Origin of the sequence: Kitasatospora sp. NPDC050543 (genome assembly GCF_044457565.1) — a bacterium.
Lineage (GTDB): Bacteria > Actinomycetota > Actinomycetes > Streptomycetales > Streptomycetaceae > Kitasatospora.
In genome coordinates this window covers 55,620-170,962 of sequence record NZ_JBITGZ010000005.1, presented here as the reverse complement: position 1 = coordinate 170,962, position 115,343 = coordinate 55,620, and the positions used below count along the sequence as shown (strand labels likewise).

The 115,343-nt window shown below is 72.0% G+C and carries 91 protein-coding genes and 2 pseudogenes (2 of these 93 cut by a window edge); 50 read left to right on the top strand and 43 right to left on the bottom strand.

Going from position 1 to position 115,343, the window contains the following annotated elements:
• Both ACIBH3_RS08315 and ACIBH3_RS08310 read left to right on the top strand, forming a co-directional pair.
• Window positions 1–201: the 3' end of an NADPH-dependent F420 reductase gene (locus ACIBH3_RS08315; RefSeq protein WP_396311116.1), read on the top strand. Its footprint begins 456 nt before the window's first position; 201 of the gene's 657 nt are visible here — the last part of the coding sequence; its start codon lies beyond the left edge, outside the window; its stop codon occupies window positions 199–201.
• Between the two features lie 138 nt (window positions 202–339).
• Window positions 340–1,083, top strand: coding sequence for a PIG-L deacetylase family protein (locus tag ACIBH3_RS08310; protein WP_396311115.1), 744 nt, complete (start codon window positions 340–342; stop codon window positions 1,081–1,083).
• A 57-nt stretch (window positions 1,084–1,140) separates the two neighbouring features.
• Here ACIBH3_RS08310 and ACIBH3_RS08305 read toward each other — a convergent pair whose 3' ends face one another.
• The 3 genes from ACIBH3_RS08305 to ACIBH3_RS08295 form a co-directional block, all read right to left on the bottom strand.
• Window positions 1,141–1,773 (bottom strand): DedA family protein, encoded by a 633-nt coding sequence (locus ACIBH3_RS08305; RefSeq protein WP_396311114.1) that lies wholly within the window; start codon window positions 1,771–1,773, stop codon window positions 1,141–1,143.
• Window positions 1,774–1,821: 48 nt separating this feature from the next.
• The gene (locus ACIBH3_RS08300) at window positions 1,822–2,016 is read right to left on the bottom strand and encodes a DUF1918 domain-containing protein (RefSeq protein WP_396311113.1); all 195 of its coding nucleotides are present in this window, start codon (window positions 2,014–2,016) and stop codon (window positions 1,822–1,824) included.
• 132 nt (window positions 2,017–2,148) lie between these two features.
• Complete coding sequence (locus ACIBH3_RS08295; protein ID WP_396311112.1) at window positions 2,149–2,976, bottom strand: TetR/AcrR family transcriptional regulator; 828 nt, start codon at window positions 2,974–2,976, stop codon at window positions 2,149–2,151.
• Window positions 2,977–3,230: 254 nt separating this feature from the next.
• Between ACIBH3_RS08295 and ACIBH3_RS08290 the strand changes: the two genes are divergently transcribed.
• The 12 genes from ACIBH3_RS08290 to ACIBH3_RS08235 all read left to right on the top strand — a co-directional run bounded on the left by ACIBH3_RS08290 (window position 3,231) and on the right by ACIBH3_RS08235 (window position 18,938).
• Window positions 3,231–3,647 (top strand): DUF3592 domain-containing protein, encoded by a 417-nt coding sequence (locus tag ACIBH3_RS08290; RefSeq protein WP_396311111.1) that lies wholly within the window; start codon window positions 3,231–3,233, stop codon window positions 3,645–3,647.
• 433 nt (window positions 3,648–4,080) lie between these two features.
• On the top strand, window positions 4,081–4,512 hold the full coding sequence (locus ACIBH3_RS08285) for a hypothetical protein (protein WP_396311110.1): 432 nt from the start codon (window positions 4,081–4,083) through the stop codon (window positions 4,510–4,512).
• Between the two features lie 218 nt (window positions 4,513–4,730).
• The gene (locus tag ACIBH3_RS08280) at window positions 4,731–6,764 is read left to right on the top strand and encodes an APC family permease (RefSeq protein ID WP_396311109.1); all 2,034 of its coding nucleotides are present in this window, start codon (window positions 4,731–4,733) and stop codon (window positions 6,762–6,764) included.
• Between the two features lie 344 nt (window positions 6,765–7,108).
• The gene (gene kdpF, locus ACIBH3_RS08275) at window positions 7,109–7,198 is read left to right on the top strand and encodes a K(+)-transporting ATPase subunit F (protein WP_396311108.1); all 90 of its coding nucleotides are present in this window, start codon (window positions 7,109–7,111) and stop codon (window positions 7,196–7,198) included.
• 1 nt (window position 7,199) lies between these two features.
• Window positions 7,200–8,861 (top strand): potassium-transporting ATPase subunit KdpA, encoded by a 1,662-nt coding sequence (gene kdpA / locus ACIBH3_RS08270; RefSeq protein WP_396311107.1) that lies wholly within the window; start codon window positions 7,200–7,202, stop codon window positions 8,859–8,861.
• Entirely contained in the window at window positions 8,861–10,972 is a 2,112-nt protein-coding gene (gene kdpB, locus ACIBH3_RS08265) for a potassium-transporting ATPase subunit KdpB (protein WP_396311106.1), read from the top strand. Before kdpA ends, kdpB begins: the two co-directional genes overlap by 1 nt.
• 19 nt (window positions 10,973–10,991) lie before the next feature.
• On the top strand, window positions 10,992–11,621 hold the full coding sequence (gene kdpC, locus ACIBH3_RS08260) for a potassium-transporting ATPase subunit KdpC (protein WP_396311105.1): 630 nt from the start codon (window positions 10,992–10,994) through the stop codon (window positions 11,619–11,621).
• Between the two features lie 197 nt (window positions 11,622–11,818).
• The gene (locus ACIBH3_RS08255) at window positions 11,819–14,365 is read left to right on the top strand and encodes an ATP-binding protein (RefSeq protein ID WP_396311104.1); all 2,547 of its coding nucleotides are present in this window, start codon (window positions 11,819–11,821) and stop codon (window positions 14,363–14,365) included.
• 175 nt (window positions 14,366–14,540) lie between these two features.
• Window positions 14,541–15,215, top strand: coding sequence for a response regulator (locus ACIBH3_RS08250; protein ID WP_396311103.1), 675 nt, complete (start codon window positions 14,541–14,543; stop codon window positions 15,213–15,215).
• 264 nt (window positions 15,216–15,479) lie between these two features.
• Window positions 15,480–17,126: a hypothetical protein gene (locus tag ACIBH3_RS08245; RefSeq protein ID WP_396311102.1), complete on the top strand. Its 1,647-nt coding sequence runs from the start codon at window positions 15,480–15,482 to the stop codon at window positions 17,124–17,126.
• Window positions 17,127–17,194: 68 nt separating this feature from the next.
• Window positions 17,195–17,494, top strand: a complete 300-nt coding sequence (locus ACIBH3_RS08240; protein ID WP_396311101.1) for a hypothetical protein — start codon at window positions 17,195–17,197, stop codon at window positions 17,492–17,494.
• A gap of 64 nt (window positions 17,495–17,558) precedes the next feature.
• Window positions 17,559–18,938, top strand: a complete 1,380-nt coding sequence (locus tag ACIBH3_RS08235; protein ID WP_396311100.1) for a GH1 family beta-glucosidase — start codon at window positions 17,559–17,561, stop codon at window positions 18,936–18,938.
• 23 nt (window positions 18,939–18,961) lie between these two features.
• Here ACIBH3_RS08235 and ACIBH3_RS08230 read toward each other — a convergent pair whose 3' ends face one another.
• The 3 genes from ACIBH3_RS08230 to ACIBH3_RS08220 are packed head-to-tail and all read right to left on the bottom strand — an operon-like array spanning window position 18,962 to window position 22,715.
• Complete coding sequence (locus ACIBH3_RS08230; RefSeq protein WP_396311099.1) at window positions 18,962–21,259, bottom strand: hypothetical protein; 2,298 nt, start codon at window positions 21,257–21,259, stop codon at window positions 18,962–18,964.
• On the bottom strand, window positions 21,256–22,080 hold the full coding sequence (locus ACIBH3_RS08225) for a hypothetical protein (RefSeq protein WP_396311098.1): 825 nt from the start codon (window positions 22,078–22,080) through the stop codon (window positions 21,256–21,258). The genes ACIBH3_RS08230 and ACIBH3_RS08225 overlap by 4 nt, the downstream gene beginning before the upstream one ends.
• 53 nt (window positions 22,081–22,133) lie before the next feature.
• Entirely contained in the window at window positions 22,134–22,715 is a 582-nt protein-coding gene (locus ACIBH3_RS08220; RefSeq protein ID WP_396311097.1) for a Pycsar system effector family protein, read from the bottom strand.
• A gap of 152 nt (window positions 22,716–22,867) precedes the next feature.
• Between ACIBH3_RS08220 and ACIBH3_RS08215 the strand changes: the two genes are divergently transcribed.
• Window positions 22,868–23,539: a Crp/Fnr family transcriptional regulator gene (locus ACIBH3_RS08215; protein ID WP_396311096.1), complete on the top strand. Its 672-nt coding sequence runs from the start codon at window positions 22,868–22,870 to the stop codon at window positions 23,537–23,539.
• 799 nt (window positions 23,540–24,338) lie between these two features.
• Here ACIBH3_RS08215 and ACIBH3_RS08210 read toward each other — a convergent pair.
• Window positions 24,339–26,693 carry a putative bifunctional diguanylate cyclase/phosphodiesterase gene (locus ACIBH3_RS08210; RefSeq protein WP_396311095.1) on the bottom strand — a complete coding sequence of 785 codons (2,355 nt, stop codon included), beginning with the start codon at window positions 26,691–26,693 and terminating at the stop codon, window positions 24,339–24,341.
• 610 nt (window positions 26,694–27,303) lie between these two features.
• Here ACIBH3_RS08210 and ACIBH3_RS08205 point away from each other — a divergent pair.
• The 5 genes from ACIBH3_RS08205 to ACIBH3_RS08185 all read left to right on the top strand — a co-directional run bounded on the left by ACIBH3_RS08205 (window position 27,304) and on the right by ACIBH3_RS08185 (window position 38,864).
• Window positions 27,304–30,447 carry an EAL domain-containing protein gene (locus ACIBH3_RS08205; RefSeq protein ID WP_396311094.1) on the top strand — a complete coding sequence of 1,048 codons (3,144 nt, stop codon included), beginning with the start codon at window positions 27,304–27,306 and terminating at the stop codon, window positions 30,445–30,447.
• Window positions 30,448–30,791: 344 nt separating this feature from the next.
• A complete protein-coding gene (locus ACIBH3_RS08200; protein ID WP_396311093.1) occupies window positions 30,792–32,306 on the top strand; it encodes a TIGR02677 family protein in 1,515 nt (504 codons plus the stop codon).
• Window positions 32,303–33,526, top strand: coding sequence for a TIGR02678 family protein (locus tag ACIBH3_RS08195; protein WP_396311092.1), 1,224 nt, complete (start codon window positions 32,303–32,305; stop codon window positions 33,524–33,526). Before ACIBH3_RS08200 ends, ACIBH3_RS08195 begins: the two co-directional genes overlap by 4 nt.
• Before the next feature lie 26 nt (window positions 33,527–33,552).
• The gene (locus ACIBH3_RS08190) at window positions 33,553–37,641 is read left to right on the top strand and encodes a TIGR02680 family protein (RefSeq protein WP_396311091.1); all 4,089 of its coding nucleotides are present in this window, start codon (window positions 33,553–33,555) and stop codon (window positions 37,639–37,641) included.
• On the top strand, window positions 37,638–38,864 hold the full coding sequence (locus tag ACIBH3_RS08185; protein WP_396311090.1) for a TIGR02679 family protein: 1,227 nt from the start codon (window positions 37,638–37,640) through the stop codon (window positions 38,862–38,864). Before ACIBH3_RS08190 ends, ACIBH3_RS08185 begins: the two co-directional genes overlap by 4 nt.
• 434 nt (window positions 38,865–39,298) lie before the next feature.
• On the opposite strand, the gene ACIBH3_RS08180 is transcribed toward ACIBH3_RS08185, so the two are convergent.
• Entirely contained in the window at window positions 39,299–41,929 is a 2,631-nt protein-coding gene (locus ACIBH3_RS08180) for a SpoIIE family protein phosphatase (RefSeq protein WP_396311089.1), read from the bottom strand.
• 388 nt (window positions 41,930–42,317) lie between these two features.
• Here ACIBH3_RS08180 and ACIBH3_RS08175 point away from each other — a divergent pair, with 388 nt between their 5' ends.
• From ACIBH3_RS08175 to ACIBH3_RS08155, 5 genes and pseudogenes are all read left to right on the top strand, one after another.
• Window positions 42,318–43,097 (top strand): class I SAM-dependent methyltransferase, encoded by a 780-nt coding sequence (locus ACIBH3_RS08175; protein WP_396311088.1) that lies wholly within the window; start codon window positions 42,318–42,320, stop codon window positions 43,095–43,097.
• 134 nt (window positions 43,098–43,231) lie between these two features.
• Window positions 43,232–43,360, top strand: a pseudogene (locus tag ACIBH3_RS08170) (family 1 glycosylhydrolase); the annotation flags it as partial.
• Window positions 43,361–43,784: 424 nt separating this feature from the next.
• The gene (locus ACIBH3_RS08165) at window positions 43,785–44,771 is read left to right on the top strand and encodes an NAD-dependent epimerase/dehydratase family protein (RefSeq protein WP_396311087.1); all 987 of its coding nucleotides are present in this window, start codon (window positions 43,785–43,787) and stop codon (window positions 44,769–44,771) included.
• A gap of 191 nt (window positions 44,772–44,962) precedes the next feature.
• The gene (locus tag ACIBH3_RS08160; RefSeq protein ID WP_396311086.1) at window positions 44,963–45,808 is read left to right on the top strand and encodes an alpha/beta fold hydrolase; all 846 of its coding nucleotides are present in this window, start codon (window positions 44,963–44,965) and stop codon (window positions 45,806–45,808) included.
• A gap of 495 nt (window positions 45,809–46,303) precedes the next feature.
• Window positions 46,304–46,576 carry a hypothetical protein gene (locus ACIBH3_RS08155; protein WP_396311085.1) on the top strand — a complete coding sequence of 91 codons (273 nt, stop codon included), beginning with the start codon at window positions 46,304–46,306 and terminating at the stop codon, window positions 46,574–46,576.
• A gap of 266 nt (window positions 46,577–46,842) precedes the next feature.
• Here ACIBH3_RS08155 and ACIBH3_RS08150 read toward each other — a convergent pair whose 3' ends face one another.
• On the bottom strand, window positions 46,843–47,751 hold the full coding sequence (locus tag ACIBH3_RS08150) for an NAD(+)/NADH kinase (RefSeq protein ID WP_396311084.1): 909 nt from the start codon (window positions 47,749–47,751) through the stop codon (window positions 46,843–46,845).
• Window positions 47,752–47,996: 245 nt separating this feature from the next.
• Here ACIBH3_RS08150 and ACIBH3_RS08145 point away from each other — a divergent pair, with 245 nt between their 5' ends.
• On the top strand, window positions 47,997–48,356 hold the full coding sequence (locus ACIBH3_RS08145; RefSeq protein ID WP_396311083.1) for a UBP-type zinc finger domain-containing protein: 360 nt from the start codon (window positions 47,997–47,999) through the stop codon (window positions 48,354–48,356).
• A 125-nt stretch (window positions 48,357–48,481) separates the two neighbouring features.
• Here the strand turns inward: ACIBH3_RS08145 and ACIBH3_RS08140 are convergent, their stop codons facing one another.
• The 6 genes from ACIBH3_RS08140 to ACIBH3_RS08115 form a co-directional block, all read right to left on the bottom strand.
• On the bottom strand, window positions 48,482–50,317 hold the full coding sequence (locus ACIBH3_RS08140; protein ID WP_396311082.1) for a glycoside hydrolase family 15 protein: 1,836 nt from the start codon (window positions 50,315–50,317) through the stop codon (window positions 48,482–48,484).
• Between the two features lie 317 nt (window positions 50,318–50,634).
• Entirely contained in the window at window positions 50,635–50,955 is a 321-nt protein-coding gene (locus ACIBH3_RS08135; protein ID WP_396311081.1) for a three-helix bundle dimerization domain-containing protein, read from the bottom strand.
• A 724-nt stretch (window positions 50,956–51,679) separates the two neighbouring features.
• Window positions 51,680–52,450, bottom strand: coding sequence for a pirin family protein (locus ACIBH3_RS08130; RefSeq protein ID WP_396311080.1), 771 nt, complete (start codon window positions 52,448–52,450; stop codon window positions 51,680–51,682).
• A 127-nt stretch (window positions 52,451–52,577) separates the two neighbouring features.
• The gene (locus tag ACIBH3_RS08125; RefSeq protein WP_396311079.1) at window positions 52,578–52,727 is read right to left on the bottom strand and encodes a hypothetical protein; all 150 of its coding nucleotides are present in this window, start codon (window positions 52,725–52,727) and stop codon (window positions 52,578–52,580) included.
• A 55-nt stretch (window positions 52,728–52,782) separates the two neighbouring features.
• Window positions 52,783–52,905: a hypothetical protein gene (locus ACIBH3_RS08120; RefSeq protein WP_396311078.1), complete on the bottom strand. Its 123-nt coding sequence runs from the start codon at window positions 52,903–52,905 to the stop codon at window positions 52,783–52,785.
• 60 nt (window positions 52,906–52,965) lie between these two features.
• A complete protein-coding gene (locus ACIBH3_RS08115) occupies window positions 52,966–53,514 on the bottom strand; it encodes a hypothetical protein (RefSeq protein WP_396311077.1) in 549 nt (182 codons plus the stop codon).
• A 553-nt stretch (window positions 53,515–54,067) separates the two neighbouring features.
• Here ACIBH3_RS08115 and ACIBH3_RS08110 point away from each other — a divergent pair.
• Genes ACIBH3_RS08110 through ACIBH3_RS08090 form a run of 5 tightly spaced genes read left to right on the top strand, consistent with a single transcriptional unit; the run spans window position 54,068 to window position 58,260 of the window.
• Complete coding sequence (locus tag ACIBH3_RS08110; RefSeq protein WP_396311076.1) at window positions 54,068–54,631, top strand: RNA polymerase sigma factor; 564 nt, start codon at window positions 54,068–54,070, stop codon at window positions 54,629–54,631.
• Entirely contained in the window at window positions 54,628–55,455 is an 828-nt protein-coding gene (locus ACIBH3_RS08105) for a zf-HC2 domain-containing protein (RefSeq protein WP_396311075.1), read from the top strand. The genes ACIBH3_RS08110 and ACIBH3_RS08105 overlap by 4 nt, the downstream gene beginning before the upstream one ends.
• Window positions 55,456–55,487: 32 nt before the next feature.
• On the top strand, window positions 55,488–56,297 hold the full coding sequence (locus tag ACIBH3_RS08100) for an ABC transporter ATP-binding protein (protein ID WP_396311074.1): 810 nt from the start codon (window positions 55,488–55,490) through the stop codon (window positions 56,295–56,297).
• Entirely contained in the window at window positions 56,294–57,691 is a 1,398-nt protein-coding gene (locus ACIBH3_RS08095) for a hypothetical protein (RefSeq protein ID WP_396311073.1), read from the top strand. Before ACIBH3_RS08100 ends, ACIBH3_RS08095 begins: the two co-directional genes overlap by 4 nt.
• Window positions 57,688–58,260 carry a hypothetical protein gene (locus tag ACIBH3_RS08090; protein WP_396311072.1) on the top strand — a complete coding sequence of 191 codons (573 nt, stop codon included), beginning with the start codon at window positions 57,688–57,690 and terminating at the stop codon, window positions 58,258–58,260. Before ACIBH3_RS08095 ends, ACIBH3_RS08090 begins: the two co-directional genes overlap by 4 nt.
• A gap of 102 nt (window positions 58,261–58,362) precedes the next feature.
• On the opposite strand, the gene ACIBH3_RS08085 is transcribed toward ACIBH3_RS08090, so the two are convergent.
• From ACIBH3_RS08085 to ACIBH3_RS08065, 5 genes are read right to left on the bottom strand one after another with little or no spacing between them, the layout of a single operon-like run.
• Window positions 58,363–59,025, bottom strand: coding sequence for a sarcosine oxidase subunit gamma (locus ACIBH3_RS08085; protein ID WP_396311071.1), 663 nt, complete (start codon window positions 59,023–59,025; stop codon window positions 58,363–58,365).
• On the bottom strand, window positions 59,015–61,912 hold the full coding sequence (locus tag ACIBH3_RS08080; RefSeq protein WP_396311070.1) for a sarcosine oxidase subunit alpha family protein: 2,898 nt from the start codon (window positions 61,910–61,912) through the stop codon (window positions 59,015–59,017). The genes ACIBH3_RS08085 and ACIBH3_RS08080 overlap by 11 nt, the downstream gene beginning before the upstream one ends.
• Window positions 61,909–62,187: a sarcosine oxidase subunit delta gene (locus tag ACIBH3_RS08075; RefSeq protein ID WP_396311069.1), complete on the bottom strand. Its 279-nt coding sequence runs from the start codon at window positions 62,185–62,187 to the stop codon at window positions 61,909–61,911. The genes ACIBH3_RS08080 and ACIBH3_RS08075 overlap by 4 nt, the downstream gene beginning before the upstream one ends.
• Window positions 62,188–62,201: 14 nt before the next feature.
• Window positions 62,202–63,419 (bottom strand): sarcosine oxidase subunit beta family protein, encoded by a 1,218-nt coding sequence (locus tag ACIBH3_RS08070; protein WP_396311068.1) that lies wholly within the window; start codon window positions 63,417–63,419, stop codon window positions 62,202–62,204.
• A gap of 32 nt (window positions 63,420–63,451) precedes the next feature.
• The gene (locus tag ACIBH3_RS08065) at window positions 63,452–63,580 is read right to left on the bottom strand and encodes a hypothetical protein (protein WP_396311067.1); all 129 of its coding nucleotides are present in this window, start codon (window positions 63,578–63,580) and stop codon (window positions 63,452–63,454) included.
• A 267-nt stretch (window positions 63,581–63,847) separates the two neighbouring features.
• Between ACIBH3_RS08065 and betA the strand changes: the two genes are divergently transcribed.
• Entirely contained in the window at window positions 63,848–65,527 is a 1,680-nt protein-coding gene (gene betA / locus ACIBH3_RS08060) for a choline dehydrogenase (protein WP_396311066.1), read from the top strand.
• Between the two features lie 108 nt (window positions 65,528–65,635).
• On the opposite strand, the gene ACIBH3_RS08055 is transcribed toward betA, so the two are convergent.
• Both ACIBH3_RS08055 and ACIBH3_RS08050 read right to left on the bottom strand, forming a co-directional pair.
• Entirely contained in the window at window positions 65,636–66,865 is a 1,230-nt protein-coding gene (locus ACIBH3_RS08055; RefSeq protein WP_396311065.1) for an NAD(P)/FAD-dependent oxidoreductase, read from the bottom strand.
• Entirely contained in the window at window positions 66,862–67,182 is a 321-nt protein-coding gene (locus ACIBH3_RS08050; RefSeq protein WP_396311309.1) for a bifunctional 3-phenylpropionate/cinnamic acid dioxygenase ferredoxin subunit, read from the bottom strand. The genes ACIBH3_RS08055 and ACIBH3_RS08050 overlap by 4 nt, the downstream gene beginning before the upstream one ends.
• 214 nt (window positions 67,183–67,396) lie before the next feature.
• Between ACIBH3_RS08050 and ACIBH3_RS08045 the strand changes: the two genes are divergently transcribed.
• Window positions 67,397–68,146, top strand: coding sequence for an IclR family transcriptional regulator (locus ACIBH3_RS08045; protein WP_396311064.1), 750 nt, complete (start codon window positions 67,397–67,399; stop codon window positions 68,144–68,146).
• An 81-nt stretch (window positions 68,147–68,227) separates the two neighbouring features.
• Here ACIBH3_RS08045 and ACIBH3_RS08040 read toward each other — a convergent pair whose 3' ends face one another.
• Both ACIBH3_RS08040 and ACIBH3_RS08035 read right to left on the bottom strand, forming a co-directional pair.
• Window positions 68,228–69,802: an APC family permease gene (locus tag ACIBH3_RS08040; protein WP_396311063.1), complete on the bottom strand. Its 1,575-nt coding sequence runs from the start codon at window positions 69,800–69,802 to the stop codon at window positions 68,228–68,230.
• 107 nt (window positions 69,803–69,909) lie between these two features.
• Window positions 69,910–71,406, bottom strand: coding sequence for an aldehyde dehydrogenase family protein (locus ACIBH3_RS08035; protein ID WP_396311062.1), 1,497 nt, complete (start codon window positions 71,404–71,406; stop codon window positions 69,910–69,912).
• Window positions 71,407–71,682: 276 nt separating this feature from the next.
• Here ACIBH3_RS08035 and ACIBH3_RS08030 point away from each other — a divergent pair, with 276 nt between their 5' ends.
• Genes ACIBH3_RS08030 through ACIBH3_RS08020 form a run of 3 tightly spaced genes read left to right on the top strand, consistent with a single transcriptional unit; the run spans window position 71,683 to window position 76,451 of the window.
• Complete coding sequence (locus ACIBH3_RS08030) at window positions 71,683–74,136, top strand: FAD-dependent oxidoreductase (protein WP_396311061.1); 2,454 nt, start codon at window positions 71,683–71,685, stop codon at window positions 74,134–74,136.
• 54 nt (window positions 74,137–74,190) lie between these two features.
• Complete coding sequence (locus ACIBH3_RS08025) at window positions 74,191–75,309, top strand: aromatic ring-hydroxylating dioxygenase subunit alpha (RefSeq protein WP_396311060.1); 1,119 nt, start codon at window positions 74,191–74,193, stop codon at window positions 75,307–75,309.
• Window positions 75,310–75,365: 56 nt separating this feature from the next.
• Complete coding sequence (locus ACIBH3_RS08020) at window positions 75,366–76,451, top strand: S-(hydroxymethyl)mycothiol dehydrogenase (RefSeq protein ID WP_396311059.1); 1,086 nt, start codon at window positions 75,366–75,368, stop codon at window positions 76,449–76,451.
• A gap of 84 nt (window positions 76,452–76,535) precedes the next feature.
• Here ACIBH3_RS08020 and ACIBH3_RS08015 read toward each other — a convergent pair whose 3' ends face one another.
• From ACIBH3_RS08015 to ACIBH3_RS08005, 3 genes are read right to left on the bottom strand one after another with little or no spacing between them, the layout of a single operon-like run.
• Window positions 76,536–77,528 carry an ROK family protein gene (locus ACIBH3_RS08015; RefSeq protein ID WP_396311058.1) on the bottom strand — a complete coding sequence of 331 codons (993 nt, stop codon included), beginning with the start codon at window positions 77,526–77,528 and terminating at the stop codon, window positions 76,536–76,538.
• Window positions 77,525–79,705: a beta-galactosidase gene (locus ACIBH3_RS08010; RefSeq protein ID WP_396311057.1), complete on the bottom strand. Its 2,181-nt coding sequence runs from the start codon at window positions 79,703–79,705 to the stop codon at window positions 77,525–77,527. The genes ACIBH3_RS08015 and ACIBH3_RS08010 overlap by 4 nt, the downstream gene beginning before the upstream one ends.
• Window positions 79,702–80,736 carry a zinc-binding dehydrogenase gene (locus ACIBH3_RS08005; protein ID WP_396311056.1) on the bottom strand — a complete coding sequence of 345 codons (1,035 nt, stop codon included), beginning with the start codon at window positions 80,734–80,736 and terminating at the stop codon, window positions 79,702–79,704. Before ACIBH3_RS08005 ends, ACIBH3_RS08010 begins: the two co-directional genes overlap by 4 nt.
• Window positions 80,737–80,797: 61 nt before the next feature.
• Here ACIBH3_RS08005 and ACIBH3_RS08000 point away from each other — a divergent pair, with 61 nt between their 5' ends.
• Complete coding sequence (locus ACIBH3_RS08000; RefSeq protein ID WP_396311055.1) at window positions 80,798–81,676, top strand: SDR family oxidoreductase; 879 nt, start codon at window positions 80,798–80,800, stop codon at window positions 81,674–81,676.
• Between the two features lie 35 nt (window positions 81,677–81,711).
• Here the strand turns inward: ACIBH3_RS08000 and ACIBH3_RS07995 are convergent, their stop codons facing one another.
• From ACIBH3_RS07995 to ACIBH3_RS07985, 3 genes are read right to left on the bottom strand one after another with little or no spacing between them, the layout of a single operon-like run.
• The gene (locus tag ACIBH3_RS07995; RefSeq protein ID WP_396311054.1) at window positions 81,712–82,962 is read right to left on the bottom strand and encodes a hypothetical protein; all 1,251 of its coding nucleotides are present in this window, start codon (window positions 82,960–82,962) and stop codon (window positions 81,712–81,714) included.
• 35 nt (window positions 82,963–82,997) lie between these two features.
• Window positions 82,998–83,906 (bottom strand): inositol monophosphatase family protein, encoded by a 909-nt coding sequence (locus tag ACIBH3_RS07990; RefSeq protein WP_396311053.1) that lies wholly within the window; start codon window positions 83,904–83,906, stop codon window positions 82,998–83,000.
• The gene (locus ACIBH3_RS07985; RefSeq protein WP_396311308.1) at window positions 83,903–85,945 is read right to left on the bottom strand and encodes an aminotransferase class III-fold pyridoxal phosphate-dependent enzyme; all 2,043 of its coding nucleotides are present in this window, start codon (window positions 85,943–85,945) and stop codon (window positions 83,903–83,905) included. The genes ACIBH3_RS07990 and ACIBH3_RS07985 overlap by 4 nt, the downstream gene beginning before the upstream one ends.
• Before the next feature lie 155 nt (window positions 85,946–86,100).
• On the opposite strand from ACIBH3_RS07985, the gene ACIBH3_RS07980 reads away from it, so the two are divergent.
• From ACIBH3_RS07980 to ACIBH3_RS07970, 3 genes are read left to right on the top strand one after another with little or no spacing between them, the layout of a single operon-like run.
• Window positions 86,101–86,991, top strand: a complete 891-nt coding sequence (locus tag ACIBH3_RS07980; RefSeq protein WP_396311052.1) for a PfkB family carbohydrate kinase — start codon at window positions 86,101–86,103, stop codon at window positions 86,989–86,991.
• Window positions 86,988–87,701 carry an HAD family hydrolase gene (locus tag ACIBH3_RS07975; RefSeq protein ID WP_396311051.1) on the top strand — a complete coding sequence of 238 codons (714 nt, stop codon included), beginning with the start codon at window positions 86,988–86,990 and terminating at the stop codon, window positions 87,699–87,701. The genes ACIBH3_RS07980 and ACIBH3_RS07975 overlap by 4 nt, the downstream gene beginning before the upstream one ends.
• Window positions 87,698–88,585 (top strand): glycosyltransferase, encoded by an 888-nt coding sequence (locus ACIBH3_RS07970; protein WP_396311050.1) that lies wholly within the window; start codon window positions 87,698–87,700, stop codon window positions 88,583–88,585. Before ACIBH3_RS07975 ends, ACIBH3_RS07970 begins: the two co-directional genes overlap by 4 nt.
• Before the next feature lie 210 nt (window positions 88,586–88,795).
• On the opposite strand, the gene ACIBH3_RS07965 is transcribed toward ACIBH3_RS07970, so the two are convergent.
• A complete protein-coding gene (locus ACIBH3_RS07965; RefSeq protein ID WP_396311049.1) occupies window positions 88,796–90,175 on the bottom strand; it encodes an MFS transporter in 1,380 nt (459 codons plus the stop codon).
• Window positions 90,172–90,975 carry a glycerophosphodiester phosphodiesterase gene (locus ACIBH3_RS07960; protein ID WP_396311048.1) on the bottom strand — a complete coding sequence of 268 codons (804 nt, stop codon included), beginning with the start codon at window positions 90,973–90,975 and terminating at the stop codon, window positions 90,172–90,174. The genes ACIBH3_RS07965 and ACIBH3_RS07960 overlap by 4 nt, the downstream gene beginning before the upstream one ends.
• A gap of 441 nt (window positions 90,976–91,416) precedes the next feature.
• Here ACIBH3_RS07960 and ACIBH3_RS07955 point away from each other — a divergent pair, with 441 nt between their 5' ends.
• On the top strand, window positions 91,417–92,406 hold the full coding sequence (locus ACIBH3_RS07955) for a phospholipase (protein ID WP_396311047.1): 990 nt from the start codon (window positions 91,417–91,419) through the stop codon (window positions 92,404–92,406).
• 242 nt (window positions 92,407–92,648) lie between these two features.
• Here the strand turns inward: ACIBH3_RS07955 and ACIBH3_RS07950 are convergent, their stop codons facing one another.
• Complete coding sequence (locus ACIBH3_RS07950; protein WP_396311046.1) at window positions 92,649–93,560, bottom strand: squalene/phytoene synthase family protein; 912 nt, start codon at window positions 93,558–93,560, stop codon at window positions 92,649–92,651.
• Between the two features lie 300 nt (window positions 93,561–93,860).
• Here ACIBH3_RS07950 and ACIBH3_RS07945 point away from each other — a divergent pair, with 300 nt between their 5' ends.
• From ACIBH3_RS07945 to ACIBH3_RS07930, 4 genes and pseudogenes are all read left to right on the top strand, one after another.
• Window positions 93,861–95,171 (top strand): aminotransferase class I/II-fold pyridoxal phosphate-dependent enzyme, encoded by a 1,311-nt coding sequence (locus tag ACIBH3_RS07945; protein ID WP_396311045.1) that lies wholly within the window; start codon window positions 93,861–93,863, stop codon window positions 95,169–95,171.
• Window positions 95,172–95,354: 183 nt separating this feature from the next.
• Window positions 95,355–96,134 (top strand): SDR family NAD(P)-dependent oxidoreductase, encoded by a 780-nt coding sequence (locus tag ACIBH3_RS07940; RefSeq protein ID WP_396311044.1) that lies wholly within the window; start codon window positions 95,355–95,357, stop codon window positions 96,132–96,134.
• Between the two features lie 25 nt (window positions 96,135–96,159).
• On the top strand, window positions 96,160–99,051 hold the full coding sequence (locus ACIBH3_RS07935) for a BTAD domain-containing putative transcriptional regulator (protein ID WP_396311043.1): 2,892 nt from the start codon (window positions 96,160–96,162) through the stop codon (window positions 99,049–99,051).
• A 35-nt stretch (window positions 99,052–99,086) separates the two neighbouring features.
• Window positions 99,087–99,509, top strand: a pseudogene (locus ACIBH3_RS07930) (FAD-dependent monooxygenase); the annotation flags it as partial.
• Here ACIBH3_RS07930 and ACIBH3_RS07925 read toward each other — a convergent pair.
• The gene (locus ACIBH3_RS07925) at window positions 99,462–99,659 is read right to left on the bottom strand and encodes a hypothetical protein (RefSeq protein ID WP_396311042.1); all 198 of its coding nucleotides are present in this window, start codon (window positions 99,657–99,659) and stop codon (window positions 99,462–99,464) included. The pseudogene ACIBH3_RS07930 and the gene ACIBH3_RS07925 overlap by 48 nt on opposite strands.
• Before the next feature lie 121 nt (window positions 99,660–99,780).
• Here ACIBH3_RS07925 and ACIBH3_RS07920 point away from each other — a divergent pair, with 121 nt between their 5' ends.
• Window positions 99,781–100,350 carry an FAD-dependent monooxygenase gene (locus ACIBH3_RS07920; RefSeq protein WP_396311041.1) on the top strand — a complete coding sequence of 190 codons (570 nt, stop codon included), beginning with the start codon at window positions 99,781–99,783 and terminating at the stop codon, window positions 100,348–100,350.
• Here the strand turns inward: ACIBH3_RS07920 and ACIBH3_RS07915 are convergent.
• The 4 genes from ACIBH3_RS07915 to ACIBH3_RS07900 form a co-directional block, all read right to left on the bottom strand.
• Window positions 100,289–101,998, bottom strand: a complete 1,710-nt coding sequence (locus ACIBH3_RS07915) for a SulP family inorganic anion transporter (protein ID WP_396311307.1) — start codon at window positions 101,996–101,998, stop codon at window positions 100,289–100,291. The genes ACIBH3_RS07920 and ACIBH3_RS07915 overlap by 62 nt on opposite strands.
• Before the next feature lie 275 nt (window positions 101,999–102,273).
• On the bottom strand, window positions 102,274–102,882 hold the full coding sequence (locus tag ACIBH3_RS07910; protein WP_396311040.1) for a hypothetical protein: 609 nt from the start codon (window positions 102,880–102,882) through the stop codon (window positions 102,274–102,276).
• A gap of 309 nt (window positions 102,883–103,191) precedes the next feature.
• Window positions 103,192–104,430 (bottom strand): glycosyltransferase, encoded by a 1,239-nt coding sequence (locus tag ACIBH3_RS07905; protein WP_396311039.1) that lies wholly within the window; start codon window positions 104,428–104,430, stop codon window positions 103,192–103,194.
• Window positions 104,431–104,676: 246 nt separating this feature from the next.
• Entirely contained in the window at window positions 104,677–105,618 is a 942-nt protein-coding gene (locus ACIBH3_RS07900) for an NAD-dependent epimerase/dehydratase family protein (RefSeq protein WP_396311038.1), read from the bottom strand.
• Here ACIBH3_RS07900 and ACIBH3_RS07895 point away from each other — a divergent pair.
• A complete protein-coding gene (locus tag ACIBH3_RS07895) occupies window positions 105,607–106,497 on the top strand; it encodes an alpha/beta hydrolase-fold protein (RefSeq protein ID WP_396311037.1) in 891 nt (296 codons plus the stop codon). The genes ACIBH3_RS07900 and ACIBH3_RS07895 overlap by 12 nt on opposite strands.
• Window positions 106,498–106,840: 343 nt before the next feature.
• Here the strand turns inward: ACIBH3_RS07895 and ACIBH3_RS07890 are convergent, their stop codons facing one another.
• Entirely contained in the window at window positions 106,841–107,677 is an 837-nt protein-coding gene (locus tag ACIBH3_RS07890; RefSeq protein ID WP_396311036.1) for an alpha/beta hydrolase, read from the bottom strand.
• Window positions 107,678–107,889: 212 nt separating this feature from the next.
• Between ACIBH3_RS07890 and ACIBH3_RS07885 the strand changes: the two genes are divergently transcribed.
• Window positions 107,890–108,744: an S-methyl-5'-thioadenosine phosphorylase gene (locus tag ACIBH3_RS07885; protein ID WP_396311035.1), complete on the top strand. Its 855-nt coding sequence runs from the start codon at window positions 107,890–107,892 to the stop codon at window positions 108,742–108,744.
• A 73-nt stretch (window positions 108,745–108,817) separates the two neighbouring features.
• On the top strand, window positions 108,818–109,363 hold the full coding sequence (locus ACIBH3_RS07880) for a hypothetical protein (RefSeq protein WP_396311034.1): 546 nt from the start codon (window positions 108,818–108,820) through the stop codon (window positions 109,361–109,363).
• Between the two features lie 38 nt (window positions 109,364–109,401).
• Here the strand turns inward: ACIBH3_RS07880 and ACIBH3_RS07875 are convergent, their stop codons facing one another.
• The 4 genes from ACIBH3_RS07875 to ACIBH3_RS07860 all read right to left on the bottom strand — a co-directional run bounded on the left by ACIBH3_RS07875 (window position 109,402) and on the right by ACIBH3_RS07860 (window position 114,010).
• Complete coding sequence (locus ACIBH3_RS07875) at window positions 109,402–109,803, bottom strand: hypothetical protein (protein WP_396311033.1); 402 nt, start codon at window positions 109,801–109,803, stop codon at window positions 109,402–109,404.
• On the bottom strand, window positions 109,803–110,921 hold the full coding sequence (locus ACIBH3_RS07870; protein WP_396311306.1) for a molybdopterin-dependent oxidoreductase: 1,119 nt from the start codon (window positions 110,919–110,921) through the stop codon (window positions 109,803–109,805). Before ACIBH3_RS07870 ends, ACIBH3_RS07875 begins: the two co-directional genes overlap by 1 nt.
• Before the next feature lie 166 nt (window positions 110,922–111,087).
• Window positions 111,088–112,146 carry a cell division protein ZapE gene (gene zapE, locus ACIBH3_RS07865; RefSeq protein ID WP_396311032.1) on the bottom strand — a complete coding sequence of 353 codons (1,059 nt, stop codon included), beginning with the start codon at window positions 112,144–112,146 and terminating at the stop codon, window positions 111,088–111,090.
• Between the two features lie 181 nt (window positions 112,147–112,327).
• Window positions 112,328–114,010, bottom strand: coding sequence for a CocE/NonD family hydrolase (locus ACIBH3_RS07860; protein WP_396311031.1), 1,683 nt, complete (start codon window positions 114,008–114,010; stop codon window positions 112,328–112,330).
• Window positions 114,011–114,237: 227 nt separating this feature from the next.
• Between ACIBH3_RS07860 and ACIBH3_RS07855 the strand changes: the two genes are divergently transcribed.
• Window positions 114,238–115,343: the 5' portion of a hypothetical protein gene (locus tag ACIBH3_RS07855; RefSeq protein WP_396311030.1), read on the top strand. Its footprint extends 397 nt past the window's final position; only the first 1,106 of its 1,503 coding nucleotides appear in the window; its start codon is at window positions 114,238–114,240; its stop codon lies beyond the right edge, outside the window.

The following is a 115,343-nucleotide window of genomic DNA, read 5'->3' as shown; positions in this document are numbered from 1 at the left end:
TTCGTCGCGGGCAACGACGCCGAGGCGAAGGCCGAGGTCGCCGCCCTGCTGGAGCAGTTCGGCTGGCCGTCCGGCGCGGTACTGGACCTCGGTGACGTCAAGGGCGCGCGGGGCATGGAGATGCTGATGCCGTTCTGGCTGCGGATGATGGGCCACTTCGGTTCCACCGACTTCAACTACGCCTTCCGCTCGGCCGGGTAGGCGAGGGCGCGCGGTCGTCGGGCCACCCTGCGGCGGGATCGCCCGGCCGGTGCTGACGTGCCGTCACCACCGGCCGGGCGATCCCGCCTAGAGTCTCTGGCGGAACACCCGACCCGTCCGCCAGAGAGAGGGCCACCGATGAGCGAGCAGGCACCCCAGCCGTACGAGCCGGTCAACGAGGACTGGCAGACCGCGCTGGCGGTCGTCGCACACCCCGACGACATGGAGTACGGCGCGGCCGCGGCCGTCGCCCGCTGGACCTCGCAGGGCAAGCGCGTCGTCTACGTGATGGTCACCAGCGGCGAGGCGGGCATCGACTCGCTCGAACCCGAGCAGTGCCGGCCCATCCGGGAGGCGGAGCAGGTCGCCTCGGCGGCACTGGTCGGCGTCGACGTGGTGGAGTTCCTCGGCCACCAGGACGGCGTGCTGGAGTACGGGCTGCCGCTGCGGCGGGACATCGCGCGCGCCGTGCGCCGGCACCGCCCGGACATCGTCATCACCACCAACTTCCGCGAGACCTACGGCGGAGTCATGCCCAACCAGGCCGATCACATCGCCACCGGCCGGGCCACCCTGGACGCCGTCCGCGACGCGGGCAACCGCTGGGTGTTCCGCGACCTGACGGCCGAGGGCCACGAGCCGTGGAACGGCGTACGGGAACTCTGGGCGGCGGGCTCGCCGGACGCCCGGCACGCCGTGGACACCACCGACTTCTTCGACGCCGGGGTCGCCTCCCTCAAGGCGCACCGGGCGTACCTGGACGGGCTCGGCGGGGCGATGGGCAACGCGGAGGAGTTCCTGGAGGGCATCGCCCGCGGTGCGGGCGGCCGGCTGGGCGTGCGCTACGCCTCGACCTTCGAGGTCCTCCCGCTGCAGTTCTGAGCCGCGGGCGGCGCCGGGCCGGTCATCGCGCGTGTCCCGCCCGGCGCCGGTCCGCGCTCACTGCCCGGCCCGGCGCCGCCGGAGGTGGCGTACCAGCGCGCGGGCGCCGACGGCGGCCAGAGCCACGCCGACGGCGATCAGCAGCCACAGCTGGTAGCGGACCAGCTTCTCGTAGATCACCCCGATGTTGGCGCCCGCGAGGTACCCGAACGCCGACCAGACGCCGACCCAGAGCACCGCACCGAGCACGTTGAACGGCATGAACCGCCGCCAGCCCATCTCGGTGGTGCCGGCGATGATCCCGTTGGTCTGGCGCAGCCCGTCCACGAAGCGGGCGACCGTGACGATCTTGCCGCCGTGCCGGTCGAAGAACCCGTCGGCGCGCTCCATCCGGGCGGGGGTGAGCAACACGTACCGGCCCCAGCGGTGGACGAAGGCGCGGCCTCCGGTGGCGCCGATCAGGTAGCCGAGACTGTCGCCGGCGATCGCCGCCGCCAGGGCGATGGCGATCACGGCGGGCAGGCTCAGATGGCCACTGCCCGCGTAGACGGCGGCCAGCACCAGGATGGTCTGGCCCGGTGCCGGGATGCCGCAGTTGTCCAGCAGGACCAGCACCGCGAGCGCCGCGTACCCGTAGTCCTCCAGGAGCGGGGCGAGGCCCGCCAGCGGGCCGGGCAGGGGCGCGGACACGCTAGCGCACCGCCCCGCGCCGGGGCGGCACGGGACGGCCGGCTCGTGTCAGCTGTTCTTCTCGCTGTGCTCGACGAGGCAGTCGGGACCGGGGTAGATCAGCCCCTCGTGGCCGTCCGTGAAGCGCACCAGGTACGGCGGCTCGCCGTTGGGGCCGCGCACCTCGGTGATCTCGCCGGTGCGGTCCACCATGCCCACCGCCCTGCTGTGGATGTGGAGCTGGTCACCTACCACTGCATGCACGATCTGCTCCTTAGGTAGTGACGGCTGTCTTGGGTGCCGACAGGGCCGCTGCCGTGGTCCGGGCAGTTGTCCTGTCTCCACTGTGCTGCCCGACGGGTGAGCCCGCAACGGGTTGCCGCGGTCAGGGTCCGTCTAGTCCCGGTCGGAGTCGAGCTGGTCGGCGAGGTAGCAGCGGAGCATCCGCTTGCACTCGGCGATCAGCGTCGGGTCGCCGTCCGGGTCGGCGTGGAAGGCCAGCTTGAGGACGGCGTCCGCGCTCTCCAGGCAGACCCGCAGGGCCAGCGTCAGCGCCGCCGGGTCGGCGCAGGCGAGCAGCTCGGCGCCCCCCAGGGCCTGGAGGCGCAGGGCCACGGCGGTGTTGTTGTCGAGCCTGGTGTCGAGCAGGTGCTCGTCGTCCTGGAGCCCGGCCGGCGCGCCGCCGGCCAGGCCGAAGTCCACCTGGCCGAAGCCGGGCACGGCCCGCTTCATGGCGATGAACTCCTCGACGGCCAGGTCCACGAAGCCCGCCACGCCGGGCGGCGCCTCGGCGGTCAGGCGCCGGTCGAGGCGGTCGAGGTAGCGGTCCAGGTTCCGGCCGGCGAGGGCGGCCAGCAGGCTCTCCTTGCCGGAGAAGAACTGGTAGAGCGTGCCGATCGGTACGCGGGCGCGGCGGGCGACCTCCTTGGTCGTGAGGGCCGCCGTGCCGACCTCGTCGAGCAGTTCCGCGCAGGCGTCCAGGATCCGCTCGAAGCGCTCCTGGCTGCGCTGCTGGACCGGTCTGCGGCGTGCCGGGCCGGCCTGGGCGCCGCTGCCGCCAACCGGTCCGGTGGTACCGGCGGGCTGGTCCTGCCGTTGGGAGTGGGCCGTCGTCATACCCGTGCGGCCCGCGCCGCTGCCCGCGTGGCCCGGATCGCCCGCGCTGCGCCGGCCGCCCTGGAAGTTGTGGGGATCCGAGGGGTCCTGGCTGTCCGCATGGCCCAACTCTGCCGCATCCGGTGTTCCCCGGGCCAATCACCGACATGAGCCCCGCTCGCGTTCTCCCCTGAGGCCGGGCCCGTCGCCCGGCGAGGCGTCGCGGCCCGCCGCACCCGGCTGACACCGCCTCGCGCGCCGGGGCAGACTGGGAGGGGGACTCCCGACCCGCACCCGTCGGCCCGGGGAGTCGGCCCGGGGAGTCGGATCGGGGAAGTTGGATCGGGGAGCCGTACGCACCCGTCGGAGCAGGGAGGGCCGCGATGGATGTCGCCCTGTTGGCGCCGCTGGCCGTGCTCGCGGGGGTGGGCGGGCTGGTCGCCTACCTCGCGGGCGCGGTGGGACTGCGTGACACCCGGCGGCTGCGCCGGGTGGGCGTGCCGGTACAGGCACTGATCAGGTACCGCTCGGCGGCGGCGGGGGACCTGACGGGGTCCGCGCGTCCGCTGCTGCAGTTCACGACCATGGACGACGCCGTGATGGAGGTCTTCTCGCCGGTGCCCGCGGGCCGCTCGCAGCCGCTGCCGGACGGTGGGCAGGTGTGGATCAGCTACGACCCGGCCGATCCCCGGCAGGTCGCGGTCCGCGGGCGTGAACGGGCCTGGCTGGACCTCGTGTTCCTCGCGCTCGGCGCCGCGGCGGTGCTCGGCGCGGTGGTCCTGCTGCTGCTCGCGGCGTGATCGGCGCCCCGCGCACCGCTCAGGCCGCGCCGCGTGCCGGACCCGCCGGCCTGGCGGCTCAGCCGAGGCCGGGGACGAACTGGACCAGCCGGAATTGACACCGGGTTGGCGGCCGGGCGGTGAACCTCGACGGCGCCCTGACGCGGGCGATCCCCGAATGTCCTGACAAATCGCCAGAAACGCACGGCTCCAGGACGCCCCGGCAGGCGGCCGCGCAGCGTAAGGGATCCGTTGGGATCAGGGCCCGCCGCATCAGAGTCGCGTCAACGACGCGTTGATCCCGGCTGCCTGGCGGCTTAGCTGAGAACGCCCGCACATCGAAGAGGAAGGCCGGGCCTGGATGTGAGCCGCCGGGTCGGGGGTGCGCACCACCGCCGCATCGTGGTGGGAGTCAGCGGCTCGCCGGCGCCGGCGAAGCGAGGAGGCGTGTTCCGTGCGGATGTACTCCGCCCGCCCGGGCGGTGACCGCTACCGACCGGTACTCGACCGCCTGCCGGTCGCGATGTCCGGTGCGGTGGCCCTGGCCGGCGCCGGCGGCCTGGCGTTCGGCCTGTCCTGTCTCGGTGAGCTGCGGGCCACCTGGTTCGCGTTCGTGGCCTACACCGCGCTCTGCGCCGTGCTCGGCGGATTCTCCCGGCCGTGCTCGGCGCCGCTGATCGCCGGCGCCGCCTGGCTGTTCCACAACGGCTTCGCCGAACACCGCTTCGGCGCCCTCGGCTGGTCCGGGACCGGCCCCGAAGTCCTCCACCTCGCCGTGTTCGCCACCGCCGCGGCGGCGACCGCCCTGCCCGTCGCCCTGCCCCGCCGACGGGTGCGCACGGACCTGCTGCGCAAGCCCGATCACACGCGGACCTCCTGGCAGTGACACTACGAAATGACCGGAATGTTCTCATATGACTGATTCCGTGTGCCGACCTTGACGATCCCTTAACGGGGCGCCTTAACGCCCCCGGGTGACCCGTGATGGGTAAGATCAAACAGTTCTGACCTGCGGAAATGCAAGTGATGGACGGCCGGTCGCAGGCGGATTCGATGCTCCGGGGCCGGCTTGTCCTAACGCCTGCGGCGCATACGCTCGCCCATGTGTTCAATCTGCCCCAGGCGCTGAAGCGCCTCGTGATCGGCAGGGCGATGCGCAGCGAGGAGCTGGGTGAGACCCTGCTCCCCAAGCGCCTGGCCCTGCCGATCTTCGCCTCCGACCCGCTCTCCTCGGTGGCCTACGCCACCCAGGAGATCCTGCTCGTCCTCACCGTGGGCGGCACCGCGTTCCTGTACCTGACCCCGTGGGTCGCGGCCGCGGTCGTCGCGCTGATGGTGGTCGTGGTCGCCTCCTACCGCCAGGTCGTGCACGCCTACCCCAGCGGCGGCGGCTCCTACGAGGTGGTCTCGCGCAACCTCGGGCCGTCCTCCGGGCTGGTGGTCGCGGCGTCGCTGCTCGTCGACTACGTGATGACGGTCGCGGTGTCGGTGGCCTCGGGCGTCGACAACATCATCTCCGCGCTGCCCAGCCTGGCCGACTACCGGGTGCTGCTGGCGGTGGGCTTCGTCGCGCTGCTGATGGCGATGAACCTGCGCGGCGTACGCGAGTCGGGCAACGCCTTCGCCGCACCGACGTACCTGTTCATCGGCGCGATGCTGCTGATGATCGCCACCGGGCTGGTCCGGGTGCTGTTCGGCGACGCGCCGGTGGCCGAGAGCGCCGCGTTCGGGGTCGAACCCGAGCACGGCAAGGACGCGCTGGCGGGCCTGGGCCTGCTGTTGCTCGGCCTGCGGGCCTTCGCCTCCGGCTGCACCGCACTCACCGGCGTCGAGGCGATATCCAACGGCGTCCCCGCCTTCCGGGCCCCCAAGTCCCGCAACGCCGCCACCACCATGGCCGTCATGGGCATCACCGCGGTGGTGATGTTCGTCGGCGTCACCGCCCTGGCGCTGATCGCCAAGGTGCACTACGTCGACAGCGCCTGCCAGCTCACCGGCCTGCCCACGGACTGCACCGGCTACACCCAGCAGACCGTGATCGCCCAGCTGGCCGCATCCGTCTTCGGCGGCAGCGACAGCATCCTCTTCTACGTCATCCAGGCCGCCACCGCCCTCGTCCTCATCCTGGCCGCGAACACCGCCTTCAACGGCTTCCCGCTGCTCGCGTCGATCCTGGCCGAGCACCGCTACCTGCCCCGGCAGATGCACACCCGCGGTGACCGTCTCGCCTTCTCCAACGGCATCATCGCCCTCGCCGTGGTCGCGGGCGGCCTGCTGTGGCTGTACAAGGCGGACGTGACCAGCCTGATCCACCTCTACATCCTCGGTGTCTTCACCTCCTTCACGCTCTCCCAGATCGGCATGGTCCGGCACTGGAACCGGGTGCTGGCGAGCGAGGGGGACGGCGCGGTGCGCGCCGCCGCCCACCGCTCCCGGGTGATCAACGGGCTGGGCGCGGTCACGACGGCGCTGGTGCTGGTGATCGTGCTGCTGACCAAGTTCACCCAGGGTGCCTGGCTGGCGGTGGTCGCCGCGGTGCTGCTGTGGCTGATGATGCGCGGCATCCGCCGCCACTACGACGCCGTGGCCGACGAGCTCGCCGTGCAGGACCCGCGCGAGGAGTCGGTGCGGCCCTCGAAGGTGCACGGCATCGTCCTGGTCTCCAAGCTGCACAAGGCCACCCTGCGGGCGCTCGGCTACGCGGAGGCGTTCAGCCCGGACACCCTGGAGGCGGTCACGGTCTCGGTGGAGCAGGACGACACGCGTGAGCTCGCCGCGCGCTGGCAGGAGTTCGACGTCCAGGTGCCGCTGAAGGTGCTGGACTCCCCGTACCGGGAGATCACCAAGCCGGTCGTGCAGTACGTGCGGGAGTACCGGCGCAGCAGCCCGCGGGACGCGGTCGCGGTGTTCATCCCCGAGTACGTGGTCGGCCACTGGTGGGAGCACCTGCTGCACAACCAGTCCGCCCTGTGGCTCAAGAGCCGGCTGCTGTTCACCCCCGGCGTGATGGTGATCAGCGTGCCCTGGCAGCTCTCCTCCGCACCCCGCGCCGACCACCCGGCCCGCCGTGCCCCCGGCGCGGTCCGCCGCGGCGAGCCCACGCCCGCGCGCGGCGCACGCGAACCCGAGCGGCTCTGACCCCGCTCGCGCAGACAGGCTGCGGCCCCGGACAGCCCACGCTGTCCGGGGCCCGCCACATTTTCGGACAACCTCTGGTCTCGGATGAATGAAGCATGCATCAAGGCGGCGTCAAGGTTCCAAATCCACCCGTATGGAGCGCGTCAGGGCCCGCGGAATCCCCGGAATCGGCTGATTGGCTGCATCTGCCGGTCGCCCGCCGGTGCCGTGCGGACCTTCGAGGCCCGCTACGGCCAGGTCCCTGAACCACTTTGGGTGGAGCCCATGTCAGATCTGATCTTCGTCGGTGTCACGGTCGCCGTGTTCGCCGTCATCGCCCTGATCGCACGGGGGGTGGAGAGGCTGTGAGTGTCGACAACATCGCAGGTCTCATCGTCGCCGTCGCGCTCGTCGGCTACCTCGTCGTGGCGTTGATCTACCCGGAGAAGTTCTGACATGAGCTCCACTCTCGCGGGCTGGTTGCAGGCCCTCGCCCTGGTCGGGGCGCTGGCCCTGTGCTACCGCCCCCTGGGCGACTACATCGCCCGGCTCCTCACCACCGCAAGACACCTCAGGGTCGAACGCGGCATCTACAAGGTCATCGGCGTGGACGGTGACGCCGACCAGCGCTGGCCGGTCTACCTGCGCTCGGTGCTGGCCTTCTCCGCCGTCTCGGTTCTCTTCCTGTACGGGCTGATCCGCCTCCAGGGCTATCTGCTGCTGAACCTCGGTGTCGAGCAGATGCCCGGGCACCAGGCCTGGAACACCGCGATCTCCTTCGTCACCAACACCAACTGGCAGTCCTACGGCGGCGAGTCGGCGATGGGCCACCTGGTGCAGATGGCGGGTCTGGCGGTGCAGAACTTCGTCTCCGCGGCGGTGGGCATCGCGGTCGTGGCGGCGTTGATCCGCGGGTTCACCCGCAACCGCACCGACCGGGTCGGCAACTTCTGGGTGGACCTGACGAGGATCACGCTGCGGCTGCTGCTGCCGCTGGCGATCGTGTTCGCGGTGGTCCTGGTCGCGAACGGGGTGGTACAGAACTTCCACGGCTTCCACGAGGTGACCAGCCTCGCCGGTGACCCGCAGGCGATCCCGGGCGGTCCGGTGGCCTCGCAGGAGGTCATCAAGGAACTGGGCACCAACGGCGGCGGGTTCTACAACGCCAACTCGGCGCACCCCTTCGAGAACCCGACCGGGTTCACCAACTGGCTGGAGATCTTCCTGCTGCTGGTGATCTCCTTCTCGCTGCCGCGCACCTTCGGCAGGATGGTCGGCGACAACCGGCAGGGCTACGCGATCGTCGCGGTCATGGCGATCTTCTGGGTGGCGTCGGCCGCGCTGATCACCTTCGCCGAGTCGCAGCACTCCGGTTCGGCGCTCCAGGCCGCCGGCGGGGCGATGGAGGGCAAGGAGCAGCGGTTCGGCATCGCGGCGTCGGGTCTCTTCGCGGCGTCGACGACGCTCACGTCCACGGGCGCGGTGAACTCCTTCCATGACTCGTTCACGCCGTTCGGCGGCGGTCTGACGATCTTCAACATGATGCTCGGTGAGATCGCGCCCGGCGGGACGGGTTCGGGGCTGTACGGGATGCTGGTGCTGGCGATCGTCGCGGTGTTCGTGGCGGGTCTGATGGTCGGGCGCACCCCGGAGTACCTGGGGAAGAAGCTCGGCGGGCGGGAGATGAAGTTCGCCTCGCTGTACATCCTGACGACGCCGAGCATCGTGCTGATCGGCACCGGTGTCGCGATGGCGCTGCCCGGCGAGCGGGCCGGGATGCTCAACTCCGGTGCGCACGGGTTCTCCGAGGTGCTGTACGCGTTCACCTCCGCCGCGAACAACAACGGGTCGGCGTTCGGCGGTATCACCGTGAACACCGACTGGTACGACACCGCGCTGGGGCTGGCGATGGTCTTCGGCCGGTTCCTGCCGATGGTGTTCGTGCTGGCGCTGGCGGGTTCGCTCGCGCGCCAGCAGCCCGTCCCCGCAACCCCGGGCACCCTGCCCACCCACAAGCCGCTGTTCGTGGGCCTGCTGTCGGGCGTCGTCCTGATCGTCGTCGGCCTCACCTACTTCCCGGCCCTGGCTCTCGGGCCGATCGCGGAAGGTCTCCACTGATGTCCACCACCCTTACCCCGGCCCCGGTCGAGAAGACCGAGGCCCAGGAGCCGCACAGAGTCTCCGGCGGGCTCCTCGATCCGAAGCTGATCGTCAAGTCCCTCCCGGACGCGGTGAAGAAGCTCGACCCGCGCGTCATGGTCAAGAACCCGGTCATGTTCGTGGTCGAGGTCGGCTCGGTGGTCACCACCGTCTCCGCGATCGCGAACCCGTCCGTGTTCGCCTGGGCGATCACCCTGTGGCTCTGGCTCACCACGGTCTTCGCGAACCTGGCGGAGGCCGTCGCGGAGGGCCGTGGCAAGGCGCAGGCCGACACCCTGCGCCGGACCAAGACCGACACCACGGCCCGGCGTCTGGTCAACTGGCCCGCCTCGCAGGCCGAGGAGGAGGTCTCCGCGACCGCCCTCCGGCTCGGCGACCACGTGGTGGTCGAGGCCGGGCAGATCATCCCCGGCGACGGTGACGTCGTCGAGGGTGTCGCCTCCGTCGACGAGTCCGCGATCACCGGCGAGTCCGCGCCGGTGATCCGCGAGTCGGGTGGCGACCGCAGCGCGGTCACCGGCGGCACCAAGGTGCTCTCCGACCGGATCGTGGTGAAGATCGCCTCCGAGCCCGGCAAGTCGTTCATCGACCGGATGATCGCGCTGGTCGAGGGCGCCGCCCGGCAGAAGACGCCGAACGAGATCGCGCTGAACATCCTGCTCGCCTCGCTCACGATCGTCTTCCTGATCGCGGTGGTCACCCTGCAGCCGATGGCGACGTTCGCGGGTGCACCGCAGTCGATGGTCGTGCTGGTCGCGCTGATCGTGGCGCTGATCCCGACCACCATCGGCGGACTGCTGTCCGCGATCGGAATCGCGGGCATGGACCGGCTGGTGCAGCGCAACGTGCTGGCCATGTCCGGGCGCGCGGTGGAGGCGGCGGGCGACGTCAACACCCTGCTGCTCGACAAGACCGGCACCATCACCCTCGGCAACCGCCAGGCGGCGCAGTTCCAGCCGGCCGCCGGCGTCACCGTCGACGAACTGGCGGACGCCGCCCAGCTCTCCTCCCTCGCCGACGAGACCCCCGAGGGCCGCTCCATCGTCGTCCTGGCAAAGACGGAGTACGGCCTGCGGGCCCGCGCCCAGGGCGAGCTGACCCACGCCACCTGGGTGCCGTTCACCGCCCAGACCCGGATGTCCGGCGTCGACCTCGACGAGGCCGACGGCGTCCACTCGGTGCGAAAGGGCGCAGCCGGCTCGGTCACCGCCTGGGTGACGGAGAACGGCGGCACGGTCGGCAGGGACATCGCCGACCTCGTCGACGGCATCTCCGCCGCCGGCGGCACCCCGCTGCTCGTCGCCTCCCGGATCGGCAGCGCCGTCCCCAGGGCGCTCGGCGTCATCCACCTCAAGGACGTCGTCAAGGAGGGCATGAAGGAGCGGTTCGACGAGCTGCGCCGGATGGGCATCAAGACCATCATGATCACGGGTGACAACCCGCTGACCGCCAAGGCGATCGCGGACGAGGCGGGCGTGGACGACTTCCTCGCCGAGGCCACCCCCGAGGACAAGATGGCCCTGATCAAGAAGGAGCAGGAGGGCGGCAAGCTCGTCGCGATGACCGGCGACGGCACCAACGACGCCCCGGCGCTGGCCCAGGCGGACGTGGGCGTGGCGATGAACACCGGCACCATGGCGGCCAAGGAGGCCGGCAACATGGTCGACCTGGACTCCAACCCCACCAAGCTGATCGAGATCGTCGAGATCGGCAAGCAGCTCCTGATCACCCGTGGCGCGCTGACCACCTTCTCGATCGCCAACGACGTCGCCAAGTACTTCGCGATCATCCCCGCGATGTTCGCGGCGGTGTACCCGGGCCTGGACAAGCTGAACGTCATGGCGCTGCACAGCCCGACCTCCGCGATCACCTCGGCGATCATCTTCAACGCGCTGGTCATCATCGGTCTCATCCCGCTCGCCCTCAAGGGCGTCACCTACCGGCCCTCGGACGCGAGTTCGCTGCTGCGGCGGAACATCGGGGTCTACGGGTTCGGTGGTCTGGTGGTTCCGTTCGTCGGGATCAAGGCGATCGACCTCATCGTCCAGTTCATTCCCGGCCTGAGCTGAGAAGGAGGAGAAGAGCATCATGTCCAAGCCCCTGCCCGCCTCCGTGCGCACCCACTTCACGGCGCTGCGGATGCTGCTGGTGATGACCGTCACCCTCGGTCTCGCCTACCCGCTGCTGGTTACCGGGATCGGCCAGGTCGCGTTCAGCGCCAAGGCCAACGGCTCGATCGTCACATCCGACGGCAAGGAGATCGGCTCCAGCCTGCTCGGCCAGAACTTCAACCTGCCCAAGCAGAACCCGAACGACCCGGACGAGGCCGCCGTCCCGGATCCGAAGTGGTTCCAGCCCCGCCCGTCGGCCTACAGCTACGACCCGAAGGGCTCCGGCGCCTCCAACCTCGGCCCCAACAGTGAGGACCTGCTGAAGGACGTCGAGGACCGCCGCGCGGCCGTCGCCGCCTTCGACGGCGTCGACCCGGCCACGGTCCCGGTGGACGCGCTCACCGCCTCCGGCTCGGGCCTGGACCCGCACATCTCCGTCGCCTACGCCAAGGAGCAGGTCGACCGGGTCGCCAAGGCCCGCAACCTCCCCGCGGACACCGTCACCAAGCTCGTCGACAGGTACACCGAGAGCCGCTCGCTCGGCTTCCTCGGCCAGGACGGCGTCAACGTCGTCCTGCTCAACCAGGCGATCAGCGAGCAGAAGTGATGTCACATCAGTTCACCGAATAGGGAGACCGGCCCGGGCGCGGGGGAGCACCCCCGCGCCCGGGCCGGTCGCCCGCGTTCCCGAGCCGAGGCCGACCCGTCCCCGCTCACCGGACCATGTCACTCCGATTCGACGCTTCCCCCGACAGACATCGCCCACCGTGTCCCCGGCCGCCCTTCAAGGAAAGAGCAGCGCCCATGTCCCGTGACCTCACCCCCGGCATCGCCACCCGCCGCGGCCGGCTGAGGGTCTACCTCGGTTCGGCCCCCGGCGTCGGCAAGACGTACCGGATGCTGGATGAGGCGCACAGACGGATCGACCGCGGCGCGGACGTGGTGGTCGGCTACATCGAGTGCCACGGCCGCCGCAACACCGAGAACATGCTCCAGGGACTCGACGTGGTGCCCAGGCTGACCCGCAGCTACCGGGGCGGCGAGTTCCAGGAGATGGACCTCGACGCCCTGCTCGCCCGCAAACCCTCGGTGGCCCTGGTCGACGAGCTCGCCCACACCAACATCCCGGGCGGGCGCAACGCCAAGCGCTGGCAGGACGTCGACGAGCTGCTGGAGGCCGGCATCGACGTCATCACCACCGTCAACATCCAGCATCTGGAGTCGTTGAACGACGTCGTCCAGAAGATCACCGGCATTCCGCAGCGCGAGACCGTCCCGGACGAGGTGGTGCGCCGGGCCGACCAGATCGAACTGGTCGACATGGCCCCGCAGGCGCTGCGCCGCCGGATGGCCCACGGGAACGTCTACAAGGCGGAGAAGGTGGACGCTGCGCTCTCCAACTACTTCCGGGTCGGCAACCTCACCGCCCTGCGCGAACTCGCCCTGCTCTGGGTGGCCGGGCGGGTGGACGAGGGCCTGCGCGACTACCGGGCCAGTCACAACATCGACCGGGTGTGGGAGACCCGGGAGCGGGTGGTGGTGGCACTGACCGGCGGCCCCGAGGGCGAGACGCTGATCCGCCGCGCCGCCCGGATCGCCGACCGCACCGCCGGCGGCGACCTGCTCGCCGTCCACATCACCCGCAGCGACGGCCTCGCCGGCGCCTCCCCGGGTGCGCTCGCCGAGCAGCGGCAGCTGGTCGAGACCCTCGGCGGCAGCTACCACGTGGTGGTCGGCGACGACATCCCCGAATCGCTGCTGGCCTTCGCCCGCGCGCACGACGCCACCCAGCTCGTCCTCGGCACCAGCCGGCGGGGCCGGATCAACCGCTTCCTCACCGGGCCCGGAATCGGCGAGACCACCGTCGACGCCTCCGAGGACATCGACGTCCACATGGTCACCCACGAGTTCACCGGCCGCGGCCGGCTCCCCTCGCTGGGCCGCCGCCACTCCAGGCGCCGCACCGCCGCCGGCTTCGCCGCAGGCCTCGCGCTGCCCGCCCTGCTCACCGCCGTCCTGTCACAGCTCAGCACCCTGAACCTGACCACCGTCGCGCTGATCTTCCAGCTCGGTGTCGTCGCCGTCGCGCTGCTCGGCGGGGCGACGTCCGCGCTCCTGGCCTCGCTGGTGGCCTCGCTGCTGCTGAACTACTACTTCATCCCGCCCGTCCACACCTTCACCATCACCGAGCCCAACAACGTGATCGCGCTGGTGGTGTTCGCCGTCGTCGCGCTCACCGTCTCCACCGTCGTCGACCACGCCTCCAGGCTCACCACCCGCGCCGCCCGGGCCACCGCCGAGGCGGAGACCCTGAGCACCCTCGCCGGCAGCGTCCTGCGCGGCGCCGACGCGGTCCCCGCGCTGCTGGAGAAGACCCGTACCGCCTTCGGTATGGACTCCGTCGCCCTGCTCGACCGGGCCGGCGGCGAGACCCTCGCACGCAGTGACGCCGACGGTGATGCGGCGCCCGACCGGGTCGTCACCGAGCTCCCGGTCGGCGACGACGCCCTGCTCGTCCTCGCCGGGCGCCGACTGCCCGCCGCCGACATGAGGGTGCTCACCGCCTTCGCCGCCCACGTCGCCGCCGCGCTGGAACGCGACCGGCTCGCCACCGTCGCCGCCGAGGTCGAACCGATCAAGGCCGCCGACCGGATGCGCACCGCCCTGCTCGCCGCCGTCAGCCACGACCTGCGCACCCCGCTGGCCGCCGCGCTCGCCTCGATCGGCTCCTTGCGCAGCCCCGACGTCGAGTTCTCGCCCGAGGACCAGGTCGAGCTCCTCACCATGGCCGACGAGTCCCTGGTCAAACTCACCCGCCTGGTCGACAACCTGCTCGACATGAGCCGCCTCCAGGCCGGCGCCCTCACCCTCCATCTGACACCCACCCACCTCGACGAGGTGCTGCCCCGCGCGATGGACTCGCTCGCCGACCCGGAGGCCCCCGTCCAGCCGCTCGGCCTGGAGAGCGCACCGCCCGTCCTCGCGGACCCGCCGCTGCTGGAGCGGGTGCTGGCCAACGTGATCACCAACGCCCTGCGCCACAACGCCCCCGGCGCTCCCGTCCTGGTCACCGCCAGCAGCCACCTCGACCGCGTCGAGGTCCGCGTCATCGACCGTGGCCCCGGCATCGCCCCCGAGGACCGCGACCGGGTCTTCCTCCCCTTCCAACGGCTCGGGGACACCGACAACACCACCGGCGTGGGCCTCGGCCTCGCCCTCTCCCGCGGCCTGGCCGAGGCCATGGGCGGCACTCTCGATGTCGAGGACACCCCCGGCGGCGGCACCACCATGCTCCTCACCCTGCCGGCGGCGGCAGGAACGGACATCGGGCTGACGGAGGTCGACGTATGAGCGGGCAGGGCTTCTGCGACCTACGGCTCCCGTGCCCCGGGCGCCGTGACCGGCGGCGGGTTCGGCCGGGTGACCAGGCGCGGGATCGGGCGCCTGTCCAGCTGTGTGACCGGCCGCGTGACCGGGTGCGCACCCGGGCGCGGGAGGACCGCGGCATCCGGGGAGGGAAGCGCTCATGAGCCGCATCCTCGTGGTCGACGACGAGCCGCAGCTGCTGCGTGCCCTGAAGATCAACCTGCACGCCCGCCGGTACGCGGCGCTGACCGCGGCCACCGGACAGGAGGCGCTCGACCTCGTCGGCCGGGTCCCGCCCGACGCCGTCCTGCTCGACCTGGGCCTGCCCGACCTCGACGGCATCGACATCATCCACGGCCTCCGGGCCTGGACCACCGTCCCGATCATCGTCCTCTCCGGCCGGGCGGACTCCACCGACAAGGTCCAGGCGCTCGACGCGGGCGCCGACGACTACGTCACCAAGCCCTTCGTCATGGACGAGCTCTTCGCCCGCCTGCGCGCCGTCCTGCGCCGCCCGCCCCGGGAGGAGCCACCGGCACGGGTACGGGTGGGAGACCACTCGGTCGACATCGCCGCCGCCCAGGTCACCGGGCCGAACGGCGCCGTGCGGCTCACGCCCACCGAGTGGAAGATCCTCACGCTGATGCTGGCCAACCCGGGCCGCCTGATCCCCGGGCGCCAGATCCTCCAGTCGGTCTGGGGTCCGGGTCAGGAGGAGCGCTCCAACTACCTCCGGGTCTACTTCGCAGGCCTGCGCCGCAAGTTGGAGCCCGACCCCACCCGCCCCCGTCACCTGATCACCGAGCCCGGTATCGGCTACCGCTACCAGCCGTGACCGGCAGGCGGGTACCCGGGGGCGGGCGGGCCGACGGGTCGGTGGGCGTCAACGATGCGTCAAGAAGCCCTGGCCGGCCATCAAGAGAGCGTCAGGGGTGGCGGGCGGGGCCCGCCGGGGTCATAGCGTCAGCGGTGAGGAAACGGTTCCGCTTCTCCTTCGTGGGGGAGTGGGGAGCGGAATCACGCCGGATCCCGACCTCGGCAGGTCCCCTGCCGAGGACAACTCCGGCGGCCAGGTGATGGGGAGGGGGACGCGCGCGTCATGGCGGGTGCATCGGGCAGAACGGCCGAACCAGGGAAGACAGGCCCGCCGCGGACGGCGGGACCCGGGCCGATCGAGTCCGCACCCCGATCGCGCGTCCCCCGCACCACCGGCGGGAACACACCGACACCGGGGCCGGGCACGGGCACCTCGGCCCCGCGTCCGGCCCCGGCCCGGCGGGCCTTCGCCCTTGTCGGGCCGGCCTTCGCCGCTGTTCGGCCCGCCCGCGCCGCCGCCGGACGCAACCGGCGCGGCGCCCTCCGCAACGCTCCACGCCTGGTCCGCACACTCACCGCGCTGTGCCTGGCAGCCCTGCTCGCGGCCGGCGCCGCCACCGCCACCGTCCTGACCGGAGCCCGCGCCGACCTGGACACGATCGGTCACAACGCCGCCCCGCAGGCCGCCCGCGCCGCCGACCTGTACTTCGCGCTCAACGACATGGACGCCCAGGCAGCCAACCTGCTGCTCCTCGGCGCCGACCCCGACTACGCCACCCTGCGGAAGCAGACCCAGGACGCCTACGAGCAGCGCCGCGCACAGGCCGGCACCGACCTCCAGCGGGCCGCCGAGGCAGCCTCCGGCGACCCGGCCGGCCGCGTCGCCGTCCAGAACGTGCTGAGCGAACTCGGCCGCTACGAGGCCCTGGTGGCCCGCGCCCAGCTCCTGGAGGAGCAGGCCCACGCTCCCGCCGGGAAGCCCTCCGCCGAGGCGCTGGACGCCTACCGCCAGGCCACCGACCTGCTGCGACAGCAGCTGCTGCCCGCAGCCGACCAGGTCACCGCCGCCAACTCCGCCACCGTGGAGCACAGTTACCACGCCCAGCGCGCGGACCTAGCAGCCGGCCGGTGGTGGATCCTCGCCGCCGGCGTGCTCGCGCTGGCCGCCCTGGCCGCCCTGCAACGGACCCTCACCGTGCGCTTCCACCGCCTGATCAACCCGCCGCTCGCGGCCGTCACCCTGCTGACCTGCATCGCCCTGACCGCAGGCCTGCACCTCGCGGGCCGGGCCGACGACCACCTGACCGTCGCCAAGAGCAACGCCTACGACTCCGTCATCGCCCTCAGCCGCGCCCGTGCGGTGGCCTACGACATGAACGCCGACGAGAGCCGCTACCTCACCGACCCCGCCCGGGCCGCCGCGTACGAGCAGACCTTCTTCGACAAGACCCAGGCAGTGGCCCGCCTGGACGGCGCCACCCTCGGCGACTACGACGCCCGCCTGCGCAGCGCCGCCGACGACCACCGCGCCGACCACACCACCGTCCCCTTCGGTGGCTTCCTCGGTGCCGAGCTGCGCAACATCACCTTCCCCGGCGAACAGGAAGCCGCGGAGCGGGTGCTGAAGGCCTTTCAGCAGTACCAGCTGGACGACCGCAAGACCCGTTCGCTGCGCGGCCAGGGCCGGCTCAAGGACGCCGTCACCTTCAACACCGGCACCGCGCCGGGCCAGTCCAACGCCGACTTCGCCCTGCTCGGTGCCGCCCTGGACGACGTCCTGGCCATCAACCGGAACGCCCTCGGCCGAGCCGTGGCCGAGGCGGACGACGACCTCGACGCCAGCACCGCCATCACCGGCGCCCTCGCGCTCGCCGCCGCCCTGGCACTCACCGCGCTCGGAGTCCGGCCCCGACTGCGGGAGTACCGCTGAGCGTTCCGTCCGTCGCGCCGGCCTCCGGGCGCGGGTCTGCGGGCTCGGGCAACGAGGTCTCATTCCAGGTGAACTTCCTGGCCGCACACCTGCTCGCCAAGCTGCTCCGCGCCCCGCTGTCGGCCTCCCGCGCCGGGCGGATCGTCAACGTCTCCTCGTCTCTGCACCGCACCGCGTCGATGAACTGGACCGACCCGCACCGGGTCGGCTACCTGTTCCGGCGCCAACTGCACCGGGCCTCGCGGGCGTTCCGCAGATCGCCGGCCCTGCCCGGTATGGCTCGGAGGCGCTCACCGGCCCCGAAGGACTTCGAGAGCCTGCCTCTCGGGGCCTGCATCTGGCGCTTTGGCGGCGAAGCACTAACATGAGTCCTCCTCATGTTCTCGCGTTCTCGCGTTCGATCCGTCGCCATCGTGAGCAAGGAGCCAGGCCGTGCCGAACCGACTCGACCTCCCGGCGGACTTCCGCTGGGGAGTCTCCACCGCCGCCTACCAGATCGAGGGAGCCGTCGACGAGCACGGGCGCGGCCCGTCCGTCTGGGACGTCTTCGCGGCCAGGCCCGGCGTCGTCCGGGACGGGCAGACCGGGGCGGTGGCCTGCGACCACTACCGCCGCTATCCCGAGGACGTCGCCCTGATGCGCGGCCTCGGCCTGGACGGCTACCGGTTCTCGATCGCCTGGCCCCGCATCCAGCCCACCGGCGCGGGCGCTTTGAACCTCGCCGGCCTCGACTTCTACGACCGCCTGGTGGATGCCCTGCTTGCCGCCGGCATCACCCCGCTGCCCACCCTCTTCCACTGGGACCTGCCGCAGGCCCTGGAGGCTCCATCGACCAGCGGCTCCGCCGCGGGCGGCGGCTGGCTCAACCGCGACACCGCGTACCGGTTCGCCGAGTACGCCGCCGTAGTCGCCGACCGCCTGGGCGCCCGGATCCCCGCCTGGATCACGCTCAACGAGCCCTTCGTCCACATGGTCTACGGCTACGCCCTCGGCATCCACGCCCCCGGCCGCGCCCTGATGCTCGACGCGCTGCCCGCCGCCCACCACCAGCTGCTCGGCCACGGGCTGGCGGCCGCGGCGTTGCGTGAGCAGGGCCTGGAGGTGATGATCGCGAACAACCTCACCCCGGTCCGCCCGGCCACCGATGACCCCGCCGACGTGGTGGCCGCCACCGCCTACGACGCCCTGCACAACCGGCTGTTCACCGACCCGCTGGTACTCGGCCGCTACCCCGACCTGTCGGCGTTCGGCGTCGGCCCCGACCTCGGCGGCAGCGTCCTGGAGGGCGACCTGAAGCTGATCGCCGCCACGCCGCTCGACGGCCTCGGCGTCAACTACTACAACCCCACCCGCATCGCCGCCCCCACCGACCCCGGCCTCCCCTTCACCGAGGCCCCCATCGAGGGCGTCCCCCGCACCGCCTTCGACTGGCCCGTCGTCCCCGACGGCCTGCGCGAACTCCTCGTCGGCCTCCGCGACCGCTACGGCGCCGCACTCCCACCCATCACCATCACCGAGAACGGCTGCTCCGTCGCCGACGAGGTCCACCCCGACGGCACCGTCCCCGACCAGCCCCGCATCGACTACCTCGCCGCTCACCTCGACGCCCTAGCCGCGGCCGTCGCCGAAGGCGTCGACGTCCGCGGTTACTACACCTGGTCCCTCCTCGACAACTATGAATGGGCAGAGGGGTTCAGTCAGCGCTTCGGTCTGGTCCACGTCGACTTCGAGACCCAGGTGCGCACCCCGAAGGCGTCCTATGCCTGGTACCGCGACCTGATCGCCGCCCACCGGACGCGGCACGGGGGGTAGGCCGGGTCGTGTTCCCGGCGGCTTCAAGCGAACTCAACCGGACCGTCCAACTCCTCGGCCGTCAACGCCTCGCTCGGAGCGGCCTCGACGCGGGTTCCGCGTCCCGGTTCCTGGGGCATCTCCGGGCAGGATATACAGTCGAAGAGTTGGTCGCTGACCCGGCTGCCGTCCGGAAGGATGGTCTCGCGAACCGCGTGCCACAGGTCCACGGCCGCCTGGGCCTGTGAGTGGCCACGTAGCGTGGGTGCGAGCTGGCCGAGGACGATGTCGGCGGCAGCGCGGTCTGTAGCAGCAGCACGGAGCCAGGCCGCCGCGCGGGCGGTGATCTCCGGCGACTCGGCAGTGTCGCCGAACAACTCCCGGAGTGCGTCCCGGAGGTGAGGTTCCGCCAGCGGGGATCCCGGATCGAGCAGCCAAGGAAGCCCGGCGTTCTCGCAGTGCATCAGGGCGAGCAGGGCCAGTCGGCCCGCCGGGGCAGGCCACTCTCTGACCAGCCAGTTCTCGACTTCGCGAACCAGCATCGGGCGCATGCCGGGCCTCGTCGCGAGGAAGTCGAAGACGTCCAGCACCTGGGCCCGGATCGTGCGGTCGTCCGTCTGGACAAGATTGCGCAGCCGGGTCATCGCCAACCGGCGGGCACTCTGAGTGCTGCTTTCGTCGATCAGGACTCTTCGGCAGACTTCCGCGACGACCGCCCGGACCGATGCTGTCTGTTTTGCCCACTTCGAGAGCGAATTCCAGGTGGTGCCGCTCATGTGATCGTCTTTGAGCGCACGCTCGGTAACAGTGACCAGGAGTGCCGCGCGATCGGCCTGGAGCGCCAAATCCCTTACTTCGTCGAGGCGTTGGGACGTCCTGTGCCGGAGGATCAGCGCGGACAGCGCGCGCGGTGAGGGACCGCCGTCGGTCCGGGGCCGGACGGGCAGGCGCACCAGCCATTTCAGCAGCACCGTGCGAAACGGCGGGAAGTTGTCCCAGACGTAGCCGAGAACGGCCTCCGAGTACCCCGGGCGGTCGAAGGTGACCCGGTCCTGCGGGTCGACATCTGCGGACAGTGCCAGCAGGCGCGGGCGTAGGCCTCGCCCGGCGAAGATCGTTCCTACGGTGGGCGAGCCGACGGCCTGTGGTCCGCCGGACGCGGCTTCGATGGCCGTTTCCAGAGCGTGGGCGTCCGCACCGATCACCGATGCCGGCGCGACGCGGTGGATGGCCAGGGCGAGCAGCAGGCAGCGGTCCGAGAGCGAGAGCGGGGTCTCCTTGCCGGAGAGCGTTCTGGCCGGGTCGTTGAAGAGCGTGTCGAAGTGGTCCCGCCAGTCGGCCAGCGCCAGCTCGATCTGCCCCTGCAAGCCGTCGGCCCTTGTGGCCGGGGACGCCAGGTGCTCGATCCTCACGGGACGATCGACAGGGCCCTGTGCGCCGCTGCTGTCGGCGGTGGACTGTCGCTGCTGGTGAGTGGCCCACTGCCGGACGACCGTCTCCACGCAGCGCACGGCCTCGACGGCGTCCCGCCCCTGGATCGATGCCCTGGCGTTGGTCGACCGGACGTACTGGACCAGTGAGCCCAGACCCTTGGCACTGAGATGGCGCTCGACGAGTTGTTGCGCGTTTGGCGGTGCCGGCAGGTGAACGACCTTGATGCCCGGCCCGGACCAGCTGTGGTGGCCGGCCCACAGTTCGTCCGTGGCTGTCACCACCAGGCGGGATCCGGCCTGGCGCAGCTTTTCTGCGAACACCGACAGGCGGTCGAGGAAGTCGCGGTCGAAGCGGTCGATCTCGGGATCTTTCAGCTCCAACAGGTAGGTGTGGTCACGTTCGAGAGGGAGCCGTCCGACGGACGGCTGACTCCAGTCGGCCTCCAGATCCAGCAGGGCGGACTCGGCCGGCGCATGGCGGGCACCGAGTTGCCGGGCGAACGTGGTGGCACCGTAACCCCGGCGCGACACGATCAGGAGGACTCCGTAACTGCCGCCCGGCCGAAGCACGTTGGCGCCGTCGGACCAGGCCCTTTCCCACTCCGGCGGTTGGAGGAAGACGGCGGAACGGATCAGTTCATCCCGGTTGAACTCCGTTCCGTCTAGGACGTCGCGCTTACGGGTCTCCTGGATCAGGTTCTCGATGTTGTTGGCGAGTACATCGATATTGGTGATCCGGGACGAGAACGCGTCCTGCCGGGAGCGGTCGGCACGGGGATCGGACGGTGGCGGCAACACGAACCGCGCAGGTCGGCTCCCGAAGTCGGCGTCCGGCGCCCCGTGCGGCGCGGGCAGCGACGCGAGCAACTCCTCCAGGTCGTCGGCCGCTCGATGATCGTCTGTGTTCACCCGTTGAGCTGCCCTTCGTCCGAGGCTCGGCCGGCGTGGTTGATCTGTCGCGTCCGCAGGGTGGTGATGTTGTTGGCCAGGGTGTTGATGTTGACGTTGCCGGACAACTGGACACCACCGGGGGAGACCGGAGCCGTGGTCCGCTCGCCATCGTCGTGGACGGGGTTCGCCTCGCTCCTTTCCAGGTACTGGGCGACCACACCGGGGCTCAGCCTGGGCACATGGATCCACGCGGTTCGGGTGAAGGCCTTGCCCGGTACGGTGGCGGGCGCGGCGAGGAAGTCACGCTCCGGCAGAAGCCTGCTCCGGCGGGCGAGGACCACCCGTCGGTACATCTCGTCGGACAACGCGAGGGTTGTGTAACTTCCGTGGGCACTCGCGGCGGCGATGCCTGCCCGGACGGCGTCGCTGTCGACGAACCGCGCCACGTCGTTGATGGCATCCGCCATGTTGCTATCGGGCATGGGCCCGACGTGCACGCTTACTCGGACGAGCAGCGGCGGATCGTCACGCTGTCGCTGCTGCTCGTAGCCGTGCAACTCCTCGTCCAGGAGCCGGATCAGCGGGTCCACTAGCCGCCAGGTGCGGGCCGGCGGCAGGACGAGTATGCAGCCGTCACCGGTGTCCTGGAAGCCTGCCGAATCCTTCCACTCCGCTGCGAGGTCGCTCTGCGTGAAGGCCGACTCCAGCGCGCTGTCCAGGGCCTGCCGAAGCATGGGCTGGCGATGCTCGGGGGCCTTGCTGAAATCCTTGATGTCGACCGCGAAGAGCGTGCGTTCAGGCGGCAGGTCCCAAGGGTGGGCTGGAACAGTGGTGTCCATTGGAGCGAATCCGTTTCTGGTCGATCAGATCGGCGGAGCCGTCGTCAGTTTGCTTACACCATGGAGTTCATCATCGCTGGCGCGGCGGCCAGCGTGACCCCGACCCCGCCCAGGACCAGAGAGGTGCGCACTCGTACGTGCTTCGCCCAGGCGATTCGGGAAAGCGCCACCAACTGCCCACTGAGCGCCGGGAGCAGATCCTGCTCGGCGAGGGCGGCGGCCAACTCGTCGGCGCTCCAGTACCTCAGATGACCAAAGTAGATGACGTTGTGCCGCCACTCGTCCGGCTCGCCTCGGGAACCGATGCGGGGAGCGACCGCCGCAATTGCGAAGACGAGAGCGGCGGCGACAAGTACCGCGCTGACCCAGAGGTCCACCAGGGTGGCCGTCTGCCGCCGCTGGGAGTGAGCCCCGGAGATCTGCACGGTCTGCGCGACGCTCGTGATCGCCACCAGAGCCGCTGTTGCGAGGCTCAGGGCGAACGAGGCCTTGACGTCCACCCGGCCGACCCAGTCGGCCAGCGAGCCGTGGATCCGCCAGGCCGCATCCAGCCCGGCGGTGGTGGAGACCGTGGTGGTGGCGCCCGAAAGTCCTGGGAGTGGGAGACCGTTGGTTCCGACGGTTGGGACGCTCATGTGGTTCTCCCATTCAGTGGAATTCCGGGGTCCGGTCCGCGGCGAGGCGACCGACCGGTCATCTTTGTACCTGCGGCGGACGGGTCCGTCTGCGTCAAACTGCGCAGAGGGAAGGGGATGCGGGCTACGGTGGAGTTCGAAGGGGGTGAGCAGTGGTCGGATCGGCGCTGTCCGAAGAGTGGAGACGCCTGATCAGGTCTGCGGGTCAAGAGGTGCTCTGGCGGCGCGGTGAGCTCCTGGTCCGCGAGGGTGACGCCGCGGATCGGATGATCCTCCTCCGACGGGGGCTGGTGAAGGTCACTGCGGCGTCCGCGACCGGCTTTACCAGTCTCCTCGCCTTGCGTGGACCGGACGAACTGCTCGGTGAGCTGTCCTGCGTGGACGACGGGCCCCGGTCCGCTACGGCAACAGCGATGGGGGAGGTGGCGGGGGTGGCCGTACCGGCGCCGAGATTCACGGCCCTCCTGGAAGCACACGGCGGACTCGCGCTGGCCGTGCTGCGGAGCGTGGCCGTCCGGCTGCGGGAATCCGACGTCGGCCGGGCGGACCTCGGCGCGCTGCCGACGGTTGCACGGACCGCACTGGTCCTCGCGAGGCTCTCCCAGAGCTATGGGACCCCGGTACCGGAGGCGGCTGACGGGGTGGCTCGCCGCCTGACGGTCAACCAGCAGGAGCTTGCCGGAGCGGTCGGGGCCTCCCGGGAGTCGGTGGTGCGGGTCCTGCGCGTGCTGACCGACCACCGCCTGATCGTCGTCTCGCGGGGGCAGGTCGTGGTGCGTGATCCAGCGGCCCTCGCCCGCTGGCCCGGCGCCGGGTCCGGCTGAGTCTCGCCGCGACCTTGCGACGCAACGTCGTAGGCCTGAGGCCTCACACGGCCTCACGTGGTGCCGACCGAGGCCCGGCGCCTGCGGGAGGAGGACGAGGCTCTCGCCGGGCGACTCCTGAACTGGGACGGAGGGCTGCGCCGCGCCCGGTCCGATTCGGGCCCTCGTTGGTATTGTGGTGGCCCGGGTTGACGAAGGGCGGGAATGGTGGAAATCACCCTCTCCTCCTGACCTCTGAAGATCAGAATGATCAGCGTGGTACCGCGATCTGATCGCCACCCACCTGTCCCGGCGCGGGAGGTAGGTGGACGGTCTACCCGGACGAGGCGCGGCAGATTGGCACTACGGACTGGAACCGGCATGGTCGCCAGCCGTCCGACGTGGCACGACAGTAGGCGGAGACTCCGGCCGCGCCAAACGGCCACCCCCATCAGCTGCGGTGCCGCGATCAGGGCGAGCGCCGTCGTCACGACCAGGAGGGCGCCGGTGACGGCGGCCGTGCTGCGTACGATCAGGTCGGCGCGGGTCCGGTTGACGCGGAGTAGCGGCCGAGGCCGCAGGAGCCGGTGCACCGACCGTGTCACGGCCTCTGCCTCGTCGACGCTGCTACCCCGCCCGGCGACGAGGGCAGGGGCAGGGGGCGGGGGCGGAGGTATCGAGGCGGGCGCTTCGTCACCCGTCACGGACGGTGCGCGGCCACGGTCCGTCAGGGTTCCCGGATGACGGCTGACGCGATCCGCACGGCCGACGCCCGACCGGTGGAGCCGCCCCGGAGTCGGGGGCGTGAACGTGCCGGGAGTCAGGCATTCGGCCGCGGCAGACCATTCGCCCGCGTCAGGAGGTGCCACTCCATCACGCGACCCGGCATGGGCCGGCCGAAGCGGAAGCCCTGGGCCTGTGGGCAGCCGAGGGCGCGTAGGCGATCGGCCTGCTCAAGGGTGTCTACGCCTTCCGCGACGATGTCCAGGCCGAGCCCGCGGCCGACGTCGACGATGGCCCGAACCAGAAGGTCGTCCCGGGCCGTGTCGGTGCTCAGCACGACGCCAGGGTCGATCTTGAAGATGTCGATCGGGACGTCGCGCAGACAGGTGAGGGCGGCTCCGGAACCGAAGCCGCCGAGGGAAATGCGGACACCCCGGCCGCGGACCGTCGCGAGCTGGGCGGCGGCGGCCTCCCCGCCGCCGCCGAGCGTGCCCTCGCTGATTTCGAGAACCAGCGAGCCGGCATCCAGCCCGCTCTCCCGGAGGACGCCGGCCACCGTGTCGGCGAACCCCGGGTCCCGGAGCTGGCGGCCCGAGATGTTGACCAGGACGGCGATCTCCCGATGCGAGGGGAGAGCCTCGCGCCAGCGGCGGGCCTGAAGACACGCCTGTCGCATCACCCAGGCGCCGATCGGCACGATCACGCCCGTCTCCTCGGCGACGGGGATGAACTCGTCGGGCGGGACGAGGCCGCCGTGAGGTCGTGCCCAGCGCAGGAGGGCCTCCACGGCGGCGATCTCGCCCGTGGCCAGATCGACCACCGGCTGGTAGTACACAAGGAGTTCGTCACGGCTGAGCGCGTTGCGCAGGGCCTCGGCCATCCCGGCGTGGTCCTGGGAGTTGTCCCGCATGTGCGGCTCGAAGAGCACCATGCGGTTCTTCCCTTCCGCCTTGGCCACGTAGAGCGCGACGTCGGCGTCACGCAGCGTGTCCGTCGCCCCGGTCGGCTCCCGGATCAGCCGGGCGCCCACACTCGCGGTCACGTTGATCGAACGGTGATCCCCGATGACGAACGGGTCCCTGAACTGTCCGAGGATCCGCTCGACGTACTCGCTCACGTTGTCCTCGTTCAGCTCCTCCACCAGCACGGCGAACTCGTCGCCGCCCAGCCGGGCGACCAGATCGCCGCCGCGCACGCCGCCCAGCAGCCGGTGAGCGGCGGCGACCAGCAACTCGTCACCGGTCGGGTGGCCGAGGGTGTCGTGGACGTACTTGAAACCGTCGAGGTCCAGCAGCAGGAGCAGCCCTGCGGAAGGCGGGGCCGGGTGCCGGCGGACCACGTGCTCCAATCCCTCCCCGAGTAGCAGGCGGTTGGCCAGGCCGGTCAGCGGATCATGGAACGCCTGGTGGCTGAGACGTTGTTGGAGCACCGACTGCTCGCGCAGCGACTCCTCCAGGGCCCGAGCCCGCCCACGCGCCTCGGCCGCCCTGGCCTGGGCGTAGCGGGCCAGGAGGCTGACGCGCAGCACCAGCAGCACTGCGAGAGCGGCCATCATGCCCACCAGGACCGCGATGTGCGAGGGGTCGCCACGGATCCCCCTGACGTTGCACACCACGATCGCCGGCCCCAGCAGGGAGAGCGCGAGCATGACGGCCAGCCTGGGATGGGAGAGGGCCAGCCCTCCGCTCTCCTGCGCGTGCGCCATTCGGGCCACCGAGGGGTGCAGAGCCGCTGCGCCCAGACAGGCGTAGGAGACCATCCAGCCGACCTCGGAGACGCCTTCCGCGATCGCGCTCCCGGTCGTCGCCACCGTCCCGTAGTAGAGGGCGTCGGCACCGAGTGTCGTGACCAGCCAGCCGACCAGCAACAGGAAGGACGGGCCGCGGGAACCCGCCGTCAGCACAAGACGGGCTGCCAGGCACAGCAGCACCAGATCGGTCACCGGATAGGCCACCGTCACCGCGAGTGACGCCGGCGGGAGTCGGCTACGGGTATAGGGGCCGAGAATGAAGACCCAGGACAGGGTGGCGAATCCCAGCGTGACGATCCCCGCGTCCAGCAGGCCGGCCCAGTGCGCCCGGCCGGCCGGCCACCGCGTGAGCATCAACAGACCGGTGGCGAAGAGAAGATAGGCGACGAGGTACAGGCCGTCGACCGGCCCCGGGAACGGCACCTCCTCCCCGCGCACCTGGTAGGCCCCCCAGACCGCGTCCGCAGCGGCGTACGGAACCGTGCCCGCCGCCAGCACGTACCAGGCGCCGGCCGAGGGGGGTCCGTGCATGCGCACCCCCGCCACGATCGCGGGGCTCGTCGCCGCCGACAGCACCACGGGCAGGACGTAGCGGACGGAGGAGGGCATGAGTACGAACGCCACGATCACCGCGGTGCAGGCCATCAGGAAAGCCCACCATGCGTCGTCGTGGCGGCTCCACCGGCCGCGAAGCCAGCCCATACGCCCTCCTCGCCGACAGGCCGGGTGTTCGGAACAGGCGGGCCCGAAGGGGGGCCACCGGTTCGGAGGGGCGCCGGACCGGATACCTCCAGCCAACGGCGAACCCCCCGAGATCGCAAACCAGGGCGCCCCTGTCCCGAACCGCCGGTCAACCGGCTGATGATCGAGCACGGTCCGGACACGGCGACCTCCGCCCGCCTCGCAGCCGGCACTGATGGCAGGTCAGTTCCCGTCACGGCCCGTCGCGGCAGCGGGGACCGGTGCGTCCTCCTGGCCCGTCCCGACCGCGAGGGCGGGCCGCGCCCCGCGCCGACATGACACCGCGTCACGACAGCGCGCTCACCGGCGGCTGTCCGCACCGGGGTGGCAGCTACTGTCCGTGTGCGTATGAACTTCTGCGAACTAGGTATACTGAGACCAGATTTGTGCCGAAGAATCTGGCCCTAGGAGCCTCAAGACGGAGCCCGATGGTCCGCTGCTCCCCTCCGCAGCAGCCCCTACCGGTTCCGAACTCCCTGGTGCCGAGTCCCCAACGCGGGTCTCGGAACTTCCTCGCACGACGCGTCGGAGGTGGCGGGGTTTGAATACCCAACGGCGCTGGATCCCCTTGATGAGCGGGTTCGGTGTTTCGGTGGCCTTGCTCACGGCCTTCTACTATGCGTTCTCGGCCCAGCGGCTTATCTTCGTCGGAATCGGGCTGACCGGTGTCATCGGCATGCTGGTGGGCGTTCTCGTCAACCGCCCGTCCCACCGGTTGCCCTGGCTGGTACTCGCCGCCGCGAACCTCAGCTTCGCGGCGGGCGAGGCGACCCAGATCGTTCTCATCCAGTTCCTACACGAGGAGAATCCGTTCCCATCAGCCGCCGACGCCTTCTATCTCGCGACGTACGGGCTGTACGCGGTAGGGCTGTTGGGATTCGTCCGCTGGCGTTCGGCCGGGCGTGACCGGGCCAGTTTCATCGACGCGCTGACGCTGACGGCCGGCCTGGCCCTGCTGTCCTGGATCTACCTGATCGTCCCCTACACCCACGTCGCCGGTCTCACCTGGCTCCAGAAGGCGATCTCCGTCGCCTACCCGCTCGGGGACATCCTCGTGCTGGCGATGCTGCTGCGCCTGCTCGCCCCCCGCGGCGGCAAGAGCCCGTCACTGGTGCTGCTCACCGTAGGTACGGTCGGCCTGCTCACCTCCGACGTCCTGTACGCCCTCATCCAGCTGCACGGGACCTGGCACACCGGTACGGCGGTGGAGCTGGGCTGGGCAGTGTTCTACGGAGCCTGGGGCGCCGCCGCCATCCATCCCTCCATGGTCACGCTGACCCAACCCGTCAGGTGGCGCGCCGACACCGCACGCGGTCGCCTGGCCCTGCTCACGCTCGCCTCACTGATCGCACCGGCCATGCTCCTGCTGCAGGCGGCACGGGGAGTCACCACGGACGTCGGCGTCATCGGGGCCTTCTCGGCCGTCCTCTTCGCGCTGGTGCTCTACCGGCTGGCGGGCGTCGCGGCGACCCATCGGCAGGCCGTCGGCCGGGAGCGGGTGCTGCGCGTCGCCGTGGCCTCGCTGGGGTCCGCCGCTGACATCCGGGACACGGCCGCCGCGGTCCGGACCGTCGTCGCCTCGCTGCTGCCGGACTCCCAGGGCCACAGCGCACTGCTCGCCATCAGGGACACCGACGTCCTGTGGCTGATCCGTACCGACGACGGGGAGCGCCGCGCGTCGTCCCCGGAGACCGCCCGGGCCGTACAGGACCTGACGCGGACCGGCGAGGCCCGTCTGGTGAGCCGCGTCGGCCTTCAGGAGAACCTCGCCGCGGAACTCGGCGAGGCACCCAGCGCCCTGGTGTGCCCGCTGGCCCTGCCGGACCGCCCGGAGGACCAGGCGGAGCGGGACGGCCCTGCGGAGCTCAGCATAGGGGCGCTGATCGTGGCCGGGGACGAGCAGCATCTCATCGTCCTGCAGGACTCGCTGGTCACGCTGACGGCCCAGGCCGCCCTCGCGATCGAACGGATCGCCCTCAGCGAGGAGGTCGGCCGGCGCAAGAGCGAGGCCTACTTCCGGACCCTGGTGCAGAACGCATCCGACGTCATCCTGATCCTCGACGACGACGACAGGATCCGGTACGCCAGCCCGTCGGCCGACCAGGTCCTCGGCCATCTCTCGCTGGAGGGAATCCAGCTGACCGACCTGATCGCTCCACAGGACACCGGCTCGGTGGTCCACACCCTTGCGCAGATGCGGCTCCGGGACTACCAGGGCAGGCGTGAGCACTGGCAGATGACGCGCGTCGACGACGCGGGTATCGAGGTCGAGGTCAGATGCAGTGACCTGCGGTCCGAGGCGACGGTCGGTGGCCTGGTGCTCACCCTCCGCGACGTCACCGAGCAGCGTTCGCTCGAACGTGAGCTCACCCACCGGGCGTTCCACGACTCGCTCACCGGCCTCGCGAACCGCGTGCTGTTCCAGGACCGGGTCTCCCACGCGCTGACCCAGAGCCAGCGCGAAGGCACCGTGGTCGGTGTGCTCTTCGTCGACATCGACGACTTCAAGGTCGTGAACGACATCCAGGGGCACAGCGTGGGCGACGAGTTGCTGGTCGCCGTCGCGCTGCGGCTGTCCTCTACCGTCCGGGCGTCCGACACCGCGGCCCGCATCGGCGGCGACGAGTTCGCCCTGCTGGTGGAGGACTCGGTGACGCGCGGGGACGTCGAGACCTTCGCCGACCACGTGATCAGTGTGTTCGCGGAACCGTTCCGCCTCAGCGTCGGGCCGGTGAGCGTCTACGCGAGCGTGGGCATCGCCACCACCGAGGACAGCATCGACTCGGTCGAACTCCTGGCCCATGCCGACCTGGCCCTGTACGCCGCGAAGACGGCCGGCAAGCGCCAGTGGCGCGGGTACCAGCCCGTCCTCCAGAGCGGTATGGCCGAGCGGCACCAACTCCAGGAGAGCCTCGACAGTGCGCCGGTCGAATCGTCGTTCGTGGTCCTGTACCAGCCCATCGTGGAACTCACCACCGGGGAGATCGCCGGGTTCGAGGCGTTGGTCCGCTGGCCGCACTCATCGCGCGGCATGGTGCTCCCCGAGCAGTTCATCACCCTGGCGGAGGAGAGCGGCCAGATCGTCCCCCTCGGCGCCTGGGTGCTCGGTCAGGCGGCGGCCGAGGCGGTCCACTGGCGGCGGCTGCAGGTGCCGCGGCGTCCCGGCGCGCTGCCCGGCGCGCCGTACGTGAGCGTCAACGTCTCGCCGCGGCAGTTCCGGGACGACGGGTTCCTCGACGCGGTGCACGACACGCTGGAGCTGTCCGGCATCGAGCCGTCGAGCCTGATCCTCGAACTGACCGAGACCGTCCTGATGCGGCACGACGACCGCATCCGGACCGTGATGCGCCACCTGACCGACCTGGGCATCCGCATCGCGATCGACGACTTCGGAACCGGCTACTCCTCGTTGAGCTACCTGCGCGAGTTCCCGATCTCGATACTCAAGATCGACAAGTCGTTCATCGACAAGCTCGGGCGCTCCCCGCAGCAGTTCGCCCTGGTGGAGGGAATCACCCATCTGGCGGACACCCTGGGCGTCAAGGTGATCGCCGAGGGCGTGGAGAACACGACCCAGCAGGAGCTGCTGATCTCCATGGGCTGCCCGCTCGGCCAGGGCTTCCTGTTCTCCCGGCCGCTCCCGTCCGACCAAGCGGAGACCCTGATTCTGACCCCGGCCCTCGAGTGGGTCCCGGCTCGCCGGACGGGGGTCTGAGGGTGCGGCAAGGCGATACCCGCGGCGCAGGGTGGTCCTTTGGTGCCAGCCGTCCCCGGGGGCCAGCACCGGCCCTCGTCGGGGACGGGGACCGGTGGACTCGGGGCGGTTACTGGCACTTCTCGTCGATCTTGTCTTGGAGCGCCTTCGGGTAGTCGTGCCGGCTGAGCCGGACGCGGGCCAGGATCGGCGCGTGGTTGAGGTCGTCTCCGGGATCGGCGATGTCCAGCAGGACCGGCTGATATCGGGATCCGGGACTGCGCTGTCAGTGCGTCCGCGTACTGTGGGGCGGCCGGATCGGGACGACATGGGGAGGGGAGCCGTTGCGCAGGGTGCCGCCGGAGATGTTCCGGTTCACGACGGGGGACAAGGCCGAGCTCTACGGCGCGATCCTGCATGCCTTCGGCGCGGCCAACGAGCGGCTGGAGACCTCGCTCGGGCTGGACGAGGTCCGCGCCCGCCTGCGGACGGTGGGCTGGCTCGACGCGATCCACGACGACGACCTTCAGGAGGCGCTGCGCAGGCTCAAGGAGTGGCAGCTGCTCGACGTCGTCCAGAACCACGCGGAGAACTACCGCACGGCCGAGGAGTACGAGCGCCGCAATCTCCAGTACTCCCTGACCCGTCGCGGCGAAGCCGCGTTCGCCGGGGTCGAGCACGCCCTGTCCGTGCTCGCCTCGACGGGTGCGCTCCAGACAGCGGTCCTGGAGGCGATCACGGACCGGCTCGACGAGTTGTACGTCCTGCTGGGGGAACCGGTGTCGTCGGACCGCCGGGTCTTCACCACCTTGCAGGAGCTGGAAGGCCACCTGGAGGCGCTGCTGGCCAACACGAAGGCGTTCAACGGCGAGCTGCAGCGCCTGCTGCGCGCCGAGGGCGCGGACCTGGCGACCTTTCGCGAGGTGAAGGCCGCAACGGTGGCCTACCTTCAGGAGTTCCTCGTCAACCTCGATCAGCGGGGGCAGGCGGTGGCCTTCGCCGTCGAGCGGGTCGAGCAGCGCGGGGTGAGCCTGCTGCACGCGCGGGCGCTGCGCGGTGCCGAGCTGCCGCCGGCCGCCGGCAGCGATCCCGTGCCCGCGTGGCTGGAGCGGCGCCGGGCACGCTGGGAGGGGCTGCGGGCGTGGTTCCGGCCGGTGGACGGGACACGACCCCGCGTGGAACAGCTGCACGACGTGGCGCGGCGCGCGATCGTGACGCTCCTCCAGGTCCTCGACCGGATCACCGAGTCGCGGCGTCGCTCCTCCAGCGCCGTGCAGGACTTCCGGAAGCTGGCCTGCTGGTTCGCCGCGGCGCCCACCGAGAACGACCTGCACCGCCTCTGGTCGGCCGCCTTCGGCCTCGGCTCGGCCCGCCACGCCCATCTTTCCCACCAGGACCCCGAGTTGGTGCCGTCCTCGGACACCTGGGCCGAGGCTCTGCCGGTGGAGGTGTCCGCCCTGCTGCGCACCAGCGGACGCACCGAGCGGTTCACCCGTACCGGCAAGGTGCGCGACGTCGGCGGGATCAAGGCGGCCCGCGCGGAGCGGGCCCGGAAGGAGCGTGCCGAGCTCGAAACGGCCTGGGACGTCCTGGGCACCGACGGCCCGGTGCGGGTCTCGGCCCTCGGCATGCTGGACCACGCCGTGTTCGAGCGGCTGCTCGACCTCCTCGGCAGGGCGCTGGCCGCACGGCCGGACGGCACCGGCGCGCGCCGGGCGGTCACCGCGGACGGCCGCGTCGAGATCGTGCTCCGGCTGCTTCCCGACGGCGGTCGTGCCGTCCTGCGGACGTCTCGCGGGAGGCTGGAGGGGCCTGACTACCTGGTGGAGGTCCGCAGGCCCGGCGGCCCGCGATCGTCCGTCGAGAGGGAGGCGGGATGAGCACCCTGGCCAACCAGCTGGTGCTGGCCGAGCGGGAGGACGTCGCCCGGGGCATCAGACTGCTCCTCGGCCGGCCGCTGATCACCGAGCGCGGCGACCCGACCGCCTTCGAGCTGATCCGTCGCCGGCAGGACCCGTTGACGAAGTGGTTCGACTACCACTGCGGCTGGCAGCTGGTGGTGGAGCCGCGCCTGGGGTACGCCCGTCTGCTCAAGATCCGCACCGTCCCCGACGCCTCACGCCCCGCCCGCCGAGTGCGCTCCGGCAGGGCGCCCTTCGACCGCCGCCGCTACACCCTGCTGTGCGTCGCCGCGGCCGAGCTGCTGCCGGTCCCGGTGACGACGGTCGGCATGCTCGCCGACCGCGTCGCCCACGCCTGCGCGACCGACGAGGCGCTGCCGCCCTTCGACACGGCGAGCAAGCCCGAGCGCATGGCCTTCGTCGACGTCCTCAAACTGCTGGAGTCCTACGGTGCGCTGCTCACCGTGGACGGGCTCACGGAGAACTTCGCGGACTCGGTGCAGGCCAAGGTGCTCTACCGCGTGGACGCCACCATGCTGATGCGCCTGCTCACCGCACCCGTCGGGCCTTCCCGCCTGGCGGTACCGGCCGAGGAGGTACCGCTGCGCTTCGAGGAACTCCTGCGGGAGACCGTGCGCGAGCCCCGGTACGGCGGCGCCGAGGCCTCCGACGCACAGCGCAACCTCCGGCTGCGGCACTCGGTGCTGCGACGGCTCTTCGACGACCCCGCCGTCCACCACGACGAGCTCACCGCCGACGAACTGGCCTACCTCACCTCACCGACGGGACGCCAGATCGTCCGACGCGCGGCCGAACAGGGCGGCTTCGTCCTGGAGGAGCGAGCCGACGGCCTGCTGCTCGTGGACCCGGACGGGATCGCCACTGACAGCCGGTTCCCCGACGACTCCGCGACCGCCCGGGTCGCCGCCCTGCTCCTGCTGGAACCGCTGACGGCCGCTCCGAGCGGGCTGACGCCGGAGCAGCTCACCGCCGAGGCGGACAGGCTGCTTCGGCGGTTCCCCCTCTGGGCGAAGGGCTACCAGTCGGAGGACGGAGCCGAGCGGCTGGCCGCCGATGCCGTCCGAGTCCTGACCGACTTCGGCCTGGCCCGCGAGATCGGCGATCGCACCGTCGCCCGGCCGGCGGCCTTCCGCTACCGGGCCACCGCGACCGCCGGCCCGCAGGACGACCAGGCATGACCAGGCATGACCAGGGAGGAACCCTGATGACCGTGACGGAACTCCCGCAGCCCTCCGCCCTCCGAACGGCGGCTGTGGGAGGGCGGTGGCAGCCCTCCAGGGCCGGCATCATCAACGTCTGGCGCTACTACGACGAGACCTTCACCTTCCACGAGGGCCGCCTGCTCCTGAGGGGCCAGAACGGGACAGGCAAATCGAAGGCGCTGGAGGTGCTGCTGCCGTTCCTGCTCGACGCCAGTCTGCGCCCCAACCGGCTGTCCACCTTCGGAGGCTCCGAGCGCACCATGCACTGGAACCTGATGGGGGAAGGCGCATCGGGCAAGACCCGGGTCGGCTACGTCTGGCTGGAGTTCGTCCGCACCGGGGACGGCGCTCCCGCCTGGTTCACGTGCGGCGCCAGGCTCCAGGCCAGCGTGCACACCACCGGTGTCACCGCCGACTACTTCACCACGAGCGCGCGGATCGACCGCCCCGGCGGCCTCGCCCTGGTCAACGAGGCAGGCCAGCCGCTCACCCGCGCCGCGCTCGCCGACGCCCTGCAAAGCCAGGGTGAGCTGCACGGATCGCCGAGCGACTATCGCAACACGGTCCGGAGCACGCTCTTTCCCGGCCTGAGCGAGCAGCGCTACGAAGCCCTGATCACCGCGCTGCTCCAGCTCCGCACCCCCAAGCTCTCCGAGCGCCTGGACCCGTCGCTGCTGTCCTCCCTGCTCTCCCGCGCTCTGCCCCCGCTCGGCCAGGGCGAGATCACCGAACTGGCCGAAGGCTTCGAACGCCTGGACCGCCAGCGCGAGCACCTGAAGACCCTGGACGAGGAGGTGGCCGCGGCCACCTCCGTCGCGACCCAGCAACGCGGATACGCCCAGCGCGTGCTGCGCGCCGGGGCGGCCGCGCTCATTTCGGCGACCACGGAGATGGACAACCTCACCCGCATCGCCCGGGAGAGCGAGGAGGAGCACGCCGGCGTCCTCGCGGAGCGGGAGCGGAGCATCCGGGCGAACGCAGAACTCGGGCACCGGCTGCAGGAGATCGACGGCGCCATCGAGGGGCTGCTCGACTCGGAGGTCTACCGGCATGGCCAGGAACTCGACCAGCTCCGCCGCCGGGCCGACCACGCCTCGCAGGCCGCCGACCGCCTCCGCGCCGCCGCGGACAGGAAGCTCCGCACGGCCACCGAGGACGCAGGCCACGCCGAGGAAGTGCGGCTGCGGTCCGAGCAGCGGGCCGAGCACACCCGTGCCGCACAGGAGGACACCAGGGGAGCGGCGCGGCGGGCGGCCATGGAGTCCCTCTGCACCGAGGTGCAGGGCATTCTCGGGACCGCGTCGAGTCCGTCCGAGGACACGGGGGAACCGGGGCGCGCCGCACGTCGGCTGCTGCGCGGTGCGCTCGCGTCGCGCCACGGCCAGATCACCCAGGTCCGCGCCGCCCTTGAGCGCCACGAGCGGTCCGTCGCGGACCGAACGACCGCGGAGGACCAGCTCGACAAGGCCCGCGGGCGGCTGGCCGAGGCGACCAGCCGGCGGGACGGGAACGCGGGCGCGTACGAGACCGCCGTCGAGGCTCAGGCCGCCAGACTGCGCCGGTGGGCGACGACGGAGTGCGCCGAGCTCCGCATCGACGACGCCGAGGAACTCGCCTCCCGCGCCGCCGTCGAGACCGATGTCCTCGCGTTGGTCGAAGCCGCCGCCCGTACCGCCGAGAGTGACATCAGCGTCGACGAGACCACCGCCCGCGCGGACCGGGACCGCGCCCGCGCGCGGCGGGAGCGGATCGCCGACGAGCTGGAACGCACGGCGGCCGCAACCGACCTGCCGCCGGGGCCCCCGTACACGCGCACGGCGGACCGGTCGGCGCTGCCCGGTGCGCCGCTGTGGCGACTCGTGGCGTTCCGGCCGGAGGTGCCGCTCGCCGATCAGGCCGGCATCGAAGCGGCCATGGAGGCAGCGGGCCTGCTGGACGCCTGGATGACCCCCGACGGTGGCATCGCCGTTCCCGGGCACGACACCGTGGCCGACCCGGCATCGGCCACGCCCGCACCGGGCCCCTCGCTGCTCGACGTCCTGTCTCCCGAACCCGACGGGCCGGTGGAGGCCGGGTGGGTGCAGCGGCTGCTCGCCGGCATCGCCTACGGCTCCAACCTCCCCTCGGGCCATCCGGCAGCCGTGGCGGCCGACGGCAGTTGGCGGCTCGCGACGACCGTCGGTACCTGGACCAAGGAGGAGTCCAGCCACATCGGCGCCGCGGCGCGCGAGGCGGCCAGGCAACGCCGGATCGCCGAGCTCTCGGGCGAACTGGCCGAGGCCAGTGCCACCGTCACCGGGCTCGAGGAGCGCCTGCGTACCCTCACCGACCGCCGGCTTCGCCTCGGCTCCGACCTCCGCTCCCGGCCGCACCACCGTGAGGTGGAGCAGGCCAAGCGCACCTGGGAGCGGTCGGAGTCCGAGGTGGGCGCTCGGGAGGACGCCGTACGTGAGGCCGTCGAGCGGCTCGCGCAGCAGGAGGACGCGGTCGCCGCCGTGCTGCGCGGGCTCGCGATGGCCTCCGCCGAGCACGCGCTGCCGACCGACCGCGCCGCTCTGGACACCACCGCTGCGGCCGTCGACGCGCTACGCGAACAAGCCGACGTCTGGTTGGACGCCCACCTCGCCTGGGTGGCCGCCCGGCACGCCTGGGACACCGCCCGGAGCCATGCCGAGTCCTCCCGGGCCGCGGCAGAGGAGAGCGCGTCCGAAGCCGAAGAGGCCGAGGCCGCCGCCCGAGGGCTCCGATCGACGCTCCAGGCCGTCGAGAGCAGCGTCGGTGAGGACTACCGGCAGGTGGCCGACCGGATCAGCGACCTGCGGCAGGCGCTCGGCCGGACCCGCCGTGGGATCGATGCGGGCACCCGGGCGCTCATCACGCTGGAAGGCCGGATCGGCGCACTGAGCGCCACCCTGGCCCAGGACGCGGCCCGGCGGGACGACGCCGTGGCCTCCCGCAACGAGGCTGCCCGGGGCTTCCGGCGCCTCTGCGTCCTCGGATTCCCCGAGGACGCGGGCATCGGCCTCGTCCTCACCTCCGAGGACGGCACCCGTGCCACCCTCGAAGCGGCTCGCGAGACCGCCGCCACGTGGCCGAACCTGCCGCACGGCACCAGGAACCTCGGCGACGCGCTCAACCGCCTGTCCGAAGCCGTTCACCGGGCTCGCCAGAGCCTCAGCATCCGCGCCGACCTCGAACTCGAAGCCGAGGAGGACGTCCACGTCCTCACGGCCGCCATCGACGGCGTCCGGGTCGGTGCGACCGGCCTCCTCTCCATCCTCCGCAGCGACCGCGACCGCAGCCACGACGACATCACCGCCGCCGAACGGAACCTCTTCGACCGGACCCTCACCGGCGACACCCGTCGCCACCTCGCCTCCCGCATCCGCCAGGCCGGCGAACTCGTCGACCGGATGAACGGCCACCTCGAACGGGTCCGCACGGCCTCCAGGGTGGCCGTCCGCCTGGTCTGGCAGATCCACCCCGATCTGCCCGTCGGCACCCGAACGGCCCGCGAACTGCTGCTCAAGGATCCGGCCCGCATCACCGAGGCCGACCGCGAGGCCCTGCACGCCTTCTTCCGGGGCCGTATCGAGGAGGCCAAGACGCGTAACACCGCCGCCACATGGGAGGAACAACTCGCCGAGGTCCTCGACTACACGGCCTGGCACCAGTTCGTCGTCAAGCTGGACCGTGCCAACGGCGCGGGCTGGCAACTGCTCACCAAGAAGCTTCACGGTGCGCTCTCCGGCGGTGAGAAGGCCATCGCGCTCCACCTGCCGCTCTTCGCCGCCGTCGCAGCCCACTACGAGGCGGTGCCGGAGTCCCCGCGGCTGATCCTCCTCGACGAGGTCTTCGTCGGCGTCGACACCGTCAACCGCGGGCAGGTCTTCGCCCTCCTCGTGGCGCTCGACCTCGACCTGGTGCTCACCTCCGACCACGAGTGGTGCACGTACCGGGAACTCTCGGGGATCGCCGTCCACCAGCTCATCACCGGAGGCGACGGCGACGACGCCGTCACCAGCGCCCGCTTCACGTGGACGGGCTCCGACCTGATTCCGGAGGACTCCGCCACGGACGTGCTGACATGACGGACCGACATCCCCTCGACGTACCCGGGCTCCGGCCCGTCTGGGCAGCCGTGCACGACCGCCTGTCGACCGGTCGGCCCGTCAGCCGTGTGCGGGTCGGGCCGCTCGACGACGCCGGCCGGGAGGCCCTGGCCGACCTCCTCGGGCTCGACCGGCTCCCCGGAGCCGAACCGACGATCGCGCTCGCCGGACTGGAAGCCGCCGTGACGGATGCCTGCGGTCTGCCCGTCCGGGAGGTGGTGACCGCCATCCTCGGCCCGGTCCGCGACCGGGCCGCCGAGCGTGAGCTTGCGGCCGGCCAACGCGAAGGCCTGTGGCGTTGGTTGGCCGGCCACGAGGTGGTCACCGCCCAGCCCGTCCTCATGGAGTGGGCCGGCCACCTGCGGGCCAACGGCCTGGTCGACGGCTCACCCGATCGGACCCGCAGCCTGCTGGCCCGTGCGCTGACCGTCGTCGCCGCACTCCCAGCCGACGGAGAGCCACTTCCGCTCCTCGCCGCGCGCCTCCTCGACGGCGACTCCCACGCCCTCGACGACGGGACACGCTTGTCCTCTCTCGTCCTGCGCGCCCTGGCGGTGCTCTACGGCACCGATGTTCCCGACAACGCGGAGGACCGGCGGGTGCTCTGGAGCAGGGCCGGCGTCGCCGACGACCAGCTCTCGACGACCGTGCTCGCCGTCGGTCTTCGCCTCGACGGCGACGGTCCGGTCGCCGAGGTCTCCCGTATCTGTGCCGAGGCCGGTCACCCCGTCAGCCTCACCCTCGCCCAACTCCGGTCACCCGGCGAACTCGCCATGCCCCCGGGACCCGTGCACATCACCGAGAACCCCAGCGTGCTCGCCCTCGCCCTCCGGCGCTTCGGCCCCCGGTGTCCGCCGCTCGTCTGCACCTCCGGCTGGCCCAACACTGCCGCGATCCACCTGCTGCGCCGGCTCGCCGCAGGGGGCGCCTCCCTGCAGTACCACGGTGACTTCGACGGCGAGGGCGTCCGGATCGCCGCCCACGTCCTCGCCAAGACCGGTGCCCGCCCCTGGCGGATGGCGACCGAGGACTACCGGGCCGCTGCGACCAGGGTTCCCTCAGGGCCCGATCCAGGGCGACTCACCCCCGCACCATGGGATCCGGCGCTCGTCGACGTGATGGCCGAACTGCGCACCGCCGTGGTCGAGGAGGTGATCGCGGACGTCCTTCTCGATGACCTTGCAGATCACCGAGGCCGATAGGAGGACAGCCCGTTCGACGGTCCGAGGGCTACCACCAGCGGGGACAGGTCAATGAGGTAGTCGGCACGCTCCGCCTCGCTTCGCAGGTGACGCTTCATCCGACGAAACGCCGTCAGGTTGTTCGCCATGCCCCTTCCCCCCGCGTCGTGCCTGCCCGGTACAGGTACAGGTAGAGGCTGGCCCTGTTTGGCGCCGGGCACGTCCATGTCGGGCAATCCGCTGTACTCGTCGTGCCCTTGACGAACTGTCTGCTCTCGGTGAGGTGTCCGACTTGGCCGGGCCGGCGTCGCTGCCATCGCCGCATCGCAGGCAACGAACGCGGTGAGCAGGACCGGCGCAGATCCGGCCGGCCTGTCCGGCCCGATCAGCAAACGTCGGCCCTCGTTGTCCCCAGCTTGTCGGCTCAGAGGCGGAGTGGGCCTCGTCCCTGACCGTCAGTCGGCCTGCGGGCCCTGCTCGGGGTGGTATTCGGTGAGCAGCAGGGCGATGTCGTCTGAACGGTGCGAGGAGCGCCGGGCCTTTCGCAGGAGTTGATCGGCGAGTTCCTCGAGGCTTCCGGCGCGGGCGTGGGCCAGTGAGGCCCGCAGGTCGTCGATGCCCAGATCGATGTCGCTGCCGCGTTCCTCGACGAGGCCGTCGGTGTAGAGGGCGAGGATCGACCCGCGGGGAAGGTCCAGCCGGGTCTCCGGATAGGTGCTGGTGCCGTCGACGCCGAGGAGCGGGCCGCCTGCCAGCTCCAGCACGGCGGTGCTGCCGTCGGGACGGCGCAGCAGCGGCGGGCAGTGCCCGGCGCGGACGGCGCAGGCATGGTCGGTGCCCGGCTCGATGCGGATGTAGCAGCAGCTGGCGAGCAGCCCGGGGTCGAGCTCGACCAGAAGCCGGTTGGTCCCGGCCAGGACGGCGCTGGGCGAGTGGCCGGCCATGGCGAAGGCTCGCACGGCGCTGCGCAGCTGGCCCATGGTGCCGGCTGCGGCGACGCTGTGGCCCTCGACGTCTCCGATGACGAGGGCCACGCCGTTTCCGGTGGGGATCACGTCGTACCAGTCGCCGCCGATGTCCATTCCGCTGGTGCCGGGCAGGTACCGGCCGGTGGCGCGGATGCCCGGCAGGACGGGCAGGCGGTGGGGCAGCAGTGCGTTCTGCAGACCGTGGGCGAGGGCGGACTTCGCGTCGTAGAGACGGGCGCGTTCGAGGGCTTGGGCGATCAGGCCGCTGAGCGCGGTCAGGATGCCGCGGTCCTTGGTGGTGAAGTGGTGGATCTCGTCGAAACCGAGGATGCAGGTGCCGACGGGACGGCTGGAGGCGATCAGCGGCAGATAGGCCCAGGCCCCGACACCTTCCATGGAGTGAGCTGGATAGGCGTCGGTGAGATCCTGCCGGGACTCGATGAACAGGGGTACGCCGGAGGTCAGCGTCTCCGTTCCGGGTAGAGGAGTATCGAGCGGTTTGCCTTCCAGCCAGTGCAGGAAACGGTCGTGGTAGCCGGTGTGGAAGAGCAGGTGCAGACGGCCTTCGTCGATCACGTAGATGGCCAGGTGCTGTCCGCCGAAGGCCGGAAGGAGCTGGTCGCCGACGACGTCGCACACCTCGTCCGTGGTGACCGCCTCGGTCAGCGCGCTGCCCAGCTGGAGCACGCGGTAGATGGCGCCCAGGCGCGCGGGCGCTGCCCGGGCCGTCGGTGGGCCGGGTGCGGGATGCCCGGGCCCGGAAGCGGACGACGCGGTGGTCGATTCCCCGGATTCCACCGGCGGCCCGGAGGCCGCCGACGGTGAGTGCGGCGGCCCGGAAGGCGCGACTCTGCCGGTCACGCCGTTCGTGCCCGGATGAAGGGAGAAGGCGAGCCACCGGTCCGGCGGGCGGCAGACCAGAAAGGCGGTGGGCTGCTGCGAGACCATCGCGGCTCGGTGCCGGTCCTCATAGGTGGGATCGGACAGCCAGGGCAGCACCTCCCACAGACGGCGGCCGAGCAGCTCCCGGACGCGCGCTCCGAGCAGCTGCTCCAAGCTGCGATTGGCGTAGGTGACCCGCCCGTCCGGGGCGAGGGAGAAGAGTCCGTCCCGGAGCCGCTCCACCGCGGTGACGGCTGCGGCGCCGGCTGCGGCGTCGAGCACGCAACCGACCAGGTGACTCCGCACCTCCTCCCCGGGTCCCTCCGGCACACGGCCCCAGAGCTCGACGGTGCGGTACCCGTCGGCGGCACGGATGCGCAGTCGACGGGCGAGCACCCTGCCGTCCGCGACGGCCGCGCGGGCCGTGGCCCGGAGCGAGACCCGGTCGCCGGGATGGAGCCGGGAAGCCAGTGTGTCGGCCCGCCCGTCGAATGCGCTGGGAGCGAGACCGAAGATCGCGCACAGCTCGTCGTCGGCGACCACGGCCCCGGTGTCGAGTCGCCAGTCGAACAGGCCGACCCGCACTGCCGGTGCGGTAGGAACCGGGACCTCGATGGGCACCGTTGTGGCGTCGTATTCGAAGGCGCACCCGCGGGCGCGGAGGTCGGCGAGGGCGGCGCCGAGCCGGTTGGCGATGGCCCGCAGGTGGCGGAGCTGGGCCCTGGACAGCCCCGGGTGCCCGGGTGGCGCCGCCCACACCACCGCCAGCGCCCCCAGGCTCTCCTGTCCGGCTCTGACCGGCACCGACGCCGAGCCGAACGCGTACGGCAGGGCCACCGCGAGCTGGGGATAGCGTCGCATCGTCTCGTCGGCGTCGGCCAGATGGACCGTCCGGGCCGACCGGTAGGCCGCCGCCACCGGAATGGGGCTGTTGACCGGGATGAGCCGCCAGCCGCCGAGCAGGGACGGCGATGCACCGCAGGTGGCGGCCAGCACGATCGAACGGCTGTCCCGGGACCGGAGAAAGACGCTCCCGGCATGACCGCCGGTCTCCCCGACGGCCTTGACGACGGCCGCCACCAGGGCGTCCTCGCGCTCCGCCGTCACACTGTCGGCCTCCGCGGCCTCGGCCGCCCGGCCGGGACGGTCGGCACCTGCGGCGCCCGTGTCCGGGTAGGTGGCCGGGTCGTGCCCGAGGTGCGGTCCCGCTCGCTCCACCGGGTCGTGCCGATTCATGCTTCCCGATTTACGTCCGACCGCCGGAGTTGTCAAGGCCGACGCGGTGGCTACCAGGGAAGGAGATCCGCTCGGGAGTGCCTACGGCGCCGGTGTTCCGTGCGGACCAGTTGACCGGAACGGCAGCTGACCTGCAGCGACCCCTTGTGGCGACAAGCGCGTCTTCGGCGGGGAGCGGAGACGGTTTTCACTATCGCACGCCTCCTGCACGGGCAGGGCAAGCCCGTCCGCACGGTGCCGGGGCACATGGCCGGCACCTGTGGGTGGTGGACAGTCTCGGGCCGGGTCCGCACCGCACCGCTCTGCGCCTGGCGGGCCAGTACGGTGACAGGGTGTTCGACGGGCTCGCGGGGTAGCCGACCGCCGGCAGCATCGATAGCGTAACCGTGTGGATGCGGACGAACGGCTACTTCACGCCTCGTCGTTCGGTGCAGCGGCGGTCGCATATGCCGAGCACCGTCCGGACTACGCGCAGGCCGCGGTGCGTTGGGCGCTTGAACCCGCGCCCGGCCAGCGCGTGCTCGACCTGGGCGCCGGAACCGGAAAGCTGACCGCCACGCTGGTCGCGCTGGGTGCCGAAGTCATCGCAGTCGAGCCCGACCCGGCGATGCTGATCGAGCTGCGCCGCTCGCTGCCGGACGTCCGTGCCCTGTCGGGTACCGCGGAGGCGATACCGCTGCCGGACGCTTCCGTCGATGCCGTGCTGGCCGGCAACGCCATGCACTGGTTCGACATGGCCGCTGCAGGACCCGAGATCGCCAGGGTCCTCGCGCTCGGCGGCATCCTGGCCGGCCTGTGGAACGTCATGGACGACCAGGTCGAGTGGGTTTCCGGGCTCGCGCGGGTCAGCGGGAGCGCGGCCATTGGCCCCCGTGACACGCCCACCGGCTGGCGCGCTGAGACGGCCGACATGCACCTCCCAAAGACTGGCGCAACCGCCCGGTTCGGCTCGCCGGAACAGGCCGAGTTCCCGCACGGGCAGCGCCGCACCGCCGACTCTCTCGTCGCCACCATCGCGACGCGCGCGGGGGTGCTGGTCATGCCAGAACAGGAACAAGCGGCCACGTTGGCCTGGATCCGCGCGTTCCTCGCGAGTAGGCCGGAGACCGCCCGCGGCGAGTTCACTCTCCCGATGCTGACCGGTGCGCTGCGCGTCCGGCGACTGTGAAGCATCACGCCCGACACCGAGTCCGATGCACGGCCGCGAACACGCCGGGGTCTCGGCGGAGTCAACGTGCTTGGACAGAAGTGTGGTTGAGAGGCACCACCCGGGTCTGGGTGAAATGACAGGCCGTTCGACGGGCCGAGGGCTACCACCGGCGCTTCGGCCTCGTCCACGTCGACTTCGAGACGCAGCGCCGGACGCCGAGGGCCTCCTACGCCTGGTACCGCGACCTGATCACAGCTCACCATGCGAGGCATGAGCCGTAGTTGGGAAGACGGTTGGAGGCAGCACCACCCGACAGACTCCGTGCAGTTTCGGCGGGGATCCGAGAGGAGCAAGCCCATGGCTGAGCAGCACACTCGGGAGCACCGTTCAGGAGCGGCACCGCCGTTGGCGCGCCCCGGTTTGCGCGGTCGGCTTCCGACGGAGCATCAGTTGTGCCTGGTCGTCGCCAGAGCACGCCCACCTCGACGATCGCCGGCAGCGCCGCGATGGGGCAGAACGTACGGATGTAGGTAACGTTTCGGTTGGTCGAGGCGCGATCCGGGGTTTCCCACTTCGGGGGCGACCTGCAACTCCGGCTGGAGAACGCCCTGCCGGGCACTGCCGGTTCGGATTCAGCTGACGGCGATTCCGCTGATGGCGGATGGGGGTGGACCAACCGGCACATCGGTAGGGACAGTGGTCGGCATGCGACTTCTCATGCTCGGTGGATCCGGCTTCGTCGGACGCGCCATTGTCAACGAGGCCCTGTCCCGCGACTGGGACGTGACCCTTCTCCACCGTGGCAACCGCCACCCGCCGTCCGGAGCCACCGTCCTTCAGGGCGACCGGACCGCCCCCGACGGACTGGCCGCGCTCGGCGACGGCGAGTGGGACCTGGTCGTGGACACCTGGTCCGCGCGGCCCTCGGCCGTGCGCGACGCGGCGGGCGCGCTCGCGAAGCGCGCCGATCGGTACGTCTACGTCTCGAGCGGCTCCGTGTACGCCGACCCGGTCGACCACAGTGCCGCCGAGAACGGCGTCCTACTGGACGGCTCGCCCGACGACGGCGATGTCCCCTATCCGCAGGCCAAGCGCGGCGGGGAGCTCGCCGTCACCGGCGCGTTCGGGGAGGACCGTTCGCTGCTGCTGCGCGCCGGACTGATCCTCGGCCCGGGAGAGGACGTCGGCCGGCTGACCTGGTGGCTGGACCGGATCGCCCGTGGCGGCCCGGTGCTCGCCCCCGGCCCGCGCGACCTGCCGCTCCAGTACGTCGACACGCGTGACCTCGCGATCTGGGCCCTGGACGCCGCCGTGCGCGGACTGTCCGGCCCGTACAACCTGGTGAGCCGGCCCGGTCACGCCACCATGGGTGAGCTTCTGGAGGCGTGCGTGGCCGCCACCGGATCGGATGCGGAGCTGCGCTGGACCGACCCCGAGCGGATCGCCGCCGCCGGAATCGCACCGTGGACGGAGCTCCCGATCTGGGCACCGCCAGGCGAGCTGCACGAGTTCCTGTACGGCGCCGAGACATCCAAGGCCTTCGCGGACGGGCTGCGCTGCCGGCCGGCCGCCGAGACCGTCGCCGACACGTGGGAGTGGCTGAAGGGGCTGGGCGGAGTCTCGCCGCAGCGTCCCGACCGCCCGATCCTGGGGCTGGCCCCCGAAGCCGAGATCGCCGCACTGCGCGGTTGACGGACTGCTACCCGGTAGACGGGTCCGGCCCGCTGTCCGCAGCCGGCCGGGCCCACAGTGAGCGGTGGGCCCGGCCGGATCGGCAGGCGTCGCCATCCGACCGGCGAAGGCGTGCCTCCGGGCGGGCCTCGCCGGCGCTCCGCACCGCTTCAACTCCACGATGACACCGCACACCTGCTGGGATCACCACCATGCCTACACTCATTGCGCCTGACGGCACCGAGCTCGCCTACCGTGTCCTCGGGGAGGGCACCGGCACCCCCGTGGTCTGCCTGCCGGGCGGACCGATGCGGGATTCCGTCTACCTCGGCGACCTCGGCGGCTTCCCCGCGCACCGGCGGCTGATCGTGGCCGACCAGCGGGGCGCCGGGCTGTCCGCGACACCGGCGGACCCCGCCTCCTACCGCTGCGACCGCCTGGTCGGCGACATCGAGGTGCTGCGTGAACACCTCGGCCTGGACCGGATCGACCTGCTCGCGCACTCCGCCGCCGCCAACCTTGCCGTGCGATATGCGGAGCAGTACCCGCACCGCGTCGGCCGACTCGTCCTCATCACGCCCGGTACCAGCGCCGTCGGCCTGGAAGTCACCGGCGAGGACCGGCGCGAGGTCGGGCGGCTCCGCAGGGACGAGCCCTGGTTCGCGACGGCGTCGGCAGCATTCGACGCCATCGACGCCGGCCGAGCCGCGGCCGATGACTGGGTGACCATCGCACCGTTCCTCTACGGCCGTTGGGACGAGACGGCGCGTGCCCACCGGGCGGCCGAGGAGACCCAGTGGAACGCGGCGGCGGCGGAGGTCTTCGGATCTGAGGGCGCCTTCGACCCGGGCGCCACCCGGGCGGCGCTCGCCGCGCTCGACACGCCGGTCCTGGTCCTCGCCGGGGAGTTCGACCTGGCCTCGCCCCCGCACCTACTCGCCCGCTTCGCCGCGCTGTTCCCGCGCGCCGAGTTCGTCGTCCAACCGGGCGCGGGCCACTACCCGTGGCTGGACGACGCCGACAGGTTCGTGTCGACCACCGTGCGGTTCCTGAGCTGATCGCAGCGGCACGCCGGTCTGAGCGGCCGGCTGCGACTGGGTCCAACCCCGCGCCTCCCAGCGTTCGCAGTTGCCGGCGCAGGCGATGGGAGCTGAGGCCCGGGCGCTGGGGCACGGTGGGATCCGGGCCGTGGCCAGGGCGGCGGGCGTCAGCGAGGTGACCGTGTCGAAGGGTGTGGCCGAGCTGGAGTCGGGAAGACGGCGGAGCCGATGCCCCACTCGGTGTCGAATCCGTCGTCCCACAGGTGCAGGATCTCGATGTTCCTTCGATCGGTCTCGTCAAGGGCGTCCGGCGGCGGCGGGGGAGTGGGCCCGCGGGACTGGCGAGCCGGCGGTTGCCTGCGAGGGCGCACCCGGGGCAGGGGGCGCTCGCGGCAGTCCCACGGGCCCTGGCGCGTTCGCGACCCGCGACGGCCTATCAGGATCAGAGGGTCAACGACTGCTCGCAGCACCTGGGTTGAACGTCTCGCGGTAGGTGCGCGGCGGCACCCCGACGTGTGCCTTGAGCAGGGTCCGGAAGTTGGCCGGCGTGCCCAGGCCGCAGCGCCGTGCGACAGCCTCACCCTGCAACAGCTGATCGACAACGGCGCCCGCCTCAAGCTCGAACTACGCGAAATCCGACACGTGGACGACGTCGCCCTGGTGTCGAACACCGCCACCCTGACGGGCGTCGACCCCGAGCCGGTGATCTCCACGACCACGGAGATCCTCCGACGCCAGCCGGACGGCGGCTGGGTCCACGTCGTGGACGACCCGTTCTTCAGCTGACCGCCTCGGGCGGCCCGCAGGCAGATCCTCAGGTGGGCCGCAGACCGGACCACGCTCCTCGACTGCTGCGCGCCGAGGACTCCGGCGACCACGCCCCGATGGCGGAACTCGCACGCGCCTGCCCGTACGACATCGCGATCGTGAAGTCGATGGACGGCTCGATCCCGACGATCAAGGCCTCACCCGGTCCGTGCTGCTGGGCGGCAGCCGCGGCCACGGCCTTCGTCCGCTCGACGGGAGGTGAATGTCCCCACGGGACCGGAGAGTCAGCCGTGTTCCGCCGAGCCGGTGAGCCGGAGTTTGCGCTGGGCCCGCTGGTAGAACGTGGTGTGGCCCAGCCGCACGACGCGTGCGGCGGCGGGCAGCATGGTCACCTCGACGACGCCGCCCGGTGAGACGTGGCCGACCAGGAGGCCGTCGGCCTCGATGGCGAGGTCGCCGCTTTGCGGCAGGACTTCCAGGTCGAGTCGCTCGCCGCTGGAGAGGAAGACGGAGCGGTTGAACGCGGCATGGGGAGCCACGGGGGTGATCAGCAGCCCCTCCGCGTTGGGGGAGACGATCGGGCCGCCGGCGGAGAAGCTGTACGCGGTGGAGCCGGTCGGCGTGGCGACGACGACCGCGTCGGCGGTGTAGGCCACGAAGGGCTCGCCCTGGACCCGTACGGCGACCGCCGCGGACTTGTGTCCCGGGCTGCGCAGGAGCACGACGTCATTGAGTGCCGTCTCCCGGGCAGCCCCGAAGCGGGCATGGACGCCGGAGCGGACTTCCACGGTGAAACGGTGGGCGTCGATGGCATCCAGGGCGGCAGGGAGTTCCGGTATGTCGACCTCGGCGAGGAAGCCCAGGCGTCCGACGTTGACGCCCAGGACGGGTGCGTGGCCTCCGGTGGCGAGCCGCATGGCGCGCAGCATGGTGCCGTCCCCGCCGAGGCTGATCATCAGGTCGGCGCTCGTGGTCATCTCCTCGGCCTCGACCGGAATGGCCTCGCAGCCGATCCGGGCCACCTCCGCCGCCAGCCCCAGGACCTTCGTCCCCCGGGTGCGGCTCCAGCGGACCACGGCCTCCACGGTGGGTGCGCAGGTGCGCTCGGGGTGGAGCACCAGTCCCACCGTGCCGATGAATCCCATCCGGGGCACCTCGATGTCGGCCAGGCCACTGTTGCTCCCTCCAGTCACGCACAGCCGGGCGCCACCTTCAAGGTCACCGCTGGCAAGGTCACCACCGGGCCCTCGTGATCACGCCGGGCCGCATCGCCTCCCGTCGGCACGGCTCGACTCTGTACGACGGGACCGCCCGCGGCTACTCGTCGCGGAATCTCTGTGCGAGCCGGCTGGTTGGAATTGGGATAGACAGTCCGATGGCTTCGGCGTCGACGTGCCGAACCGGCGCCCGGCCGAGCCTTCATCGGGAGGCGTGTCCGATGGCTGACAGCCCGATCCGGGGGATCGATCCCTCCGCCAAGCCGAGCGGAGACGGGTGTGTGGAGTGCCTGGCGGGGGACGGGCCGGGGTGGTGGTTCCACCTGCGGCGATGCGCCGCGTGCGGGCACATCGGCTGCTGCGACTCCTCACCCTCGCAGCACGGCACGAGGCATGCCCGAGAGGCAGGACATCCGTTCCTGGCCAGCTTCGAGCCGGGTGAGGCGTGGTTGTGGAACGTCGAGAGCGAGCAGTACTACGAGGGGCCGGACCTGGCGGCGCCCGCCGCGCACCCGGCCTCGCAGCCGGCGCCGGGCCCACGTGGCAAGGTCCCTGCCGACTGGCAGCTGCACCTGCGCTGACGTGTTCGGAGCGGTGGGGCCGGCAGACGCAGAACTTCCCGGCCGTCCCGGCTCGCCGGCCGAGCGCGTTCGGCGATACCGCCGCCCCCGGCCGTCGACCCCGCCGTCCGGACGGCGATGCCGGGTCAGCCCAGCGCGCGGTCGAGGTTGAAGGCGGCGCTGATCAGTGAGAGGTGGGTGAAGGCCTGGGGGAAGTTGCCGAGCTGTTCGCCGGTCGGGCCGATCTCCTCGGCGAATAGACCGAGGTGGTTGGCGTAGGTGAGCATCTTCTCGAAAGCCAGCCGGGCCTCCTCCAGCCGGCCTGCGCGGGCCAGCGCCTCCACGTACCAGAAGGAGCAGATCGAGAAGGTGCCCTCGGGGCCGTGCAGGCCGTCCGGGCTGGCGGTCGGGTTGTAGCGGTAGACCAGCGAATCGGAGACCAGGTCCGCGCCGAGGGCGTCCAGGGTGGAGAGCCACTTGGGGTCGGTGGGCGAGACGAACTTGGCCATCGGCATCATCAGCAGCGAGGCATCCAGCTCACCGTCGTCCAGAGCCTGGACGAACGCGCCCCGCTGGGCCGACCAGCCGCGCTGCATGATCTGTCGGTAGATCGCGTCCCGGGACTGGCGCCAGCGGGGCAGGTCGGCCGGCAGGCCGCGGCGGTTCGCCATCCGCATCGCCCGCTCGAGCGCCACCCAGCACATCAGCCGCGAGTACACGAAGTCCCTGCGGCCCGCGCGGGTCTCCCAGATTCCCTCGTCGGGCTGGTCCCAGTGCTCGCAGAGCCAGTCCGCCACCGCGCCGACCTCGTCCCAGCGGTCGCTGCTGATCGGCTGCCCCCACTTGTCGTACAGGTAGACGGAGTCGATCAGGGCTCCGTAGATGTCCAGCTGGAGCTGGCCGGTGGCGGCGTTGCCGACCCGGACCGGTGCGGAGCCGAGGTAGCCCTCCAGGTGCGGCAGCTCGTACTCGGGCAGCTCACTGCGCCCGTCGATGCCGTACATGATCTGCAACGGGCCGGTCGCACCGGTGCCGCGCATGATGCCGCGCTCGCCGAGGAACCCCATGAACGCCTCGGCCTCCGAGGTGAACCCCAGGCGCAGCATGGCGTAGACGCAGAAGGCGGCGTCGCGGACCCAGACGTACCGGTAGTCCCAGTTGCGCTCGCCGCCGATCTGCTCGGGCAGGCTGGTGGTCGGTGCGGCGACGATCGCACCGGTCGGCGCGTAGGTGAGCAGCTTCAGCACCAGCGCGGAGCGGTTCACCATCTCCCGCCACCGCCCGTGGTAGCGCGACCCGGCCAGCCAGCGGCGCCAGAACCGGACGGTCGCCTCGGCCTGCTCCTGCGCCTCGGCACGCGGACACGACCGGGCCGGGACGCCGTCGCCGATCTGGTCGAGGGCGAACACGTTGGACTCGCCCTCAAGGAGCTTGAAGTGCGACCGGACGTCCAGGCCGTCGCTCTCCAGCGGTGCGGTGGCGGTGAGCGCGAGCGTCAGTGACGGGGAGCGGAACACCGCCTGGTGGCCTTCGAGGTGCGTGGTGTGCGCTTCGGCGCCGTAGCCGAAGCGCGGGGCGATGCGCGCCCTGAACGGGAGGGCTCCGCGGACGCAGAGCACCCGCCGGATCAGCCGGTGCCGGGCCGCCTCGCGCGACTCGTCGACCACGGGCATGAAGTCCTGGATCTCCGCCACCCCGTCTGCGGCGAAGAACCGCGTGATCAGCACGTTCGTGTCGGGGAAGTAGAACTGTCGGGTGCGTGTCGGGACCTCGGCGGCCAACTCGAACGACCCGCCCCGGTCGGCGTCGAGGATGGACCCGAAGACGCTGGGCGCATCGAAGCGCGGGCAGCAGTACCAGTCGATGGTGCCGTTCGTGCCGACCAGGGCGGTCGTACGAAGATCGCCGATCAGGCCGTGCTCGGAGATCGGTATGTAGCGGCAGTCCTCCGCCTGCTCGAAACCACTCGTGTCGAACGCCATGTCGGCCTCCCTGCCGCTGCGGCGCGGGCCTGGAGATGAAGCCTTGCTCTTCATGCTAGATCGCTACTCGACGCGCGGGCGGCGGGGCCGGCGCCGTCCTGCGCGCCGGACGCGATGGGAGGGTTCAGCTCGGGAATGGTGTCTCCGGCCGCTCAGCCGCCAGCGTCTTCATCGCCCTCGACCAGCCCTCCAGCTCGTCGAACAGCTTGGTGACGATGGCGTCGTGGTGCTCACCGGGCTTGAAGAGTGCGAGGCTCTCGAAGTCGGTGGACAGCGAGAGGTGGCGAGGTCGGGGACGGTCCTCGGAGGTGCCCGGGTCAGCTCTCCGGGGCGGGCCGGGTGCCCGGTGGTGGCATGGCAAGCAGGGCCCTGGCGCGGCGCTCAGTCAGGATCGGGATGAACGTCCGGACCTTGGCGTCGCGTAGTTCGTCGTATGCACCCGCGACGAGAGCGTCCACGGTGGCCGGGTCGGCCCCGGGGTGGGCGGACCTGAGCCGGGCGGTTACCAGTCGCATCGCTTCCTCGTCCTCGGGCGAGGCCCAGGTCGGGCTTGCCCCGTCCGGCTGGGGGCCGCCGAGCGCGTCGTCGGACGGCCACAGGCGGCCGGGTGCCTCGGGTGCCGGGTCACCAGTGGTCACGGCGCGGGCCCTTCGGTTTGCGGTGGGGCGTCGGCGCGGTGAGGGTCACGACGGCGACCTCGCCCCCGGGTTCTCCCGTGTCGTGGTGGGCCAGGGTGAGCAGGCCCGCGTCGGCCAGGTCTCGGAGGGCCCTCGTGGAGGAGGCCCGGTTCGACACGCAGGGCCGCGGCTGCGGCCGTCACCGGAAAGGTCGCTGCCCGGGCGAGGTGCTGCCGCGGATCGGCGACGAGGTCGACCAGTAGCCCGGCCGCGACCCGCCCGTTCGGAACTTCCCTCGCGCGCCGGGCCCAGTCGGCCGCCCAGGTCTCCACCACCATCGTCTGCACCGGCCCACGCCCCTTCGCATTTGCCCGCCTGCGGCCGACCAGCCGGCCCGCCCGACAGCCGGACCCCGCATCCGGCATTCTCCGCCTGCCCGGACCGGATCGCCTGCCGGCGCTGGGTTCCACCCGTGCCCTCGCCCAATTCTTGACCGAGAAGAAGCCATTCATGTCCTGTACATGACATGAGTGTGCTGCGGCGCTGTACGCCCCGAGTGTGAGGAGCCCACCCGACTGCGTCGACAGGATCTCGAGCGGCAGAAGACCATCGAGATCCTGCGCGAGGCGGCCGCCTCGACCGCATCTTCCCCGGCACGGCCCCGGCCGTGACCTGCGCACACATGCGGGCGGCGGCGCGCCGTGGGTGAGGTCCACCGCGCGCCCCGCCGTACTCGTGCGCTGCGTCAGCGGGCAATGGCGGCGTGCATCTCCCATGCCAGGATCTCCGCCGGCTCGACCGCGGTGACCTTCTGTCCGCCGACCGCGGTGAAGCGCACGGCGTCGCCGGCGGCGAGCGGGCCGACGCCTTCCAGGGCGACGTTGCCGCGGGGGATGAACAGGTGCAGGAAGGGAGCGTCGGGCAGTTCGACGCTCTGGCCTGCCTGCAGGCGGGCCACGTGCAGCGCCGCGTGGCGGTTCTTGATCCGGATGGCGGACGCGCCGTGGTGCTTGTCCATCCCCGAGGCGACCGGGATCAGGCCGCCGGACAGCAGTTCATCGCCGATTTCGAGTTGCTCGTAGCCCGGTGTGATGCCGGGCTCGTCGGGGAGGACCCACATCTGGACGAAGTGGACGGGGTCGGTGTGGGCGTCGGCGCCGCTGAGGCGCCAGGAGTCGTTCTTCTCCGAGTGCAGGATGCCGGTGCCGGCGCTCATTCGCTGGGCGAGTCCGGGATAGATCACGCCGGAGTGGCCGGTGGAGTCCTGGTGGACCAGGGAGCCCTGCATCACCCAGGTGACGATCTCCATGTCGCGGTGCGGGTGGGTCTCGAAGCCGCTGCCCGGCCGGACGATGTCGTCGTTGTTGACGAGCAGCAGTCCGTGGTGGGTGTTGGAGGGATCGTAGTGTCCGCCGAAGGAGAAGGAGTGCTTGGAGTCCAGCCAGTCGATCTTCGTGGCGAGGCGCTCGCCGGCGCGGCGGACGTCGATCTGCGGGTGCTTCGCGGTGGTGTTCAACTCGTGGTCCTTTCGGGCGGTCCGGGATCTCTCGCGAGGCCCCGGCGGTGCCTCTCGCGGCACCCTGTACGACCGAACATAGTTCACAGTTCAACTATTCCGCTGAGGGTCCCACCGGTGGGCGGCGTCAGAGTCCGTACTTCTCCAACGGGCGGAGCCCGAACCGAGCAGCAGTAGAGATCCGTCGTGCGCGCAGGGGCAACTCACGCCGCCCACTGCCCGGGTAGAGCATCGAGCCGGGCTCCAGCCGCACCCCGTCGTCGGTCAGGCCGGGCATGGTGAGCACGGCGTACCCGAAGTCGGGGTCGAGGGGGAGGTGGGCTTAGCTGCGCTCACGGCGCCGGGCCTGTACCGACCGTTCCGTGGTGGAGGTCCGTGCGCGTGACCTCCTGGGTCAGGCCGAACGCCGTCGGGCGGAAGTTGGGGGTCAGGACCTCGTGTGGCGCCGCACTCATCGTGACAACGGTGATCCCGGCATGCGGGTATGACAGACCGTCGGGCCGGTGGCTTCGGCGTCAGTCGTATGGTGCCGAGCGCGCCAGGAGAGCGGCGCCGCGACGCCTCGTGTGCTCGTGGGTGATCCGGCCGATCTCGTGCCAGAAGGGCGCCGCGGTGAGGTACGTGCCGAGCGCGGCCATGATTCCCAGGGCCACGTCCACGCTGATCCGGCCCTCCTCGGTCCAGTACACGTCCTGCAGATCCAGCAGCAGCGCGAACTCGTCCGCGATCAGCGCCGTGCCGGCTCCGTAGCCCGCGGCGACCAGCGGATGCCGGACGGCCCGCTCGTCGCCGCGTACGGCGACCAGGCCGACGCCGGCCAGGGCCGCGATGCCGATGTTGTAGTGGTGCAGGTGCCGCCCGCCCGCCGACAGGTTGCCCCAGGGCAGCCAGCCGCCCCGGATGCCGTGGGTGATCAGCCGGACGGTGCCGAAGGTCGTACCGAAGGCGGCCCAGGTCACCAGGAGGGACCGCTTGGTCGGCGTGAGGTGGGTGTCGGCCGCCTGGCTCCAGCGACGTGCCAGGCCTGTGGGCGGGGAGTCGCGCTGCCCTGTGCGGGCGTTCATGAACCGGTCCCTTCTCGCTGTTCCGGCAGACGTTCGGTGCGATGCGTTCCCGCCGGGCCCCGCGCGGGCGCCTTCCCGGCGGTCTGCCACCCGGACGGCGCAAGGGCGCCGCCGCCGACACGAGGGCTCGGCGGTGCGCGGCCGCGGTCGAGGCTCACAGCTCGTGCCCAGGTGCATCCGGCGCGTCGGGCGGCGGCCCCGTCCGGTGGTGGAGGGCGTGCCCGGCCGGCCCGGGGCAGCTGGGCGAGCTGCACCTGACGTCATCGAGGTCGAGATCCGTCGACCCGTGCCGCGCCGGGGTGGACGTGCGGGCTGGACGTGCCGCGATCGTCGCTGTGAATCCGCCACTCGTCGGGCCGTTCCCGGGATCGCCCAGCCCCGATTCCGGCCGGAGCGGCGGGGGGAGTCCGGCCGGTCTCTCGGTCCGACCGGTTGCCGACCCGGATCGAAGCCTGTTCCCGGGTTTCGGAGGGATCCCGAACCTTCGCACGGCGCTGTGACGCAGGTCACGCCGGATGCAGAACCTGTGCGCCGCATCGGGCGTCTGGCTGGTGTGAGATCACGCAGGAGAGCACTGGACGAGCTGGACGAGGAACGCCTCCTCCGGCTGGTGGCCAGAGGGGACCGCGGGGCGTTCGACGAGTTGTACCGGCGTACGTCGCCATGGCTGGCGGTGCGGCTGCGCCGCCGCTGCGCGGACGAGCAGATCGTCGCCGAAGTCATGCAGGAGACCTATCTGGCGGTGTGGCGCGCGGCAGGCGCGTTCGCCGGAAGCGCGGTCGGCGGGACGGCCGTCGGGTGGCTGTGGACGATCGCGGCGCGCCGCCTGGTCGATGCGTTCCGGCGCCGCGCCCACCACGCCGAACCGCCGGTCGCCGCCGCCGCCGAGCGGGCGGTGGTGCCCGCGGCGGAGGACGAGGTACTCGCCAAGGCCGTCGACGGCGACGTCGGCGACGCCCTACGGCGGCTGGCGCCGGAACTCCGACAGGTACTGCAGGCGACGGTGCTCGACGGGCTCTCCGTCCGGGAGACCGCCGTCCTGCTCAGACTGCCCGAAGGCACGGTCAAGACACGCGCCCGCCGGGCCCGGATCGCGATGCGGGAGGCGCTGGCATGAGTGCGGAACACGCGTCGATGCGGCTGATCGACGACTATGCACGCGGTGACGCGGCGATGGCCGCGGACACCGTCTGGGCGCTGGAAGCCCACCTGGAGACCTGCGCGCTGTGCCGCAGCCGCCTGGCGGCCTCCGTGGCCACCGAGGCGCCCGGCATCGCCGCGCTGATCGACACCGTCCGGGCCGGGCTGGAACCGCAGCTGGACGCGGCTGGCGGGGTGCCCCGGCGGCGACTGCGCCCGAGATGGGTGTCGGCCTGGCTGACGCCGGCGATGGCCCCGTGGCTGGCCATGACCGCCGTCGTCACCCTGCTGGCGCTGCTGCTGGACGCGGTCGCGTCACCGACGCTCTTCGGCGACGCCTCACCGGCGCTGCTGGTCGCGCCCGTGCTGCCGCTGTGCGGCGTCGCCGCGGCATGGTCGCGCGGCCTGGACCCGGCGCACGAACTGACGGCCTCGACCGCCCGGGCCGGTCTGCCCCTGCTCCTCAGGCGCACCACCTCGGTCCTCGTGGTGGTCCTGCCCGTGCTCCTGGTGGGGGGGTGGCTGACCGGATCCATGACGGCCGCGCAGTGGTTGCTGCCCTCCCTGGCCTTCACCTCCACTGCCCTGGCGCTGGGCAGCGTGGTCGGCGTGACCCGCGCCGCCGTCGGGCTGGTGGTCGCGTGGGGCGTCGCCGTCGTGGCACCCGCGTGGGCCACCGGCCGCGTCCCCCTTGCCCTGCGGCTTGCCCTGCAACCGGACCAGCTGCCCGCGTGGGGACTGCTCCTCGCGCTCGGCATCGGTGCCGTGATCGCCCGCAGGAACGCGTACTCAACGCTGTGAAACCATCGTCGACCCTCGAAAGGGACCACCGCATGACGCCCACGACGAGCGCGGCTGACACCGCGCCGAAGACCTACGCCTGGGAGATCCGGGCCGGCGGCCTGAGAGTACGTGTCGGACGGAAGAAGATGGCCGTCGACGGGCTCGACCTCTCCCTGGGTATCGGTACCCACGGCCTCCTGGGGCCCAACGGAGCGGGAAAGACCACCCTGATCCGGGCGCTGGCCACCGTGCTGCGCCCCGCCGAGGGCGAACTGGAGCTGCTCGGCACCTCCGTAGGCGGGATCGGCGACCACCGGGCGCTGCGTCGCCGGATCGGCTACCTGCCGCAGGAGTTCGGCTACTACAAGCGCTTCACGGTGCGCGAGTTCGTCGAGTACATGGCCTGGTTGAAGGAGGTTCCGAAGGCGGACGTCCCCGCGGCCGTCCAACGGGCCGTGGAACGGGTGGGTCTGGCGGACCGCGCCGACCACCGTATGAAGACGCTGTCAGGAGGCATGGTGCGGCGGGCCGGCATCGCCCAGGCCATCGTCAACGACCCCGCGGTGCTGCTGCTGGACGAGCCGACGGCCGGCCTGGACCCGGCGCAGCGGCTGCGCTTTCGCGAGCTGCTCCAGGAACTGGGCCGCGACACCTGTGTGGTCGTCTCCACCCACCTGGTCGAGGACGTCGCGGCCGCCTGCTCCGATGTGGTGCTCTTCGCCGACGGCCGCCTCGTCTTCCAGGGCACGCCGGACGACCTGGCCGCGGCGGGCGGCCCCGAGCACCCGGGCGACAGCCCCCTGGAGCGCGGCTACTCGGCGCTGCTCCGCACCTCCGGGCAGCAGGGAGGCACCTGGTGAACGGACGTGTCCTGCGCATCGAGTTGAAGCGCTCCGTCGCCCCGTGGGCCGGCGTCGTCGTCCTGGGAGGCAGCCTGGCGGTCTTCTGTCTGATCGACGGGATCTGGTGGAAGGGCACCGCGGGGTGGACCGCCCAGTGGACCTCCATGGCCATGTGGACCAGGTACCTGCTGGGCTTCTGGTGGCCGCTCGTGGTGGGCATGGGGGCGGTGTACGGGCTGCGTGAATCCCGTTCGCGGATGGCCGAACTGCTGGTGACCACGCCGCGGCCGGCCTGGCGCCGTGCGGCGCTGTCGGCCGGTGCGATGGCGCTCGCGCTGGTGTCGGGCTTCGGCCTGCTGGTCCTCGTGGGCGGGGTCCAGGTGGCCCTCGGCCGTACCGTCTACACGCCCCTCGGTTGGCTGCCGATCTCGCTCGTGGCGGCGCTGGCCCTCGTCGCGGGGGCCGTGTTCGGCATGGGTCTCGCGCGGGCCCTGCCCTCCGTGTTCACCCCGCCGGCCCTGGTGGTGCTCTTCCTCATGCTGACGGGCCTCCTCCTGCGGCAGAACGGTGACGGGGCTCTGCCGTCGAGCATCGCGCCGAACCGGCTCGCCCAGCTGTCCCCGGTGACCGTGGAGCCGCGGGAGATGCTGCTGACGCTGTCCGGCTCCGTGCACCTCGGTCAGACGCTCTGGCTGCTCGGCCTGCTCGCCACCGGGTTCGCCCTGCTGTCGGCCGTGACCCGCCGGGCCCGGCTGCTCGCGGTGATCCCCGTCCTGGCCGGCGCGGCCCTGGCCCTGCTGATCCTCCCGGCCGCTGCGCGCGACACCTACGTCGTCGACAGGGCCGCCGCCGCCCTGGTCTGTGACGGACCGGTGTGCGTGACGCAGGCGAACCGCTCACACCTGCCCGAGCTCGCACTGCGCGGCAAGGAGGCGCTGCGCGTGCTGCACGACGTCCTGGGCGACAGCGCGCCGAACTCGGTGCGGGAGGACACCCGGCTGCGCGCGCTCGGCGAGGAACGCGAACTCTCCGGCGACGTGGCGCTGGTCGACTTCGACGAACGGCTGTTCGCCGATGCGACGGGTGGGGAACTGACCCGCGCGCTGATCGCCCAGGGTCTGGCACCCAGCTGCCACGGGAACAGCGATCGGGAGGGCGGGGGCGGCGCCGTCGCCGTTCAGAGCATCGCCGTGAGCTGGGCCCTGCGTGATTCCCGGCTCCAACCGCTGGAGAAGAAGGGCGGCGACGCGTACTCGCTCAAGACCTGGGCGGACGCCGACGTCGCCTGGCAGAAGCTGACGGCGTTGTCACCGGCCGAGCAGCGCTCGCGGATCGCCGAACTGCGCGCCGCCGCCCTCTCCTGCTCGGGGTACGGCCAGCTTCGGGTGCTGGCGGGGGAGGCGTCGCAATGAGGTGGCTGACGCTCTACGCCCGTTCACGGCAGGTGCCCACCTCGGCCGCCGCGGTCACGCTCGTCGCGCTGGTGGTGTGGGCCCTCAACCAGGGCGCCCCGGGCCCGGTGGACCTGGGGACGGCGGTCCTGGTGCTCACCACGAACGTGGCGGCCGCCTCCGTCGGGCTCGGTGGGCGGGATGTCGTGCTGGAGAGGACGGCCGCGATCCGATGGGTGCCCCGCCGGGCGGCGCACGTGCTGCTGATCGGCGCGTTCGCCGGTGCGGCGCTGCTGGCGGTCCAGGCGGTGGGAGCGAAGCTCGCCCCCACCGAGGTCGTCGTGCGGGACAGTGCGGGCCTGGTCGGCCTGGCCGCGCTCGGGGCGGCGCTGTGCGGGGCACAGCTCGCCTGGACCCTGCCGACCGGCTGGCTCGCGATCGCCCTCCTCATCCCGGCTCCGGACGGCAGGGTGGGAGAGGTGATCGACTGGATGATCTTTCCCCCCGGCACGACGGCGTCCACCGCAACCGCGTACGCCCTGTTGGCGACCGGCACCGTGGTGTACGCCGTGGCAGGACCGAGACGGTGACGGGCGGACCGTGCCCCCCGTGGGCAACGGGACGGTCACGCGCACCCGACGGACCCCGCGCGCGGTGGCCGAGCTTGTCCTGGCCGGGTCCGCAGGACCGGCTCAGGCCGTGAGCGGGGGGTGGCGGTACTCCTCCATCGCGTCGAGGAGCCAGTCCGTCAGGTACTGTGCGAAGGACCCCCGCACGAGTAGCCGGTAGGTCGGCTCCGCGTCGACCTGGTGGAGGATCACATTGACCTTGCCGAGCAGCGTCTGTGCGCAGCGTCCCGGCCCGAAGGCCCGGGGGTGCAGGTCGAGTGCGCAGCCCTTCTCCAGGACCAGGCGGGCGGCGGGGCCGGCCAGTTCGAGCGTGGTGCGGTTGGCGCAGACGTCCACGACCGATCCGGGCTCGTCCGCCAGCGCCGCCCGCAGCAGCTCGGCGGTGGCGGGTGCGGAGCCGTCCGGGCCCACCACGAGCCACTCCTGCGGGCCCAGCCAGAGGACCTGAAGATCTCCCGGCTCGGTGACGGTGTTCGGGTCGGTCGGCAGTGGCGAGCCGAGCGTCGCGGCGATCCTCCCCCAGCCTCCGCCTGAGGGCACCCCCGGCCGAAGGCTGGGGGAGGGTGCCCCCATGGCGGCCGGCCCGTGCGGGTGGAGCTGGAGATCGAGTTGCGCGAGGAAGGGCACCTCGCGCAGCCGAACGCCCCGCTCCCCGCCGGTCGAGTGCGCTGCGAGGACGTCGGCGAGGTGGCCGAGCGGGCTGCGCCGCAGGGTGTCAGCCGTCACGGCGGGTTCCCTTCGGGTCGTAGAGGACGGTGTCGGTGATGGTCGCGGCGATCACGCCGCCGGGCAGCGGTGCGTAGACCGTCTCGCCCAGCCGCTCCCGCCCGCCCGCGACGAGTGCCAGGGCGAAGGTGCGGCCGAGTGCCGCGCTGCGGTAGCTGGAGGTGACGTGCCCCAGCGCCTTCGTGGGCGGCGACGCCTCGGCGTCCGCCACCAACTGCGAGCCCTCCGGCAGCAGCACGGCGGGATCCACGGGCAGCAGGCCGACCAGCTGCCTGCGGTCGCCGCGCGCGGTGTCGGCACGGCGGAGGGAACGCTTGCCGATGAAGTGCTTCTGCTTGGAGACGACCCACTCCATGCCGAGGTCGTGTGGGGTGACCGTGCCGTCGGTGTCCTGGCCGATGATGGGGTAGCCCTTCTCGGCGCGCAGCACGTGCATGGTCTCGGTGCCGTACGGGGTGATGCCCGCCGGTTCGCCGGCCTGGATGACGGACTCCCAGACGGCGAGGCCGTACCAGCTCGCGACGTTGATCTCGAAGGCCAGCTCGCCGGAGAAGGAGATTCGGCAGATCCGGGCCTCCACGCCGCTCGCGAGGCGGGTCTCACGGGCCGTCATGAAGGGGAAGGCGTCGTTCGACACGTCCAGGTCCGGGGCCAGGGCTGCGACGACCTCGCGGGATCGGGGGCCGACGACCGCGATCGTGGCCCACTGCTCGGTCACCGAGGTGAGCCGCACGCGCAGCTCGGGCCATTCGGTCTGCAACCACTCCTCCAGCCAGTCCAGGACGCCCGCGGCGTTCCCGGTCGTGGTCGTCATGAAGTAGTGGTCGTCCGCCAGGCGTAGGGTCACTCCGTCGTCGAAGACCATGCCGTCCGCTCGGCACATCACTCCGTACCGCGCGGAGTTGACGGCCAGCTTGGCGAAGGCGTTGGTGTAGACGCGGTTCAGGAACTCGCCCGCGTCGGGGCCGATGACGTCGATCTTGCCGAGGGTGCCGGCGTCCATGACGGCGACGCCTTCGCGGGCCGTGCGGCACTCGCGCTCCACGGCCGCCTCCATGGACTCCCCGGGCCGGGGGTAGTACCAGGGGCGCTTCCACTGACCGACGTTCTCGAAGAGCGCGCCGTGCCCGACGTGCCAGGGATGGATCGAGGTGGTGCGCACCGGGTCGAAGAGGGCGCCGCGCTCACGCCCGGCGAGCAGTGCGAAGGAGGCGGGCACGTACGGGCCGCGGTAGGTGGTCGTGCCGACCTCGCCGGGCGAGCGGGCGCCGAGCAGCCGGGCGATGACGCCGGTGGCGCTCACCCCGCAGGCCTTGCCCTGATCGTGTGCGGTGCCGATGGTGGTGTAGCGCTTGATGTGCTCGACGGAGCGCATTCCGGCCCGGATCGCGCGCTGCACGTCCGCGACCGTCGCGTCGCGCTGGAGGTCGACGTAGTGGTCGTTCCACTCGGCGGGGTCGCCCGTCTCACCGGGCACGATCCACACCGGCCGCGGCCGGGCCGGCGGGCGGTCGCCCGAGCTGGGCGGCTGCGAGGGCACGGCGGTGGGGAAGCCGGCCAGGCCGGCCGCCTCGGCTCCGGCGGCGAACCCGTCGCCGAGGCACCCGGTGAGGTGGAGGACGCCCCGGGCGGCTCCGGCGCTGACGACGTTCTGCGCGGCCCGCGCGGGGACGAACGAGGCCGACTCCTCCTCGTAGCGGGTCGTGCCCTGGGACTGGCTCCACAGGTGGACGGCCGGGCTCCAGCCGCCCGAGACGGCGAGCAGGTCGCAGGCCACCTCGCGGACGGGGCCGCTGATCGCGTCGTCGGCATCGATCTCGGCGATGCGGACCGCCGCGACCCTCCCCCGGCCTTCGGCCGGGGTGACCCCCGGCTCACCCCGGGTGCCGACCACGGCCGATCCGGTGAGGACGTCGATCCCGGCGGCGCGCGCGGCGTCGACGAGCTCGGCGGGCGGCTGCGGCCGGGTGTCGACCAGCGCCGCCACCTCCGCACCGGCCGCGACCAGGTCGAGCGCGGTGGCGTAGGCGTGGTCGTTGGTGGTGAGGACGACGGCCCGGCGGCCGGGGAGTACGGCGTACCGGTTCACGTACACGCGCACCGCGGCGGCGGACATGACGCCCGGCAGGTCGTTGCCGGCGAAGACCATCGGCCGCTCGTGGGCGCCGGTGGCCAGGACCACCCGGCGGGCCCGGATGTGCCACAGCCGCTGGCGGGAGATGCCGGGGACGGGGTGCGGGCCGAGGTGGTCGGTGCGGTGCTCGGCGACGAGCAGGTAGTTGTGGTCGTAGTAGCCGATCGCCGTGGACCGGGTGAGGACCCGCGTGTCGGCCTGCGCGGCGAGCTCCGTACGGGTGTCCGCCACCCAGTCGAGCGCCGGGCGGCCGTCGATCGACTCCCGCCCCGCGAGCAGGGATCCACCGGGTTCCGCCTGGTCGTCGACCAGGACGACGCGGGCGCCGCAGCGCCCGGCCGAGAGGGCCGCGGCGAGTCCGGCCGGGCCGCCGCCGACGACCAGGACGTCGGTATGGATGTGCATCTTGTCGTAGACGGCCTCGTCGGGAGTCGGGTCGAGGCGGCCGAGGCCGGAGAGGCTGGTCGCCGAGAGGCCCTCGTACAGCTCGATCGTGGTCGCGAGCCGCATCGGCTCCGAGCAGGGCCCGTCGACCTGGACCAGGGCGTTGGGCTCCTCAGCGCCCGCTGTGGCGATGCCGCGCGGCCGCCTGCCGTAGAGGCTGGGGGCGACGTGCAGCACGCCGTTGGCGAGCAGGGCGGAGGCGAGCGTGTCGCCGCGCAGGCCGGTGTACTCCACGCCGTCGAAGGTGAAGCGCAGGGGGGCGGAGTGGTCGACCCGTCCGCCGTGGGGGAGGCGGTGGGACTGCGTCATGCGATCACCGGCTTCGGCCGGCCGGCAGGGTACACGGCCAGGATCTGGTGGGTGACGGTGTGGCGGACGACGTTGAACCAGCGCCGGCAGCCGGCGGCGTGCGACCAGCGTTCCGCGAAGGGGCCCTTGGGGTTGTCGCGGACGAAGAGGTACTCGCCCCACTCGCCGTCGGACAGGCCCTCGGGGTCCGCAGGGTAGGCGACGTGGGCCTGGCCGCCGTAGTGGAACTCCAGCTCGTCGCGTTCGCCGCACCAGGGACAGGCGATCAGCAGCATGTGTGGTCCTCCGGTCAGTGCGCCACGGCGGCGGCGCCGTGCTCGTCGATGAGCGCGCCGGTGGTGAACCGCTCCAGCGCGAAGGGTGCGTTCAGCGGGTGTGGCTCGCCGGTGGCGATGGTGTGCGCGTACACCCAGCCGGAGGAGGGCGTCGCCTTGAAGCCGCCGGTGCCCCAGCCGCAGTTGAGGTAGAGGTTCTCGATCGGCGTCGGGCCGATGATCGGCGAGGCATCGGGGGTGACGTCGACGATTCCGCCCCAGGTGCGCAGTACGTGCGCCCGGGCGAAGACCGGGAACAGTTCGAGTGCCGCGGCCATCTGGTGCTCGATCTGGTGGAAGGAGCCGCGCTGGCCGTAGCCGTTGTAGGAGTCCACGCCGGCGCCCATGACCAGCTCGCCCTTGTGGGCCTGGCTCACGTACACGTGGACGTGGTTGGACATCACCACGGTGGGGTGCACGGGCTCCAGCAGCTCGGAGACGAGCGCCTGCAGGGGGTGGCTCTGAACGGGCAGCCGCAGTCCGGCCAGGTCGGCGAGGACGCTGCTGTGCCCGGCGGCGGCCAGTGCGACCCTCCCCGCGCTGATCGGTCCCCGGCTGGTCCGCACGCCGACGACTCGGTCGCCGTCGCGCAGGAATCCGGTGACCTCGCAGCCCTGGATCAGGTCGACGCCGTACTCGTCCGCCTTGCGCGCCAGCGCCCAGGCGACGTGGTCGTGCTTGGCGATGCCGGCCCGGGGCTGCAGCGTCGCACCGAGCACCGGGTAGCGCACGTCGGGGGAGGTGTTGACGATCGGGCAGAACTCGCGCACCTGGTCGGTGTCCAACCACTCGGCGTCGACCCCGCCGAGCCGGTTGGCGTTGACCCGGCGGGTGCCCTCGCGGACGTCCTGCAGGGTGTGGGCGAGGTTGAGCACGCCGCGCTGGCTGAACAGGAAGTCGTACTCCAGTTCCTGCGGCAACACCTCCCAGAGCTTCAGCGCGTGCTCGTACAGCGCCGCGCTCTCCTCGCAGAGGTAGTTGGACCGGATGATGGTCGTGTTCCGGGCCATGTTGCCGCCGGCGAGCCAACCGCGTTCCAGCACGGCGACGTCGGTGATCCCGTGGTTGCGGGCGAGGTAGTAGGCGGTGGCCAGCCCGTGGCCGCCCGCCCCGACGATGACCACGTCGTAGGAGCGCTTGGGGTCGGGGGTGCGCCACAGCCGGTCGGGGTGCTCGGGCAGCTGGTGGGACATCGCGGGACTCCTGGGGAGAGACGGCGTCGGAGTCAGTGGAGGACGACGGTGCGGGCGCCGTTGAGCGGGACCGGGCGTTCCACGTGCCACTGCACGGCGTGGGCGAGCGTGAGGAATTCCGCGTAGGCCGGCGTCAGGAGCAAACCCTCGCTGTTCGCCATGGTGACTCACCTCCTTGGCGGTGTTTCAGACTACGCACACTGTTGCGCGTAACACAACAGATTGACAAGAGGGTCGTGGGGGGCCTTGACGATCCTCGGGTAGGTCCCGAAACTGTTGCGCACTATGAACGCAGTTTCACGTAGCGAAACTCGCCGTTCAGGGGCCGCGACGGGAGCCCCGCGTCACCGTGCCCCCCGCAAACCCGCAGCAACCTCGCCAGACTCGCGCAAACGGCGTCACCGCCCCGAGAGCAACGGCAGGACACCATGACCTTGCAGCAGTACGACTTCATCATCGTCGGCGGAGGTTCGGCCGGCTGCGCGCTCGCGGCCCGGATCAGCGCCGACCCGTCCAACCGGGTGCTGGTGCTGGAGGCGGGGCGGCCGGACTACCCCTGGGACGTCTTCATCCACATGCCGGCCGCCCTGACCTTCCCGATCGGCAGCCGGTTCTACGACTGGAAGTACGAGTCCGAGCCGGAACCCTCCATGAACGGGCGGAGGATCTACCACGCCCGGGGCAAGGTCCTCGGCGGCTCCAGCAGCATCAACGGCATGATCTTCCAGCGCGGCAACCCGCTCGACTACGAGCGGTGGGGCGCCGACCCCGGCATGAAGGACTGGGACTACGCCCACTGCCTCCCGTACTTCAAGCGCATGGAGAACTGCCTCGCCGACCGGGAAACCCGCGGTCCGGCCGCCGACCGCCGGGGTTTCCGCGGCCACGAGGGCCCCCTCGTCCTGGAGCGCGGGCCGGTCGCCAACCCCTTGTTCTCCGCGTTCTTCGAGGCCGTCCAGCAGGCCGGTTACCCGCTCACCGACGACGTCAACGGCTACCGCCAGGAGGGCTTCGCCCCCTTCGACCGCAACCTGCGCCGCGGGCGCCGGCTCAGCGCCGCCCGCGCCTACCTGCACCCGGTGCTGAACCGCCCCAACCTCGACCTTCGGACCCGGGCCCACGTCGGCCGTGTCCTCTTCGACGGCAAGCGCGCGGTCGGCGTGGAGTACAGCCGAGGAGGCACCCTGCACCGCGTGAGCGGCGGCAAGGTGATCCTCTCCGGCGGCGCCATCAACTCCCCGCAGTTGCTGCAGCTCTCCGGCGTGGGCAACGCGGCGGAGCTGGCCGCGCTCGGCATCGAGGCCGTCCAGCACCTGCCCGGCGTCGGCGAGAACCTGCAGGACCATCTTGAGGTGTACGTCCAGCACGCGTGCAGGCAACCGGTGTCGATGCAGCCGGCCATGAAGATGTGGCGACGGCCCTTCATCGGCGCCGAGTGGCTCTTCCTGCGCAAGGGCCCGGGCGCGACCAACCACTTCGAGGGCGGCGGCTTCGTCCGCAGCAACGAGGACGTCGACTACCCCAACCTGATGTTCCATTTCCTGCCGATCGCGGTGCGCTACGACGGCTCCGCGCCGGCCGGCGGGCACGGGTACCAGGTGCACATCGGCCCGATGTACTCCGATGCCCGTGGCTCAGTGAAGATCAGGTCGAAGGACCCGCGCGAGCACCCGGCGCTCAGGTTCAACTACCTCTCCACCGCGCAGGACCGCCGGGAATGGGTCGAGGCGATCCGGGTCACCCGCAGGATCCTCGGGCAGCCCGCCTTCGCCGAGTTCAGCGACGGAGAGATATCGCCCGGACCGGAGGTCGAGACCGACGAACAGATCCTGCGGTGGGTCGCCAAGGACGGGGAGACCGCCCTGCACCCCTCGTGCACCGCCAGGATGGGCACGGACGAGATGTCGGTACTCGACCCGGCCACCCTGGGGGTCCACGGCCTGGAAGGGCTGCACGTGGTCGACGCGTCCGCGATGCCGTACGTGACCAACGGCAACATCTACGCCCCCGTCATGATGCTCGCCGAGAAGGCCGCCGACGTCATCCTCGGCAACACCCCCCTCGAACCGGACCACACCGAGTTCTACCGCCACCGCAAGACCACCTGATCCGCACCGGGTCCCCGCGCCACGGCAAGCCTCCGGATCCGCCGGTCCGGAGGCCGAGCCCGTGCGAGGTCGACAGCTCGGCTTCGCCGCCGGACCGGTCGAGAGGGTTCAGCGATGACCGCCCTGGGTTCGGGACACAGGACGTGGCTGGGAAGCGACCGGCGCGACGGCGGCAGGGATCGGAGTGAGCGTGCGGCGGAGCCGGTTGAAGAGCTTGGGCCGGTTGACGGCGAGCACGGCGACGTCGTGCCCGTGCCGCCGGTAGACGGCCACGAACGAGCGGCTGTCCAAGTCGCCCTCGATGAGCTGGGGTTGGTCGTCCGGGTCGACATGACCGGCCAGCTGGATCCGGGCCTGGTACTGGTCCGACCAGAAGTACGGCGGTTGCGCGGGCGCGGGCGCCGACGTGCCCGACAGCAGCGTACGAGCGGCCGTCTTCGGCTGCTCCGTCGCGTTGGTCCAGTGCTCGATGCGCACGGAGCGGCCGGTGAACGGGTTGGGGCAGCGGGCGACATCGCCCACGGCGACGACGCCGGGGATGTTCGTCGCGCAACCGGCGTCGCACACGACCCCGTCGTCCACCACGATCCCCGATCCGGCCAACCAGCCGGTCGCCGGCCGCACCCCGACGCCGACCACGACCACGTCGGCCGTCAGCAGCCGCCCGTCCGTCAGCCGTACGCCCGTGACCCGGCCTTCGCCGGTGAGGCCTGCGACGCCGACGCCGCACAGCAGGCGGACCCCGTGATCCGTGTGGAGCGAGGAGCAGACCAGGGCCATGTCGCGTCCGAGGGCGCGCTCCAGCGGCACCTCGGCGGCCTCCACGACGGTGACGTCCAGGCCGAGCGCGTGGGCCGTGGAGGCGACCTCGGCGCCGATGAAGCCCGCGCCGATGACGACGACGCGGGGCAGGCCCTCCCGCAGGTCCGTGCGCAGCGCCACCGCGTCGTCCAGGGTGCGCAGCGTGTGGACGCCCGCCAGCCCCTCGGCGCCCGCGATCGTGCGGGGGCGGGCGCCGCTGGCGATCACGACGGCGTCGGCGCGCAGTTCCCGGCCGCCGGTCAGGGTGACGGCCCGGGCCGCGGGCTCCAGCCGGACCGCCCGCTCGCCCAGCAGCCACCGCACGGACAGGTCCGCGTACTCGTCCGGGCTGCCGAGCGCGAGCGCGTCGGCGTCCAGGTCGCCCCTGAGGAAGCCCTTGGACAGCGGCGGCCGGTCGTACGGGTGGTGGCGTTCGTCGCCGATGACGGTGATCGAGCCGTCGTAGCCCTCGGCGCGGAGCGCGCGGACCGTGCTCAGACCCGCCAGTGAGGCGCCGACCACGGCGATGGACTTCACGCCGGCTCGCCGACCGTGACGTGGAGGACGACGCATCCGTCCTCCACGGTGACCCGGTGGGTCCGCAGCGGCGACTTGGCCGGCGGGCAGGTCGGGCGGCCGGTGCGGAGGTCGAAGGAGGCCGCGTGCAGGGGGCATTCGACGAAGCAGCCCTCCAGCCAGCCGTCGGCGAGCGAGGCGTCCTGGTGGGTGCAGGTGTCGTCGACGGCGTAGAAGGTCCCGTCGGCGTTGAACACGGCGACCGGCGCCGGTACGCCCTCGGTCACTCGGAGCGCTTCGCCGGGCGGCAGGTCGTCGATCCGGCACACCGTGATCATGGGAACCTCCAGCTTCGGATCCTCGAACCCGCTCGGGGTGTATCGCATTGCACAACACGATTCGGATTACGCAACATGCTTTCGAGCTGCCAAGGGCTTGTCAAGAGGGCGAATGTCATCGGCCGGATGATGTGCATAATGTTGCGTTATGAGCAACAGTCTGAACGGCGGACCCCCCGAGGGGCCGGGCTCCTCGCGACAGACGGAGTCCCCTGTGCAGTCCGTCGACCGGGCGGTGACCATCCTGGAGATCCTCGCCCGCCGTGGTGAGACGGGTGTCACCGAACTCGCGGTCGAGCTCGGTGTGCACAAGTCGACGGCCTTCCGCCTCGCCGCCGCCCTGGAGATGCGCGGCCTCGTCGAGCAGCCGGGGGAGCGCGGCAAGTACCGCCTGGGGCTGGGCCTGGTCCGGCTCGCCGGTGCCGCCACGGTCCGGATGGACCTGTCCCAGCAGAGTCGTCCGGTCTGCGAGCGGCTGGCCGTCCAGGTCGCGGAGACGATCAACGTGGCGATCCTGGACGGCAACGAGGCCGTCAACATCGACCAGGTGTTCGGCCCCTCGGCTCTGACCACGCACAACTGGGTCGGTCAGCGCACGCCGCTGCACGCGACCTCCAGCGGGAAGGTGCTCATGGCGCACCTGTCCGAGGAGGCGCTGAAGGCGAGGCTCACCGCCCCCTTGGAGCGCTACACCCCGCGGACCGTGACCGATCCCGGCACCCTGCTCGCGCAGCTGAAGCAAGCCGTCACGGACGGCTTCGCCTGCTGCGTGGAGGAGTTGGAGCCGGGGCTCAACGCCGTCGCGGCGCCGGTGTTCGCGCACAACGGGCAGGTGGTGGCGGCGATCAGCGCCTCCGGGCCGTCCTTCCGGCTGACCGAGCGCCGTATCCCCGAGGTGGCTGCCGCGGTCCGGTCCGCGGCGGAGGAGGTCTCGGCCAGGATGGGCTACCTCCGCCTGGAGTGACGGGCCGTGGTGCGGCCGGGGAACGGGGCGCAGGGTGGTCCCGGCGCCCCGTCCCGCTTCCTCACGAGGTCTGACGAAGGGTCAGGCCTCGGCCGCGAGGCCGTCGTCGGCCACCGGCTCGGTGGCGGCGGGGCGCTGCGGCGTGCCGCCGTGGCTGCGGTAGCGCAGGTACAGCAGACCGCCGACGGCCGAGATCACCGCGGTGAAGACGATGGCGCCCCACGTGAAGTACCACTGGTCGTCGCCGTAGATGGCGGTTCGCGGCCACGCCAGGTTGACGGTCATGGCCACGCCGTAGACGACGGCCACGATGTTCACGACCAGACCCCAGCGGCCCATGGTGAAGTAGGGGCCCTGCTCCTTCCGCGGCCATTGGCCCCGCAGGCGGCGCAGCAGCATCGGGGCGGTGACCAGCAGATAGGGGATGTAGAAGAGGATGATGGCGACCGAGGTGAGGATGAAGAAGACCCGCTGGTTGCCGATGTTGACGAGCAGCAGGGCGATGGTCAGCACGCCGGTGATGACGGCCGGTGCGACCGGGGTGCTGGACTTGGGGGAGACCTTGGCCATGGCGGCGCCGAACGGGAGACGTCCGTCGCGGGCCATGGAGAAGAGCAGCCGGATGGCGGCGGTCTGCACGGCGAGGCAGCAGACCGTGATGGCGATCGCCGAGCAGACCAGGAAGGCGTCTCCCAGGCCGGTGCCGAGGGTGGACTTGATCAGGTAGGGCATGCCGAGCGTGCCGAGTTCCTCGGCGTCGATGTTGCCGACCGCCATCATGCCGACGAGCATGAGCACCCCGCCCGCCAGGAAGGCGGCGGTGAGGGCGCGGAGGATGGCGCGGGGAGCGTGGCGACGCGGCTCCTTGGTCTCCTCGGCGAGCGAGCCGGCGGTGTCGAAGCCGTAGAAGACGTACGCGCTCATGATCGAGGCCACCAGGAAGGCACCGAGGTAGCCCCAGGAGTGCCCGGCCCCGGTGCCGGCGGTGTGCAGGACGACCTGCGGCCCGCGCTTGATGTGCACGGCCAGCATGATGATGAGCAGGGTGACGCCGATCAGCTCGACGGCGACGCCGATGTTGTTGATCTTCGCCATCAGGCGGACGCCCACGATGTTGACGATCGTGGTGAACACCACCAGGCCCAGGGCGAGCAGGATCGCGTTCTTCGCGCCGTTCGGAGTGGTGGTCACGCCGGCGTCGTCGGCGCCGCCGACGATCTGGAAGGTCAGCGAGACCTGCGGCAGGATGATCTGGTACGCGACGGCGACCGCGGCCGCGGTGACGATCGCGCCGACGGTCATGATCCAGCCGGCCATCCACGCGGTGGCCGGTCGCGCGATCTGCTTGGACCACTGGTAGACGCCGCCGGCCAGCGGGAACTGGCCTGCCATCTCGGCGAAGCAGAGGGCGACGGCCCCCTGGCCGATGAAGACCAGCGGCCAGCTCCAGACGAAGGCCGGGCCGCCGGAGGCGAAGCCGAAGCCGAAGAGCTGGAACACGCCGGTCATGATCGAGATGTAGCTGAAGCCCGCGGCGAAGCTGGAGAAGGAACCGAGGGAGCGTTCGAGTTCCTGCTTGTAGCCGAAGCGTGCGAGGTCGGTGGTGTCGTCGGTGGGTGGGGGCGCGGTGGTTCTGGTGGTTCCCGGGTTGCTCATGGTCGCTCCAGTGGCAGGCAAGGGGACTGGGGGACGTGCTTGCTGTGCGGACCGGGTGGAGTCGGGAGGCGTGGACGTAGGGACCGGGGGAGTGGAGTGATGCCGCGTCAGCCGGCGAACCAGTGCTGGGCGGCGGGCGTGATGGTGCGCCAGATGTGCTTGGACTCCTGGTACTCGCGCAGCCCGGACGGGCCGAGTTCGCGGCCGGTGCCGGACTGCTTGAACCCGCCCCATTCGGCCTGCGGCACGTACGGGTGGTAGTCGTTGATCCAGACGGTGCCCAGGCGGAGCCGGGACGCGACGCGCTCGCCGCGTCCGGCGTCCTGCGTCCACACCGCGCCCGCCAGGCCGTACGGGGTGTCGTTGGCCAGGGCCACCACCTCGTCCTCGTCGTCGAAGAGCTCGACGGTGAGGACGGGGCCGAAGACCTCTTCGCGGACCACAGTCATGCCCGCGTGACAGCCGTCGAGGACGGTGGGCCGCAGGAAGAAGCCCGCCTGGAGCCCGGGCTCGGTGGGCCGGCCGCCGCCGGCGCGGAGCACCGCGCCCTCGGCGAGGGCGCCCGCGATGAGGCGTTCGACCTTCAGGCGGTGCTCGGCGGAGACCAGCGGGCCGGTCTCGGTGCCCTTGTCGAGTCCGTCGCCGAGCCGGATGAGGTCGGCGCGGCGGGCGAGCTCGGCGGTGAAGTCGGCGTGCAGGCTGCGGTGCAGCAGCAGCCGCGAGCCGGCCGAGCAGACCTGGCCGGAGTGCAGGAAGGCGGCGGTGAGGGCGAAGTCGAGCGCCGCGTCGAGGTCGGCGTCGGCGAAGACGATGTTGGGGTTCTTGCCCCCGAGTTCCAGGGCGACCTTCTTGACCGTGTCGGCCGCCGCCCGCATCACCGAGCGGCCGGTGGCCAGGCCACCGGTGAAGGAGACCAGGTCGACCTCGGGATGCCGGGCGAGTGCGGCGCCGACGGCGCCGCCGCCCAGGACCAGGTTCGCCGTCCCGCTCGGCGCGCCGGCCCGTTCCAACTGCTCCTGGAGCAGCCGGAAGAGGCTGATCGTGGTCATCGGTGTGACCTCGCTGGGCTTGGCCACCACGGTGTTGCCGGCCACCAGGGCGGGGGCGAGCTTCCAGGAGATCTGCAGCAGCGGGTAGTTCCACGGTGTGATCAGTGCGCAGACGCCCACGGGCTCGTGGACCACCCGGCTGATCGCGTCGGGCCGCCCGGTGTCGATCGTGCGGCCCGCGTCCGAGGTCGCCAGCGCCGCGTAGTAGCGCAGGACGGCGGTGGCGTCGTCGACGTCCATGCGGCTCTCGGCCAGGGTCTTGCCGGTGTCGAGCGTCTCCAGCCGGGCCAGTTGTTCCCGCTGCGCCTGGAGCGCGTCGGCGGTGGCGGTGAGCACGCCGGCGCGATGGGCGGCCGGGGCGCGGGCCCAGGAGCCCTCGTCGAAGGCGGACCGGGCGGCGCGTACCGCGCTGTCGGCGTCGGCTTCGGAGGCTTCGGGGACCGTTGCCAGCGCCGAGGCGTCGAAGGGATTGACGACCGCTCGCTGTCGGCCGTCCTCGGCCGGCGTCCAGGCGCCGCCGATCAGCAGACAAGCCGGGTCGAGGGATGGGGGCACAGGCGCCGCCTTTCTCGTGAGTTGCGCGATACGAGACGTTTGTCTCCATGCGCAACTTGTCGGCGAGTATGGAAGGGCCTCATATCCCTGTCAAGGGAGAGTGCCCGGATGGTATGCGGCTCGTGCCGACGGCGGGTCTTGACAGCTCGTGATGTGGGCCCGAGTCTGTTTCTCATCGCGCAAGCAGATGCGTAATGTGCAACTCGTACTGTCTGGCTCAGCCCGCCGCAGCTACCTCCCGAGGGGACGGACGCTTTGACAGTTCAACCCAGAGTCGTGATCGTCGGTGCCGGCATCGTCGGCTGCGCGCTGAGCGACGAGCTCACCGCGCGCGGCTGGACCGACGTCACGGTGCTGGAGCAGGGCCCCCTGTTCGCCACCGGAGGGTCGAGCTCGCACGCGCCGGGACTGGTCTTCCAGACCAACTCCTCCAAGACCATGACCGAGTTCGCCTCCTACACCGTCCGCAAGTACTCCTCCCTGACCCTCGACGGCCGGTGGTGCTTCCAGCAGCTCGGCGGACTGGAGGTGGCCACCACCCCCGAGCGGCTCGCGGAGCTGAACCGCAAGCACGGGCTGGCCGCCTCCTGGGGGGTGTCGGGCGCCCTGCTCGACCCCGAGCAGTGCGTCGCCCTGCACCCGCTGCTCGACCGCGACCAGGTCCTGGGCGGGTTCCATGTGCCCACCGACGGCCTGGCCAAGGCGGTGCGTGCCGGCGAGGCGCAGGCCCGGCGCGCGATCGAGCGAGGTGCGCGGTTCCTGCCGCACCACACCGTCACCGGGATCGAGTCCGCGAACGGCAGGGTCACCGCCGTCGTCACCGACCAGGGAGGCTTCCCCGCCGACGTGATCGTCTCCTGCGCGGGGTTCTGGGGGCCGAAGATCGGCCGGATGGCCGGGCTCGCCGTCCCGCTCGTCCCGCTGGCCCACCAGTACGCCAGGACCACCCCGGTACCGGCGCTGGCCGGCCACAACACCGAGGAGCTCGAAGCCTCCAAGCCGATCCTGCGCCACCAGGACCGCGACCTCTACTACCGCGAGCACGTGGACCGGATCGGCATCGGCTCCTACGCCCACCGCCCGATGCCCGTCGACCTCGGCGAGGTGTCCGCCCCCGGTGGGCCCGTGATGCCCTCGATGCTGCCGTTCACCGAGGAGGACTTCGAGCAGCCCTGGGCCGACTCGCAGGCGCTGCTGCCCGCGCTCGCCCGGACGAAGGTGGAGGAGGGCTTCAACGGCATCTTCTCCTTCACCACCGACGGCTTCCCCCTCATGGGGGAGTCGCCCGAGCTGCGCGGCTTCTGGGTCGCCGAGGCGGTGTGGGTGACCCACTCCGCGGGCGTGGCGAAGGCGATGGCCCAGTGGCTGATCGAAGGCACGCCGCGTACCGATGTGCACGAGTGCGATCTCAACCGCTTCGAGCCGGGGCAGCTCGCCCCCGCCTACGTGCACCGGCGCAGCTGCCAGAACTTCGTCGAGGTGTACGACATCCTCCACCCGCTGCAGCCGATGGAGGAGCCGCGCCCGCTGCGGGTCAGCCCCTTCCACGGGCGCCAGCGGGAACTGGGCGCCTTCTTCCTGGAGGCGTCCGGCTGGGAGCGGCCGCACTGGTACGGGGCCAACCGGGACCTGCCCGAGGTCGCCGGCATCCCCGGGCGCGGCGCCTGGGCCTCCCGCTACTGGTCCCCGATCGCGGGCGCCGAGGCCCTGGCCACCCGCGAGCGCGTCGCGATGTACGACATGACGGCGCTCAAGCGCATCGAGGTCACCGGCCCCGGCGCGCTGGCGTTCCTGCAGTATCTGACGACGAATCAGCTCGACAAGCCGGTCGGATCCGTCACCTACACCCTGCTGCTGGACGAGACCGGCGGGGTGCGCAGCGACCTCACGGTGGCCCGGCTCGGCCAGGAGCGGTGGCAGCTCGGCGCCAACGGCAACCTCGACCTCGACTGGCTCACCCGCCACCTCCCGGAATGGGGGCACCTCCCAGCGGTAGCTGGGGGAGGTTCGGTCCAGGTCCGCGACACCACCGCCGGCACCTGCTGCATCGGCCTGTGGGGCCCGCTCGCCCGCGACCTGGTCCAGCCGCTCACCGACGCGGACTTCTCGCACCAGGCCTTCGGCTACTTCAGGGCGAAGCAGGCGTACCTGGGCAACGTCCCGGTCACCGCGATGCGACTGTCCTACGTCGGCGAGCTCGGCTGGGAGCTGTACACCACGGCCGACAACGGGCAGAAGCTCTGGGACACCCTGTGGGAGGCCGGGCAACCGCTCGGCATCGTCGCCGCCGGACGCAGCGCCTTCAACAGCCTGCGCCTGGAGAAGGGCTACCGCTCCTGGGGCACCGATCTGACCGCCGAACACAACCCCTACGAGGCCGGGCTCGGCTTCGCCGTGCGCATGGACAAGGGGGACTTCCTCGGCCGCGACGCGCTGCTCGGCACGACCGAGGAGACGGTGCCGCGCAGGCTCGTGTGCCTCCTGCTGGACGACCCGCAGGCCGTCGTCATGGGCAAGGAACCGGTGTACGTGGACGGCGCGCCTGCCGGGTACGTCACCAGCGCCGCCTACGGGTACAGCATCGGCGCCTCCATCGCCTACGCCTGGCTGCCGCACGCCGCCGCCGATCCCGGCCGGCGGGTGGAGGTGGAGTACTTCGGCGAGCGGCTGCCCGCCACCGTCACGCAGGAGCCGCTGTTCGACCCGAAGATGACCCGCATCCGCCGCTGAACCGGTACCGAGCCTTCTCCAGTCGTGCGTTCCCCTGACGAAAGGCCTACCGCCGTGACCACCGAGCTCCCGTCGAGCCTGATCCGCACCCTCCCGGGCGCCTTCTACACCGACCCGCAGATCTTCGCGCTGGAACAGGAGAAGATCTTCGAGCGGATGTGGTTCTGCGCCGTGCGCGCGAGTGACCTGGACAAGCCGGGCAGCTTCCAGGCCGTCCAGGTCGGCCGGGAGAGCGTGCTGGTCACCCGATCCCGGGACGACAGTGTCAAGGCGTTCCTCAACATCTGCCGCCACCGCGGCGCGCGGCTGTGCACCGAGGAGAAGGGCGAGGTCAAGCGGACCTTCCAGTGCCCGTACCACGCCTGGACCTACGGACTGGACGGCAGGCTCGTCGCCGCGCCCAACCTCACCAGCATGCCGGATGTCGACCGCACCACCTACGGCCTGGTCCCAGTGCACGTGCGCGAGTGGCTCGGCTATGTGTGGGTGTGCCTGGCCGACGAGCCGCCGTCCTTCGAGGCCGACGTGATCGGCGCGGCGACGGAGCGGCTGGGCACTCCCGAGGCGATCGAGCGCTACCAGAGCGAGGGGCTCGCGGTCGGCCGCCGGATCCGCTACGAGGTGAAGGCCAACTGGAAACTGATCATCGAGAACTTCATGGAGTGCTACCACTGCGCCACCATCCACCCCGAACTGACCGAGGTGCTCCCCGAGTTCGCCGGCGGCTACGCGGCGCAGTACTACGTGGGCCACGGTGCCGAGTTCGCCGACGACGCCGAGGGTTTCACCGTCGACGGCAGCGCGGGCGTGGACCGGATCCCGACCGTCTCCGAGGACCAGGACCGCAGGTACTACGCGATCACGGTCAAGCCGCAGGTGTTCATCAACCTGGTGCCCGACCATGTCATCGTGCACCGGATGTTCCCGCTCGCCGCCGACCACACCGTCGTGGAGTGCGACTGGCTCTTCCTCAAGGACGTCGTCGAGGAGGGCCGCGACGTCTCCCGCTCGGTGGAGCTGTTCCACCGGGTCAACGTCCAGGACTTCGACGCCTGTGAGCGCTGCCAGCCCGCCATGGACTCGCGCGCCTACCGGACCGGCGGTGTGCTGGTGCCGAGCGAGCACCACATCGGCGCGTTCCACGAATGGGTCACCGACCGGCTCCGCGCCTGACCGCACCCACGCGTATCCACACCGATTCCCTCCACCCGGCGGAAGGTTGTTGCTCCATGGCTCAGCAGGTCAGAGGTGTCGTCGCCGGAGGCAGAGGCGAGGCGGTCAGGATCGAGACGGTGATCGTGCCGGATCCGGGCCCGGGTGAGGCGGTGGTCAAGGTCGAGGCCTGCGGTGTCTGCCACACCGACCTGCACTACCGGGAGGGCGGGATCAATGACGAGTTCCCCTTCCTGCTGGGGCACGAGGCCGCCGGGATCGTGGAGTCGGTGGGCGAGGGGGTGACCGAGGTCGCGCCCGGCGACTTCGTCGTTCTGAACTGGCGTGCGGTGTGCGGACAGTGCCGGTCCTGCCGGCGTGGACGCCCGCAGTACTGCTTCGACACCCACAACGCCAAGCAGAGGATGACCCTTGCGGACGGCACCGAACTCTCCCCGGCGCTCGGCATCGGCGCCTTCGCGGAGAAGACCCTGGTCGCGGCGGGCCAGTGCACCAAGGTCGACCCCGCCGCCTCGCCCCTCGCCGCCGGACTGCTCGGCTGCGGCGTCATGGCAGGACTCGGCGCCGCCGTCAACACCGGCGGGGTCTGCCGGGGTGACAGCGTCGCGGTCATCGGCTGCGGCGGAGTCGGCAACGCCGCCATCATGGGCTCCCGACTGGCAGGGGCCGCCCGGATCATCGCCGTCGACATCGACGACGACAAGCTCGCCACCGCGCAGAGGCTCGGCGCCACCCACACCGTCAACTCCCGTGAGCGCGACGCGGTGGAAGCGATCCGCGAGCTCACCGGCGGCAACGGCGCGGACGTCGTCATCGAGGCCGTCGGCCGCCCGGAGACCTACCGGCAGGCCTTCTACGCCCGCGACCTCGCCGGCACCGTCGTCCTGGTCGGCGTGCCGACGCCGGAGATGACCCTTGAGCTGCCGTTGCTGGACGTCTTCGGCCGAGGCGGCGCGCTCAAGTCCTCCTGGTACGGCGACTGCCTGCCCTCGCGGGACTTCCCGATGCTGATCGACCTCTACCTGCAGGGGCGCCTGGACCTGGATGCCTTCGTCACCGAGACCATCCCGTTGACCGACGTCGAGGCCGCCTTCGCCCGCATGCACAAGGGCGATGTGCTGCGCTCGGTGGTGGTCCTCTGACGAGCGCGGCGGACGTGAACCCCGCGTGCGCCGCCCGGTGAGCTGTCGCTCGGAGCTCAGAGTTCAGAGCTCAGAGCGCGGAACTCAGAGCCTTCGGACGTCTGCGAGCCGATCGATCGCCAGCAGCGCGGCGCCGATCGCACCGGCGTCGTTGGCGAAGCGGGCCGTCAGCACGGGCACGGGCGGGCGATCTCCGGGTGAATAGAGCCAGCGGGCGAACGAGGCGCGCGCGGGTGCGAGCAGCAGTTCTCCGGCGGAGACCGGACCGCCTCCGACGATCACCACGGAGGGATCGAACAGGTTGGCCAGGGCGGCCAGCCCGGTGCCGGTGAGCGTTCCCACCCGGTCCAGGATCTCCAGGGCCCGCTCATCGCCGCTGCGGGCGGCCTCGGTGACCGCCTCTCCCGCGCCTGCGGGGCCCTGGTCGATCAGGCGGGCCAGCAGCGACGTCGGGTGGGCCGCCGCAGCCTGTCGCCCGAGTCTCGCGATGGCGGCGCCGGACGCCGACACTCCCCAGCACCCGCGGTTGCCGCACTCGCACAGCGGACCGTGGGGATCGACCGTCAGGTGGCTGGCCTCGGCCGCGAAGCCGTGCGAGCCGCGAAGCAGGCGGCCGGCGACGACGATCCCGCAACCCAGACCCGTGCCCAGCGTCACCAGCACCAGGTGCTCGTGTCCGCGCCCGGTACCAAGGCGGTACTCGGCCCACGCGGCCGCGTTCGCGTCGTTGTCGGTCACCACCGGAAGTCCCACCGCGTCCGCGATCAGCGTCCGAAGCGGAGCCCGCGCGAAGTCCAGACCGGGTGCGAAGGCCAGCGCCCCGGTACGGGTGTCGACCATTCCCGGCAGCCCGACGCCGACCGCGGTGACCCGCTCGCCGCGCACCTGCGTCACAAGGTCGCCGACGGCACCGACCAGCGCGTCCGCCGTGCGGCGCGGTGTGGCACAGCGGGCCCGCGCCGACACCGTGCCGTCGGCCGTCACCCGCACCGCGGCGATCTTCGTGGCGCCGACATCGATGCCGACAGCCTCTGCCGGGGCGGCGGCCGGGAGCAACGACGGGGACGGCGATGTCATGGCCCCTCCGGCAGGAGTACGCGGGCCTCGCCGTGCGCTGCGGCGGTGCGCAGCTCGAAGCCACCCGGCCCGCGTACGGCGGACAGGTCGCACGGCCGGTCGGCGTTCAGCAGATCGCGTCCGACCCGCACCCGGACCGGTACCCCCGCGCCGGTCTGCTCGTTCAGCCCCTTCACGTAGCACGCCGCCAGCCGTCCGTGCGACACCCGCACGACGGCGCACCCGTCCCCGACGAGGTCGACCGCGATGACGCGCTCCCCGCAGGTGGTGCGTGCCCGCAAGGGTCCGCCTGAGCGGTTGAAGAGGAAGACGAGCACGTCCTCCGGGTCCGTGGTGGTCCTGCGCAGCTCCAGCCACGCCCCCGGTCCGGCACGCAGCGGTACACCGCTGCTCTCGCCGAGCCACTCCTCGACGGCCGTTCCGACGGGCCTCCCGCCGAGGGCCACCGCACGCACCCTGGCCGGCCCGCCCGGCGGCGCGGCACACCGCCGCACCGCATCGGCCAGATCGGTGCAGGAACGCAGGTTCTCGTCCAGGTGGGGGAGTTCCCCCACCACGAGCAGCGACCCGCCCTGCTCGGTGAACCGGGCGAGCCGCTGCTGCAGGGCCTGCTCCATGAAGTCGCCCGACACCGCGACCAGTGGCCCTGCATCAGCGTCGAGTGCCGTCCGGCCGGTCAGTTCCTCCAGCTGGAAGGGCAGGTTGCGCCGCAGGCAGTGGGCGATGAAGGGCACCAGAGTCCGACCGGCCGAGGGCACTGGCCGATCCGCGTCCCCGCCGCTGCGCCGGCTCCTCGCCCAGGACCACGCACCGATCGCCGCGTACGGCGGATGGACACCCCACCGCACTCCGGGTTCCGGGCGGGAGACGGCCAGCACGTCCTGCTGGCCGGCCAGGAAGTGGGTGAGCACCTGTACGGCGGCGAAGGCCGGGCCGGGGCCGGCGTCGACCAGGATCGGAGCGGCTTCCCCGTACGGCGGATCGAACTGCGCGGGATCACCGGCCGTCTCCGCCAGCCAGGAGCGGTCCACGGCAAGGTGCTCGCCCCAGCCCGCAGTGGCGCAGGCCGGATAGACGTTGATGCCGGTCGCCCCGCACGCCACGCCGAGCAGGGTGTGGTGGACCGGCACCACCGGGAAGGCGCAGCTCGCGTCCGCCCAGCGCAGCCCCCAGTTCTCCTCGATGTTGGGGCCTCGTCCCCCTTTGGCCGCCAGGACGTAGTTGACCAGCGCCTCTTCGTCCGCCAGCACATTGCCGGCCCAGCTCGTGTAGGCGCGGGGCAGTGCGGTGGGCGCGCCGACTCTGTTCCTGGCCAACCAGGCGTCGTACCGTCCGGCCGCCCGGCCGGGGACGCGGTCGGCCCTGGCCGGCGGTGAGTACGTGGTGAGGACGGGGATGTCCGGCCCGAGCGCCTCGGCCAGTTTCGCCGTCCCGGCGGTGAGCGCCTCGGCCGACCACTGCGCCCAACTGACCAGGGAGAGCAACCCGTTCGGGGACGGCGGATCCTCCGCTCGGGTGGGCGGGTCCACGCCGGGTGCGAAGCGGGCGAAGGCGTCGGTGCCCGGCTGCGAGTAGTCGAGCGCGTCGATCGGAAGGGCGGTCTCCCCGTAGTGCCCCTCGTTGCCGATCTGGACGGCGACGACCGGCCCCCGCGGATGCACGAACGGCCGGAGGAACCGGCCGACCGCGCGGAGCCAGCCCGTCGCGTCCTCCAGGAACCTCGGGTCCAGAGCCGACGGGAGCGTGAACTGCTGGCAGGGCAGCGGTCGGCCGTCGGCCGACCGTGCGGCGTGCCGATCCGGATCGAGGGTGGGGCTGATCCGGTCGGGCAGCCCGCCGAAGGGAAGTTCGGCATGGACGAAGGGGCCCGGCTTCGGCAGTGCGAGCAGACCCGTCGCCCTGATCAGCTCCAGGAAGGCGGCCAGATCGCGGTTGCCGTCCCGGTCGAAGCAGAACCGCCGGCCGCCGTCGTGGGTGATCTCGTGGTGCCGCCAGGGGACGTAGCAGGTCACCACCTCGATGCCGGCGTCGCGCATGGCGCCCAGCTTGGCCGCCCACCGCCCGCGGTGATCCCGGTAGTAGGGGTACTCACCGGCGATGAGGAACCGGGGGCGCTCGTCCAGCCAGAGCGTTCCGTCCACGAAGGCCGGACGCGCGCCGTCCTGTCCGGCGCTCATGAGGTCAGGCTCCCGTCCGAGGCGAGCAGGACCTTCATCGCGCCGTACCCGCGGCCGGGCGAGGACCGGCCCGGCCCGTCCGGTGCGACCGCCAGCAGCGCCAGGGCCTCGGTGTACCGTTCGAGCGGCAGCACGTGGGTGACCAGTTCTTCGAGTGGCAGATCCCGTGCGAGGTCCACCGCCAGCTCGAAGTCCGTCGGCCGGTACGGTCCCGCCCCCACCAGGCGGATCCCCCTGGTCACCAGGGCCCTCAGCGGGACGGTGGCGACGCCGGCCTCCCGCTCGCCCATCACCACGACCGTGCCCCCGGCCGCCACCGCGCTCAGGACGTCGACCGGTACCGACCCCGTGGTGTCGATGACCACGTCGGACGCCTGCCGTTCCGACCCGGCCGCCTCCTCCGGGGCCAGCACCCGCACCGTTCGCGGCAGCAGCCGGCGGGCGATCTCCGCCCTCCCCGGATCACGCTCGGCCAGTGCCACCCTGGCGCCGCGCCGTGCCAGGACCATCGCGCACAGTGCGCCGATGGGCCCACCACCGAGCACGAGCACCTGGTCGTCCCACCGCGGCTGAGCCGCCCTCAGGTTGTTCAGCACACAGGCGAGCGGTTCCACCAGAGCCCCTCGCCGGTAGGACACCGAGACGGGCAGCCGGTGGACGAAGCGCTCGGGCACGACGGCGAAGTCGGCCATCGTCCCGTCCCGGTCGACGCCGACCTCCCGGCCGGCCTTCGCCGGGCAGTGGGCCGGCAGTCCCCGGCGGCAGGGACGGCACCGGCCGCAGTAGTACGTCGGGTTGATCACCACACGGTCGCCCGGCGCCACGGAGCTGACGCCGGACCCGACCACGGCCACCGCGCCGACCGCCTCATGCCCCAGCACCACACCGCGTCGCGCCGGGAACTCGCCCAGCAGGATCGCCCGGTCCGTGCCGCAGATACCGGTCGCAGCCACCTTGACCAGGACCTCGCCGACGCCGAGGGAGGGCACCTCACGATCCTGGATGCCCGCCAGGCCCACATCTTCGAACACGACGGCCTTCATCGCAGCCTCCCACGGAGTCTCTCGCCAGCAGTGTCATAGAATGCCCGATATGAGCCTGTTCCGGCGGTCGGGCGGGAGTGAACCCCCTTCGAGCCCGCGCCCGAGGATCCTGCTGCTCGGCGCGTCGGGGTTCGTGGGGGGCGGCCTGTGGACCTCCCTGAGACCGCGTCACGAGGTCGTCGGCACCTTCGCCAACCGGCCGATCGCGGGGCTGGTCCACGTGGACCTGCGCGACGAGCGGCGGCTGGCGGCGCTGGTGGCCGACGGCTTCGACCTGGTCGTCCACGCGGCCGGCCTGGTCCCGCTGGAGGCGGCCGAAGCCGACCCGGAGCTGGCCCACCGCCTCAACGTCCGTCCCGTCGAGGTGCTGCTGGATGCCGTGCGCGGCTCGGCCGCGAAGCTGGTCTTCCTGTCCAGTGACAACGTCTTCGACGGCACCCGCCACCAGTACACCGAGGAGGACCCCCGATCCCCCGTCAACGTCTACGGGCGGACGAAGGCGGCAGCCGAGGACATGCTGCTCGCCGACGGCGGACACCTGATCGTCCGGATCCCCCTCGTCTTCGGACGCGGGCCCTGGTCGAACACCTTCCTGGCGCGCCTTGCCCGGCCGACGTCCACCGCCCGCACGGACCTGGTCTGCGCCCCCGTCTACCTTCCCAGCCTCGGCCCGGCCCTGGCCCGGCTGTGGGACCGCACGGGTGTCGTGCACTACGGCGGCAGCGATGTGGTGACCCGGTTCGAGCTGATGTCCAGAGTTCAGCGGGCACTGGACCTGCCTACCCGGGTGGTGGCAGCCCACGGTCAGGAGGCCCACTCCGGCTGCCGCCGCCCGCCGCGGCTGGTGCTGCGCAGCACCCGGCACCGCCTGCTGGGCCCGGGACTGGACTCCGCGCTCGCCCATCTGGCGGGGTTGCCGCCCACCTGATGGCCTGCCATCTGCGGTGCGGGCTGAGCGGCACGTCATCCGCTGGGGAGGTGGTCGGTCACCAGAGCCAGGTGGCTCCCGGCGTCCACGTGCCCGGCACGGCCGAGCTGCCTGGCGAGGTCGTTGATCAGCAGGGTGCCGAGCAGATAGTGGCCGAGCGCGAGCTCCGCGGGTGCGGAGTCCCTTCCCCGCAGGTCGGGCTTGGGCTTGCGGTCCGAGAGCCGGCACGGCGCCTCCGCCAGGACATGCAGGTCGTGCGTGAGCAGGAGCCGCTGCAGCCAGCCCGGATCGTCGCGGAACAAGCCCGACAGGCTCTCGCACGACTCCAGGTGGGGCAGGAACCGGTGAATCGCCGCGCGGTAGCCCGGGAAGGCCGGCTGCCGGAACCCCACCCGGTAGCCGTACCGCTGAGACCTGCGCACCGAGAAGCCCAGCCGGAGCGCGGGATCCCACACGCTGAGGCTGAACAGCGTCTTCGCCAGGTCGTAGACCGGATCCCACGGCTCGGTGGAGCCGCGCGGATCGATGAGCCGGAAGTCTTCCGCTGCCGCGTCGGGGCGGGCGGACAGCAGTACGTTGCGGGTGTTGGCGTCCCCGTGGGCGGGGGCCATCAACCTGGCCGGCGCCACCTGGGCCAGCCGGCCCGCCAGGCGTTCCAGCACCAGGTGCGGGGCCTCGCACGGCACGCCGTTGACGGTGAGGCGCTCGGCGGTCATCAGGTCGGCGGGCAGCGCCGCTCGCAGCACGGGCAGCCGTCGGAGGAACCGGCCCACGACGGTTTCCGCCACGTACCCGGCCGGGGTGGGGTGGGACTGCACGGCGTACCCGTCCAGGACCAGGGCCCCGACGAGTGCCGTGTACCGGTCGAAGAACTCCTGGGTGCCCTGCGGCGACTCCCGCAGGGGCGCCGCCAGGTCCGCCGAGTCGTAGAACGGCGTCGTACAGGCCGACCATCCGTCACCGTCGACGACGTGCACGATCGGCAGGTAGTGCGCCGCCAGCCGCGGTGCCAGGGTGCGCAGTAGCTCGATCTGGCCGAGCTTGCGGCGAAAGGACACCAGGTCGTGGCCGTCCACGGCGCCCGGCGCGGGCACCAGGACCTTGACCGCCAGGTCCTCCCCGGCCGAGGTGGTGGCCCGGTACACCCGGGCCGGGGATCCGCCGTCCAGGATCTCGTACGCCACCCCGAGGCCCAGGGTGTCGGTGACGGCCGCCAGGGCCGCCTCGTCGGTCCACCCGCCGGCCGGGCGGGAGGCCGTGGCCATGACGTGCCGGCGATCGGTCACCACAGGTGTCTCCTCGCTGAGCTCCGCCGCCCCGCCTACCAGCGGATCGAGTCGATCAGCGCGGCGTGCAGCTGCGGTGTGCAGGCGGCGATGCACGACCGCTGGTTGAGCGGGCTGATGTCCAGCAGCAGGGTGTCGTGCAGCGGCTTGCCGTAGGCGTCGGTGATGGTGACACCGGCTCGTTCCGCCAGGAACACCGAAGCCGCGATGTCGTACGGGAACAGATGCAGGATGCTCCCGTGGCCGACCCGGCGGAAGTCCGCCTCGGTGGCGGGGCGGTCGCGGAGCAGCCGGTTGCCGATGTCGACGTAGGCGTCCATCTGTCCGGTGATGATCCGCGAGATGGAGAAGGACGCGCTGTTGAACACGTACACGCCACCGGTGTTGGCCGAGGCGTCGATCAGGTGGCCGTAGGCACCGGTCATCAACTCCGCCGGGTGGCCGTTGAACTCCAGCGACCAGAACATGCGATCGAGATCGGCGACGGGCGACAGCCGGGGCACCGGAGCGGGAAAGCCGCCGGACTCGATCCCGGCCCCTCGGGTGTCGGCGTAGAGCCAGTTGCCGGACTTGATCTCCTGGAGCATCGCGTACCGGATGTCCCCGATGACGGGCGCCTCGCCGAAGGGGGCCGCGGCGATGGACACGCAGGCCATCTCCAGATCGGCGGCGGCACCGCGGGTGCCGTCGATCGGATCGATGATCAGAACGTACGCGGGGTTCCGGCCGAGTGTGCGCAGCCCCTCGCTCTCGGTGTAGACGGCGACGGGCTCGCTCTGCTCCCTCAGGAAGTCCCAGGCGGCGCGTTCGGCGAGCACGTCGACGGGGAACTCGGCGTCTCCCCCCTTCGCCGTGCCCTTCACGTAGCGGCTGCCGACGTCGTGCAGGCCGGTGCGGACGGCCGCCCGGATCCGCCGGGACAGCTCCTGGACCAGGCCCCTCATGATGAGACCGAGAGGAAGAGTCGTTCCAGCAGATCGCACATCTCGTCCGCCTCCTGACGGGTCATGATCAGCGCAGGCCGGACCTTCAGCACGTTGCCGTGCCCGTACAGCGAGGTCCGCAGCAGCAGCCCGTGGTCCATGCCGAGTTCGGCCAGGTGGTTGGTGAGCCGGGCGTCGGGCCGGCCCGCGGGGTCCACGATGTCGATGCCGATCATCAGCCCCACGCCGCGGACCTCCCGAACGAACGGCACCTTCGTGGCCAGGTCGCGCAGCCGGTCGAGCACGTACGCGCCGACGGCTCGCACGTTCTCCAGGAACCCGGGGCGGCCGATGATCTCAAGAGTCTTCAGGGCGGCCGCGGCGGCCAGCACGTTGCCGCCGAAGGTCGAGTTGATGTGGTGCCCCTCCACACCGGCCAACCGGTCCTCGGTCAGGATGCCGGCGATGGGCATCCCGGAGCCGCCGAGCCCCTTGCCGAAGGTCATCATGTGCGGGGTGACACCGAAATGGTCGGCGGCGAACATACGGCCGGTGCGCCCGAACCCGGTCTGGATCTCGTCGAAGACCAACACGATGCCGCGCTCCTCGCACAGCTCCTTGAGCGCCTTCAGATAGCCGTCGGGCGGGACCACGTTGCCGCCGTTGCCGCTGATCGGTTCCAGCACCACACAGGCCACCCGGCCGGTGCTCGCGTAGTCGATGAAGTCGTTGATCCGTTCGACGCACATCAGGCCGCAGGTGGCCCGTTCCTGCCCGTAGAAGCAGCGCAGGCAGTGCGGATCGGGGACGTGCACGACACCGGGGAGGTGCGAGGGGAAGGGGGTGCGCCGGAACGCGGCGCCGGAGGCGCCGATCATGCCGAGGGTCTGGCCCAGGTGCCCACGGAAGAGCGTGATCACGTCGGAGTTCCCGGTGTGGACCTGGGCGATCTTCACCGCGCTCTCGTTGGCGTCGGAGCCGCTCGCCGACTTCAGGTGTACCCGGGTGAGGTTCGGCGGCGAGACCTCGGCCAGCTTCGACACCAGCGCGTTCAGCGGTTCGGTCTGGAACCTGGAGGTGACGTGGATGAGCTGGCCGGCGTGCTCGCGCACAGTCGCCACGATCTCGGGGTGGGCGTAGCCCAGGCTCAGGTTGAACGTCCCCGAGGAGCAGTCGAGATAGCGCCGACCGTCATCGGAGTAGAGGTGGACACCCTCGCCCCTGACCACCCGGAGCTTGTCCGGCAGGTAGTAGTAGTGCTGAAGAACGTCTGCGACGTCTGTCGCGGACGGACTCTTCGATACCGCAGTGCTGACCTGTTCCATCGACTCCCCTTTGAGAATTCCTGGCAGATCGATCTGATCGAACGATTCGAAACGCAGATCCGCCTCACGGAGGTCGAGAGAGGCGGTTATCGAGTTCGGTATGGCGACGCACCGGATGCCGGCCCGTTTCGCTGCGAGCACGCCACTCGGTGAATCCTCGAATGCAACCGCCCGCCCGGCGGAGATTCCGAGGGAGGCGAGCGCCGCGACGTACAGGTTCGGTGCGGGTTTCGCGCTGGTACGGTCGCCGTCGGCGCACTGCACCGTGCTCCAGCCCTCGGCGATACCACACTGCCGGGTGTATCGGGTGATCCATTCCCGGGTCGAGTTGCTGACGATCCCACGGGCGATTCCCAGCGCGTCGACCGCCCGCAGGGTCCGGTCCACCCCGGGCCGGCTGGACAGCCCGCCGAGCAGTTCCCGCTGCCGGCGGCGAACCCGCTCCTGTACCTCCCGTCGGTCCACCGTGCGCCCGGTGAGCCGTTCGAGGTGCGTCCACAGGTCGAACCCGATGGTGCCGACGAGTGACGACCACACATCCATCGGGAGCCGATGGCCGAATTCCAGGAAGATCTCCGCGTGGGCGCGGAAGATCTCGGATTCCGGATCCCACAGCGTCCCGTCGAAATCGAAGAGGACCGCATGAACTTCCTTCACGTTCACCTCCGTCGAGCGGCGACGACCATGCGGCCAGGAGTTAGTACACGGATCCGGGGCGCCAGCAGGTCCCATCATCACGGAGCCGGCACCTGCTCGCCATTCATGGTTCGTCAACGTACCCTCTGTTGGAGTATTTCGCGCGGCGCGGGTGGGCAGCCGGTGATCGACTTGGAGCGGTGCCGACGAAGGGCCGGTGCCAGGGTCGAGGAGCACGCGAGAGTCGAGGAGCAATGGACGAAGACCTCCGCTTCGCCGGTACGGCGGCTCCCTCGGGCTGGCCGCGGGTGGCCGTGGTGGGACACGTCGAGTGGACGACGATCGCAGGTCTTGACCAGGTGCCCGTCGCCGGTGAGGTGATCCACGCGGAGCGGCTCTGGCGGGGCCCGGCCGGGGGTGGCGCGGTCGCTGCCGTCCGGCTGGCCGAACTGGCCGGCGGCTGCACGTTCTTCACTGCCCTCGGCGACGACCACGCCGGGCGACGCTCGCGCGCGGAACTCGAACACCGCGGCGTACGGGTGCTGGCCGCCTCCCGGGTCGGCCCCACTCGTGAGGCGGTGAGCATGGTCGACCGGTCCGGTGAACGCACCACCGTCACCCTGGGCGAACGCCTGCAACCCGCCGCGGCCGATGCCCTCGACTGGGGGGAACTGGCCTCCTTCGACGCGGTGTTCTTCACCGCTGGGGACGCTGCCCTGCTGCGCCGGGCCCGTCAGGCCAGGGTGCTCGTGGTGACGGCGCGTGAATTCACCACCGTGCTGGAGTCCGGTGTCAGGGTCGACGCGCTGGTGGGCAGTGCTTGCGACCCGGCCGAGCGCTACGACCCGGCGCTACTGTGCAGGCCGCCGGACCTGGTGGTCAGCACCGAGGGGCACCGCGGCGGTGTGTTCACCTACGGTGGCCGGCCCCCGCGGCGCTACCGACCCGCCCGCGCACCGGGCCCCCTGGTGGACACCTACGGAGTCGGGGACAACTTCGCGGCCGTCCTCACGTACGCGCTGGCCAACGGCTCGGCCACGGCCGAGGCACTGGACCTCGCCGCCAGGCACGGCGCGGCCTGCACCGCGCGGCGGGGCCCGTTCGCGACCGGGCCGACTCCTGGGCGGCGGGCAGCCCGGGTATGAGGCGGATCCTCCTCCTGTGGGACATCGACGGCACGCTGATCGACGGCGGGGCCGTCTGCGAGGCCGTCTACCCGCTCGCGTTCGAACACCTCACCGGCAGGCCGGCCCGCCACCGGGTCGTCACCGCAGGCCGCACCGAGCTGGACATCATGGACGAGTTGTTCGCCCGGCACGGTGTTCACGGGGTCGAACAGAGCCGGGTCACCTCCGAGCTGGCCACGCAACTGCGTCGGCGGGCCGCCGAACTCCGTACGGTCGGACGGGTCCTGCCCGGTGCCGTCGAGGCCCTGCGGGCGTTGCGGGCACAGCGCGAGGTGACCCAGTCCGTGCTCACCGGGAATCTCCGGGCCAACGCCGCCTTGAAGCTGCGGCTGTTCGGGCTGGCGGAATTCCTGGATCTCGAAGTCGGCGCGTACGGCGACGACGCGTGCGAGCGGGCCGCTCTCCTCCCGGTGGCCCGGCGGCGCGCGGCGGCCGTGTACGGGCACCACTTCGATTCCGGGAGCACCTTGCTGATCGGCGACACTCCGCAGGACGTGCACGCGGGACGCATCGGCGGATCGAGGGTGATCGCCGTCGCCTCGGGCATGAGCAGCGGCGCGGCGTTGCGGGAGGCGGGAGCTGATTCGGTGCTGGCGGATCTGCGCGACACCGCTGCCGTGATCCGCGCCGTCCGGGCACCGAGCCCTGCCGCGCGGAGCGCCCGATGAACGGGAACGTCCGTCCGGTGGGCCTGGTCTCGGTCGTCATGCCGGCACGAAACGCCGAGCTGACGATCGCCACGCAGCTGGCGGCCCTGCGTCGGCAGACCTATCCGGACCTGTGGGAGCTCATCGTCGTCGAGAACGGATCGAGCGACGGCACCCGCGCACTCCTGCGGTCCTGGCAGCAGTCGATGCCGCAGCTCAGGGTGGTCGACGTCGCCGGGGCCTGCGGCGTCAACCGTGCGCGCAACATCGGTTGCCGGTGCGCGCACGGTGACTTCGTGCTCTGCTGCGATGCGGACGACGTGGTGGCCCCCGGATGGATGGCCGGCCTGGTCGACGTCCTGCGAACCAGCCCGGCCGTCGGAGGTGCGCTCGAACGCCGCCTGCTCAACGCGCGGGTGGCCCTCGCCGCGCGCCCGCCGAAGGAGGCCGACGCGCTGCTCGACACCTTCGGCTTCCTGCCGTACCCGGCGGGAGCCAACTGCGGATTCCACAAGGAGCTGTGGAGCCGCCTGGGCGGCTTCGACGAGAGCTACCGCTATGGCAGCGACGACGTCGAGTTCTTCTGGCGGGCCCAACTGGCCGGGTACCGCCTGGCCTTCTCGCCCCACGCCGTCGTGCACTACCGGCTCCGCGGTGATGCCCGGGCCATCGCGCGCCAGCTCTACCGCTACGGCCGTTCGCACCCCAAGCTCTACCAGGATTTCGCCGGCCACGGCATGCCCTCCTCGCGGCCGGGCGACGTCGCCCGGGCCTGGTGGAGGATGCTGGTACACGCCCCCGACCTGGTCGGCTCTGCGGACGGTCGCGCCGCGTGGATGGCCCAATTCGCCCTGCGGGTCGGCCGGATCGTCGGCAGCGCAAGGTATCGGCGGTGCTACCTCTAGACCGGCCGGACAGGTCTCAGGTCTCGTGGTCGCGGGCCGGGCGGCGCGAGCGCATCGGCCAGGCCGGGGTCCGCTCCTCAGGGAACTGCGGCGTGCCGCTTCACCGAGGACGAGGGCCGACCTGGGCGGGACCTCGGCCCTGCTGTCCTGCTGACCCCGGCAGCACCCTCACGACCGACCGGTCGGACTGAGCCACCGCGGGCCGGGCCGTCACAGCCGCTCGGGGACGGGGTTGCCGACGGCCTCGATGGCGCGGCGGACGGGGACCTTCGCCAGCACGGCGAAGCCGATCACGAAGAACACCAGCAGCGAGATGATCGCCGAGCGGTAGCTGCCGGTGATCTCGTAGGCGAGCCCGAAGACGAGCGGGCCCATCCAGCTGGTGCCACGGTCGCTGACCTTGTAGACGCTGAAGTACTCGGCCTCCCGGCCGGCCGGGATGAGGTGGGAGAACAGCGAGCGGGAGAGCGCCTGGCTGCCGCCGAGTACCAGGCCGATCATGCAGGCCAGGGCGAAGAACCAGGCGGGCTGGTGGGCGGGCATGAGGTACCCGAGGGCGAGGGTGACCACCCAGCCGACCAGCGAGCCGAGGACGGTCCGCTTCGCGCCGTACCGGCGGGCGATCCGGCCGAGGAGCAGTGCGCCGCCGATCGCCACGATCTGGACCAGGAGCACGGCGGCGACCAGCGAGGTCTGGTCCATACCGAGCTCCTCGCTGCCGTAGAGCGAGGCCTGGGAGACGACGGTCTGGATGCCGTCGTTGTAGCAGAGGAAGGCGCCCAGGTAGAGGAGCGTGAGCGGGTAGTCGCGCATGCCGCGCAGGGTGCGGGCGAGTTCGCGCAGACTGCCGGTGGTGGTCCGGTCGGGCGCGGCCTCGGCACGGTCGGGGGCCACACCGGCCCGGGAGGGCAACCGCAGCATCGGAACGATGGTGAACAGCGCCCACCACAGGCCGGCCGAGGCCAGGCAGATCCGCACGGCGGTGCCGGAGGCCAGGCCGAGTGCGTCGTGGCCCTCGAACAGTGCCAGGTTGGCGATCAGCAGCAGGCCGCCGCCCGCGTACCCGTACGCCCAGCCCTTGGAGGAGACCGCGTCGCGCTCGTCGGGGGAGGCCAGGCCCGGAAGGTAGGCGTAGGAGAGCGCGACCGACACCGCGTACGCGATGTTGGCGACCACCAGCAGCCCGCCGCCGAGCAGGTAGCGGTCACCGTCGAGGAAGAACATCCCCATCGTGGCGATCGCGCCGACGTAGGCGGAGCCGCACATCAGCTCCTTGTGCCGCCCGGTGCGGTCCGCGACCGTCCCGGTCAGCAGCATCACCGAGACCGAGACCAGCACGGAGAAGGAGACCGTGTACGGGAAGAACGACCCCGCGCGGATGGAGAGGCCGAGCGGGTGCACGTCGCCGGCCGCGTCGGCGGCGTTCTTGGCCACCGAGCTCAGGTACGGCCCGAGGAACACGGTCAGGACGGTGGCCGAGAAGGCGGCGTTGGCCCAGTCGTTGATGTACCAGCCGAACTGCATCCGGCGCAGGGCGCGGTCGTCGGTGGTGGTGGCCGGGTGTTCCGGCAGGTGGACCGTGGTGTTCATGAGGCTCCTGTCACTGTGCTGGAGCCGGTGCTGCCGTTGGTCCAGCAGCCGCGCTCGCCGAGGACGTCCCGCAGGACGTCGATGCGATCGGCCATGATGCCATCCACGCCGAGGTCGAGGAGAGCCCTGATCCGTGTGGGATCGTCCACAGTCCAGACGTGCACCTGGAGGCCGAGGCGGTGGGCGGCGCGGACGAAGGCCCGGTCGACGACCCGCACGCCCCGGTGCGTCTCCGGCACCTGTGCGCACACCCCGGCGAACGGCGCCCCGGGTCCCCGCACCAGCGGCCCGGCCAGCGAGCGCAGCCGGAGCCGGGCCACCTCGCGCGGGCCGAGCGAGGTGGCCAGCCGGGGGCCGGCGGCGGCGCGGACGGCTGCGAGGCGGGTGTCGGAGAAGCCGCCGACGCAGACCCGGTCCCAGGCGTTCGTCCGCCGGATCGCCCCGACCAGCGGCCCGACGGCCGGCGCCGCCTTGACGTCGACGTTGAAGCGGGCCTCGGGGAACGCGCCGAGCAGGTCCTCCAGCAGTGGCACCGGCTCGGTGCCATCGATCCGGGCCTGCCTGACGGTGCCCCAGGGCAGTTCGGCCACCGCCCCGGTGCGGTCGGTGACCCGGTCGAGGCGGGAGTCGTGGAACGCCACCAGCACACCGTCGCGGGTGGCGTGCACATCCGTCTCGAGGTAGCGGTACCCGAGGGCCACGGCCGCCTCGAAAGCGGCGAGCGAGTTCTCGGGGCGGCCGAGGTCACCGCCCCGGTGCGCGAAGGCGAGCGGCCCCGGGTGGTCGAGGAAGGGGTGCATGGCGTGCTCCGAGCTGCTGAGAGAGGGACTCGTCGGGCCCGCGAAGTCCCTGGCGGTGTTGCCCGCTCCGACGACGTCCCGCGTCGTGCGCGTTACAGTATTGCGCACCCTGTCACGCAGCAACCCTCACGTCGGACTCCGTCCCGTCCCAGGGGAGCCTTCGCTTGGCCGAGATCCGACCGGGTTCCTCGCGCAGCCCGTGGATTCGGGGCAGAGTGGGTACGACCGATCGGCCCTGGGGCCCTCGGCGGAGCTGCCCCAACCGAGGTGGCGTGCCGGCGCCTTCCGTGGTCGGCGCGCCACCTCGGCTCCGCGGTCGGAGCCTGGAAGGCGCCGCGGCCTCAGGATTGATCTCCCGCCACACACCGGGGTGGGCGGAGAGGGTTGTCCGCCGCTCATGGTCCACCCTTGCCCGGACACCGACATGAAGGAGTACGTTCCTTGACCACTCACCTCAGGCATGGTGCCGGCCCGCGGATCTTATCGGCGCTGATGGCAGTGCTGTGCGGGATCATCGGTGTGACCGTGCTCGGTACGACCCCCGCGGCAGCAGCCGATCAGCGTCACCCGATCTACGCCATCGCGCACCGGGTCGACACCCTCGACGGCGTGGACGCCGCGCTCAACCACGGCGCCAACGGCATCGAGATAGACGTCTGTGCCTGGTGGAATCCGAATGAATGGCGCGCTTACCACGACTGTTCCTCGGCCGGCGACGCCCGGCTGGGCCCCGGCTTCGACAGCATGATCGACCGCATCGTCTCCCATGCCAACGCAGGGCGTCGGCTGGCGCTGGTCTGGCTGGACATCAAGGACCCTAACTACTGCGGGGAACAGCAGAACCGCGGGTGCAGCGTCGCCGGACTGCGCGACAAGGCGCAGCGGCTGACGGCTGCCGGGATCCAGGTGCTCTACGGCTTCTACGAGTACCACGGCGGCAGCACCCCGGACGTCGGCGGCAGGGGCTGGCAGAGCCTGGAAGGCAGGCTCGGCCACCTGGAGGGCATCACGACGACGGGGACCCGTGATCAGGTCCGGAGCGCGTACAACCGGTCCGGTGCCGCGATTCCGGCCGGTCGCCGGGTGATGGACTACGGCGACAGCAACATCGCCAAGGGGTTCGGCAACTGCACGGAAGCCACCTACAACACGTGCGCGGAACTGAAGAAGGGCGCCGGGGACCGCGCCGCCGGACAGCTCGCGGCCACGCTGTCCTGGACGACCACCTACAACGATCCGTGGTACGTCGACAAGCTGCTGGGCGATGCGGGCGTGGACGGCATCATCGCGGGCTACGGCAGTTTCACCGGAGTGCGCGAGTACGACAACAGCTGGCAGTGCGCCAACGCCGTCAACCTCGTCCGTGACTGGGTGAACCGCCACGGCGCCACCCATCGCATGGCCACCGGCGGTGACCGCCTGTTCAAGTAGTGGACAGCCCGGGCCGGGTCCGTACCGCTCCGCGCCCCCGGGCCTCCTCAGGCCGTCGGCCGGGATCCCGGCCGACGGCCTCATCGGGAGGCGACGGCCCGAGGGTCGGTCGCGAGCGCGATGCCGGCCCGATCGAGGTGGACGCGCCGCTGCCGGACGCGGCCGCGGTGGCGCACAGCCGGGCGGACTGCGCGGCGAGTCGGGGGAAACGGCGTGCCGTCGCGACGGTTCGGATACGACGCTCAGCGCCTCACGCGGCGCGCCCGGAGGTATTCGGCGCCGAGCAGGCGAAGGGCGGCGAGCTTGGGCGGGCCGGCCGAGCGGCGCAGCAGGGCGGGGATGTCGGCGCGGGCGGCGGCGCTGGTCAGTTCGTCCAGGCCGATCATGCAGCGGACCATGGGCCGGTGGGCGGGTGGGACGAGGCCGACCACGGCGCGGCCCTCGGCGAGGGTGCGGTCGACCTGGTCGAGTTGGTCGGCGATCAGCGCCCGGACGGCCGGGAGGTCGCGGGCCTGTTCCAGATCGGTGCGGGTGACCCCGTGCCGGTTCAGGGTCTGCGCGGGGATCGTCAGGCGGCCGTCGGCCAGGTCCTCGGCGAGGTCGCTGACGAAGTCGAGCCGCTGGCCGGCGTCGATGAAGGTGCGACAGGCGGCGCGGTAGGCCCTCTGGTCGCCGTCCGGGCCGAGCAGGGTGGCGACGACCATGAACGCGGGCAGTGAGTAGCCGTCCACGTAGTGCTGGTAGTCGGCCTCGGTGGCGAATCCGGCGAAGTCGAGGTCGGCGACGGCCCCGGCGAGGTACTCCTGCGCCCGGCCGCGCAGGGCGGGGTGCGCGGCGACGGTGTTCAGCAGCGGGCGCAGTTCGGGGTTGCCGGTCGCACCGGTGGTGAGGCTGTCGGCGACCTCCTGCTCCCAGTGCGTGTAGGCCGCTCTCCGGTCGTCGAGGGGGCCGCTGTCGAGCAGGCTGTCGGTGCGATGCATGTAGGCGGTGGCCGCGATCACGTGCGGCACGAGCCGTGCCGGCAGGAGGAGTCTTGCGGCCAGCACGGCCTCCCGCTTGTACCGCGTGACCTGCCCGAGCTGTCGGCTGTAGTCATCGCGCAGTCCGGGGTCGTTGATCCCGGCCGCGTTCATCGCGTTCTCCCAGCTGCCCACTCGCGTTCGCCCTCTCCCCGGTCGACGTCCCCCGAGCGTAGACGGCGCTCGGCCTCGCCCGAGCAGGAGGCCGTGCAGGTCGCAGCCGTTCTCCGGCCCCGCCGCGGGCCCGTGGCCCCGTGGTTGTGTCGAGTGGGGACCAAGGGGCGCGGGTTCAAGTCCTGCCGTCCCGGGGCGGTTCGGAGGTTCCGGGCCGCGCAGGGGAGAGCCCCGCCGACTCGCTCAACTCCCCGTAACCTTCGCGGATGTCCGGCGTTAATCCCATAGTCCGACCGGCGTATGGTCCGAAGGGAAGCCGCTATGGCCACTGTGCCGTACCAGAGTTCTGCCGACACCGCCGAGAGGCTGATCGCGGAGGCGATGAGGCGGGGCACCAGCCATCTGACGACCGGGCTCGACGCGCCCGCGGGCACGTACCTGCGGATCGGGGGCAGGGATCTGGTCAACTTCGGTACCTGTGGCTATCTCTCCCTGGAGCAGGATGAGCGGATCCGGCGTGGCGCCGTTGACGCGATCGAGCGCTTCGGCGTCCAGTTCTCGGTCTCACGCTCGTACGTGGCGTCCGGCCTGAACCTCGAACTGGAGGCACTGCTGCGGGAGATGTACGCCGGTCACCCGGTGCTCGTGTACTCCTCGACGTCGCTGTGCCACATCTCGGTGCTGCCGGCGCTTTTCGGGGCCGGCGACGTCGCCGTGCTGGACCAGCAGGTCCACTTCAGCGTCCAGACGGCCGCCCAGCTCGTCCGGCAGCAGGGGGTCGAGCTCGCGATGGTGCGGCACGGCGACCTGGCCGCGCTGGAGCGGCGGCTCCGGCGCTCGCGGGCCACCGGCGAGCGGGTCTGGTATCTGCTGGACGGCGTGTACTCGATGTTCGGTGACGTCGCGCCGGTCGAGGACCTCGTCCGGCTGATGACGGCGTACCCCTCGCTGCACCTCTATGTGGACGATGCGCACGGCATGAGCTGGTACGGGCGGCACGGTGCGGGCTACGTCTTCGAGAAGCTCGGCAGGCGCCTGAGCGAGCGCGTGGTGCTCGTCACGACACTCGCCAAGGGCTTCGGGACCATCGGCGGCGTCGCCGTGCTTCCCACCGAGCGGGCGTTCGACAAGGTCCAGGTCAACGGGGGGCCGCTGATGTACTCCCACCCGCTTCCGCCTCCGATGCTCGGGGCGGCGATCGCTTCGGCGAGGATCCATCTCTCCGACCACATCGAAGGCCTCCAGAGGGAACTGGCGGAGCGCCGGGAGTACTGCAACGAGCTCCTCGCCGCCGCCGGCCTGCCCGTCGTCTCCGACCCCCGGACACCGGTCTACTTCATCGGACTCGGCGAGCCCGAGGTGAGCTACAGCATGGTGCGGCGGATGCTCGACGAGGGGTTCTATGTGAACCAGTCGTCCTTCCCCGTCGTCCCCCTCAAGAAGTCGGGCCTGCGCTTCACCCTCACCCGGCATGTCGACCGGGATCACATTCGGGCGCTGGTCGAGGCCGTGGCGCACCACCTCCCGCAGGCGCTCCACGAGGCCGGCCGCACCATGACCGACGTCCGGGCCGCCTTCGGGTGCATGCCGCCCGAGGCCGGCGCGGCCCCGGTCCCGGACGGATCGAGGTGAAGCAACGACCTGCGACGCGGTGAGCGGCCCCGTCCGCGTCGGCCTCGACACCCGGCGGCGCACCCCGGTCTCCGGGCGGTGAGCCGGCGGTGAGCCGGCGGTGAGGGCGCGGTGAGCGGTCGTCGGCAGTCTCTGGTCATCGCCGGATCCGCCGAGGGCCGGCCACGACGAGGGAGCATGATCATGGGTGAGCTGACCGGCAAGACGGCGCTGGTGACGGGCGGGTCGCGGGGGATCGGGCGGGCGGTCGCGCTCAGGCTGGCCGCGGAGGGCGCCCTGGTCGCCGTGCACTACGGCGGCAACGAGGGCGCCGCCAAGGAGACCGTGACGCGGATCGAGGCCGCGGGTGGCCGGGCGTTCACCGTCCAGGCCCGCTTCGGCGAGGACGCCGCGGTGGACCGGCTGTTCGAGGGGCTGACCGCGGGGCTGGCGGCACACGGTGCGGACGGCCTGGACATCCTGGTCAACAACGCGGGCATCCTCTCGGGAAACCCGATCACCGGGGTCACCCCGGAGGAGTTCGAGAGGTTGTGGGCGATCAACGTCAGCACGCCGTTCTTCGTCATCCAGCGGGCGCTGACGCAGCTCAACGACGGTGGCCGCGTCATCAACATGGGCTCGATGGCCAGCCGGTTCGCCGTCTCCACGCAGATCGCCTACACCGTCAGCAAGGCGGCGCTGGAGTCGATGGCCCCGTCGCTGGCCAATGAACTCGGGCGGCGGGGGATCACGGTGAACACGGTGGCGCCCGGCGCCGTGCGGACCGACATGACGGCGGGCCACACCGCGATTCCGGAGGTGGTCGCGGGGCTGGAGGCCATCACCGCGCTCGGGCGGCTCGGTGAGCCGGAGGACGTCGCCGACGTCGTCGGCTTCCTGGCGGGCCCGCAGGGGCGCTGGGTGACCGGCCAGACCATCGACGTGTCGGGCGGGACGTACCTCGGCCCCATCGTGCCGGCATGATCGTATCTGATGGATAATCACCCGCATGCGGTTCGGAATCCTCGGTGAGACCAAGGCGTGGCGCGACGACGGGGCCGAGATTCCGCTCGGCGGACCGGCCCGTCGAGCGCTGCTGGCCCTGCTGCTGGTCCGCCCCGGTGAGGTGGTCTCCGCCGACCGGCTGGCCGAGGAGGTCGACCCGGCCGGCGCGCTGTCGGCGCACGCCGTACAGTCCCAGGTGTCCAGGCTGCGGACGGCGCTGGGACCGACGGCGGCGATCGAGCGGGCAGGAGCGGGCTACCGGATCGCGGTCGAGCCGGACGCCGTGGACGCCTGCCGGTTCGAGCGGCTGGCCGGCCAGGGCCGTGCCGCGCTGCGGGACGGCGACGCGGACCGGGCGGTCGCGCTGCTGCGCGAGGCGCTCGGGCTGTGGCGGGGGCCCGCGCTGGCCGAGATCGCCGAACGCGAGTCGGCCCGGGCGGCAGCGGTACGGCTGGAGGAACTGCGGCTCGCAGCGCTGGAGGACCGGTTCGAGGGGGCGCTGCGCCTCGGCGAGCACCGCGCGGCCGTACCGGAACTGCGCGAGCTCGTCGGCCGTCACCCGCTCCGGGAGCAGCTGGCCGTGCTGCTGATGCGCGCGCTGTTCGCCGAGGGCGGCCAGGCCGAGGCACTGGTGGTGTTCGAGGAGACCAGGCGGCACCTGGCCGAGGAGCTCGGCGCCGACCCCTCGGCCGAACTGGCCGCCCTTCACCGGGAGCTGCTGAGCGCAGACCCGGCGCCGTCGCCGGCCGCGCCGCCGGCGCAACTGACCTCCTTCGTGGGCCGCGCCGGCGAGGTGAACGTGACCGCGGAGCTGCTGCGGGTGGCCCGTCTGGTCACCCTGGTCGGCCCCGGCGGTGTCGGGAAGACCCGGCTGGCCGTCGAGCTCGCCGGCAGTGTGGCCGACGAGGTGTGCTTCGTCGAGCTGGCCCCGCTGCGCGACGGCGCCGCGCTGCCGCAGGCGCTCCTGAGCGCGCTCGGCCTACGGGAGACCGGGCTCCACCTGGACGGTGCGCGGGCACCGCTCGACCGGCTGATCACGGCGCTGTCCGACCGGGTGCTCCTGTTCGTCCTGGACAACTGTGAGCACCTCGTCGAGGAGAGCGCCGCGCTGGTGGCGCGGCTGCTGGCGACCTGCCCACGGCTGCGGGTCCTGGCCACCAGTCGCGAGCCGCTCGGCATCATCGGCGAGAGCCTGCAGTACGTGGGGCCGCTCGACGAGGACGCGGCCGTGCGGCTGTTCACCGACCGGGCCACCGCCGTGCGGCGCGGCTTCGCGGCCGATCCCGCTCTCGTGCGCAGGATCTGCACGGCGCTGGACGGCCTGCCGCTGGCCATCGAACTGACCGCGGCCAGGCTGCGCACGCTGGAGATCGCCGACCTCGCTGGACGGCTGGACGACCTGCTCGGGATCGCCGCGCGCGGCACCCGTACGACCGACCAGCGCCATCGGACCCTGCGCTCGGTGGTCGCCTGGGGCTGGGACCTGCTCTCCGATTCCGAGCGGCGCGCCGCCCGACGGTTCGCGGTCTTCACCGGCGGCGCGTCGGCCGAGGTGGCGACGGAGGTGTGCGACACCGACGGCGAGACGCTGGAGTCGCTGGCCGACAAGTCCTTCCTGCAGGCCGGCCGCGGCCGGTACCGGATGCTGGAGACGATCCGTACCTTTGCCGCCGAACAGCTGGCGGCGGCGGGCGAGCAGGACGTGGCCGGGCGCGCCCACGCCCGGTACATCCGGCAGCTGGTCCGGACCGCCGACCCGTACCTGCGGACGGCCGAACAGCTGGAGTGGCTGCCGGTCGTCTCCGCCGTGCACGACGACCTGCTGACGGCGGTGCGCTGGGCCGTCACGGCGCGGGAGGCGGGGGCGGCCCTGGAGCTGCTGGCCTCGGCCTCGGCCTACCTGTGGATCCGTGGCGCGTCCACGTCGGTGGCGCCCCACGCCGCCGCACTGCTGGAGACGATCGGTGACCGGCCCCCGGCCGGCCTCGGTGAGGAGTACGCGGTGTGCGTGCTGCTCGCGGCGTCCGGCGGTGCCGGGCAGCCGGTCTGGCAGCAGCACCGTGCCGCGGCCGAAGCGGCGCTGGCCGCGGCGTGGCCGGGCGAGCGGGCAGGCAGCTACCCGGTCGCGCTCCTGGTGTGGATGATGCGCAACGCCGGCCAGGCTCAGGCCGCTGACCGGCAGAGCGCGTTCGAGCTGGTCTCGGCGCAGCGTGACTGCCCCGAACCGTGGGCGCGGGCGGTGGCCCGGTACGTGTCGGGATTCGGATTCCTCGGTGCGGGCGACACCCCGGAGGCCGAGCACGCCTTCACGCTGGCCGGTGACGCGTTCGGTGCGCTCGGCGACCGCTGGGGAACCGCGCTGGCCCTGGACATGCTCGCCGGACTGGCCGCCGGGCGCGGCGATCGACTGGAGGCGGTCGCGCTGACCGATCGGGCCCTCGCCCTGACCGAACAGCTCGGCGCCCTGGAGGACGCCGCCGACCTCCTGGTCAACCGGGGTGACCAGTTCGCCGCCGACGACCTCCTGGCGGCCGGCGCCGACTACGCGCGAGCCGCGGAGCTGGCCGTCGGCGCCGGCAGCGCCGACGGCCTCGCGGCCGCCCTGCGCGGGCAGGCCGACCTCGCCCTGTCGGACGGCGACCTGACCACGGCGCAGCGGCTGTACTCCGAGGCGCTGGAACGGATCGACCCGCACTGGATCAAGGCCCTCGGCAACCGGGTGCGTACGCTCGCCGGACTCGCCCGCGTCGCCGAACTGCGCGGTGACCACGCCACGGCCCGGACCCGCTACCGGGCGGCTGCCGAATCCGTGGCCGAGGTCGGCCACGACGCCCCGGCCGTGCTGCGCCTGCTCGGCCTTCCCGAGAGCGTCGTCGAGGCGGTGAGCCGGCGGTGAGCCCGCGGTGACCACCTCCCGGCAGGCTCACCCGCATGAAGAACCGCAACGTGCTGATCTCCGGCGCCTCCGTCGCCGGCCCCGCCCTCGCCTACTGGCTCCACCGCCACGGCTTCGACCCCGTCATCGTGGAGCGCGCCCCCGCGCTTCGCGAGGGCGGCTACGCCGTCGACTTCCGCGGTGAGGCGCATCTGTCGATCCTGCGCCGGATGGGCATCCTGGGAGAGCTCGAACGCGTCCGTACCGGCACGGGCTCGATGTCCTACGTCAACAGCGCCGGCAAGCCGCAGGCCGAGCTGCCCGCCGACCTGTTCGCCGGCGATCTCGAGATCCTCCGCGGCGACCTGGCGCGGATCCTCTACGACGCCACCAAGGACCACACCGAGTACCTCTTCGGAGACTCCGTCACCTCACTCACCGAGGGCGCCGACGGCGTGAGCGTCACCTTCGAGCGGGCCGCCCCGCGCAGGTTCGACCTGGTGATCGGCGCCGACGGGCTGCACTCCAACACCCGCCGGCTGGCCTTCGGCCCCGAGGAGCGCTTCGTCGAACACCTCGGCGTCTACTGCGCGATCTTCACCACCGCCAACCACCTCGGCCTCGACCACACCGGGCACGCCTACCGCACCGCCGGCAAGCTCGCCGCGATGTACAGCGCGCGCCACAACACCGAGGCCAAGGCCAGTCCTCTACTTCGGTTCACCGGACCTGGGTCTGGACCGCCGGGACGTGGTGCGCCAGCAGGCCGTCCTCGCCGAGCACTTCACCGGCAACGGCTGGCAGAGCGACCGGCTGCTGCACGACATGCGGTACGCGCCCGACTTCTACTTCGACTCCGTCGGGCAGGTGCACATGGACACCTGGACGCGTGGCCGGGTCGCCCTGGTCGGCGACGCCGCCTACTGCCCCTCCTCCCTGTCGGGCATGGGCTCGGGCCTCGCCCTGGTCGGCGCGTACGTGCTCGCCGGAGAGCTGGCCGCCGCCGACGGCGACCACCGCATCGCCTACGCCCGCTACCAGGAGCGGCTGCGCGAGTACGCGACCGGCTGCCAGAAGATGGGAGAGGGCGTCGCCAAGCTCATGGTCCCCGACAGCCGCCTGATGGCCTCGGTCCTCAACCGCTACTACAAGGTCATGCCCTACCTGCCGGGAAAGAACATGGCCGCCAGGATCGCCCGTAGGACCGCCGAGAACATCACGCTCCCCGACTACCCCGACGGCCCGGCTCCGGCGGGTCTCAGCCGGCCGGCGGCTCGTCGGGCGCACCGGGAGGCGATCCGCCGGCCGGATACGCCCTGACGGCGTCGATCAGGTTGCCGAAGACGTGCTCGGGCGGGATCCGCTGCCACAGCTCGTAGACCTTCAGGGTGTCCACCAGGGCCGCGTCGGGACGCGCGAGGACGAACGTGACGCGGCGTGCGGCGAGGAAGTCGAGGAGGCTGTGCAGGCGGAGCCCGGCGGAGTAGTCGACGTCGGCGATCCCCGCGGCGTCGAGCACCAGCCAGCGCACCGGATCGGGTGCGTCGTCGACGAGGGCCTTGACCTCGTCGGCGAAGCGGCTCGCGTTCGCGTAGAAGAGCTCCGCGTTGAAGCGGAAGACGATCAGGCCGGGCGCGCTCTCGATGCCGGGCTCGGCGACCGTGTACGTGGGTACGCCCTCCTCGGTGACCCCGACCACGAAGTCCTTGGGGCGGTACTCCCGCCGGATGACCTCGAACAGGGACAGTGCGAGGGCCAGCAGGACGCCCTGCTCGACGCCGATGCTGAACACCGCCACGGCGGTGACCACGGCGACGACGAACTCGTTGCGGCGCCGGGCATAGATCCGTCGGAAGCCGCTCACGTCGACGAGGTCGAGGCCGACCAGGAAGACGATGCCGGCCAGCACCGCGAGGGGCATGTCGGCCAGCAGCGTGGTGAGGACCAGCACGACCAGGAGCGAGATCAACGCCATCGTGAGGTTGGCGACCTGCGTCCGGCCGCGCTGCTGGTCCAGGATCTCCGTCTTGGTCGGGGAACCGTTGACGACGAAGGTCCCGCTGAGCCCGGCGGCGACGTTGGCGACCGAGAGGCCGACCAGGTCGCGGTCGATGTCGACGCGGTCGCCGTGCCTCGTGGCGAAGCTGTGCGACGTCGCCGCGCTCTGGGCCAGGATCAGGACGAAGCAGGAGACCGCCACCGAGAAGACCTGGGGCACGTCGCCGGGGGTCAGTCCGGACGGCAGGCCGATCGGCGGGAAGCCGCCCTCGACGGCACCGACGACCGCGACCCCGTGGCCGGCGGCGTCGGTCGCCGTGGAGAGGGCGATCAGCGCGACCACCGCGAGGATGGAGCCGGGGAACCTGGGCAGGAACCGCTTGAAGCCCACGATGATCACGATCGTGGCGGCGCCGTAGGCGAAGGTGAGCCAGGAGACCTCGTCGAGTCGGGACAGCCAGGACCACTGTTGCTGGAACCAGTTGCCGCGGCCGCCGGGGATGCCGAGCAGGTCGGGAATCTGAGCCGTCGCCACCTGGATGCCGACGCCGGTCAGGAAGCCGATCAGGACGGTGGCCGACAGGAAGTCGGCGAGGAAGCCGAGCCGGAGCAGGCGCGCGGCAGCCAGGACGGCGCCCGACATCAGGGCGATCAGGCCGGCCAGCCCGACCCACTGCGGCGAGCCCGGTGTGAGGTCGGCGATCCCCAGTCCGAGCAGGCCGGCGGAGAGGATCGCCGCCGTGGCGGAGTCCGCACCGACGACGAGCAGCTTCGACGAGCCCAGCAGCGCGAACGCGATGGCCGGGAAGATCAGCGTGTACAGGCCGGTGACGATGGGCATTCCGGCGATCGACGTGTAGCCCATGACCTCGGGGATCGCGACCGCGGAAAGCGCCACCCCGGCGAGCACGTCCCGGCTCAGCCACGCCCGCCGGTACCCGCGCAGTGACGCGGGCACCAGCCTCGTCATGCCAGACACGCGGACACCTCACAAGCGGCCGTCGAACTCGTACGCTCTCATGGTGGCCGTCGAAGGACCGTCGTCCCGGCATTTGCCCCGAGTCCGCGGTGGCGCCGTACAGGACCAGGACGCACAGCCGGACCGGCCTCCTGAACCGCACACGGGTTCGGCGCCGAGGAGGTCGCGCGGCTGCACCGGAGGCACCGCGGGGTACGCGGTGCCTCCGGTGTTGCGCGGTCGGAGTTCGCGGTCGGTGTTCCGCGATCCGGGTCAGGCGGTCGAGGTCAGGCGCGGGCCATCTGCCACGCGCCGACGAAGTCGCACGCATAGGAGCTGAACACGGTGATTCGGTAGCCGGGAGGAATGGGCGATCCCGAACAGGCCCAGATCCCGGGGTAGATCTGCTCGTGCAACCAGCTACCGATGCCGTTGCATCCGGCGATGGTGTGCCTGGTCATCACGTACCCGGGCACGATCGGTGAGCCCGAGCACGTCCACATGTTGTTGTGGACGATCTGGTGGTACCAGCCGCCGAGTCCGTCGCAGCCCCGGCTGTCGTAGTTGGTGATGACGTACCCGGGCACGATCGGTGAGCCGGAGCACGTCCAGATCCCGTCCTGGACGGGCTGCTGGTACCAGGCGCCGGCGCCGTTGCAGCCGCCGGTGTTGTGGCCGGTGATGACCCACCCGGCCGGAACGGGCGCCCCCGAACAGGACCACTGGCCGGCGGGCCAGCGCAGTTCTCCGTTGGTGGCGGCGCCGGCTGTGCCGGCGGAGGCGCCGACGAGGATGACGGAAGCCATCAGCGCCACCACCCCCGCCATCGCGGCGATCCGGCTGCGGACGAATCTCGGCGCCGTACCGCTCCACAGTCGGCTGATCTGGCTCTTCATTGCACACCTGTCCTTCCGGCATGGTCGCTCGACGGCCCCGATGGCAAAGAACCGCGGTGCGCTGCCCGCCCCGGGACGACGGGACCGGCAGGTCTACGGCGGTGCGGTCGAAACACTGTCAGATGCACGACACGTAAACCAGAATGAATTTCAGCCATCATTCCTAAGCTGATGTGAATTGACTGATGTGGCCGATGCCAGGGATCGACGCGGACGAACGGTGTGCCTGCCCCCGCGGAAGGGCACGCCGAGGCGGTGGTGCAGCCCGGCGCCGGGCCGCACCACCCCTGGTTCGGCGATCGCGCGTGGTTACGCGGACACCGGCGGCCGATCCTGGCCGACGGCGTCGAGCAGCAGCTTCGCGGCCACCGTCGCCCCGTCGGTGCGGAAGGTGCCGGCCACGGCGGCCGCCCGCGCGCGGGTCTCGGGGGTGAGGGCCGCCTTGAGCGCGACGGACAGGGACTCGGTGCTCGGGGTCGGACCGTCGTGTGCCGCGCCGATGCCCAGGTCGGCCACCCGGCCGGCGAAGTACGGCTGGTCCGCCCCCTGGGGTACCACCACCTGGGGCGCGCCGGTCAGGGTGGCGGTCGTCGTGGTGCCCGCACCGCCGTGGTGCACGACGGCTGCCGCCCGGCGGAACAGTGCCTGGTGGTTGACCTCGCCGACGACGAAGCAGTCGTCCCGGTCGTCGATCAGGGCCAGGTCGGCCCAGCCGCGGGAGAGCACTGCGCGGCGGCCCTGCGCGCGGATCGCCTCGATGGCCGCCCGGGCGACGTCCTGCGGGGCGCTCACGGGCGTGCTGCCGAAGCCCACGTACACCGGTGCCGTGCCGGCGTCCAGGAACGCCACCAGGTCGGCGGGGAGCGGGCGTTCGTCGGGAATGACCCACGGGCCGGTCTGCACCACGTCGAGGTCCGTCGGCTGCCACGGGTCCAGGGCCGGGTCCGTGGCCAGCCACGGCTGGTCGGTGAAGGCGTAGTCGCGGACGTTGTCCACCGGCGGCAGGCCGACCGACGCCCGTCGGGTGTTGAGCATCTCGCCGAACATCGCGTTCGCGATCTGGGCGTCCTGGTCCCACAGCGCCTGATTGTCGGTCACATCCGTCGGCAAGGACTGGCCCCGCCGCGCGGGCGGCCGGCGGTACGGCGACGGTAGGAGGACCGGCTGGTGGCTCGCGTGCACGTAGCGGATGCCCAGCTTCTCGGCCACCGACCGCGCGCCGGTCGTGGCCGGCAACGGGCCGGTCGCCACCAGCACATCACACCCCTCGGCCGTGGCGGCGAGCGTGTCGAACTGGGCGTCCATCAACTCGGCCACGCGCTGCGCCAGACCCACCGCCGACCCCGGCGTCACCGAGGTCACCAACGGGCGCACCGGATTGCCGGTCGGCACCACCTCCACGCCGACCACGGCCAGCCGCTCCGCGAACTCCTCATCCGGCGGCGCGCACACCCGCACCTGCGCGCCGAGCTCCCGCAACCGCACCGCGAGTCCCGCTATCGGTTCGACGCTCCCGCGCGACCCGTACGCCGACAACACCACACGCATTCGTGACTCCTGTTTCCGCTGCTCTGGCTCAGGTCGGCAATTCTGCGGCACGACGGGGGCCTTGCCGCAAGGCCCCCGGTGCGCTATGCGTTGAGAGTGGCAAGGAGCGGACACTCTCCTCTCCCCTTGGCGTCCGCAGTGTTCGGACAACCTCCCGGCGAAGCACGGACTCTGACGCGCCGTCCCATCCTGACCCTGCCGGCGGGCGCCGCGCGAGAACAGCCGCCGCGAGAACCGGCGCAGCTGTCAGCCCGTGGTGCCCGGCCGCTCGCGCCACCAGTCGACCGTGGCCTTGACCTGCTCGTCGACGGGGGTGGCCCGTACCGCGAACTCGGCCTCGTAGGCGCCGGAGTCGACTACGAACGGACGGTCGAACTGATAGCGGACCTCCCTCAGCTCGCGGAGCAGCGGGGAGACGAGCGACGCCACGGCCAGGACGGCCGACGGGAGCCGGCGCACCGGGACCGGCCCCGTGCCCGCCTGGGCGGCGAGGCGGTCGACCATCTGCCGGGTGGACAGCGGGGGCTCCGTCGGCACGTGCCAGGCGCGCCCCCAGGCCCGTTCCTCGCCGGCGAGCTCGACCAGGGCCCGGGCCACGTCGGGGAGGTAGCTCCAGCTGTGCGGGGCGTCCGGATCCCCGAGCGTGGAGACCGGCTTGCCGCGCAGCACCCGCGGCACGACCCGCGCGGCCAGGTGCCCGCCGTCGGTCACGCCGGGGCCGAAGAAGTCCGAGGCCCGCAGCTCGACCGCCTTGATCCGGCCCTGCTCGTGCAGCTTCCGCGCCTGCTCCCAAACGGTGGCGCGCACCCGCCCCTTGGGGCCCGTCGCCGCGAGCGGAAGCTTCTCGGTCATGGGGCCGTCCACCGGCCCGTACCCGTAGAGGTTGCCCAGCATGACCAGGACGGCCCCGGTCGCCTCGGCCGCCGCGCAGACCGAGGAGGCCAGCGGCGGCCATTCACTCACCCAGTGGTGGTAGGGCGGTGCCGCGCAGCTGTGGATCGCGGCCGCGCCCTGCGACACCTCGATCAGTCGCCCGGTGTCGGTCGCGTCCACGGTGACGTGCTCGATCCCGGGCTCCGCGCTCCGGCCCGACCTGGTGACGACCCGTACCGAGTGCCCCTGCTCGGCCAGCAGCCGAGCGGTGGCGGCGCCCGCGGGCCCGAATCCTAGAACGACATGAAGGCTCACGCCTGCACACTAGCGCGCCGGTGTGTGCTGCCCTCGTGTCAGGTGTCCGCAGCCGTAGGGATGATGGCCTTCCGGCTCCGCCTCACTCCGTCTCTCCCGCTCCTTCCGGAGGGATGCGTGCGAGGTGCTCGGCGAGGGCCTGGAGGACGAAGAGATTCGGGATCTCGGACGCCACGGCTGCCAGCACCCGCCACTGCCCGGCGACGGCAACGGCGAGAGCGCCGTCGCGGATCTCGATCCGCCGGATCTGCGGCCATCGCGCGGATCATCGACGCCAACCTGCGCACCCTCGCCGACAAGGGCCACCGTGCCGTCGTCGGACTGTCGATGGGTGGCTACGGCGCACTGCACTACGGCGAGGCCCGACCGGATCTGTTCGGCCATGTCGCCTCCCTGTCCGGCGGCATCGACCTCGGCATGGCGGAGATCCGCGCAGCCGTCCTGGCCACCGAACTCAACATCACGGGCGCGTGGTGCGCGGTGAGCACCTCCAGCCCGGCCGGCACCGGCCGATGCACCGGCTACGGCCCGTACGTCGACAGCGACGCGATCTTCGGCTCCCCGTACCCCGTCTTCAACGCGGATCACGTCTGGAACGAACTCAACCCCGCCGCCCCGGCCAACCTGGCCAGGCTCGCCGGGGCGGACGTCACGCTCTACACCGGCAACCAGCTGCCCATCGACCACTTCACCGAGATCGCGTCGAAGAACGTCAAGGCCCGCCTGGACGGCCTCGGACTCCGCCGCCGCCTGGTCGACTACGGCAACGGGTCGGTGCTGGCGCCCAGCTGCGACGGCGGCCACAACTACGGCTGCTGGGCCCCCGCGATCGCGGACTACATCCCGCAGCTCCAGGCCGCGTTCGCCGCGGCGGGCTGACCTCTCCACGCCATCCGAGGCGCGCGGCCGCAGCAACTGCCGGGCCGGCGCGACGCGGTCGAGCGCCCGGGACGACGTGCCCCTCTCACGGCGACGGCGCAACCGCGGAGAACTCTCCGCGGTTGCGCCGTCGCCATCGCTGGCCGACCGCCCGCGAATTCGGCGCCCGGCCGGTGCTCAACGACTCGGCGGTGCTCAACCCGCGGTCCGGCCCGGAACCCTCGCGGTGCGCGCCGCCACCGAGCGGGCCGGCGACCCGCGCTGACCCCGTGCTGACCCCGGGCGGGCCGCCGACCGCGGGCTGCCACCGGCCCCGCCGTACCGGTGGTCAGGCGTCGGGTGCTCAGGCGTCGGTGGTCACGCAGGAGTCCGGCAGGGTGCCCAGGCTGGAGACCCGCGGCACCGGCGGCAGCGGCAGGCCGAGGCCGCCGGGGGCGTCGCCGCGCAGCGCGAGCGCGGCGGACACCTCGCGCGGCAGCTCGCGCAGACCGAGCAGTCCCGCCGACAGCCGGGCGGTCGCCCGGTGCCAGTCGCCGATCCGCTGGAGCAGCGCGTGCCCGCTGCCCGTCACCGTGTACCCGCATGTCCGCGCCCCCGCCGCCCGGGCACGGGCGGCGAACAGGCGGGTGTCGGCCGGGGCGGTGACCCGGTCCCGGTCGCCGTGCAGCATCACCACCGCGCGGCCCTCCAACTGCGCGCACGGGTCGTCCTGCGGGCACCACGGCGCCAGCGCCACCACGCCCGTCACGTTCGGGTGGCCCGCCGCGCGCAGCGACGCCCGCCCGCCCATCGAGTGGCCGACCAGCACGGTCGGGATGTGGCCGAGCTCCTCCGCGAGGTCGTTCAGCGCCGCGGCGGCGTCCCGGGCGGCGTCCGCGCGTTCGTCGTTCCAGCCGCGGTGGCGGTAGCGCACCACCCCGATCGCCACGCCCTCCCCGGCGGTCTCCCGGCGCAGTGCCCGGACGAAGCCGCGCATCCGCAGCCCCGGCGGATTCAGCCACCCAGGCCGCGACAGGCCGTGCTCCTGCCCGCCGTGCAGCACCAGCACCGCCGCCGCCGGCTTCTCCGGCAGGACGCGCCACACCAGCGCCTGGTGCCCGGCCGAGCCGCCCCTGCCCGTCCGCCTCGCCACCGGCCGGTCCACCGGCCCGTCCGCCCGTCTGTCCGCCTGCCTGTCCACCCGCGCAGCCTTCCGCCGTCGACCCCGGCCGAGGACCTCCCTGGCCCCGCCGTGGACCGCCACTGTACGCGCCGGGCCGCGCCGCCGAGGGCCGTCCGGGATTCGTAAGACCCGAACCACGGGAGCACCGCGCGCTCCCCCCTAGGGTGGACGGCGGACCCGGCACCACGTGCCCGGGCAACACCTCCGCCCGCGAGCGAAAGGCTGACCGCATGTCAGACACCACGGGCCCCGCCAGGGCCGAGATCGGCGTGATCGGCGGCTCAGGCCTGTACGCGCTGCTCGACGACGTCACCGAGGTCACCGTCGACACCCCGTACGGCCCGCCCAGTGACTCGCTCTTCCTGGGCGAGGTGGACGGTCGCCGGGTCGCCTTCCTGCCCCGCCACGGCCGCGGCCACAAGCTGCCGCCGCACCGCATCGACTACCGGGCCAACCTGTGGGCGCTGCACTCCCTCGGCGTGCGGCAGGTGCTCGGCCCCTGCGCGGTCGGCGGGCTGCGCCCCGAGTACGGGCCGGGCACCCTGCTCGTCCCCGACCAGTTCGCCGACCGCACCTCGGGTCGGGTCCAGACGTACTACGACGGCTACCCGCTGCCCGACGGCACCGTCCCCGAGGTCGTGCACGTCTCGATGGCCGACCCGTACTGCCCGGCCGGCCGGGCGGCCGCCCTCGCCGCGGCCCGCGACGCGGCCTGGGAGCCCGTGGACGGCGGCACGCTGGTGGTGATCGAGGGCCCGCGCTTCTCCACCCGCGCGGAGTCCCGCTGGTTCACCGCCAACGGCTGGTCCGTCGTCGGCATGACCGGCCACCCGGAGGCCGTCCTGGCCCGCGAGCTGGGCCTCTGCTACACCTCGCTCGCCCTGGTCACCGACCTGGACGCGGGCGTGGAGAGCGGCGAGGGCGTCACCCACGCCGAGGTCCTCGCCGTCTTCGCGCGCAACGTCGACCGGCTGCGCACCGTGCTGTTCAAGGCGCTGGCGGGCCTGCCCGCCACCCGCGACTGCGTCTGCTCGCACGCCCTCGACGGCCTCCCCACCGGCTTGCCGGGCGTGCCCTCCCCCTGACCGGGCGGAACCCGGCGGCCCCGGCCCGCGTCCCGTCCGGTGTCCGTGGTTGATCACCGAGGGGGAGTGCAGGGTGAGGCTGACGTTCGAGGGTCCGCCGGCGTACGGTCTGGGGCCCGACCCGGATCTGGGGCTCTGGCTGGAGCAATGGGGCGAGTATGCGGACCGGATCGTGCACCTCGGGGTGGACGACGGCCGCGGGCACGGGCAGCTGTGCTGGGACGTCCTGGCGCCGACCGGGCTGCTCGCGGCCCACTGCGGGCAGTGCGAGCACGGACACGGCGGTCCGCGCAGCCCCGGGCAGCTGGAGTCCGCGCTGCGCCGGCGGATCCCGCCGGACGAGGTGACGCCGTGGGTGGCCGCCACGCTCATCCGCGACCTGGTGTACCGGAGCGGCGGGGACGGCTCGATGCGGCCGGTGGCCGAGGCCATCGCCGGCGCACTGGCGGCGCTGCTGGGCCCGGACGCGCACTGGCGGGCCAACGGCTTCGCCGCGTACCGGGAGGGGGCGGAGGGCAACGTCTCCTGGTCGCCCGTCACGGAGGCGACCTTCGACGCGGCCGTGGTCGGTATCGGGAACGGCCGCGCGGTGGTGATCGTCGCCACCGGCGAGGACTGAGCCCGGAGCCGGGCGGCCGCCCGGCTCCGGCCGCCCGGTCAGGGGCGCTTGCGGCGTCGCCGGAGCAGGGCCCACAGGGTGGTGAGGGCCGCGATGGCGGCGAGGACGAGCAGCCAGTTGCGCAGGTAGGGCAGCGGCAGGACGCTCGGGTTGCCGCCGTCCACCCCGGCGCGCAGCACGGCCGGCAGGGCGACGGCCGTGACGGCGGCGGTGAGGATCAGGCCGGTGCGGACGGGGGTGGTGCGGGCGAAGGTGGCGCCGGCCGCGCAGACCAGCGGGACCCAGAGGGCGTCGTGCAGGATCAGGCCGCCGACGGCCCATTCGGCGATGCCGAGCGGGTCGGTGATGTAGTGGTCGGTGAACAGCCCGTACAGGCCGTAGCCGGTCAGGGCCAGGCCGCCGAGGGCGAGCAGGGTACGCAGCGCGCGCATCGCGGGCATCAGAGGACCTCCATCCGGGCGACCCACTTGGTCTGCAGGACACCGGGCCGGTTGGGCGCGATGATCCGCGCCGGGTAGCCGTGGTCCGCGTTCAGCACCTCGCCGTTGACCCGCAGCGCGAGCAGGGTGAGCGGGTCGCGGACGTACTGGGCCGGCATGTCCATCACCCGGTACGGGCCGTCGGCCTCCAGCGAGGTGACCCGCAGCCGGGCGTCGGCGGGGGCGCCGGCCAGGTCCAGCAGATCGCGGACCCGCACGCCGGCCCAGCGGGCGCCGGCACTCCAGCCCTCGACGCAGGCGATCGGCAACTCGGCCTCGTACTGCGGGAGTCTGGCCAGATCGGCGAGCGAGAGGCGTAGCGGGTGCGGCCCGTCGACGGTCAGCCGCCAGTCGGCGGGCACCGTCGTGGTGCCGGCCTGGGCGGCGGTGCGGTTGACCGGGAGCCCCTGCGAGCCGAGGTCGGGGCGGCGCGGGGCGAACAGGTCGAGCGCCCGCAACCAGGGGACGCTCTGCCCGGCGGTGGTCAGCGTGACCACGCCGACCGCGGCGGTGACCGCGGTCAGGAACGCCCGGCGCTCGGGGAGGCCGGGCCTGACCCGCCGCCAGTGCTCGGCGATCTGCGGCGCCTTGGCGGCGATGTGCAGCAGCAGTCCGCCGGTGGCCAGCCAGCCCAGCCAGAAGTGCGTCTGGCGGAACGGGAACGGCCACGGGTACCACTGCAGGGTGTTGAACAGGCCGGTGAACAGTTCCAGCACCATCGAGGCCACCAGCACGGCGATGCCCAGGCGCTCCAGCGCGTGCAGCACGCTGCGCGCGGGCGGCCACTCGAAGAGCTTGGGGTAGACCGTCCACAGCTTGGCGGCGAGCAGCGGGATCGCGGCGATCCCGCTGATCACGTGCAGGCCCTGGGTGAGCCGGTAGCCGTTCGCGGGCCGGCTGGGCAGCCAGCTGGGGGACTCCTGGACCAGGTGGCTGAGCAGCCCGGTGAGGAAGCAGGTGAGCAGGGCCGCGCCCAGCCAGCGGCCGAGCACGACGGCGGTACGCGGTCCGTGCAGGGTCGAGCTGAAGGTGCCCTCGCGCAGCGGTCCCCGCCGGAGGGCGTCCGGCGGGGTGGGCAGCGGGAGGTCGTACGAGCGGCGTCGGGGGGCGGGGGTGTCTTCGTCCACCGCTCCATCAGACCGCGTACACGCCCCCGGAAGGGGCTTCGGCGTGCTTACGGAAGTCGTACGGCCGCCGCCGACCGGGCGGTCCACCCGGCAGGACGCGGAGTGTTGCCCGTCGCCGTCAGCCGTCGCCGCGCGCCGCGGGGAGGGGCGCGGCCGCTGCGGACAGGAGCGACAGGCGGCTGGCGGTCCGGTTGACGTCGATCGGCAGGGTGTCGCCGTGGAGTACCTCGTCGAGCGGTGCCTCCCCGGTGAGGAAGAGACGGACCTCCCGGTCGCAGAGCACGTCGATCAGGTTCGCGAACCGCTGCGCCGCATCCCTCGTTCCGCTCCCGAGCCTGGGCAGGCCCGAGACGACCCAGGTCGGGAAGCGGTCCGCCAGCGTGAGGTAGTCGGTGGTCGAGGTGGGCTGATCGCAGAGGTCGTGGAAGTCGAGCCACACCAGACCGGCGCGGACCGCCAGCGCGGAGATCCTGCGGCTGCCCACGTCCAGCCACTGCTGCTCGGCGGCGCTCGGCACGCTCAGGCCGGCGTCCGCCAGCTGCTGATCGGTTCCGGGCCAGAGATACAGCCCGCGTTCGAAATCGGAGCGGGGCGCACCGGAGCGGCCCTCGGCCCGGTAGTCCCGGGGCCCCGCGAGTTCGACGATGTCCATGGTCTCTTCGAGCATCTTGATCGTCGGCTCGAACATCTGGTGGTACACGGGATTGGGGAGCAGCCCGGTCGGGGGGTAGTTCGACGTGGTGAGCAGCGTGATCCGCTGATCGTGGATCGACCTGAGCACCCGGCCGATCAGCATCGCATCGCCGGCGTCGTGGACGTGGAACTCGTCGAAGACGAGGAAGCGGCAGTCACCGAGCAGTTCGGCGACCGCGAGGTCGCCGGCCCGCCGGTCGTCGCGGTGGCGGGAGTACGCCGCGTGGAACTCGCGGAAGAACTCGTGGAAGTGCAGTCGGCGCTTGGCGCGGACGGGTACGGCGTCGAAGAGGGTGGTCGTCAGCCAGCTCTTCCCGCGGCCGACGGACCCCCAGAGGTACATCCCACGGGGTGGCTTCGTGAACGGTCCCCGGCGACGCGACACCTCCGTGCCGAATGCGCAGAGCCTGGCGGCGGCCTGCACCTGCGCGTCGTCCAGGGCGAAGCCGGCCTGCGCGGCGGCGTGTTCGAACTCCTGCATCATCAACTGGCGGTCCCCGGTCCCCGTCGGCACAAAGCCTGATTCGCACACATGAGCACTGGATGATGATCTTGCCAGACGGGGTCCGGCCTCGGCCAGGGCCGTCGGCGGCCGGGGCCCCGACCCGGAACCGCCCGCGTCGCCCCGGCGGCGCGGGCGGTTCGGGCGCCGCCGGGGCGGGCCGTCAGCGCAGAGGGAGTGTCAGCTCGGACGGGTCGGCCGCCGGGGAACTGAAGGTGACCTCGCTGCCGGCCGGGGTGCTGCTGCCGTACAGCGGGTCCGTGGTGTCCAGGACCACGGCCAGCCGGTGGCCGGCGGGCAGGTCGTAGGCCGTGGCGAAGAGCGCGATGTCGAGCGGGAAGGCCTGCCCGGGCTCCTTGCCCGACCAGCTCTGCGGGGCGTGGGAGACGAGCTTCCCCACCCCGAACGCGTTGACGTCGTACAGGTAGCCGATCACCGTGCCCCGGGGCGAGGACGCGGTGACCGTGGTGTGCAGCCGTACGGTGCCGCGGATGTCGCGCGCCGCCGGGGACGGCGCGGACTGCCACACGGCGCCGGCCGAGCGCGGCAGCAGCGGGATCACCACGGTCGGCGGGAGCTTGGCGACCTGGTCGAGCAGCCCGGACAGCTCCGGGATGCCGCCGTTCGCGCCCGAGTCCCGGCCGCCGACGACGGACGTACGCCAGCCGGTGCCGGCCGCGCCGCCGAGCGCGCCGGTGCCCAGGGCGTCCGCGGCGCCCAGGCGCAGGCTCTCGCTGCGTGAGCCGACGGACCGCCAGTCGGCGTAGCTCTCGTGCGTGCCGCCGGGGCGGACCTCCAGTTCCACCGGCTTGCCGGGTCGGCCGGCCCGGCCCTTGAGGTGCTCGTCGAACCAGCCGCGCGCGCTCGCCCAGGTGGGGTTGGGCAGGCCGAGGAGGCTGGTGAGCTCCTGGGTGGCGTGGTCACCCGGGCGCAGTTCGAGGCGCTTGGGGCCGCTGAGCCTGTCGTAGAAGGCGGCGGCCTGGCTGGGGTTGAAGACGGCGTCCCCCCAGGCGTTGGCGAGGAACACCGCCGTGCCGTGGGCGTTGATCCGGTCCAGGTAGGTGCTGGGCGACCTGGTCCTGGCCCACTCCACCACCTCGTCCATCGAGCGGTCCTCGAAGAGCTGGGCCAGCGTGCGCTCCAGCTCGGGCCCGCGGCGGCCGGTGGGCGTCTGGATGGCCGTGAGCAGGGACGCGGCCTTGAGGTGCCGGGTCTCCCCGCTGTACAGCGAGTCGGTGAGGTCGCCCCAGCCGCTGAGCGCGGCCACCGCCTTGATCCGCGGGTCGAAGGCGGCGCCCAGCAGGGTCAGGCCGCCGCCCAGGGACAGGCCCGTCATGCCCAGGCGCTGCGGGTCGGCGGGGGTGTGGGCGAGGGTCCAGTCGATCACTGCGGAGATGTCCGCGACGTCCTTGGGCCCCGCGACGTCGATCTCGCCGCCGGAGAGCCAGAACCCGCGCACGGTGTAGGTGACGGCGACGTAGCCGTCGGCGGCGAGCTGCCTGCCCTGGGCGACGTACTCCAGGTCGTTCTGCCCCCAGCTGGCGGGCTGGACGATGGCCGGGTAGCGGCCCTGGGCGTCGGCGCCCGGAGTGCCGGGCGGCGGGGTGAAGACGTTGGCCTTGAGGACGACGCCGTCCGTCATCGCGATGTCCACCAGTCGGAAGCCCGGCAGTACGCCGGCCACGGCCGTGGCGGTGGCCGGTGCGGACCCGGCGCCCGCGGCTGCCGAGGCCGGCACCGCGAGGGCGGGGCCGGTGACGACGAGTGCCGTGACGATCGCGGTGGTTGTCGCCCAGGCCCGGCTGCGGCGGCGGCCGCCGGTGCGGGGGCGGTGGGGGTGCGTCAACGATGCTCCAACGGTTCAGGCGGACGGCGCCGCGGTGGCACCCGTCCGGCGAGCTTGATCGGAGCGTACGGGCGTGCAACCGGCCCTGATGAGACGATGATCAGCCAAACTTACTGGCGAGTAGTAAGCGGGTGCGGCGGCTCCGACCGGGTGCGGGCGGCTTACGGAAGTCCTACGGCGGGCCGGCGGTCCGCCGATCCCGGCCCGCGCGGTGGCAGGCTGACCAGGTGCCCCGGACCTCACCCGAACCCCGTACCGCGCTGCCCGCACCCGCCCGCCGCACCGCCGCGCCCGGCCCGGGTGCCGGCACCCTCGCGTGCTGCTGCCTGGCGCTCGCCGGGCTGGCCGCCGCCCTCGTCCTGACCGTCAGGGCCGGCGGCACCCTGGGCAACCCCCGTCCGCTGTACGGCTGGTACCTGCTGGATGCGGCGCTGTTCGCCGCCGCCGTCCTGCTGCTGCGCCGGGTGCCCCTGGGGCGGGCGCGCTGGCTGGTGCCGGCCGGGAGCGTGCTGCTCGCCCTCACCGGGCTGCTCGCACCGCCCCGGACCAGCGACGACGCCTACCGCTACGTCTGGGACGGCCAGGTCCAGGCCGCCGGGATCTCGCCCTACGCGTACGCCCCGGACGACCCCGCGCTGGCCGGCCTGCGCGCCGACGCCCCGGCCCTCTTCCCGGCGGGCGGGCCCTGCACCTCCTGGGACGAGCGGCGCGCCGCCGGCGGCTTCTGCAGCCACGTCAACCGGCCCGCCGTGCACACCGTCTACCCGCCCGTCGCGGAGGCCTGGTTCGCGGGCCTGTACGCCACCACGGGCGGACGGCTCGGTGTACGCGCCGCTCAACTGGGCGGCGCGCTGCTCGCGGTGGGGACGACCGGTGCGCTGCTGTCCGTCCTGCGCCGCCGCAGCCCCGAGCGGCTCTGGCAGGCCGCGCTGTGGGGGTGGTGCCCGGGGGTGGTGGTCTGGGCCGTGAACGACGCGCACGTCGACACCCTCGGCGCGCTGCTGATGGTCGCCGCACTCGGCGTCGGTGTCGGCCGCGGTGTCGGCCCCGGCGCGGGCGCCGCGCAGCGCGGCCGGGCGGTCGGTGGGCGCGCGCTGCTCGGAGCCGCCATCGCCACCAAACTGCTACCGGCGCTCGCCCTGCCCGGCCTCCTCTCCGGCGCGCTCGCCCGCCGGCCTGCCGACTGCCCCACCGGCCGCGACGCGTGGCGCGGCCTCCGGCCGGCGCTCGGCGCCCTCGCCGCCTTCGTGTGCTGCTATCTGCCGTACGTGTTCGCCTCCGGCACCGGCGTGCTCGGCTACCTGCCCGGCTACCTCCACGAGGAGGGGTACGA

Coding starts and splice junctions, on each gene's coding strand:
- ACIBH3_RS08105 (WP_396311075.1), top strand. CDS start 54,628: ATGAGTGCGGAACACGCGTCGATGCGGCTGATCGACGACTATGCACGC.
- kdpC (WP_396311105.1), top strand. CDS start 10,992: ATGTCCAAGCCCCTGCCCGCCTCCGTGCGCACCCACTTCACGGCGCTG.
- ACIBH3_RS07980 (WP_396311052.1), top strand. CDS start 86,101: ATGGACGAAGACCTCCGCTTCGCCGGTACGGCGGCTCCCTCGGGCTGG.
- ACIBH3_RS08065 (WP_396311067.1), bottom strand. CDS start 63,580: ATGGCGAACAGCGAGGGTTTGCTCCTGACGCCGGCCTACGCGGAATTC.
- ACIBH3_RS08125 (WP_396311079.1), bottom strand. CDS start 52,727: ATGCCCGGCCTGACCGACGACGGGGTGCGGCTGGAGCCCGGCTCGATG.
- ACIBH3_RS08080 (WP_396311070.1), bottom strand. CDS start 61,912: ATGACGCAGTCCCACCGCCTCCCCCACGGCGGACGGGTCGACCACTCC.
- ACIBH3_RS08015 (WP_396311058.1), bottom strand. CDS start 77,528: ATGACATCGCCGTCCCCGTCGTTGCTCCCGGCCGCCGCCCCGGCAGAG.
- kdpA (WP_396311107.1), top strand. CDS start 7,200: ATGAGCTCCACTCTCGCGGGCTGGTTGCAGGCCCTCGCCCTGGTCGGG.
- ACIBH3_RS08225 (WP_396311098.1), bottom strand. CDS start 22,080: ATGGACACCACTGTTCCAGCCCACCCTTGGGACCTGCCGCCTGAACGC.
- ACIBH3_RS08100 (WP_396311074.1), top strand. CDS start 55,488: ATGACGCCCACGACGAGCGCGGCTGACACCGCGCCGAAGACCTACGCC.
- ACIBH3_RS07945 (WP_396311045.1), top strand. CDS start 93,861: ATGGCCACTGTGCCGTACCAGAGTTCTGCCGACACCGCCGAGAGGCTG.
- ACIBH3_RS08190 (WP_396311091.1), top strand. CDS start 33,553: ATGACCGTGACGGAACTCCCGCAGCCCTCCGCCCTCCGAACGGCGGCT.
- ACIBH3_RS07875 (WP_396311033.1), bottom strand. CDS start 109,803: ATGCCCGCGATGCGCGCGCTGCGTACCCTGCTCGCCCTCGGCGGCCTG.
- betA (WP_396311066.1), top strand. CDS start 63,848: ATGACCTTGCAGCAGTACGACTTCATCATCGTCGGCGGAGGTTCGGCC.
- ACIBH3_RS08070 (WP_396311068.1), bottom strand. CDS start 63,419: ATGTCCCACCAGCTGCCCGAGCACCCCGACCGGCTGTGGCGCACCCCC.
- ACIBH3_RS08310 (WP_396311115.1), top strand. CDS start 340: ATGAGCGAGCAGGCACCCCAGCCGTACGAGCCGGTCAACGAGGACTGG.
- ACIBH3_RS08040 (WP_396311063.1), bottom strand. CDS start 69,802: ATGAGCAACCCGGGAACCACCAGAACCACCGCGCCCCCACCCACCGAC.
- ACIBH3_RS07935 (WP_396311043.1), top strand. CDS start 96,160: ATGCGGTTCGGAATCCTCGGTGAGACCAAGGCGTGGCGCGACGACGGG.
- ACIBH3_RS08255 (WP_396311104.1), top strand. CDS start 11,819: ATGTCCCGTGACCTCACCCCCGGCATCGCCACCCGCCGCGGCCGGCTG.
- ACIBH3_RS07990 (WP_396311053.1), bottom strand. CDS start 83,906: ATGAGGGGCCTGGTCCAGGAGCTGTCCCGGCGGATCCGGGCGGCCGTC.
- ACIBH3_RS08010 (WP_396311057.1), bottom strand. CDS start 79,705: ATGAGCGCCGGACAGGACGGCGCGCGTCCGGCCTTCGTGGACGGAACG.
- ACIBH3_RS08020 (WP_396311059.1), top strand. CDS start 75,366: ATGGCTCAGCAGGTCAGAGGTGTCGTCGCCGGAGGCAGAGGCGAGGCG.
- ACIBH3_RS08185 (WP_396311090.1), top strand. CDS start 37,638: ATGACGGACCGACATCCCCTCGACGTACCCGGGCTCCGGCCCGTCTGG.
- ACIBH3_RS07895 (WP_396311037.1), top strand. CDS start 105,607: ATGAAGGCTCACGCCTGCACACTAGCGCGCCGGTGTGTGCTGCCCTCG.
- kdpB (WP_396311106.1), top strand. CDS start 8,861: ATGTCCACCACCCTTACCCCGGCCCCGGTCGAGAAGACCGAGGCCCAG.
- ACIBH3_RS08245 (WP_396311102.1), top strand. CDS start 15,480: ATGGCGGGTGCATCGGGCAGAACGGCCGAACCAGGGAAGACAGGCCCG.
- ACIBH3_RS08290 (WP_396311111.1), top strand. CDS start 3,231: ATGGATGTCGCCCTGTTGGCGCCGCTGGCCGTGCTCGCGGGGGTGGGC.
- ACIBH3_RS08090 (WP_396311072.1), top strand. CDS start 57,688: ATGAGGTGGCTGACGCTCTACGCCCGTTCACGGCAGGTGCCCACCTCG.
- ACIBH3_RS07975 (WP_396311051.1), top strand. CDS start 86,988: ATGAGGCGGATCCTCCTCCTGTGGGACATCGACGGCACGCTGATCGAC.
- ACIBH3_RS07905 (WP_396311039.1), bottom strand. CDS start 104,430: ATGCGTGTGGTGTTGTCGGCGTACGGGTCGCGCGGGAGCGTCGAACCG.
- ACIBH3_RS07910 (WP_396311040.1), bottom strand. CDS start 102,882: ATGAAGAGCCAGATCAGCCGACTGTGGAGCGGTACGGCGCCGAGATTC.
- ACIBH3_RS08250 (WP_396311103.1), top strand. CDS start 14,541: ATGAGCCGCATCCTCGTGGTCGACGACGAGCCGCAGCTGCTGCGTGCC.
- ACIBH3_RS08000 (WP_396311055.1), top strand. CDS start 80,798: ATGAGCCTGTTCCGGCGGTCGGGCGGGAGTGAACCCCCTTCGAGCCCG.
- ACIBH3_RS07960 (WP_396311048.1), bottom strand. CDS start 90,975: ATGCACCCCTTCCTCGACCACCCGGGGCCGCTCGCCTTCGCGCACCGG.
- ACIBH3_RS08200 (WP_396311093.1), top strand. CDS start 30,792: ATGTTCCGGTTCACGACGGGGGACAAGGCCGAGCTCTACGGCGCGATC.
- ACIBH3_RS07970 (WP_396311050.1), top strand. CDS start 87,698: ATGAACGGGAACGTCCGTCCGGTGGGCCTGGTCTCGGTCGTCATGCCG.
- ACIBH3_RS08195 (WP_396311092.1), top strand. CDS start 32,303: ATGAGCACCCTGGCCAACCAGCTGGTGCTGGCCGAGCGGGAGGACGTC.
- zapE (WP_396311032.1), bottom strand. CDS start 112,146: ATGATGCAGGAGTTCGAACACGCCGCCGCGCAGGCCGGCTTCGCCCTG.
- ACIBH3_RS08145 (WP_396311083.1), top strand. CDS start 47,997: ATGGCTGACAGCCCGATCCGGGGGATCGATCCCTCCGCCAAGCCGAGC.
- ACIBH3_RS08220 (WP_396311097.1), bottom strand. CDS start 22,715: ATGAGCGTCCCAACCGTCGGAACCAACGGTCTCCCACTCCCAGGACTT.
- ACIBH3_RS08140 (WP_396311082.1), bottom strand. CDS start 50,317: ATGGCGTTCGACACGAGTGGTTTCGAGCAGGCGGAGGACTGCCGCTAC.
- ACIBH3_RS07915 (WP_396311307.1), bottom strand. CDS start 101,998: ATGACGAGGCTGGTGCCCGCGTCACTGCGCGGGTACCGGCGGGCGTGG.
- ACIBH3_RS08050 (WP_396311309.1), bottom strand. CDS start 67,182: ATGATCACGGTGTGCCGGATCGACGACCTGCCGCCCGGCGAAGCGCTC.
- ACIBH3_RS07940 (WP_396311044.1), top strand. CDS start 95,355: ATGGGTGAGCTGACCGGCAAGACGGCGCTGGTGACGGGCGGGTCGCGG.
- ACIBH3_RS08165 (WP_396311087.1), top strand. CDS start 43,785: ATGCGACTTCTCATGCTCGGTGGATCCGGCTTCGTCGGACGCGCCATT.
- ACIBH3_RS08210 (WP_396311095.1), bottom strand. CDS start 26,693: ATGGGCTGGCTTCGCGGCCGGTGGAGCCGCCACGACGACGCATGGTGG.
- ACIBH3_RS07965 (WP_396311049.1), bottom strand. CDS start 90,175: ATGAACACCACGGTCCACCTGCCGGAACACCCGGCCACCACCACCGAC.
- ACIBH3_RS07985 (WP_396311308.1), bottom strand. CDS start 85,945: ATGATGGGACCTGCTGGCGCCCCGGATCCGTGTACTAACTCCTGGCCG.
- ACIBH3_RS08205 (WP_396311094.1), top strand. CDS start 27,304: ATGAGCGGGTTCGGTGTTTCGGTGGCCTTGCTCACGGCCTTCTACTAT.
- ACIBH3_RS08180 (WP_396311089.1), bottom strand. CDS start 41,929: ATGAATCGGCACGACCCGGTGGAGCGAGCGGGACCGCACCTCGGGCAC.
- ACIBH3_RS08075 (WP_396311069.1), bottom strand. CDS start 62,187: ATGCTGCTGATCGCCTGTCCCTGGTGCGGCGAACGCGACGAGCTGGAG.
- ACIBH3_RS08115 (WP_396311077.1), bottom strand. CDS start 53,514: ATGAACGCCCGCACAGGGCAGCGCGACTCCCCGCCCACAGGCCTGGCA.
- ACIBH3_RS07885 (WP_396311035.1), top strand. CDS start 107,890: ATGTCAGACACCACGGGCCCCGCCAGGGCCGAGATCGGCGTGATCGGC.
- ACIBH3_RS08120 (WP_396311078.1), bottom strand. CDS start 52,905: ATGAGTGCGGCGCCACACGAGGTCCTGACCCCCAACTTCCGCCCGACG.
- ACIBH3_RS08160 (WP_396311086.1), top strand. CDS start 44,963: ATGCCTACACTCATTGCGCCTGACGGCACCGAGCTCGCCTACCGTGTC.